Source organism: Treponema putidum, assembly GCF_000755145.1.
Taxonomy (GTDB): domain Bacteria; phylum Spirochaetota; class Spirochaetia; order Treponematales; family Treponemataceae; genus Treponema_B; species Treponema_B putidum.
In genome coordinates, this window is sequence record NZ_CP009228.1 from 346,028 (window position 1) to 461,370 (window position 115,343).

At 39.1% G+C, this 115,343-nt stretch carries 99 protein-coding genes, 2 tRNA genes, 4 pseudogenes and 1 riboswitch (2 of these 106 running past the window's edge); of the genes and pseudogenes, 61 read left to right on the forward strand and 44 right to left on the reverse strand.

The window, feature by feature from the left end:
- The 7 genes from priA to JO40_RS01525 form a co-directional block, all read left to right on the forward strand.
- Window positions 1-829, forward strand: the 3' portion of a protein-coding gene (priA, locus tag JO40_RS01495; protein ID WP_044977574.1) for a replication restart helicase PriA. 1,172 nt of this gene lie to the left of the window's left edge; 829 of the gene's 2,001 nt are visible here — the last part of the coding sequence; its start codon lies off the left edge, out of view; the stop codon is at window positions 827-829.
- An 88-nt stretch (window positions 830-917) separates the two neighbouring features.
- Window positions 918-1,784 (forward strand): FAD synthetase family protein, encoded by an 867-nt coding sequence (locus tag JO40_RS01500; RefSeq protein WP_044979663.1) that lies wholly within the window; start codon window positions 918-920, stop codon window positions 1,782-1,784.
- Window positions 1,785-1,787: 3 nt separating this feature from the next.
- The gene (rpsO, locus tag JO40_RS01505; RefSeq protein WP_002671840.1) at window positions 1,788-2,057 is read left to right on the forward strand and encodes a 30S ribosomal protein S15; all 270 of its coding nucleotides are present in this window, start codon (window positions 1,788-1,790) and stop codon (window positions 2,055-2,057) included.
- A gap of 111 nt (window positions 2,058-2,168) precedes the next feature.
- Entirely contained in the window at window positions 2,169-4,265 is a 2,097-nt protein-coding gene (gene pnp / locus JO40_RS01510; protein WP_044977575.1) for a polyribonucleotide nucleotidyltransferase, read from the forward strand.
- 70 nt (window positions 4,266-4,335) lie between these two features.
- A complete protein-coding gene (gene dut / locus JO40_RS01515; RefSeq protein ID WP_044977576.1) occupies window positions 4,336-4,770 on the forward strand; it encodes a dUTP diphosphatase in 435 nt (144 codons plus the stop codon).
- An 18-nt stretch (window positions 4,771-4,788) separates the two neighbouring features.
- The gene (locus JO40_RS01520; RefSeq protein ID WP_044977577.1) at window positions 4,789-5,922 is read left to right on the forward strand and encodes an LptF/LptG family permease; all 1,134 of its coding nucleotides are present in this window, start codon (window positions 4,789-4,791) and stop codon (window positions 5,920-5,922) included.
- Window positions 5,919-6,992 (forward strand): LptF/LptG family permease, encoded by a 1,074-nt coding sequence (locus JO40_RS01525; protein WP_044977578.1) that lies wholly within the window; start codon window positions 5,919-5,921, stop codon window positions 6,990-6,992. The genes JO40_RS01520 and JO40_RS01525 overlap by 4 nt, the downstream gene beginning before the upstream one ends.
- On the opposite strand, the gene JO40_RS01530 is transcribed toward JO40_RS01525, so the two are convergent.
- Entirely contained in the window at window positions 6,982-7,689 is a 708-nt protein-coding gene (locus tag JO40_RS01530; protein ID WP_044977579.1) for an RluA family pseudouridine synthase, read from the reverse strand. The genes JO40_RS01525 and JO40_RS01530 overlap by 11 nt on opposite strands.
- Window positions 7,690-7,824: 135 nt before the next feature.
- Between JO40_RS01530 and JO40_RS01535 the strand changes: the two genes are divergently transcribed.
- From JO40_RS01535 to JO40_RS01565, 7 genes are all read left to right on the forward strand, one after another.
- Window positions 7,825-9,012 (forward strand): glycine C-acetyltransferase, encoded by a 1,188-nt coding sequence (locus tag JO40_RS01535; protein ID WP_044977580.1) that lies wholly within the window; start codon window positions 7,825-7,827, stop codon window positions 9,010-9,012.
- 86 nt (window positions 9,013-9,098) lie between these two features.
- Window positions 9,099-9,605, forward strand: a complete 507-nt coding sequence (locus tag JO40_RS01540; RefSeq protein ID WP_044977581.1) for a deoxycytidylate deaminase — start codon at window positions 9,099-9,101, stop codon at window positions 9,603-9,605.
- 220 nt (window positions 9,606-9,825) lie between these two features.
- Window positions 9,826-10,503, forward strand: a complete 678-nt coding sequence (locus JO40_RS01545; RefSeq protein WP_044977582.1) for a hypothetical protein — start codon at window positions 9,826-9,828, stop codon at window positions 10,501-10,503.
- 29 nt (window positions 10,504-10,532) lie between these two features.
- Window positions 10,533-10,865 (forward strand): hypothetical protein, encoded by a 333-nt coding sequence (locus JO40_RS01550; RefSeq protein WP_144242219.1) that lies wholly within the window; start codon window positions 10,533-10,535, stop codon window positions 10,863-10,865.
- A gap of 41 nt (window positions 10,866-10,906) precedes the next feature.
- Window positions 10,907-11,566, forward strand: coding sequence for an ATP-binding cassette domain-containing protein (locus JO40_RS12985; protein ID WP_276324857.1), 660 nt, complete (start codon window positions 10,907-10,909; stop codon window positions 11,564-11,566).
- A complete protein-coding gene (locus JO40_RS01560) occupies window positions 11,563-11,808 on the forward strand; it encodes a hypothetical protein (RefSeq protein WP_044977584.1) in 246 nt (81 codons plus the stop codon). The genes JO40_RS12985 and JO40_RS01560 overlap by 4 nt, the downstream gene beginning before the upstream one ends.
- A gap of 161 nt (window positions 11,809-11,969) precedes the next feature.
- Window positions 11,970-12,719: an ABC transporter ATP-binding protein gene (locus JO40_RS01565; protein ID WP_144242220.1), complete on the forward strand. Its 750-nt coding sequence runs from the start codon at window positions 11,970-11,972 to the stop codon at window positions 12,717-12,719.
- Here JO40_RS01565 and JO40_RS12990 read toward each other — a convergent pair.
- Window positions 12,708-13,832 (reverse strand): ISAs1 family transposase, encoded by a 1,125-nt coding sequence (locus tag JO40_RS12990; RefSeq protein WP_044979641.1) that lies wholly within the window; start codon window positions 13,830-13,832, stop codon window positions 12,708-12,710. The two genes, JO40_RS01565 and JO40_RS12990, sit on opposite strands and share 12 nt — an antisense overlap.
- 28 nt (window positions 13,833-13,860) lie before the next feature.
- Here JO40_RS12990 and JO40_RS01575 point away from each other — a divergent pair, with 28 nt between their 5' ends.
- Window positions 13,861-14,484: an ATP-binding cassette domain-containing protein gene (locus JO40_RS01575; RefSeq protein WP_276324858.1), complete on the forward strand. Its 624-nt coding sequence runs from the start codon at window positions 13,861-13,863 to the stop codon at window positions 14,482-14,484.
- A 68-nt stretch (window positions 14,485-14,552) separates the two neighbouring features.
- On the opposite strand, the gene JO40_RS01580 is transcribed toward JO40_RS01575, so the two are convergent.
- Window positions 14,553-15,971 (reverse strand): pyridoxal-phosphate dependent enzyme, encoded by a 1,419-nt coding sequence (locus tag JO40_RS01580; protein WP_044977586.1) that lies wholly within the window; start codon window positions 15,969-15,971, stop codon window positions 14,553-14,555.
- 164 nt (window positions 15,972-16,135) lie between these two features.
- Between JO40_RS01580 and JO40_RS01585 the strand changes: the two genes are divergently transcribed.
- Genes JO40_RS01585 through ispF form a run of 3 tightly spaced genes read left to right on the forward strand, consistent with a single transcriptional unit; the run spans window position 16,136 to window position 17,959 of the window.
- Window positions 16,136-16,765, forward strand: coding sequence for a CarD family transcriptional regulator (locus tag JO40_RS01585; RefSeq protein ID WP_044977587.1), 630 nt, complete (start codon window positions 16,136-16,138; stop codon window positions 16,763-16,765).
- Complete coding sequence (locus tag JO40_RS01590; RefSeq protein WP_044977588.1) at window positions 16,752-17,495, forward strand: IspD/TarI family cytidylyltransferase; 744 nt, start codon at window positions 16,752-16,754, stop codon at window positions 17,493-17,495. The genes JO40_RS01585 and JO40_RS01590 overlap by 14 nt, the downstream gene beginning before the upstream one ends.
- The gene (gene ispF / locus JO40_RS01595) at window positions 17,480-17,959 is read left to right on the forward strand and encodes a 2-C-methyl-D-erythritol 2,4-cyclodiphosphate synthase (RefSeq protein WP_044977589.1); all 480 of its coding nucleotides are present in this window, start codon (window positions 17,480-17,482) and stop codon (window positions 17,957-17,959) included. Before JO40_RS01590 ends, ispF begins: the two co-directional genes overlap by 16 nt.
- Here the strand turns inward: ispF and JO40_RS01600 are convergent.
- The 5 genes from JO40_RS01600 to JO40_RS01620 all read right to left on the reverse strand — a co-directional run bounded on the left by JO40_RS01600 (window position 17,937) and on the right by JO40_RS01620 (window position 25,941).
- Window positions 17,937-21,176, reverse strand: coding sequence for a SpiroCoCo family coiled-coil protein (locus JO40_RS01600; RefSeq protein ID WP_044977590.1), 3,240 nt, complete (start codon window positions 21,174-21,176; stop codon window positions 17,937-17,939). The genes ispF and JO40_RS01600 overlap by 23 nt on opposite strands.
- Before the next feature lie 72 nt (window positions 21,177-21,248).
- Window positions 21,249-21,950, reverse strand: a complete 702-nt coding sequence (locus tag JO40_RS01605; protein ID WP_044977592.1) for an HAD family hydrolase — start codon at window positions 21,948-21,950, stop codon at window positions 21,249-21,251.
- A gap of 12 nt (window positions 21,951-21,962) precedes the next feature.
- The gene (locus JO40_RS01610) at window positions 21,963-24,017 is read right to left on the reverse strand and encodes an NHL repeat-containing protein (protein ID WP_044977593.1); all 2,055 of its coding nucleotides are present in this window, start codon (window positions 24,015-24,017) and stop codon (window positions 21,963-21,965) included.
- A 2-nt stretch (window positions 24,018-24,019) separates the two neighbouring features.
- The gene (locus tag JO40_RS01615; RefSeq protein ID WP_044977594.1) at window positions 24,020-24,700 is read right to left on the reverse strand and encodes a tetratricopeptide repeat protein; all 681 of its coding nucleotides are present in this window, start codon (window positions 24,698-24,700) and stop codon (window positions 24,020-24,022) included.
- An 86-nt stretch (window positions 24,701-24,786) separates the two neighbouring features.
- Window positions 24,787-25,941, reverse strand: coding sequence for a galactokinase (locus JO40_RS01620; protein ID WP_044977595.1), 1,155 nt, complete (start codon window positions 25,939-25,941; stop codon window positions 24,787-24,789).
- 62 nt (window positions 25,942-26,003) lie between these two features.
- On the opposite strand from JO40_RS01620, the gene lnt reads away from it, so the two are divergent.
- Entirely contained in the window at window positions 26,004-27,587 is a 1,584-nt protein-coding gene (gene lnt / locus JO40_RS01625) for an apolipoprotein N-acyltransferase (protein WP_044977596.1), read from the forward strand.
- Window positions 27,588-27,637: 50 nt separating this feature from the next.
- Here lnt and JO40_RS01630 read toward each other — a convergent pair whose 3' ends face one another.
- Window positions 27,638-29,119 carry a Do family serine endopeptidase gene (locus JO40_RS01630; protein WP_044977597.1) on the reverse strand — a complete coding sequence of 494 codons (1,482 nt, stop codon included), beginning with the start codon at window positions 29,117-29,119 and terminating at the stop codon, window positions 27,638-27,640.
- Between the two features lie 124 nt (window positions 29,120-29,243).
- Between JO40_RS01630 and JO40_RS01635 the strand changes: the two genes are divergently transcribed.
- The 5 genes and pseudogenes from JO40_RS01635 (at window position 29,244) to JO40_RS01655 (ending at window position 31,860) form a co-directional block, all read left to right on the forward strand.
- A complete protein-coding gene (locus JO40_RS01635; RefSeq protein WP_044977598.1) occupies window positions 29,244-29,495 on the forward strand; it encodes an EscU/YscU/HrcU family type III secretion system export apparatus switch protein in 252 nt (83 codons plus the stop codon).
- Between the two features lie 30 nt (window positions 29,496-29,525).
- Entirely contained in the window at window positions 29,526-30,791 is a 1,266-nt protein-coding gene (locus JO40_RS01640) for a cyclic di-GMP phosphodiesterase (RefSeq protein WP_044977599.1), read from the forward strand.
- Window positions 30,791-31,182 (forward strand): annotated as a pseudogene (locus tag JO40_RS01645) (YraN family protein). Before JO40_RS01640 ends, JO40_RS01645 begins: the two are co-directional and overlap by 1 nt.
- Complete coding sequence (locus tag JO40_RS01650; protein ID WP_044977600.1) at window positions 31,175-31,390, forward strand: hypothetical protein; 216 nt, start codon at window positions 31,175-31,177, stop codon at window positions 31,388-31,390. The pseudogene JO40_RS01645 and the gene JO40_RS01650 overlap by 8 nt, the downstream one beginning before the upstream one ends.
- Window positions 31,387-31,860 carry a hypothetical protein gene (locus JO40_RS01655; protein WP_049992328.1) on the forward strand — a complete coding sequence of 158 codons (474 nt, stop codon included), beginning with the start codon at window positions 31,387-31,389 and terminating at the stop codon, window positions 31,858-31,860. Before JO40_RS01650 ends, JO40_RS01655 begins: the two co-directional genes overlap by 4 nt.
- 97 nt (window positions 31,861-31,957) lie before the next feature.
- Here JO40_RS01655 and serS read toward each other — a convergent pair whose 3' ends face one another.
- Window positions 31,958-33,226: a serine--tRNA ligase gene (gene serS, locus JO40_RS01660; RefSeq protein ID WP_044977601.1), complete on the reverse strand. Its 1,269-nt coding sequence runs from the start codon at window positions 33,224-33,226 to the stop codon at window positions 31,958-31,960.
- Window positions 33,227-33,332: 106 nt separating this feature from the next.
- Here serS and JO40_RS01665 point away from each other — a divergent pair, with 106 nt between their 5' ends.
- The 3 genes from JO40_RS01665 to JO40_RS01675 are packed head-to-tail and all read left to right on the forward strand — an operon-like array spanning window position 33,333 to window position 38,573.
- On the forward strand, window positions 33,333-34,988 hold the full coding sequence (locus tag JO40_RS01665; protein WP_049992329.1) for a TerB N-terminal domain-containing protein: 1,656 nt from the start codon (window positions 33,333-33,335) through the stop codon (window positions 34,986-34,988).
- Window positions 34,985-36,316 carry an ATP-binding protein gene (locus JO40_RS01670; protein ID WP_044977602.1) on the forward strand — a complete coding sequence of 444 codons (1,332 nt, stop codon included), beginning with the start codon at window positions 34,985-34,987 and terminating at the stop codon, window positions 36,314-36,316. The genes JO40_RS01665 and JO40_RS01670 overlap by 4 nt, the downstream gene beginning before the upstream one ends.
- A gap of 13 nt (window positions 36,317-36,329) precedes the next feature.
- Entirely contained in the window at window positions 36,330-38,573 is a 2,244-nt protein-coding gene (locus JO40_RS01675) for a DEAD/DEAH box helicase (protein ID WP_044977603.1), read from the forward strand.
- Here JO40_RS01675 and JO40_RS12995 read toward each other — a convergent pair.
- Both JO40_RS12995 and JO40_RS01685 read right to left on the reverse strand, forming a co-directional pair.
- On the reverse strand, window positions 38,560-38,778 hold the full coding sequence (locus JO40_RS12995; protein ID WP_044977604.1) for a helix-turn-helix domain-containing protein: 219 nt from the start codon (window positions 38,776-38,778) through the stop codon (window positions 38,560-38,562). The genes JO40_RS01675 and JO40_RS12995 overlap by 14 nt on opposite strands.
- Window positions 38,779-39,271: 493 nt before the next feature.
- A complete protein-coding gene (locus tag JO40_RS01685) occupies window positions 39,272-39,466 on the reverse strand; it encodes a hypothetical protein (RefSeq protein WP_044977605.1) in 195 nt (64 codons plus the stop codon).
- Between the two features lie 268 nt (window positions 39,467-39,734).
- On the opposite strand from JO40_RS01685, the gene JO40_RS01690 reads away from it, so the two are divergent.
- Together JO40_RS01690 and JO40_RS01695 are read left to right on the forward strand one after the other, a co-directional pair.
- On the forward strand, window positions 39,735-41,336 hold the full coding sequence (locus tag JO40_RS01690; RefSeq protein ID WP_044977606.1) for a CTP synthase: 1,602 nt from the start codon (window positions 39,735-39,737) through the stop codon (window positions 41,334-41,336).
- 77 nt (window positions 41,337-41,413) lie between these two features.
- Window positions 41,414-44,218 carry an ankyrin repeat domain-containing protein gene (locus JO40_RS01695; RefSeq protein ID WP_044977607.1) on the forward strand — a complete coding sequence of 935 codons (2,805 nt, stop codon included), beginning with the start codon at window positions 41,414-41,416 and terminating at the stop codon, window positions 44,216-44,218.
- Window positions 44,219-44,275: 57 nt separating this feature from the next.
- On the opposite strand, the gene JO40_RS01700 is transcribed toward JO40_RS01695, so the two are convergent.
- The 3 genes from JO40_RS01700 to JO40_RS01710 all read right to left on the reverse strand — a co-directional run bounded on the left by JO40_RS01700 (window position 44,276) and on the right by JO40_RS01710 (window position 50,132).
- Complete coding sequence (locus JO40_RS01700) at window positions 44,276-46,399, reverse strand: vWA domain-containing protein (protein WP_044977608.1); 2,124 nt, start codon at window positions 46,397-46,399, stop codon at window positions 44,276-44,278.
- 70 nt (window positions 46,400-46,469) lie between these two features.
- The gene (gene greA / locus JO40_RS01705) at window positions 46,470-49,175 is read right to left on the reverse strand and encodes a transcription elongation factor GreA (protein WP_044977609.1); all 2,706 of its coding nucleotides are present in this window, start codon (window positions 49,173-49,175) and stop codon (window positions 46,470-46,472) included.
- An 18-nt stretch (window positions 49,176-49,193) separates the two neighbouring features.
- Window positions 49,194-50,132 carry a tetratricopeptide repeat protein gene (locus JO40_RS01710; RefSeq protein ID WP_044977610.1) on the reverse strand — a complete coding sequence of 313 codons (939 nt, stop codon included), beginning with the start codon at window positions 50,130-50,132 and terminating at the stop codon, window positions 49,194-49,196.
- Between the two features lie 169 nt (window positions 50,133-50,301).
- Here JO40_RS01710 and JO40_RS01715 point away from each other — a divergent pair, with 169 nt between their 5' ends.
- The 4 genes from JO40_RS01715 (at window position 50,302) to JO40_RS01730 (ending at window position 53,054) form a co-directional block, all read left to right on the forward strand.
- The gene (locus tag JO40_RS01715; protein WP_044977611.1) at window positions 50,302-51,228 is read left to right on the forward strand and encodes a hypothetical protein; all 927 of its coding nucleotides are present in this window, start codon (window positions 50,302-50,304) and stop codon (window positions 51,226-51,228) included.
- Between the two features lie 45 nt (window positions 51,229-51,273).
- On the forward strand, window positions 51,274-52,014 hold the full coding sequence (locus JO40_RS01720; RefSeq protein WP_044977612.1) for a YggS family pyridoxal phosphate-dependent enzyme: 741 nt from the start codon (window positions 51,274-51,276) through the stop codon (window positions 52,012-52,014).
- Window positions 51,995-52,813, forward strand: coding sequence for a DUF4097 family beta strand repeat-containing protein (locus tag JO40_RS01725; RefSeq protein WP_044977613.1), 819 nt, complete (start codon window positions 51,995-51,997; stop codon window positions 52,811-52,813). Before JO40_RS01720 ends, JO40_RS01725 begins: the two co-directional genes overlap by 20 nt.
- Before the next feature lie 167 nt (window positions 52,814-52,980).
- Window positions 52,981-53,054: transfer RNA gene (locus JO40_RS01730), tRNA-Ile, on the forward strand.
- A 121-nt stretch (window positions 53,055-53,175) separates the two neighbouring features.
- Here the strand turns inward: JO40_RS01730 and JO40_RS01735 are convergent.
- The 4 genes from JO40_RS01735 to JO40_RS01750 form a co-directional block, all read right to left on the reverse strand.
- Window positions 53,176-53,889, reverse strand: coding sequence for a DUF5714 domain-containing protein (locus tag JO40_RS01735; RefSeq protein ID WP_044977614.1), 714 nt, complete (start codon window positions 53,887-53,889; stop codon window positions 53,176-53,178).
- A 72-nt stretch (window positions 53,890-53,961) separates the two neighbouring features.
- Complete coding sequence (locus JO40_RS01740) at window positions 53,962-54,711, reverse strand: ABC transporter permease (protein ID WP_044977615.1); 750 nt, start codon at window positions 54,709-54,711, stop codon at window positions 53,962-53,964.
- The gene (locus JO40_RS01745) at window positions 54,708-55,433 is read right to left on the reverse strand and encodes an ABC transporter ATP-binding protein (protein ID WP_044977616.1); all 726 of its coding nucleotides are present in this window, start codon (window positions 55,431-55,433) and stop codon (window positions 54,708-54,710) included. The genes JO40_RS01740 and JO40_RS01745 overlap by 4 nt, the downstream gene beginning before the upstream one ends.
- The gene (locus JO40_RS01750; RefSeq protein ID WP_044979668.1) at window positions 55,430-55,654 is read right to left on the reverse strand and encodes an AbrB/MazE/SpoVT family DNA-binding domain-containing protein; all 225 of its coding nucleotides are present in this window, start codon (window positions 55,652-55,654) and stop codon (window positions 55,430-55,432) included. The genes JO40_RS01745 and JO40_RS01750 overlap by 4 nt, the downstream gene beginning before the upstream one ends.
- 171 nt (window positions 55,655-55,825) lie before the next feature.
- On the opposite strand from JO40_RS01750, the gene JO40_RS01755 reads away from it, so the two are divergent.
- Window positions 55,826-56,191: a TIGR02328 family protein gene (locus JO40_RS01755; RefSeq protein ID WP_044977617.1), complete on the forward strand. Its 366-nt coding sequence runs from the start codon at window positions 55,826-55,828 to the stop codon at window positions 56,189-56,191.
- A 34-nt stretch (window positions 56,192-56,225) separates the two neighbouring features.
- On the opposite strand, the gene JO40_RS01760 is transcribed toward JO40_RS01755, so the two are convergent.
- The 6 genes from JO40_RS01760 to JO40_RS01785 all read right to left on the reverse strand — a co-directional run bounded on the left by JO40_RS01760 (window position 56,226) and on the right by JO40_RS01785 (window position 64,458).
- Complete coding sequence (locus JO40_RS01760) at window positions 56,226-57,143, reverse strand: SPFH domain-containing protein (RefSeq protein WP_044977618.1); 918 nt, start codon at window positions 57,141-57,143, stop codon at window positions 56,226-56,228.
- A complete protein-coding gene (locus tag JO40_RS01765) occupies window positions 57,136-58,065 on the reverse strand; it encodes an SPFH domain-containing protein (RefSeq protein ID WP_044977619.1) in 930 nt (309 codons plus the stop codon). The genes JO40_RS01760 and JO40_RS01765 overlap by 8 nt, the downstream gene beginning before the upstream one ends.
- A 173-nt stretch (window positions 58,066-58,238) precedes the next feature.
- On the reverse strand, window positions 58,239-59,078 hold the full coding sequence (locus JO40_RS01770; RefSeq protein WP_044977620.1) for an SH3 domain-containing protein: 840 nt from the start codon (window positions 59,076-59,078) through the stop codon (window positions 58,239-58,241).
- Between the two features lie 141 nt (window positions 59,079-59,219).
- A complete protein-coding gene (locus JO40_RS01775) occupies window positions 59,220-59,402 on the reverse strand; it encodes a hypothetical protein (protein ID WP_044977621.1) in 183 nt (60 codons plus the stop codon).
- The gene (locus JO40_RS01780) at window positions 59,399-61,150 is read right to left on the reverse strand and encodes an ABC transporter ATP-binding protein (RefSeq protein ID WP_044977622.1); all 1,752 of its coding nucleotides are present in this window, start codon (window positions 61,148-61,150) and stop codon (window positions 59,399-59,401) included. Before JO40_RS01780 ends, JO40_RS01775 begins: the two co-directional genes overlap by 4 nt.
- The gene (locus JO40_RS01785) at window positions 61,147-64,458 is read right to left on the reverse strand and encodes an energy-coupling factor transporter ATPase (RefSeq protein WP_044977623.1); all 3,312 of its coding nucleotides are present in this window, start codon (window positions 64,456-64,458) and stop codon (window positions 61,147-61,149) included. Before JO40_RS01785 ends, JO40_RS01780 begins: the two co-directional genes overlap by 4 nt.
- 245 nt (window positions 64,459-64,703) lie before the next feature.
- Window positions 64,704-64,897: riboswitch (cobalamin riboswitch) on the forward strand.
- Window positions 64,898-65,207: 310 nt separating this feature from the next.
- Between JO40_RS01785 and JO40_RS01790 the strand changes: the two genes are divergently transcribed.
- Window positions 65,208-66,449 (forward strand): Glu/Leu/Phe/Val family dehydrogenase, encoded by a 1,242-nt coding sequence (locus JO40_RS01790; RefSeq protein WP_044977624.1) that lies wholly within the window; start codon window positions 65,208-65,210, stop codon window positions 66,447-66,449.
- 13 nt (window positions 66,450-66,462) lie between these two features.
- Here the strand turns inward: JO40_RS01790 and JO40_RS01795 are convergent.
- Together JO40_RS01795 and JO40_RS01800 are read right to left on the reverse strand one after the other, a co-directional pair.
- Window positions 66,463-67,895: pseudogene (locus JO40_RS01795) on the reverse strand (MGH1-like glycoside hydrolase domain-containing protein).
- Window positions 67,896-68,005: 110 nt separating this feature from the next.
- Window positions 68,006-69,952 carry a hypothetical protein gene (locus JO40_RS01800; protein WP_044977625.1) on the reverse strand — a complete coding sequence of 649 codons (1,947 nt, stop codon included), beginning with the start codon at window positions 69,950-69,952 and terminating at the stop codon, window positions 68,006-68,008.
- Window positions 69,953-70,007: 55 nt separating this feature from the next.
- Here JO40_RS01800 and JO40_RS01805 point away from each other — a divergent pair, with 55 nt between their 5' ends.
- From JO40_RS01805 to rpmB, 4 genes are all read left to right on the forward strand, one after another.
- Window positions 70,008-71,441, forward strand: a complete 1,434-nt coding sequence (locus JO40_RS01805; RefSeq protein WP_044977626.1) for a tetratricopeptide repeat protein — start codon at window positions 70,008-70,010, stop codon at window positions 71,439-71,441.
- A gap of 7 nt (window positions 71,442-71,448) precedes the next feature.
- The gene (locus tag JO40_RS01810; RefSeq protein WP_044979669.1) at window positions 71,449-72,105 is read left to right on the forward strand and encodes a 5-formyltetrahydrofolate cyclo-ligase; all 657 of its coding nucleotides are present in this window, start codon (window positions 71,449-71,451) and stop codon (window positions 72,103-72,105) included.
- Between the two features lie 103 nt (window positions 72,106-72,208).
- Window positions 72,209-72,281, forward strand: a tRNA-Asn gene (locus JO40_RS01815).
- Between the two features lie 58 nt (window positions 72,282-72,339).
- Window positions 72,340-72,531, forward strand: a complete 192-nt coding sequence (gene rpmB / locus JO40_RS01820; RefSeq protein WP_002670427.1) for a 50S ribosomal protein L28 — start codon at window positions 72,340-72,342, stop codon at window positions 72,529-72,531.
- Window positions 72,532-72,646: 115 nt separating this feature from the next.
- Here the strand turns inward: rpmB and JO40_RS01825 are convergent, their stop codons facing one another.
- From JO40_RS01825 to JO40_RS01855, 6 genes are all read right to left on the reverse strand, one after another.
- Window positions 72,647-73,111 (reverse strand): DUF3899 domain-containing protein, encoded by a 465-nt coding sequence (locus JO40_RS01825; RefSeq protein WP_044977627.1) that lies wholly within the window; start codon window positions 73,109-73,111, stop codon window positions 72,647-72,649.
- Between the two features lie 66 nt (window positions 73,112-73,177).
- Window positions 73,178-74,200: an ABC transporter ATP-binding protein gene (locus tag JO40_RS01830; RefSeq protein ID WP_044977628.1), complete on the reverse strand. Its 1,023-nt coding sequence runs from the start codon at window positions 74,198-74,200 to the stop codon at window positions 73,178-73,180.
- A complete protein-coding gene (locus tag JO40_RS14980) occupies window positions 74,193-76,319 on the reverse strand; it encodes an oligopeptide/dipeptide ABC transporter ATP-binding protein (protein WP_084224505.1) in 2,127 nt (708 codons plus the stop codon). The genes JO40_RS01830 and JO40_RS14980 overlap by 8 nt, the downstream gene beginning before the upstream one ends.
- Before the next feature lies 1 nt (window position 76,320).
- Window positions 76,321-77,859, reverse strand: a complete 1,539-nt coding sequence (locus tag JO40_RS12820) for an ABC transporter permease (protein WP_049992330.1) — start codon at window positions 77,857-77,859, stop codon at window positions 76,321-76,323.
- A 3-nt stretch (window positions 77,860-77,862) separates the two neighbouring features.
- Window positions 77,863-78,828, reverse strand: coding sequence for an ABC transporter permease (locus JO40_RS01850; protein WP_044977629.1), 966 nt, complete (start codon window positions 78,826-78,828; stop codon window positions 77,863-77,865).
- A 147-nt stretch (window positions 78,829-78,975) separates the two neighbouring features.
- Complete coding sequence (locus tag JO40_RS01855) at window positions 78,976-81,360, reverse strand: ABC transporter substrate-binding protein (RefSeq protein WP_044977630.1); 2,385 nt, start codon at window positions 81,358-81,360, stop codon at window positions 78,976-78,978.
- Window positions 81,361-81,571: 211 nt separating this feature from the next.
- Between JO40_RS01855 and JO40_RS01860 the strand changes: the two genes are divergently transcribed.
- Complete coding sequence (locus JO40_RS01860; RefSeq protein ID WP_044977631.1) at window positions 81,572-82,381, forward strand: class I SAM-dependent methyltransferase; 810 nt, start codon at window positions 81,572-81,574, stop codon at window positions 82,379-82,381.
- 83 nt (window positions 82,382-82,464) lie between these two features.
- Here JO40_RS01860 and JO40_RS01865 read toward each other — a convergent pair whose 3' ends face one another.
- From JO40_RS01865 to JO40_RS01895, 7 genes are read right to left on the reverse strand one after another with little or no spacing between them, the layout of a single operon-like run.
- A complete protein-coding gene (locus tag JO40_RS01865; RefSeq protein WP_044977632.1) occupies window positions 82,465-83,037 on the reverse strand; it encodes an electron transport complex protein RnfA in 573 nt (190 codons plus the stop codon).
- 3 nt (window positions 83,038-83,040) lie between these two features.
- Window positions 83,041-83,700 (reverse strand): electron transport complex subunit RsxE, encoded by a 660-nt coding sequence (gene rsxE, locus JO40_RS01870; RefSeq protein WP_044977633.1) that lies wholly within the window; start codon window positions 83,698-83,700, stop codon window positions 83,041-83,043.
- Entirely contained in the window at window positions 83,701-84,270 is a 570-nt protein-coding gene (locus JO40_RS01875; RefSeq protein ID WP_044977634.1) for an RnfABCDGE type electron transport complex subunit G, read from the reverse strand.
- Entirely contained in the window at window positions 84,267-85,283 is a 1,017-nt protein-coding gene (locus JO40_RS01880) for an RnfABCDGE type electron transport complex subunit D (protein ID WP_044977635.1), read from the reverse strand. Before JO40_RS01880 ends, JO40_RS01875 begins: the two co-directional genes overlap by 4 nt.
- Complete coding sequence (rsxC, locus tag JO40_RS01885) at window positions 85,283-86,725, reverse strand: electron transport complex subunit RsxC (RefSeq protein ID WP_044977636.1); 1,443 nt, start codon at window positions 86,723-86,725, stop codon at window positions 85,283-85,285. The genes JO40_RS01880 and rsxC overlap by 1 nt, the downstream gene beginning before the upstream one ends.
- A 46-nt stretch (window positions 86,726-86,771) precedes the next feature.
- Window positions 86,772-88,250 (reverse strand): pallilysin-related adhesin, encoded by a 1,479-nt coding sequence (locus JO40_RS01890; RefSeq protein ID WP_044977637.1) that lies wholly within the window; start codon window positions 88,248-88,250, stop codon window positions 86,772-86,774.
- Between the two features lie 34 nt (window positions 88,251-88,284).
- On the reverse strand, window positions 88,285-88,947 hold the full coding sequence (locus JO40_RS01895) for a vWA domain-containing protein (RefSeq protein ID WP_044977638.1): 663 nt from the start codon (window positions 88,945-88,947) through the stop codon (window positions 88,285-88,287).
- 167 nt (window positions 88,948-89,114) lie between these two features.
- Between JO40_RS01895 and cfpA the strand changes: the two genes are divergently transcribed.
- From cfpA to JO40_RS01930, 7 genes are all read left to right on the forward strand, one after another.
- Entirely contained in the window at window positions 89,115-91,160 is a 2,046-nt protein-coding gene (gene cfpA / locus JO40_RS01900) for a cytoplasmic filament protein CfpA (RefSeq protein WP_044977640.1), read from the forward strand.
- Between the two features lie 87 nt (window positions 91,161-91,247).
- Window positions 91,248-92,276 carry a hypothetical protein gene (locus JO40_RS01905; protein ID WP_044977641.1) on the forward strand — a complete coding sequence of 343 codons (1,029 nt, stop codon included), beginning with the start codon at window positions 91,248-91,250 and terminating at the stop codon, window positions 92,274-92,276.
- A 10-nt stretch (window positions 92,277-92,286) separates the two neighbouring features.
- Window positions 92,287-95,085, forward strand: coding sequence for a putative PEP-binding protein (locus JO40_RS01910; protein ID WP_044977642.1), 2,799 nt, complete (start codon window positions 92,287-92,289; stop codon window positions 95,083-95,085).
- A 110-nt stretch (window positions 95,086-95,195) separates the two neighbouring features.
- Window positions 95,196-95,870, forward strand: coding sequence for a TIGR00266 family protein (locus JO40_RS01915; protein WP_044977643.1), 675 nt, complete (start codon window positions 95,196-95,198; stop codon window positions 95,868-95,870).
- A gap of 131 nt (window positions 95,871-96,001) precedes the next feature.
- Complete coding sequence (locus JO40_RS01920; RefSeq protein ID WP_044977645.1) at window positions 96,002-98,179, forward strand: DUF4954 family protein; 2,178 nt, start codon at window positions 96,002-96,004, stop codon at window positions 98,177-98,179.
- Window positions 98,180-98,185: 6 nt separating this feature from the next.
- Complete coding sequence (locus tag JO40_RS01925; protein ID WP_044977646.1) at window positions 98,186-98,872, forward strand: YkgJ family cysteine cluster protein; 687 nt, start codon at window positions 98,186-98,188, stop codon at window positions 98,870-98,872.
- A gap of 60 nt (window positions 98,873-98,932) precedes the next feature.
- The gene (locus JO40_RS01930) at window positions 98,933-99,646 is read left to right on the forward strand and encodes a queuosine precursor transporter (RefSeq protein ID WP_044977648.1); all 714 of its coding nucleotides are present in this window, start codon (window positions 98,933-98,935) and stop codon (window positions 99,644-99,646) included.
- A gap of 79 nt (window positions 99,647-99,725) precedes the next feature.
- Here JO40_RS01930 and JO40_RS13345 read toward each other — a convergent pair whose 3' ends face one another.
- Together JO40_RS13345 and JO40_RS15285 are read right to left on the reverse strand one after the other, a co-directional pair.
- Window positions 99,726-101,807: a methyl-accepting chemotaxis protein gene (locus JO40_RS13345; RefSeq protein WP_044979671.1), complete on the reverse strand. Its 2,082-nt coding sequence runs from the start codon at window positions 101,805-101,807 to the stop codon at window positions 99,726-99,728.
- A 291-nt stretch (window positions 101,808-102,098) separates the two neighbouring features.
- Window positions 102,099-102,908, reverse strand: a pseudogene (locus JO40_RS15285) (methyl-accepting chemotaxis protein); the annotation flags it as partial.
- A 253-nt stretch (window positions 102,909-103,161) separates the two neighbouring features.
- Here JO40_RS15285 and JO40_RS13930 point away from each other — a divergent pair.
- The 10 genes and pseudogenes from JO40_RS13930 to JO40_RS01985 all read left to right on the forward strand — a co-directional run bounded on the left by JO40_RS13930 (window position 103,162) and on the right by JO40_RS01985 (window position 110,191).
- Window positions 103,162-103,395, forward strand: a complete 234-nt coding sequence (locus JO40_RS13930) for a hypothetical protein (RefSeq protein WP_044977650.1) — start codon at window positions 103,162-103,164, stop codon at window positions 103,393-103,395.
- An 83-nt stretch (window positions 103,396-103,478) separates the two neighbouring features.
- The gene (gene rplM, locus JO40_RS01945; RefSeq protein ID WP_044977652.1) at window positions 103,479-103,907 is read left to right on the forward strand and encodes a 50S ribosomal protein L13; all 429 of its coding nucleotides are present in this window, start codon (window positions 103,479-103,481) and stop codon (window positions 103,905-103,907) included.
- Between the two features lie 10 nt (window positions 103,908-103,917).
- The gene (rpsI, locus tag JO40_RS01950; RefSeq protein WP_084224507.1) at window positions 103,918-104,307 is read left to right on the forward strand and encodes a 30S ribosomal protein S9; all 390 of its coding nucleotides are present in this window, start codon (window positions 103,918-103,920) and stop codon (window positions 104,305-104,307) included.
- Window positions 104,246-104,941: a regulatory protein RecX gene (locus JO40_RS01955; protein WP_245608955.1), complete on the forward strand. Its 696-nt coding sequence runs from the start codon at window positions 104,246-104,248 to the stop codon at window positions 104,939-104,941. Before rpsI ends, JO40_RS01955 begins: the two co-directional genes overlap by 62 nt.
- A 54-nt stretch (window positions 104,942-104,995) precedes the next feature.
- The gene (locus tag JO40_RS01960; protein ID WP_044979673.1) at window positions 104,996-105,565 is read left to right on the forward strand and encodes a response regulator; all 570 of its coding nucleotides are present in this window, start codon (window positions 104,996-104,998) and stop codon (window positions 105,563-105,565) included.
- A gap of 5 nt (window positions 105,566-105,570) precedes the next feature.
- Window positions 105,571-106,758 carry a class II aldolase/adducin family protein gene (locus tag JO40_RS01965; RefSeq protein WP_044977655.1) on the forward strand — a complete coding sequence of 396 codons (1,188 nt, stop codon included), beginning with the start codon at window positions 105,571-105,573 and terminating at the stop codon, window positions 106,756-106,758.
- A gap of 11 nt (window positions 106,759-106,769) precedes the next feature.
- Window positions 106,770-107,969, forward strand: coding sequence for an LIC_12708 family protein (locus tag JO40_RS01970; protein WP_044977657.1), 1,200 nt, complete (start codon window positions 106,770-106,772; stop codon window positions 107,967-107,969).
- A complete protein-coding gene (locus JO40_RS01975; RefSeq protein WP_044977659.1) occupies window positions 107,966-108,538 on the forward strand; it encodes a hypothetical protein in 573 nt (190 codons plus the stop codon). Before JO40_RS01970 ends, JO40_RS01975 begins: the two co-directional genes overlap by 4 nt.
- 7 nt (window positions 108,539-108,545) lie before the next feature.
- Window positions 108,546-109,447 (forward strand): annotated as a pseudogene (locus JO40_RS01980) (alpha-hydroxy-acid oxidizing protein).
- Window positions 109,448-109,453: 6 nt separating this feature from the next.
- Window positions 109,454-110,191: a 16S rRNA pseudouridine(516) synthase gene (locus JO40_RS01985; RefSeq protein WP_049992331.1), complete on the forward strand. Its 738-nt coding sequence runs from the start codon at window positions 109,454-109,456 to the stop codon at window positions 110,189-110,191.
- Between the two features lie 50 nt (window positions 110,192-110,241).
- Here JO40_RS01985 and tyrS read toward each other — a convergent pair whose 3' ends face one another.
- Window positions 110,242-111,462, reverse strand: coding sequence for a tyrosine--tRNA ligase (gene tyrS, locus JO40_RS01990; protein ID WP_044977662.1), 1,221 nt, complete (start codon window positions 111,460-111,462; stop codon window positions 110,242-110,244).
- Window positions 111,463-111,594: 132 nt separating this feature from the next.
- Between tyrS and pyk the strand changes: the two genes are divergently transcribed.
- From pyk to JO40_RS02010, 4 genes are read left to right on the forward strand one after another with little or no spacing between them, the layout of a single operon-like run.
- Window positions 111,595-113,010: a pyruvate kinase gene (pyk, locus tag JO40_RS01995; RefSeq protein ID WP_044977664.1), complete on the forward strand. Its 1,416-nt coding sequence runs from the start codon at window positions 111,595-111,597 to the stop codon at window positions 113,008-113,010.
- Between the two features lie 12 nt (window positions 113,011-113,022).
- A complete protein-coding gene (locus JO40_RS02000; protein WP_044977665.1) occupies window positions 113,023-113,961 on the forward strand; it encodes an NYN domain-containing protein in 939 nt (312 codons plus the stop codon).
- Window positions 113,962-113,976: 15 nt separating this feature from the next.
- Window positions 113,977-114,495, forward strand: coding sequence for a YdbT family protein (locus tag JO40_RS02005; protein ID WP_044977667.1), 519 nt, complete (start codon window positions 113,977-113,979; stop codon window positions 114,493-114,495).
- Between the two features lie 5 nt (window positions 114,496-114,500).
- Window positions 114,501-114,908 carry a DUF3887 domain-containing protein gene (locus tag JO40_RS02010; RefSeq protein WP_044977669.1) on the forward strand — a complete coding sequence of 136 codons (408 nt, stop codon included), beginning with the start codon at window positions 114,501-114,503 and terminating at the stop codon, window positions 114,906-114,908.
- A 35-nt stretch (window positions 114,909-114,943) separates the two neighbouring features.
- On the opposite strand, the gene amrB is transcribed toward JO40_RS02010, so the two are convergent.
- Window positions 114,944-115,343, reverse strand: the final stretch of a protein-coding gene (amrB, locus tag JO40_RS02015) for an AmmeMemoRadiSam system protein B (RefSeq protein WP_044977671.1). The gene runs 473 nt beyond the window's last position; the window shows 400 of its 873 coding nt (coding positions 474-873); its start codon lies beyond the right edge, outside the window; its stop codon occupies window positions 114,944-114,946.

A 115,343-nucleotide genomic window follows, 5' to 3' on the forward strand; every position in this document is an offset into this window, starting at 1 on the left:
CCACTATTGCGGAATGCAGGCAAGGCCGCCTTCTCTTTGCCCCGAATGTAATTCCCTCGATATAGGCTATGCCGGTGTAGGTACGGAATTTATAGAAGAAGAAGTTTCCCGCTCCTTCCCCGACTGTACCGTTGCGAGGGTGGACACCGACACCGTTTCCAAAAAGAATAGTCTTGAAAACCGCTTAAAAGATTTTAAGGAGGGGAAAATAGATATCCTACTCGGAACGCAGATGATAGCAAAGGGCTTGAATTTTCCTAAAGTAAGGCTGGTCGGAATTATCCTTGCAGACACGGGGCTTCAAATGCCCGACTTTAGAGCTGCCGAAAGGAGTTTTGCTCTTATTACTCAGGCAGCCGGAAGGGCGGGACGGTTCAGCGAGGACGGGCTTGTAATTATTCAAACCCTAAAGCCTAACCATCCTTCGATTGTTTGTGCAAAAAATCACGAGTACGAAAAGTTTTATGAGTATGAACTCGGGCAAAGAAAGCTCTTGGATTTTCCGCCCTTTAAGCGTCTGATTCGTTTGGTCTTTAGAAGCAAGGACTTAAAAAAAGCCGAGCTTGCTGCGGAAGGTGCAGTAAACATTCTAAAATATATTCTGTCTTCCCAAAAAAATTCCGATATTTCTCCTCAAGACGAAACCGAAATAATGGGACCTTCGGAATGTGTTCTATCGATGATAGCCGGAAATCACCGCCAACAGATTTTGCTCCGCTCTTCAAATTTCCCTCTAATCCAAAATGCCGCCTCCCGTTTTGTAAAAGAATATAAACCGATGACAGGCATCTACATTGAAGTCGATACCGATCCGGTCAATCTTATGTAAGATGTTTTATAATCAATGCATCCTCTGTTACCCCTCCTCCCTCCGCTTGAAACAAAATAGAAAAAAAGATATAATCGGTTCTGTAATAATGGATGATTTTAAGATAATTTCGTGGGATGCTCTTGTTGAAACTGCTCAACCTGTTGCAGCAGGTTCATATTTTTTCCCCGATGGAAAAGAAACAGCAATTAGTGTGGGAGGCTTTGACGGCCCCCATAAAGGCCATGATAAGCTTTTAAGACAGGTTTTAAACTATGCAGCCGAAAATGCCCTTGTTCCGGGGCTTGTAACTTTTTTCCGCTCTCCGGCAGCAGTAAAAAATAAGGCTTATTCGGGAGATGTTTCATCTCTCAGGCTAAGATTAAAAAAGTTTCAGGAATTAGGTTTTCATTTCATTGTACTTATTGACTTTTCCGCAAGTTTTGCTAAAATAGAGGGAACTGCGTTCTTTGATATTCTTATAAAGACTATCCGTATGAAGTATTTGGCTGTAGGCAGCGATTTTTTCTGCGGATATCGCCGAGGATTGGGGGCGGCTGATTTAAAAAAAATAGCCCCTCAGAAAGGCTTTTGCTTTGATTCCATTGATCCCGTAAACATAAGCGGCTCCCTTAAGGTAAGCTCAAGTGCTATAAGAGAAGCTGTAAGTTTAGGGGATTTTTCCCTTGCAAAAGAGCTTTTGGGTTATCCTTTTTTATTTGATTTCGTAAGTTTGCCGTGGGAGGTAAAGGACAAAAACAGTATTTTTGCTCCTAGGGCATATATAACGCAGATTCTTCCGCAAAGCGGAAAATATAGGGTCTTGGTTCAAAAAACAAACAGACAAGAACAAGAAGCTCATTGCCTTATAAATGATGACGGGCTGCTCTTGTGTTTTCCTGAAAAGGATTTAAAAGGTTTTGACCTAAAAGACCTTAATAACTTTGACACTATAGAATTTATTTGTAAGGAGTAAGTAATGGCAGTTACTAAAGAACAAAAAGCATCGATTGTAAAGAAATTCGGTGCAAGCGAAAAGGACACAGGCGATGTAAAGGTGCAAATTGCCTTATTGACCGAAAAAATTAACCAGTTGACAAATCACTGCAAAGATCATCCTAAAGATGCAGGCAGCCGAAGAGGTTTAATCAGCATGGTAGGTCATAGGCGCAGTTTGCTTAAATATTACCGCCGAACGGACATTGAAGGTTATAGAACTATTCTTAAAGAACTTAACCTTAGAAAGTAGTTTGATAAGGTGCAAGGACGGAAGACTTGAATTCTTGTCTTTGTACCTTTATCTTTATTTATTGAATTTTAAAATTGGTGTAATTTTAAAGAAATTTTCAAAGAGAAGAAGATGAGAAAAAGAGTAACTTATAAAATCGGCGAACATGATTTAATTTTAGAAACCGGTCATTTGGCAAAACAGGCCAACGGTTCTATTTATGCGGAATATGCCGGTTCCGCAATTTTAGCTACAATCTGTGCCTCGGGACAGGCTCAGGAAGGTTTAGACTATGTCCCCCTAACGGTTGATTATAACGAAAAATATTATGCAGCCGGAAAAATTCCCGGAGGCTTTATAAAAAGGGAGGGAAGACCCAAGGATAAGGAAATCCTTGTTTCCCGCCTTATAGACAGGCCTATGCGCCCCTTGTTTAACAAAGAATTCGGACGTGAAATTCAGCTTGTTCCTACCTGCATTTCAACGGATATGATAAATCCGCCCGACATCCTTGCAGTTATCGCAAGCTCTGCAGCCGTTCATATTTCGGATATTCCCTTTGATGGCCCCGTTGCAGCTGCCCGTGTTGCCTATAAAAACGGCGAATACATTATAAACCCGACATTTGACCAAATCGAAACGGCCGATATGGAAATTGTAGTTGCCGGAACAAAAGAGGGCATTACGATGGTCGAGGGCGGCGCTAACGAAGTTTCCGAAGAGGTCATGCTTACGGCCTTGGAAAAAGCTCATGAAATGATCAAGGCTCTTTGCAAGATACAGGAAGACTTGCGCGAACTTGCCGGAAAAGAAAAACTTCCCCTCGTTCCCCTTGAAGCCGAGCTTGAAAATAAACAGGCAATTTATGATGAAGCCTTCCCCCGTTTAAGCAAAACCCTCTATCTTTCAACAAAGATGGAAAGGCGCGACGAATCCGATAAGGTAAAAAAAGAATTGGCCGAAAAATATACCGAACAGCTTGAAGATGAAATTCAGCTTAAACTTTTTAATGCCCTCTTTGAAGAGATGGAGTATAATATTTTAAGGACCAATATCTTGGACAAGGGCCTACGTGTTGACGGAAGAGGCACTAAGGACATTCGTCCCATAACCTGCGAAATCGGAGTCCTTCCCCGTCCCCACGGTTCGGCTGTCTTTACACGGGGCGAAACTCAGTCCTTGGGTGTCGTAACGATAGGAACAGTCTTTGACGAACAAATATATGATGACATCGAGGGCGACAGAAGAGAAAACTTTATCCTTCACTATAACTTTCCGCCATTCTCGGTAGGAGAGGTCGGAAGGCTCGGAACCGGTCGAAGGGAAATCGGGCACGGAAACCTTGCTCACCGCTCCCTTTATCCGATGGTTCCTAAGAGGGAAAAATTCCCCTATACGGTCCGTGTCGTTTCAGAGGTCTTGGAATCAAACGGTTCTTCTTCGATGGCTACAGTATGTTCCGGAACCCTTTCCATGCTTCATGCAGGCGTTCCTATGAAAAAGCCGGTTGCCGGTATTGCCATGGGACTTATCACCGAAGGAAATGACCGTTATGCTATTCTTTCAGATATTCTGGGAGAAGAAGATCACTTAGGCGATATGGACTTTAAGGTTGCAGGAACTGCCGACGGTATTACCGGTTTTCAGATGGACATAAAGATTGCAGGCGTTTCTCCTGAAATTATGAAAAATGCTCTTGCACAGGCTAAAGAAGGAAGAATGCACATCCTAGGCATAATGAATCAGTGTATTTCTTCTCCCAATGCAGAACTTTCCAAATATGCGCCAAGGGTTGAGATGATGAGTATACCCGAAGACAAGATAGGCGCCCTAATCGGCCCCGGCGGAAAGAATGTAAAAGCTATTTCCGACAAATATAATGTAACAATCAATACCGAAAATGACGGTACCGTAACCATTTACGGCAAGGACGGAACTTCGGATATTAAAGGTGCAAAACTCATCGTTAAAGGAATTACAAGTGATCCCGAAGTAGGAATGATTTATGACGGAACGGTAAAAAAGATTATGGACTTCGGTGCCTTCGTCGAAATCCTTCCCGGAAAAGAAGGCCTTTGTCATATCTCAAAACTTTCACGCTCCAGAGTCGAAAAGGTTTCGGATGTGCTTAAAGAAGGACAGGAAATACCTGTAAAGCTTTTAGAAATTGATAAACTCGGAAGGCTAAACCTTTCTTATATAGATGCTCTTGAAGAGCGTTCCAAATAAAAAAAGCATTGAGCCGATTGCTCGGCCCATGCTTTTAAATTTTGCGCATGGTGATTTTAGGAGATTGTAAATGGAAGTTTTTACAAAGTTAAAAGAAGGTGCCGTTTTACCGGAATACAAAACAAGCGGTTCGGCCGGAGCCGATTTGCGGGCACTTATCGAAAAACCCATTATCTTAAAACCCATGCAAAGATGTTTAATTCCTACGGGACTCTCGGCTGAGCTGCCTAAAGGAATTGAGCTTCAAGTGCGCCCCCGTTCGGGACTTGCCCTAAAACACGGTATTACCGTCTTAAACACTCCCGGCACCGTAGATTCGGACTATCGCGGAGAGCTCGCAGTTCTTTTAATAAATCTCGGAAATGAAGATTTTAAAATCGAAAACGGAGACCGCATTGCCCAAGCCGTTATTGCCCAAGCTATTCAGGCTGATTTTGTTCAAAAAGATGAATTATCCAATACCGAACGCGGAGCAGGGGGCTACGGTTCTACTGGAATAGAATGATTAAAAAGAGTATAACTTATGAGGTGCCCATCATTTAATCATAAGACAATATTTGTATATGTTTTTAGAGAGCTTCTTTTATATTTCATCGTAGCTTTTTTATTTTTATTTTTTATCTTTTTTGTAAATCAAATCCTTTTGATGGCTGAGGAGATTCTATCAAAAAAAGCCCCCATTAAAGATGTCCTAATGCTTTTATTCTATTCCCTGCCCTTTGTTATTGCAACAACAGCACCTTATTCGGCTTTAATAGGAACATTGATGTGCTTAGGCCGCTTTTCGGCAGACTATGAATTTATTTCGATTAATGCGCTAGGCATTTCTACTTCTTTTATTTTGATTCCTGTTTTTTCTCTCGGAGTTTTAGTTTCGGTAGGTTCGTTTATAACAAACGATATTTTGATTCCTCAAGGTACTATAAAATTTAACGAAGTGCTTTACAATATTGCATCTTCAACTCCTGCTCTTGAACTTGAATCTTATTCTGTAAAACGTAATGAAAATTCAATAGTTATTTCCGGCCTGATAAAAGATAATTCCATACATGATCTTTTAATAATCGATTCAAGCCAAAGAGGAACAAAGAGATTCCTGTCCTCATCTCAAACCGATGTAAAAAAATCCAATGATAGGTCGATTATTATGCAGCTTCAAATGCTTAACCCGCGCCTTATCAATTTAGACCTAAACAATAAGTCACAATTTGATGTTGTTTATGGAGAAAGTATAACCTATAATGTGCTTGCAAAAGATGTCGCCCCTAAATTTATTTCAAGCTCAGGCCCCGATAAAATGACTTCATATGACCTAATAAAAGATATAAGGCAAAAAAAAGAAGCAGGGGATACCAGCCCCCGCCTTTTAAATATTTATGTTATGGAACTGCACCGTAAATTTTCCGTTCCATTTGGAGCCTTCTTTTTTGTCTTGCTGGCTTTTGCAATAAGCCGCTCCGGAAAAACCTATGATCAAAGTACAGGCTTAATAGTAGGCCTTTTAATTTCAGTTGCTTATTGGGCATTTTTGATAGGCGGTCAAATGCTCTGCCTTGAATCAGGTCTAAGTATAAACGGTGCCCTTGTAATGTGGCTTCCGAATGTTTTGTTGGTTATTTGTACTGCGTTTTTGACAATAAAGAGGACTTTCAAGTGAAATTAATTCAAAGATACTTGCTTAAACTTTTTCTGCCTACATTTATTGTTGCAATGCTTTTTTTTATTCTTCTTTTAGAGTTGGGAGATTTATTTGCCAACATAGTTGCCTATCTTCAAAACGGAGCCGGATTTAAGGATATTATAAAAGTTATGTGGCTATATATTCCAAAATGTATTTCATATTCACTGCCTCTTGCAATTCTTTTTGCAGGTTCTTACACTATGGGGAATTTATATGCCCGCAATGAACTTACATCAATATTTTCGGCCGGAATATCTTTAGGCCGTTTTACCCTGCCCCTTTTAGTTTTGGGCATTTTATTTTCGTTAGGAATGATTTTTTTTGAAGACAATGTTGTCATAAAATATTTTTATGAAAAAACAAAACTCTCAAAGGAGCTTTTAAAAAAAGAAGAAAGTTTAGATACGCAAGATTTGGTAATTTTATCTGAACTTGGAAAAATTGTTTACACGGCAGATTATTTTAACGCAGAAAATAAAACTCTTTCAAATGCATACATAATAGTCCGTGATGAGAATGGAAATTTATCACTGATTATTAAAAGCGTCTATATGGTTTGGGATAAAGACCGCTGGACAGCTGATGATGCTGAAGTTTACAAGTTTAATGAAAAAAATATTGTAAACTGTTCGAACCTTATTCCCGATGACCTCGTCCTTTCCGAATCGCCTTCTAATTTTCAAAAAAATTTAAGCTCGGTTGATGAGATGAGAATTTCGGATGCCAAAGAATTTATTATAAATCTTAAAAAAAACGGCCTTCCATATTATGAAGCGCTTTCAAAATATCACAGGCGCTTTTCATTTCCGTTTACTATTTTTATAGTTTTGTTTTTTTCTATTTCCTTAGGCGGTAAATTTAAAAAAAATATATTACTCATGAGTATCTTGGTCAGCGTAGGAATAGCATCTCTTTTTTATGTTACCGAAATGGTTACAATGTTGAGCGCCAAATGGGAATACATCTCGCCCCTTGCGGGAGCATGGACACCTATTTTTATCTTCTCAATTTTAAGTATTTATTTACTAAAAAAATCTAGGACTTAGAGCTTGCCTCCAAGCAGGCTTCGATGCAGGCTGACCATAGGGGATCGGGAGACGGAGGAAGGGCCGAAACTTCTATTTGCTTTTTTGTTTGAGGATGACAGAATTTTAGGGAGTAGGCGTGAAGCCTTATTCCGCCCGATTTTTCCGTGCGTTCAAAACCGTATTTTATGTCTCCCTTTATGGGAATCCCCAAATGGGCAAGCTGAATACGAATTTGATGGGTGCGGCCTGTTTCGGGAAAGATGCGTAAAAAATTATAGTTATCGCCAAGTCCTGCAAGTTCCCAATAAAGAGAGGCTTTTTTTCCTCTTTGCTTTGATTCCGTTACAAAGCCCTTTTGTATTTTTGTATTAAACTCAAGATAGTTTTCACAAAATTCTTTTTTATAAAGAACGGGAGCGGTACGGCTTATTCCTGAATCGGCTGCCGGCCTTAATTCTTCTTTTTTTTTACAGATTGCCCAATATTCTTTTTTTACCTTTTTTTCTTTAAAAAGATTATTTAGCTTTGTGTGCATTGAAGTAGAAAAAGCTATAAGAACTAAGCCGCTGACAGGTCTATCCAATCGGTTTACTGCCTCGGCATATTTTTTTTCGCTAAAGGTCTTTTTAAAGAAGACTTGAGAATTGTCCCCGCAGTTTTTTAAAACCACCGCAAAAAAATTGTCCTCAAATAAAATTCTCACTTCATTATGCACTTTAAAACCTCAAACTTTGCGGGCGATTATACAATAATTCACAGCTCTTGACAATATCGTTAAAAAAATAAATAATATCTTCATCTTAAAGTCCGTTTATCTTTAAGAATTTTAAATATTTTTTAGGGGGAACCTATGTCGAATATCCATGATATGGAATTTTTGCAAAAAAAAGTTCAAGAATTAAAAGAACAGGGCTTGTATAAAGAACTTGTTACTCTTGAAGGGCCTAGCGATGCGGAATGTGTTATTAACGGGAAAAAAGTTATTAACCTGTCATCCAACAACTATTTAGGATTTGCAAATCATCCGAGGCTAAAAAAAGCCGCTATTGAGGCTATCGAAAAATACGGAGCCGGTGCCGGTGCCGTACGCCCCATCATCGGCAATATGAAAATACATGATGACTTGGAAAAACTTTTAGCCGAATTTAAAAGAGAAGAAGCCGTTTTAGCTTTCCAATCGGGTTTTAATTGTAATGCAGGTGTTATTCAGGCCATTACAGATAAGGGTGACCTAATAATTTCGGATCAGCTGAACCACGCTTCAATCATCGACGGTACCCGCCTTTCAAAAGCCGATAAGGCCGTTTTTCAGCACTCAGATATGGCCGACCTTGAAAGAGTTTTAAAAGAAAAAAGAAATAACTACAACAATGTTTTAATTATAACCGACGGCGTTTTTTCAATGGACGGAGATATAGCAAAACTTCCTGAAATCGTTGCTCTTGCAGAAAAATACAATTGTCTTACTTATGTCGACGATGCTCACTCAAGCGGTGTTTTGGGAGAAAGCGGACGCGGAACCGTAGACCACTTTAAACTTCACGGAAGAGTTGACGTTGCAATGGGAACCCTTTCAAAAGCTATCGGTGTTGTAGGCGGTTATGTTGCAGGAAAAAAGGTAACTATCGACTGGCTTAAAAACAGGGGACGGCCTTTCTTATTCTCAACAGGCTTACCTCCTGCAGCCGTAGGAGCCGCTATTGAAGCCGTTAAGATGCTCATGGAATCAACAGAATATACGGATAAACTTTGGGCAAACGCCAAGCACTTTAAAGAAGGCTTAGGAAAACTCGGCTACAATATCGGTCACAGCGAAACACCGATTACCCCGATTATTATCGGTGATGAAGCCAAGACCATAGAATTCTCGAAAAAACTCTTTGAAAACGGTATGTTCTCAGGCCCCATCGTATTCCCCACAGTTCCTAAGGGAACAGGAAGAGTCCGATGTATGGTTACGGCAGGCCACACCACCGAACAGCTTGATAGAGCCGTAAAAATCTGTGAAAAAGTCGGCAAAGAAATGGGAATTCTTTAATTCGATTGTTTAAGATAAAAAGCACCGATTTGAAAATATCAAACCGGTGCTTTATTTGAATTTTGTAGATAAGGAAGGTGCTTTTTATGATAGAAGCGAATAGTAACGAAGAAAAATATAGACGGCCGTCATGGGATGAATACTTTATGGATGTCTGCCGGGCTATTGCAAAGCGGGCAACCTGTGACCGGGGAAGGTCGGGCTGTGTTATTGCACGCGATCATCAAATTCTTGTTACCGGCTATGTAGGAGCTCCTACAGGCCTTCCTCACTGCGACGATGTAGGCCACCAATTTAAAAAAGTCCAGCACGAAGACGGTTCAATTACCCAGCACTGCGTGAGAACAGTCCATGCGGAACAAAACGCCATCTGTCAGGCAGCAAAGCGGGGCATCAGCATAGACGGAGCGACCCTTTACTGCAAAATGACGCCTTGCCGCACATGCGCTATGCTCATAATAAACTGCGGGATTGTACGTGTCGTAGCCGAAAAACGCTACCATGACTCAGCCGACACAATCGAAATGTTTAAAAAAGCCGGTATAATCCTAGAACATATTTCCGACTCCCTAGAAGAATACAAGGGGCAATAGAGAAAACTCTACAGAAATATAATTTTTCGGCAATAAGATTCTTCTTATTGTGTTATACTGCTTTCATTATGAGCAATATTACCCGATAGGGCATTTAAGCTGCCCTGATGATATTAAACAGATATCATAAACTGCAAAAAAACACATTCTCTTTCTTAGATAAAGAATTAATTTGACTGTGTGTTGTTTGACAGTTTTTATTAATGGAGGGTAATATTGTATGCAAAAAAATAAAATCATAACATTTTTAACAATTCCTTTTAAAATAAGTCAGTCTTATTTTTTTATTAAGCTGTTTCAGTTGGCTTTTAACGGTTTTTATCCGCTTTTAGAAGTACTAACTTTTACTTTTTTGACGGATAGTGTGATAGAACTAAAAAAAGTAGGAGAAATAAAAGAGCAAATAGGTTTAGCAGTTATATTATTTTTCTCGCTTATCTTTTTAAATTATTTTTTTGATATTTTTATAAGACGGATTAGCTATAAACAGGTAAAAAAGATAAACCTAGCTTTAGAAACTAAGTTTATAAGTAAAATGAGCAGGTTGGAATATTATTATATTGAGAATGCAGAGCTTTATGATAAAATCAATTTAATAAAAAAAGAAATATTAAAAGACTTTATTCAAAAACATAATAAGCTGCTTTCAATATTTAGAATTTTATTTCAATTAATGTCAATTATAATAATTGTGTTTTCAGTTATGGGAATAAAGGGACTTATTATTTTAGCGGGCATTACTGCCGTTATTTTAATTTCAGATTATAACGGAAAAAGAAATTACACCCAAAAAAAAGAAGATACCTTTTTGGACCGAATGTGCGACTATTATTCCGATATTCTTTGTCAAGGAGAATTCGGACAAGAAAAATTAATTTATAATTATGCGATGCTATAAATTGTAAATACCGTAAATTGAACAAAACTTTGATTCAACATGAAAAAAAGACAAAATTAAAAAATATTTTACGTTTGGAGTCATCAAGTTTTTTAACCTTGCTTATTTTTGTTTATTTTATAATTGAGCTTTCATTAAAGGTAAAATCAAATCTTATCTCTATCGGTTTTTTAATTGCAAGTATAAAACAGCTATCATCTTTTTTAAATATAATCCGCTGGGATTTATATTCTGTTCTTGAAATAAAATCGGAATTATCGAATTACTTAAAAGACTTTAATGAATTTGAATCATTTAATGAAATAGATAATAATGAATCTATTTTTATTGATAAGATTAAAAGTTTAAATATAAAAATTTAAACTTTATTTATCCTTTTTCAAAAAAAGTAATTCTACATGATATTAACTATGATTTTAAATTAAATAAGTCTTATGCAATTGTAGGAGAAAATGGGTGCGGTAAAACAACATTTATAAAACTTCTTTTAGGTCTTTATAAAAATTATTCAGGTGAGATTTTATTAAATGATAAAGAATTAAAAACATTAACTCCTAAATCCATATCCGAAAACTTTGCTGTTGTATTTCAGGATTACGGCAGATACTATTTAAACTTAATTGAAAATATACAAATAGGTAATCCAAAAGCTTCGATATCTGAAATTCAAAATGCTATCAGCTTATTTTCATTAAACGGAATTGATAAGGAATCTGTTTTGAGAAAAGGAGATGATAAATCGGTAAATCTTTCGGGAGGGCAATGGCAAAATATTGCGATGGCTAGAAATTTTATAAGCAATGCAAAGATTGTTATCTTTGATGAACCGACTGCAGCTTTAAGTCCATCACAAGAATCAAAAATTTATACTTTTTTAAAAGACATAATAAAAAATAAAACAGCTGTTTTTATAAGCCATAGACTGGGCATTACTCCGCTTGTAGATAAAATAATAGTTTTAAAAGATGGAGTTATTGCCGAAACAGGCTCACATAATGATTTAATTCAAAAAAAAGGGATTTATGCTCAAATGTATAATACACAAAAGGAGTTATATTCATGAAGTTGAGTTTAATAAAAATGTCTATTTTAAATTCTTTGCGTGCAGGAAAAACATATTTTATTTTTATCATATTTATATCAATCATTGACGGATTGAGTTTTGGTTTTGTAACAAAGGCAACATTCAACCTTTTTTCATACCTTGAAAGTTCAAATTCTCAAATATTTGATAAAATTTTTATTTTAAATTTAAGTATTTTTGTTTTTTCAATTGCTTTTAATTTTTTATTAACGGATTTATAAATTACCTTATTGAAATAAATGCAAAAAAAGTTTCAGGCTATGTTAATTTTTTACTCCATAAAAAATTAATCAGTAAACCTCTTATTTTTTTTGATTCGGCTCATAATATTGAAAGGTTGAATTTAGCCAGAGAAGGAGCTTTTGTATCGGGATATGTTGCAATGATAATTATTATGACCTTTACCTCAACAATACCTGCAATAATATCAATGTCATATTATTTATTTACATTTGATATTATATTAGGCTTTAGTTTTCTTGCAATAATTATTCCCAACTTTATTATATTTAAATATCAGCTTTTAAATTATGAAAATGAAACCGACGCTTTGGCTCAAGTCCGTCATAGAAAATCATATACTGAAAAAATGATTACTTCAAAAGAATTTTTTAAAGAAACCAGAACCTTGGATATAGTTTCATTCTTATTAAAAAAATATAAAAAAATTTCTGAAGATGTAGAAGATTTGAACATTAATATTAAAAAACAAAACTTAAAAATAGATTTAAAGGTAAAAGCTTTGAATTTTATATTTTATTTTTTACTTTTTGGATATTCAATATATTTGCTTCTTAACCAAAAAATTTCAATAGCAAGTTTTGGAACTGTTTTTGCAACATCAGGAACGCTTATTTTTATTATAGAAAATATATTTGATAATGATTTTTCGGTAATACGAGCTGCCGGAGCGGAACTTAACGCTCTTGAAGTACTGATGAATGAAACGAAAAAACAAAAATATGAAATTAAAATTACGGAACCGCCTGAAATTGAAGTAAAAAATCTTTGTTTTTCTTATCCTGATTCCGAAATGGAGGTTTTACATAATTTAAATTTTGTAATTCCTAAAGGAAAAACTCTTGCAATTGTAGGAGAAAACGGCTCAGGCACATGGAAATCAATTTTGTAATATTTTTTTGATAAAAGATATATCCATGAGAGCTTTAAACATAATGTGTGACAAAGAAGATTTAGGTGCATTTTTTTGTTTGTATCGCGAGACCAAATTTAACGCCACTTTCCGTCCTATGTTCAAGGCTTGTTGTAGATTTTTATCTAAAAGCCGACAAAAGTCTTCTCTAAAATGAACATCTAATAACCAATGCATGGTTTCTACAACCCATTCTTTTCTTGCTATATCCAATAGCTGTTGAGCTGTAAGTTTTCTGCTCGAAATATAATAATGCCATTCATCACTCTTTCCTTTCTTACTCTTAAACTCTGAATGAATAGCTCCAATACAGCTTAACCCCTCCCATTCATCTGTATTATCCATCCAACCTAAATTAGTTGTGCAGAAGGCTGTTCGCTTTTCAACTCTTTCACGATTTTTTTCACTTTTACAAGCTGTTTCCATTTGTTTTCTTAAAATTTCATCTTGAACATATTCTTCAATATCCGTTTTTAGTAAAGGCTGGTTCCTTTTTACCGACAGTAAATAGTCCCCTTTTCCCTCTTTTATGATTTTTGCCGTTTCTTTTTGACAATTTAAGGCATCTGCAACGATTATATGCCCTTTTATATTAAGAGTTTTTATAAGAGCTTGAACCGTAGGTATCTCGTTTGTCTTTCCTTTAACACATTTTTGTGCCAATGTTATACCAAATTCTGCAACTTGTGCAGAGACTATGTGCAGCGGACTTTCATAGCTGCTCATTTTATCTGTTGAACGGATAGTTTTTCCGTCTATCGCTATTGTAAGAGGCTTTTCTGTACCGTATTCTTTGATAAGAGCTTCAGCCATATTCATAAAACATTCGTTTAATGAGTCTATGTTTATCAATTTAAGTAGACAGGTTAGCCAATAATAGCAAGGTATTTTCTCTATTCCGAATTCTTTACGAAGTTTTTCTTTTATAATATCTTCAGTTGCCCACTCGTGTATCTCTCTAATATTTTTACGTCCACAAAGAAGTCCAAGTAGTAATATTTTTAAAGCTTCCTTTACGCTGTAAAAATATCCGTCGTGATTGCTAATTATTTTGATGTCGTTAAAGTAATCAAATATATTTTCTATTTCCATACCTTCATTATCGGCAGTTTTTAGCAAAATTGATTTCCGTGGCTCAGGCAAAACAACCCTTTCAAAATTGCTCTTAGGTTTGTATGAACCTTCAAAGGGTCATATTATGATTGATGGTAAAAATACCTTCGATAATTGTTTTTTACAAGGTGTTTCTTCATTAAGTCAAAATTTTATTACGTATAACGCAAGTTTAAAAGAAAATATTGAAATATCGGATACCCAAAAAAAAGATGATAAAAAAATAGATAATCTTTTAGACTATATTACAATGAACGAAAAAAAGAAAGCTATAAATAAAAATACAATGCTTGGGCCTGAGTTTAACAGGATAGCTCTCTCGAAAGGACAGGAACAATCCTTGGCTCTTGCCCGTTCCTTATATCCTGATTCCTATTTTATTTGTCTTGATGAACCTACTTCGGCCTTGGATCCCGAGGCTGAAGCTTTTATAATTTCGGCTATGAAAAAAATAGTAGAAAATAAAACGGCTGTTGTAATTACACATAGGTTAGCTATGGCAAAAAAAGCAGACCTTATTCTATTTTTAAAAAACGGCAAAATGGCCGAATTCGGTGATTTTGAAACTCTTATGGAAAATAGAGGCGGGTTTTATAATCTTTTTCAAAGTCAGTCAAAATGGTATGTGTAATTTGAATAATCAGAGAATAATCACCAATAATGGAAAGTAAAATATTCATTCGTCTAAGCTCTCGGCCATCAATTCGATAGAGCCCATTCTTTAAAGGCTGAATAGTCAGGCGGAAGATTAACCGCTTTTAAAGGTTTATATTGTAAACTTTCAAGCTTATCAGGCAAAGACGGCGGCCTTCCGATAGCCGGTTTCATAATTTCCGGGAATTTTGCAGGATGAGAGGTTTGTAAAACTATTCCTACCATACTGTTACGGTTAATTGATGATGCCCATGTTTCAACTTCTGCATATTTTAAAGGTATGCCCGGCTCTTCATCATATTCCGATGCTTTTCTCTTTAATGAATTCAGCGCTCCATTATGGACGTCCTGCCATGCCGTCCAAGCCATAGCACCGTAAGGATCTATTATATAGCCTGTTCTTTCATTACACGACCTAACTGCCGATACGGTTCCCATACCGTCAAGCCAATAAGGAATTATCTGTTTTTTTAGCTCTTCAAAATCATAAATTTGAAGCATTCTCTTAAAGTTTATTATGTTAGGAATATCCAGAGCCGGAGTGTTGGTTTTTACAGCCGGTCTTTTTTCATAATCACCAAGGGTGAGCCAATCTGAAAGAGCATGGTTTTCGTTTTCGGCTGAGATAAGCCCTTTAATCGGTGTTCCCATTTTTTTTGCAATCAGAGCTGCCGTAAGGGCTGAAAAACTTCCTGATGGTATTGAAGCTATGATTGAAGGATTTTCAATTTTGTTATCATAATCGCTGCGGTATAAGACGGTTAAGGCTGCATAGACAAAAAAAGCAACTTGAGGTAAAAGAGGAGCTATGTTTAAGGCGCCCCCTGAGACCAATTTTAATTTTTTAAGTAGATATTCATCTTTTATTGCTTTATCCACAATATTTTCACAATCTTTAAAGGAGCCATCCACACAAATGGCATGAACATTTTTTTGTATTGAAGAAAGGATGTTCTCCTGTATCTCCGTTAAGGAGTCCTTGGGGCATAAAAGAATGGCCTTGACTCCCTTAACTTGCGAAACGGCGGCTGCAATTGCACAAGCCCTTTCTCCCGAGGCAGGTACAATGAGGTTAATCTCTCGGTCTTCATCCTTGTTAAAATATTCTAAAAGATAGGCTAAAAAGCCGGCTCCTATGTCCTTATAGTTACAAGTAGGCCCATGAAAAAGCTCCAAAATATAGGTTGTTGGTGCTATAGGGTTTATCGGGAGCCTGTGAGGATAAAATTGAGCTATTATCGACATTAGATCGCCATCAGGAATTTCATCCCCGCAAAAGTTTTTTATAATTTCAAAGCCTATATCCCGAAAAGAAGAAGGAGGATTTTTATAAATCATAGCCGGACTTATTTTTCCGAATTCCGCCGGCATAAAAAAACCACCCGTTTCTATATTAAATCCTCTTAAAACGGCTTCTTTAAAAGAGACCTGAATGTTTTTATTGGTTATATCGTAAAATTTCATCCCTACTTATCCACAAGTTTTACATATATTTTGCACACTCGAGTTATTCTACAATAAAAATCATTCAGTGTCAATTATCCGTATTATCCTTGTATTATACTGCATTATCCGTCCTGTTCGCCTCGTAGACTAAAAAACATATTTATGCTATAATTGCCTCACTTATGAGTAAGAAATTTGTTTTTTCCGCAAAAGAAGTTGTTGTTTACCCGGGTCAGGGCGTTGGCACCATAACCGATATCACAAAAAAAGAGATAGACGGCGAAGTTATAGACTATTATGTTATTTATCTATCCGATTCCGATATGACGGTTTTAGTTCCCATAACAGGAATTGATAACCTCGGAATAAGGCGTATAGTAACAAAGGCCGAAGCTGAAACCGCTCTTAAATTTCTATCTGAAGATTTTGAGCCGATTCCAATCGATTGGAAGGCTCGCTACCAAATGAATATGGACCTATTTAAAAGCGGAGAAATTTTAAACACGGCTTCTGTTGTACGCTCCCTTTACCAGCGAAGTAAAACAAAGGAGCTGCCGATTCAAGAAAGAAAACTTTATGACTCAGCTTATAGAATTTTTCAAGATGAAATAGCAGCCGCTATGAAGATGACAAAGACAGAGGTAGAAGCATCAATCCATTTACACCTTGAACCTCTTGGAGGAACTATAGAAAAATTTAAAGAGGAATATAATGACGATGATGATTTAATCATAAATGATGATAATAGATTTGAAGATGACGATATGGATGAAGACGACGACATAGAAGACTCGGACTATGAGGACGATTAAAAGTTTAGGCTTTGCGGCTGTAGTAACTGCAGCAGGCAAATCCAAACGAATGAAGTTAGATACCAAAAAAGAATATTTAAGATTACCTGAATATGGAGAGGGCGTTACGGTTCTCTCCGAATGTATTTTAAAATTTTTACAAACAAATCTATTTGAAGTCATGATTGTTACTGTGCCGTCCTCGGATATTTCGGATGCACATAATCTAATCTTCAAAGATAAAAGAATTGAAAAAGCCCTGATTGAAAAAAATACAAAAATAATCTTTACGGCAGGAGCCGATACAAGACAGGCTTCCGTCTTTAAGGCCTTAATCAAACTTGAAGAACTTAAAGAAAAAAATGAAACCGATTTTAACTTTGTGTTAATTCATGACGGAGCCCGTCCGTGGGTCAGCCCAGAGCTTATAAAAACAGTCTGCACTGAATTAGGCAATCACGGTGCTGTAATTCCCGGCTATCAAGCCGTTGATACGCAAAAAATCATAGACAAATCCGGCAAAATAACCCAACACCTCAAAAGGAGTTCCGTATATTCGGTTCAGACTCCTCAAGGATTTAACTTTGACAAAATATTACGGGCTCACAAACAAGCTGTAGGAAACGGAAAAGAATATACCGATGACAGTGAAATTTATGGGGAATTTTCCGGAGATGTTTTTATTTGTGCCGGAGAAATATCCAACAAAAAAATAACTTTTAAGGAAGACATAAAATGCGTACAGGCTTAGGCTACGACTTACACCGCCTTGTAAGGGGAAAAAAACTTATTATAGGAGGCATTCATATTCCTTTTAAAAAAGGAGAAAAAGCCCATTCGGATGGAGATGTCCTCCTTCATGCTATAACCGATGCTCTCCTTGGAGCCTGCGGAATGGGAGACATAGGAGAATTTTTTCCGCCGGATGATAAAAAATGGAAAGGCGCAAATTCGGCAGACCTCTTATCTGAAGTATGGGCAAAAATAAGTGCAAAGGGCTGGCAAATTCAAAACATCGACTGCGTAATAATAATCGAAGAACCTAAAATTCTCCCTTTTAGGGAAGAAATAAGAAAGTCAATAGCCGACATCTTAAAAATAGAAAAAGAGCAAATTTTTCTAAAAGCAAAAACCGGCGAGGGTATAGGAATAATAGGAAAAGGCAAGGCCGTTGCCGCCCTTGCCTCATGTCTTATCTTTTATACTCAAGGATAAGATCTACTTCCCCTAACGATAGATTTAAAGCCTTTGCAATTTCACTGTTTTTCCATCCTTGCCGGGAAAGTTTTAAGACATTTTCTTTAACACTTATTGACGGACTTCCGCTTTCATTCCGTTCAGGTTTTTCGCCTTTAAAGAGGTCTGCCATCAGTTTTAGCTGAGATTCGGACTCGCTTGAGATTTCTTTTAGTCTGGTTTCAGTGGCGGCAAGCCAGCTTCTGGCCTGTTTTAAGTTATCCATTTTCGAGTTTAAATCTTCCAATGTAGAATCTACGTTTTCAATTTGCTCACAAACGGCTTCTGCTCTACCCTGATTTGATAAAAGAGTTTCAAGCGTTACCTTTATCTTTTCCATCTCAGGTGGAATCACACTTACCTCTTCTTTAAATTTTTTAATATCCGATTCAAGCTCTTTTAAATTTTCAAAAGCTGAATCAATGCTTTCAAGAGTTTGGTTTAATACGGCTTCTTTTTTCTCCAGTCTTTCATAGCGGGTATTTACATCACCGATACCTTCTTCAAGTTTTCGAATTTGTACTTGATATTGCTGCAAGTCATCATTTACAGCCGTAAGCTCGATAATCTTTTTGTCCATAGAATCGGAAAGATTATTGAGTTTTACAAATTCACCTTCCAACAGCTCAATATTTTTGCGTTCATTCATAAAGCGATTAACTTTCTGCTTTGCCTCTTCTTCCAAATGAGTAACTTTCTCATATTGAAGGGCCAAATCGTCCATTGCAGTCCTGTATACTTCAAATTTGGTAACCTCACTTTTAAGAGAAGCAATATCTTTTTCCAAGCCCTCTTTTAGTTCATCAGCCCTATCAAAGACTTTAGTTTGAGTAATAAAGGCATTTTGTTTTTTATCAATTTCTTCTATGATTGAATTTAAGCGGTCTGAATCGGCTTGTATTTTTTCACGTACCTTTTCTTGGGTTTCATCAAGCCGGTTTCTTACTTCGAGAATCATGTCATTTATATTCTGAACCGAAATTTCTGCCTCAGAAGCCGCATCCTTAATTTTTTTATTGATTGCCTCATTGAGTTTTTCTGCCTCAGCATTAAAGCGGTTTGTAACTTCGGAAGCATGTTCTTCGATAGCCTTATTTGCAGATGCAATCTTATCATCAACGGAATTTAACTTTGCCTGAATGCCATTAAAGGTTTCGCCGTTCTTTGCAACAAAATCCTTGTATTGCGCATTGTACTTAGCATCAAGATTTTTAATTGCATTTTCAGTCAAACCGGCAAAGTTTGTAATCTTTTCGTCAAAAAAGGAGCGGGCATCGGTAAACTGTTGATCCGTACGGGACTTCCATGTCTCAAAGTCTTTTTTAATTGTCTCAAACTGCTCCTCCGATTCTCCCTTTATTGAAATAAGTTTTTCTTGCAAAGTCTTTGAAGTGTTTTCAAGCTCTGCATTTTGATTTGATATAGCCTCTTGAACCTGCCCCTTATAAGAAGCAAGCTCACCTTCAAGCTGTTGCGAAGCCTTTGTTTTTATCTGATTTACATCTGCACGGAAAGATTCTATATATTTCTCTACGGTACCGTCTACGGCAGAAACTCTTGCATTTAGACCGGATTCAGCATTTTTAACCTTTTCATCCAGTTTTGCAAAAAGAGCCTTATATTCTTCGGCTGCCTGACCAAGTCTTGCACGCAGGTCAGCCTTATATTTTTCTTCCAAGTCCTTCCTTGCCGATTCATTCTCTGAGGCAAGAAGAGCCATGTTTGCAGACACATCTTCCTTCCACTGATCAAAACTGAGGTTAATAGCTTCGCTTCGCTTTGCAAGGTCTGCAAAAAAATCGTCTTCAAACATTTTCAGTTTTTCGGAAACATTTGTATAAGCTTTTGCTTTTAAATCATCAATACCGGCATCTATAGCCTTCATCCTCTCTCGTATTTTTTCGGAATTAGCGGTAAACTCGTTAAAAAAGTTTTGCTGACTTTGCTTTGCGGCGTTTACATAAGAAGAGAATTCGGTCATCATTTCGTTTTTAATAAGGCCTTGAGATTTTTCGATTTCCTCTTTTAAGCTGTCGACGTTTTCAATGGCCTTTTCAAATTTTTTAAACCTTTCTTCGGTTTGAATTTTAAACTCATTTAATTTTTTGTCTGAAAATTTAGAAAGAGAATTTATATTTTCCTGAAAATTGGCTGCAAGAGAATTAAATTGAGAACGCATTGTAGCTTCGGTCTGATTTAAATCGGCAGAAATCGCATCCGATCTTACCGAAACGGCATCTTCCGCTTCCTTTAGCCTTTCCGAAATGGAATCTATACGGGAAGAAATATTTTCTTCTTTTTCGGAAAAATCCGAATTCATTTGAGCAAGGTAGTCTTTAGCCTGAGTTTCCCATTCCGTTTTAAATTCGGCAGCCATCTGCCTTGTCCGATTTAAATTATCGTCCATCTGAGCTTCAATCTCTGCAGCGGTTTCTTCAAATTCCTTACGGTAGTTTTGAACCCTTTCTGCCGTTTCTTCCTTCAATTTAGCAAAAGCAGCTTCTTGAAGAGCACCGGCCTTATCTGCAGCGGAATTATATGCTTCCTTGTAAATATCTTGAAGTTTAATGGAAGTAACTTCCAATAATTCTCCCGTATCCCTTTGGGCAGAAGCAAGACGGTTTTCAACGTCGTTTATTACAAGCCTCATTTCATCTAATATTTTGCTTTTATATTCGCTTAATTTTGCATCTGCTTCGGCTGCAAAGTTTTGTTTTAATTCAGGGATGCTTTCGGTAAGATTATTAAGCTGAACCCTTGCATTATTGATAGCTTTTGCAAGCGAATCGACAAAATCGGCTTCTCTTGTAATTTCCGTTAAATTTTTTTCTGCCAGGGAGGTCATGTCCATAAGTTTTTGAATAGTTTGTCCGGATTCTGAAATATATTCGTCTATTTTTTTGATGGTCTCTGCACGAGCTTCCACAGTTTCCGTTTGTTTTAAAAACATCTTACTTAGGTCATCGAGCTTTTTTACGGTTGCAATAGCCGTACTTTGCTGAACCGCAAGTTCGGTGGAAAGATCGCTCAAAGAAGAGTTTTTTTCGTTTATAAAGACTTCAAGGTCTTCTTTTATTTTATCTCCATACCGTTTTGCTTTTTCGATGGATCGGTTATTTTTATCGCTTTGCCTAAAAGCAACAATAATACCCACACAAATTGCCAAGGTTACAATATTGAATAGAATATAATTCATTAAAAAGTCCCACCTTTTTTTACACTAGGCCTCATCTTAAATCAGAAAAAACCTGTCTTACATCATATCAGATTATATCATAAATTTCAATAATTGGCGATAGTTTGAAAAATAAATATCGGGTTTTTCGGCATCTTTTTGAGCAAAAATCTTTTTAAATAAAATAAATAATCGGCTCTTTATGCAGGCTGTATACATTCCCGCAGCCTTTGCCCCTGCAACATCATACTTGAGATTGTTTCCTACATAAAGAATCTTATTGCAAGGCAGCTCAAGGGTTTCTGCCAATTTTTTAAAAGATAAGGGAGAAGGCTTTAGAGCTCCTATCACCTCTGTTCCTAAGACTACATCGCATAGGGGTAAAATGCCCCATACATCATTTTTTTGTTCAGGTAAAAAATCTGAAAGAAGAGCAATTTTAAGGCCTTGACTTTTAAATTCTTCTATGGCTTCTTTTACAAAGAAAAAAGGTTTTATTTTTGCAAAACGTTTTTTCCAACCTATATAAATTTCTTGATCTAAAAATGTTTTTACCTCAGCTTGGGGCTTCCCGCTATGCCTGCTCAATATTTCGGCTTGAAAATCAAAAAAATCGTTTAAAAGTTTATTAGGATTTTTTTTCTGCCATAATCGAATATCCTTGCGGGTCTTATTAAATGCTGACATAAGATTAAAATTTTTTAAAAGAAAGGGAATTATATGCAAATTAAAATGCCACGAAGGATAAAGTGTACCGTCAATATCAAAAGCTATAGCAGAAATACCGTACTTCATAGTCTTTTATTTCTACTCCAGCGGAGCAAAGTATCCTATTTCATCACGGCCCGATCTTTTTAAAAGCTGAACTTCAACTTCGACGGGTAAGAAGGCTCTGCCGAAGTCGGTAGGCATCGTAGAAGTATATTTCAGCTGATACATTCCTAAAGGCTTTTCGATAATATCATCGATAATAGGTTTCAATCCTTTTTCGGCATATATGTATGAGGTCTTACCGCCTGTCTTTTTTGCAAGATAGCTCATTTCAGAAGCCGGAGCTCCCTTTTTTAAACTAATGGGGTAAAAACTTATATTGTTATTCTTCATATATGCGGCAAGATCATTTAAATTATATTGCTTAAAATTATCAGAATTAGGATCGCTGAAATTCAAAAAAAGGACGGCTCTTTTTTGTTCCGCATTTATCAGCTCCCCTGCGGCAAGACGTAGAGCAAGATCGAATTTCCAGTCGGCTGAAGCCGGAGCTTTTATACGGTTAGGCATGGTTATCAAATCGGCAGGCGAAAATTTCCCTTCCAATACCGGAACCGATGAAGCGGAAATAAGATTTATTTTTCCTTTACCCTGCATTGCTTCTGCAATTTCTTTTAAGGCAGCCTCTATTAAGGCCTTTTCTTTTATAGAATCGGGAGACCTTTCAACAATGACGGCTATGTCGCAAGTTTTGTTAAGGTAGGAAGAACCGGTAAGGGCATAATCAACAACAGGCCTGTTTTCTTCCGTGATTATAAAGTTATCCTGTGTCAAACCTACAATCTGTTTTCCGTCCCGGTTTTGAACGCTTACTTCAACTAAAACTTCAGGAAATTTATCGGAATAAACTTTTTTTATCAATACAAAAAGCCCGCCTGCAAGTTCATTTATTCTTGAAGTTATTTCTACCGTTTGATTTTTATGATCTATCAAAAGAAGGCTCCCGTTTACATCAGGAACGGCTGCCGTAATTTTAGCCGGTGCATTTCCTAAGCTGGTCAACTCGGTTACGGTCGAAAAAGCAATATCGATGAGGTAAGCCTTGTTACCGGCAGAGGCAACCAGATTGCCGTTCCACTCCCTAAGGGACTCTATTTGTTTTAAAGTGCCTTCAGGCAGAAGGGCTTGAATAAAGTTGCCCGCCGTATCAAAGGTATAAACCGCACCCTTTACCGCATCGGCTGCATAAACAATCCCGTCAACAACCGCTATGCCTGAAGGAGCCGTAAAACCTCCAAAGAGGCCGCTTTTGTTTCCAAAGGTAAAAAGAGGCTCTCCGGCAGAAGAAAAAACTACAATTCTTGCATTTCCAAAATCACAAACATAGATATTACCGTATCCGTCTTCAGCTAAAAATTGCGGGCCTATGAGCTCTCCGTTTCCGCGGCCTCTTTTTCCGAAAGATTTTATAAAAGAGCCGTTTTTATCTAAAAGAGAAAGCCTATCCGAAGCAAATTCCGAGACCAAGAGGTTCCCGTCCGATAAGGCTATAACATCAAACGGCCTATCAAAGCCTTGAATAGGACCTCTCGTTCTATCCAGAATGATACCGTTTACATTAAAGTGCAAAAGCTCGTTTGAGCCGTAAGCCGTCATCCAAAAAGATCCGTCCGAAATAGCTGCTATTGAAAGCGGCTGGCGGAAAAGCTCTACTTTGCCGTTATGAGAGGTAAAGGAAGAGTTTTCCACATATGTTATGTTATCTGAAGAATAAGGAGTCAGGCTCCTCGATTCTTTTAAAATTTCCATTTTATTTTTTAAAAGCATTCCGCCGTAACCTGCCGCTTCTGCAAATTCCCATTGGCTTAGGGCTGCACCTTCAATACCCGAACTATAATAGGCCTTTCCAAGCCAATCTAAAATTAAAGATTCTCCGGGCAAATAAGAAAGGGCTTTTTCAAATAAAAGGACGGCCTCATTAAAGGTTCCCCGATAATAAGCTTGGACGCCTCGTCTAAATTCTTCAGCTGCGACCCTCTTATCTGAAGATGACGGATTATCGGTAAAATTTTTATCCTGTGAAAAAAGAGGTACAGAAAATAAAATTAAAATTATAAATGCAATTTTATAAAACTTTATACCTAACCTCATGTTTAGGCCTCCCGTGCATCAGAAGTTATCATTTCAAAGTGATGGAGTATAATTTTATTATCGGGTAATTTTTCTTTTGCTCTAATAATATAGGATTTAGCTTCCGAAGACAGATTCATCTTGTGATAAATCAAAGCCATCGAATCCAAATAGGCCGGATTTTCGGGCTGTTTTTCTACAGCTTTTTTGCAGAGGAGCAAGGAGCGTGTCAGGTCTCTATCCGTTTCGGCTAAGATATAGGCCAACCCGTTTAGGGCGGTGCTGTTTTCGGGAGCGGTCTTTAAGGCTTTTTCATAGTAGTCTATAGCTTTTTCGGTTTCCTGATGCTCATAATAAACATAGGCTAAAGAAGAAAAAACTTGTACGGATTCATAACCTGCTTCAATAAGTTTTGAAAGTTCAAATTCTGCAAGTCTTGTTCTGCCTGTATTTGCATAAATAAAAGCTAAAATCAATCTGCATTGATAGACCTTTGCAATATCCTTACTTGCAGTTACTACCTGCTCAAGGTATTCGAGAGCTTGCTCATATTCCGCCAAGCGGGAATATATCAAACCTATATAGTAGTTTATTTCGATTTTTATAAGATCATTTTCCGTACTTACACTTAAAAAGAAAACCAAGGCTTCCTGATAGTCTTTTCTATTATATAGGTTTACACCTTCTTTTAACTCGGAATACATAGCCCCTCCCCTTTTAAAGATTATACAGAAAAAAAACTTTTTACACAATAGCAAAAAAAGCTCACTTCATCAATCTTAAAGCCCTATCAAAAAATTCTTGCACAGCCTGCCGGTTTTGCCCTGTATATCAAAGGCTTAAACCCAAAAATTCTTTCGTAGTCTCCGATTTTTTCTACATAGGCTTTTGCATCTTGATCTCTAAGAATTGTATAAGTACATCCCCCGAAACCTTTTCCGGTCATTCTGGCACAAACCAAATTAGATGCTGAAGGTTCCGTAAATTCCAAAGAACGCTTAACCAGCCAATCCAACTCAGGACAAGAAATTTCAAAACGGTCCCTAAGGCCGTCATGGGAGCGGTTTAATATACGTGAAAGCATTGTGTTGTCTCTACGTTTTAAGGCATCCACAGCTTCATCAACACTTAAAGATTCTCTGATAATATAGGTAACTCTTCTGCGGACAGATTCGGGTATTTCTATCTCTTCAAGCATCTTTTCGGTCAAATACATCATATTTTTAGGCATATCCGGCTGCTTTTTTACCAGCTCGTAGGCTTCCACACATTCGTCCAAACGCGCCGCCAACTCTTCACGGGCAATTATGCGGGGTACTCGGGAATCGGTCAAGATAATGGAATGGTCTTCTATTGGGAACGGATAAATATCGGCTGTTCTTTTTCGATGGTCGGTACGCACACAATGATTTGATTTTGCAAAAAGGGCGCACAAAATATCGGCTCTGTGGGCATAGGTGTTTAAATGCTGGACATTCGCATATTCAAGAATATCTACCAGATCGCCTTTTGTGAGCTTTGGAGCAAATAATTTGCGTAATATAAGAGCCGTCGCAGTTTTAAGAGCATTAGGAGTTCCCAGCCCTGCATCGGCGGGTATTTCAGATAGAATGGTAAAATTTAAGCCGGAAACATGATATCCTAAGTCATTAAAGGCAGAAATAACGGCCTTAACCGAATTAGCCCATCGATCTTCCTTTTTATACCTGAGACCGGAATAGGATATTTTTTTCCTCTCATTAAGCGAAATTGAAAATAGCCTAAAGTTATTATCGCTGCGCCTTGATGCACAAACATACAAATAATGGTTAATGCTCATAGAAAGAGTATTCCCTTGAGCAAACCATGTATGCTCTCCGAGAAGATGAAATCGGCCCGGGGCGGCAGCACATACTTCAGGTTCATCGCCATATTCATCAATATGAAATGTAACTATTTTTTGCATAATTATATAATACTCGTTATATTGAAATTTTTCAATAAAAATGGTTAAATAGATATATAAATATGCATTTTTTTTTATGTTTTTTGAGTATTTTTATATCCTCAGTCTTATTTTCTTTCGGAATTCCTAACGAATTTCTAAATTTAGTGTCATCTCTTGCAGGTTTCTTAAGTTTAGCCTTATTGTACTGTACATTTATCAACTGCGGTTCACATAAAAGAGCAGCTTTGCTGTATGGTTTTTTTGTTTCTTCAGTACATTTAATTTCCAGCTTTTGGCTGGCTTTTTTTGAAGATTTTGCAATATTTACGCTTGGAGCCAGCACTCTTGCATACTTTTTTATAGCGATGCCCTTCGGCTTTTTGCTTTATCATAGTCTTCAAAAAGACAAAAATTTAAGACCCTTTTATTTTGCTTCTATTTGGATGCTTTGGGAATTCGCTAAATCAACAGGATTTCTTGCCTATCCTTGGGGTACGGCCCCGATGATATGCTTTAATTTAAAGACCTTTATTCAATTCGTAGATATAACAGGTGTTTGGGGGCTTTCCTTTGTTGTGCCCCTAGTTGCAGCCTGCTTAGGAGAAATTTTACAAGTCTATACGGTTTCAATAAACTCAAAAGTTTTTTTTAAAAATTTAAGCTCAATTAAAAAGCCGGTTATTTTTACAAGTTTTTTGGTTTTACTTATAAATATTTACGGAATAAAAATGCTGTCGGTTGAAATGCAGCCTGCAACTTTTTTAAACACTGTAATAGTCCAGCAAAATGCCGACCCATGGGATAATTCTCAATTTGAAGAAAACATAAAACTCTCTCAAGCTTTAAGCCGAAAGGCAATACTTTCTTCAAACAAAAAACCGGATATCATAGTATGGAGCGAATCTTCAATGCCTGTCCCTTATAAGGATAATGAGGATTTTTACGGATTTATTCCTTATAATGACCCATTTACCCGTTTTTTAGCCGATACGGATACCCCAATCATAATAGGCTCTCCATATATAAATGCGAACAAGCAATATAACTCAGCCTATCTTTTATCCCCTGAAGGAAAAATTTTAGATGTTTATTCAAAAATGCAGCTGGTTCCTTTTGCCGAATACATGCCCTTTAAAGATAATCCGATTGTTGCCCGTTTTTTTGATAAACTTGTAGGGTTTTCATCAGGATGGGATCCGGGGACAGAATGTAAAGTATTTAGCATTAAAAATTCGGAAGGTAAAACGGTAAGATTTGCTGCACCTATATGTTTTGAAGATGCTTTTCCTAAAGTATGCCGCAATTTACACAATGCAGGAAGCGATTTGCTTATAAACATAACAAACGACTCTTGGTCTAAAACAAAAAGTGCCGAATATCAGCACTTTGTAGTAGCCCATTTTAGAGCCATAGAGCTTAGAACAACATTGGTGCGTTCGACAAACTCAGGCTATTCTGCCGTTGTAGATCCCAAAGGAAAAATTATTGCGGATATTCCTCTTTTTGAAGCCGAATCTCTTTATGCGGAAGTTCCTATTTATAAACACACAAAAACATTTTATGCGGCTTATAAAGATTGGCTTCCCATTATGATATTTTTAATATTGATTTACGATATCTCATCGGAATATTTAAAAAGGAGGGCTAAAACAGCACAGTTTTAAGTATGCCGCCTTAGCCCAAAAGAAGGAGGTAAAATTATTTAAAGATCTGTTTATCTTTTAATCTTAGGGCTAACCAAGTTATGACCCTCTCTTATAAAGTCAAACCAGACCTCATTGCCTGATTGTGAAAGTTCGTCATAAAAGCTTAAGACATCTTTTACATCTTTTCCGTTTACTTTTACTATAATATCGCCGGGCTGCAAACTTATAACTGCTGCAGGGCTCTTAGACTGCATATTGGTCACAACAACACCGTTTTGACCTTTTTTTAACTCAAGCTGTTTTATAATTTCTTCAGTTAAAGGAGACGGAACAAAGCCGGGCCATAGTTTAGATGAATCTGCTACATTTTTTTCATCTCTTTCTTCAATTTTTACCGTAACGGAAATATTTTTTCCTTTTCGTAAAATCTTAAATGAAGCAGTCTCACCGGGTTTTAAATCGGCTACAACACGCAGTATATCGTCGACACTCTTAACCTTTGTCGAATTTACCTCGGTAATATAATCGCCGGGTTTTATGCCGCCCTTATCGGCAGGAGAACCTAAAAATACCTGTCCTGCAAAGGCACCTTCAATATCCTTTAAGTTTAAATTTTCTCTAAATTTATCGTTTATTTCAAGTAACTGAACACCCAGCCAGCCATATTTAACTTCTCCCGAAGTAATAAAATCATCGATAGCTTTTTTAAGGTTGTTTATCGGAATCGAAAAGGCAAGACCTTGAGATCCGCCGCTTGATGAAACAATCCAGTTGTTTATGCCTATAACCTCGCCATAGATATTTACTAAGGGACCGCCCGAATTACCTTGATTTATAGCTGCATCCGTTTGAATAAAATCATTTATATTATTCCTATTTGGTCCGCCCGAACGGCCTACCGCACTTACAATACCGCTTGTAACCGTAGATACATAGCCCATAGGAGCTCCGATTGCGTATGTAAGATCTCCTACCTGTACGGTGTTTGAGTCTCCTAAAACGGCAACCCTCAAATCCTTGTCATAATCAAAAGAAACAAGGGCAACATCCTTTCTCTGATCAGAGCCGACCAATTTACCTTGAACTTTATCACCGTTATAAAGTATGACGGAAATTGTCTTTGCATTGCCTGTAACATGCTGATTTGTTAAAGCATAATAGGTTTTTCCCGTCTTTCTTACAATAACGCCTGAGCCCATTCCTTCCGCTTCATATTCTCTTTCTCCCTGCCCGTCTTTTTGATCCTGAGGGCGGTTAAAGAAAAACCAAGGGAAACCGTCTATATTGTTCTGAACCTTTCTTGTTTCTACAACATCAAGGGTAACTACCGAGGGTAAAATCATTGAAGTAAGTTCTCGATTTGCCTTTTGTAAAGATTCAAGAGCTGAAATAGACTCCTTACTTAGCTCCGTTTTTAACCCCTGATCGGCATACACCGTTGCTGCATTTTCAGGATTACTTGAACAACGGGCTGAAAGAAGAACAACCGAAACAAGCATAATCGATAAAATTCCGGCCATTGTTGAAATCGGATTTTTTAATTTACGCATATATCTAACCTCACTACATAATTATAATACTAAAACAAGAGCTTTTAAGTCAAGTTACATAAAAAAAGGGGGAAAAATTTGTTTTATTACCTTGTTTTTTTTATATTTGTGATAAAATGGAGACATGCATAAAGGAAAACTTGATTGTGCTGTAGCTCTTTCCTATGTTTTAGAATCAAAAGCACCTATAATTACGGCAGCAGGAAGGGGACTTACAGCAAAAAAAATAAAAGAAGCGGCAGAACGTAATGGAATAAAAATAGTGGAAAATGAAAACTTGGCAAATATTCTTGTCCATCAAGAAATAGGAGCCTGTATACCCGAATACACTTATAAAGCTGTAGCCGCTATTTTTGCCTTTTTGCTAAAAAAATAATTGTATTGATGTTAAACAAGGAGTTTTAAAATGTTAAAAAAAATTAAAACGGCTGACCTTAAGATCGGGGAACGTTTTTCGGCTCCCGTATTCTTTGACGACGGACGCAACATGCTTCTTCTTAGAGGTACACCTTTAAGCGACGATGAGTTAAACACCTTAAAAAGATGGAAAATTCAGTATGTCGTTACAGCCGGAGATCCCGTACCCGAGGGCGAGACCTTAGATGATGAAATAGCGGAACTTGATGAAATAGAAGAGGTTGAAGCTGTTGAAGATGCTGAGGAAATAGAAGAAGATAAGGAAGAATATCCCATCAACGGTACTAAAATTAAAAGATCCGAAATTGAAGAAATTTCTGCCGACTGTATTTTAAAACTTACAAAAGATTCCCGATCCATGCAACTCTATACGGAATATTTGGAAATTATAAAAAAAATTGAAAAAATATTTGAAAATTTTAAAGCACGGCAACCCGTAGATAATATGCCTGTAAGCTATCATGCAAAAGAGTTGATAGAATTAGTAAGAAAAAATCCGCCTCTTTGTGTAGGCTTTATATTGGGAACGGAACTTGAAGAAGACAGCCTTGCCCGATCTTCCGTAAATACGGCCATCTTGACCATCATTTTAAGTGAGGCCCTGGATCTCCCAAAAAACAGAATAAACGAAATCACTATAGCCGCTTTGCTGCACGATATAGGAATGATGAAAATACCGCAAAAGATATTAAACAAAACCGATACCTTAACTGATGTTGAAAAACAAGCAGTTGCTGCTCATACGGCCTATGGATACAGAACAGCTATGAGCGAGCTTATGTACACACGAGAAATTGCTTTGAGCATTATGCAGCATCATGAAAGATGGGACGGCAAGGGGTATCCTAACGGCCTTTCAGGAAAGGAAATAGATATAGGTGCAAGAATCATAACAGTTGCAGACGCTTTTGTTGCGATGATAACACCTAAACCATACAGAGATTTAATGCTGGGTTATCAAGCCATGAAAAATCTTCTGGCCGATAATGCCCGAATTTTTGATCCCGAAATAATAAAAGTTATGATAAGAAGCATAGGCATATACCCCATAGGCTCCATCGTTTTAATGAATGATGCCTCACTTGCCCGAGTAGTAAAAAGCTCGCCTGAAGCACCCATACGTCCCTTTGTTAGGGTCTTAATCGATGCAACAGGAGAAGTTTTAAATGAAGATTCCGAGCCGCTCGATCTAAAGAAAAATAAAAACCTTTTTATAGTTCGGGCGATTGATCCGAGGGCTTACAGAAATAAATAATGGATTCTCTCGGCATAAAAGGAGAAAACCGCATATCCGAATGGCTTACAAGTAAAGGCTACCTCATTTTAGAACGCAACTGGCGAACCCGCACGGGAGAAATAGATATAATTGCTTTGGATAAAAACAGTTCACCTTTTTCCGAAGAAATATTGGTTTTTATAGAAGTAAAAACCTTATTAAAAACGGAATTATCCGATCTGGATCTTATTATCAATAAAAAAAACAAGAACGTATTATAAAAACAGCTAAACATTTTCTTGCAAACAATCGAAAATATAATAAGATGTATATAAGATTTGATGTGGTCGTATTAAGATCAAACCCTTTTTTGGAACAACCGCTTGAGATACTGCATTTAAAAGATGCCTTTGGAGATTGCTATGACTAGTGTGAATTTATTCCCACATAAAAAAAATACCTCTACCCATAATGCCGCATTAACGGATGAGGAAATTCATGCAATGGAATTAAAACTTGAAGACCCCGAGTACATAAATGCCGCTATTTATAGACTGGCTTCAATTATAACGGAAAGAATTTTGAACGGCGGACTCGATTACGAAAGTATGGATTGCAAAAAGAGGATAAGAGTATGAGTAAAAGAAGGTTTAAACCTATGAAAAGTCAAAGGACGGAAAAACAGGGCGATGACGCCCCTCAAAAAAGCCCTATTGACGGACAAATAAAAAAAACCAAGATTTTTCACAATCAAAACAGAGAGTCGGCTTTTAAAAATAGAGAGCCGGCTTTAAAAAAGATAGAATATCCCGAATACAAATGCTCAAAATGCGGGGAAATTATACAGGATTTAAGTTCGGCAATTGCCGATAAAGAAAGCGGCCTGCCTGCACACTTTGACTGTGTTATAGAATTTTTAAAAAAAGCGGAAGAAATAAAAGAAGGGGAAGAAATTATATACATAGGAAACGGAAACTTTGCCGTGGTCTATTTTGAAAATCCTAAAATTCGTAAAAACTTTAAAATCATAAAACTAATTGAATGGGAAGATAAAAATAGGCTCTACCAATGGAAAAAAGATATTTCGGAGCTTACATCAAAAACATAAAAAAAGCCGGACTATGTTCCGGCTTTTTTATATACCAAGGATAATTATTTAAAAAAATTATCGGCCCTTTATTTTAAGCGGCGGTACTTGCATCGTTTTAGCCGATTCTATCAAAACCGCAATAGGGAACAAGTACTTCAGGTATCTTAATGGAACCGTCAGCTTGCTGATAGTTTTCCAAAACGGCTATCATAGCCCTGGACATAGCAAGAGCTGTTCCGTTTAGGGTATGAAGGAATTTATTTTTACCGTCATCATCCTTGTAGCGTATATTTAAACGGCGGGATTGATAATCGGTACAGTTTGAAGTAGAGGTAACCTCGCCCCATTCTCCTCCGTTTCTTCCGGGCATCCATGCTTCCAAATCCCACTTTCGATAGGCAGGGGCACCCAGATCTCCGGTACAAGTATCAACGACCCTAAAGGGAATTCCCAAGCCGTTAAATATTTCTTCTTCAATTAAGCGGAGCTCTTCATGGATAGCATCCGATTCTTCCGGCGTACAATACACAAACATTTCAAGTTTTGAAAACTGATGTACGCGGTAAAGCCCCTTTGAAAACTGTCCGGCGGCTCCCGCTTCACGCCTAAAGCAATGGGAAAGGCCGCAGTATTTTAAGGGCAAGCTCTCTTTTTTGATAATCTCATCCGAGTGATAGCCGCCCAGAGTAATCTCGGCAGTTGCAACCAAACAAGATCCCTCGCCTTCAAGAGAATATACGTTAGATTCTTCTCCTCGCGGATTAAAGCCGATACCGTATAAAATTTCTTCTTTTGCAACATCCGGCGTGATAAAGGGTTTAAACCCGTGTTTCCGCAATATGTTAAGACCGTACATCGTCAGAGCCTGCTCTAAAAATACGGCTTCGTTTTTTAAAAAATAGAATTTAACGCCTGAAACTTTCGTACCCGCTTCAAAGTCGATTATATCCAAATCTTGGCCTAACTGAACATGATCTTTAGGTTCAAAGTCAAACTTAGGAATGCTGCCTGACCGCTTAACTTCCAAATTGTCGGAATCTTCCTTGCCGACGGGGGCTTCGGGATGAGCCATATTCGGAATTTTACTTACAGCCTCATGCAGAGCTTTTTCGGCTTCAGCAAGATCGGCTTCTACTTGAGCAATTTTTTCTTTTATAGCTTTTCCTTGATCGACCAGTTTTTGTCTTTCTTCGGAACTTAATTTTTGCTTCATTGACTGAGAATTATCGTTTCGTTCTTTTTGCAGATTTTGTAAAGACGTAACAAGAGCAGTACGCTTATCATATAGTTCCACTGCCTTATCGGCATCCGCATTCATATGCCGGTTTTTAATATTTTGTTTTACGGCTTCAAGATTTTCTTTAATAAATTTATAGTCCAACATAATAAAATTGTACTTGTTATTTCGATTTCTGTCAAGGTACCGCATTTTATGTCGATTTTAATACCTTGACACATTTTTATATACCGGTATAATTTTAAGACCATCATTGAAAAAGAAAGACCGAAAAATGCGATTACGGGATCTGACGATATACGCAAAAGAAAAACATCACATTGCCGAGCAAAGCGGATTTACGATTGTGCTCGCAAGCGATTTGCCGGCGGCACAGGCGGAATATCACGCATCGGCGATTCCGTTTTCAAAGCCGGCGTCTTCTTTGCAGCCCGCTCAAATCCCTGAAAAAATTCGCAAAATGATAAAGCTCTACCGGTACGGAGACGGTTCGTTCCGCCAAAAATGCCGGAATTTCTACGTGCAGGCAAAATTCATGGAGGATTACGAAGACGATGCTCCGTGGAACGGCGAATTTCATCGATATTTTACCGTCTATCACGATTTGAGCGTAAAGCAGCTCCGCGGCTATTTTACGTGGAGGACGAAGGTTCGAAAAGGCGTCTATGAACCGATCGCCGCATCGCTTGCGTACCTGTATCTTTACGAACTTTTAAACGGCATCGGCACATCTTCGCTTGAAGACGCTCTTTGCAAAATGGAAGCGTTTGAAAACGGCTTTATCGATTCCGGCATCGGAGACGGCGGCATGCGCAAAAATCTGCGCCGCTGGATGCACGAACTTGCCGTTACCGGAGGCGCCGCTCCCGAAACGGCCGTCCGATATGCGAATGCGGAAACATTAAAACGGGATGTCGCACTTTTGGTTCTCCGCAAGCCGGCACAGTATAGCGATGACGGACTGTTCGGCGCGCTATGCGTATTCGGCGGGGCGAAGATACAAAACGGAGCGGTTTTTAAAAAGTCCGAAGCCGGCGCAAAACGCTTATTCGCCGCGGTATGGCGTTATGCCGCATCACAGTATAAAAAAGACGGAAAAGATTTTTTTACCGCGTGCTTCGGCAGGCAAAGAGAATTCAGCTGGCATCCGCTCGAAAACGCAGTCTATTGGAATCCTAAGCCGGTGATAAACGCCGATTATGTGCTTAACGAATGTCATCGGTATATCTGCCGCGGCGGAAAGTGGAAAGAGCGCTGTTATCACAGCCTTTACTATGACAAGGCGCTTTTCGAAGGCTTACTGCGCGAAGCCGAGCGAAGGCTCCGTATCTATTTGAATGCGGGCCGCCCCTTAAAAGAAAGACCGGAAGACGCGTGGGCCGCCGCTCTCATCGAAGACGTGATTGCTGCCGAAAAGCGATTGCAAGCGGAAGCCTTGAAGCCTAAGGTTACAATCCGCTTCGGCGACCTTGACAGGATCCGAAAAGATGCGCTCCAAACCCGTGAAAGCCTTTTAACCGAAGAAGAAAAAGCGGACGAAAAAACGGATAAAAACAATCGGGAAAATCAAGCGCACGCAGAAAAAGCGGCGCGTGAAAACAGCGCATGCAAAAATCGCACGTCCGACGAACCGGCATTCCGAGACGAAGCCGCTTCCGGCGGCGAAATTCCCGCCATGCCGATCACTGCGGAACAGGCGGACATCCTGATGCTGCTTTTGCGCGGAGAATCCGTAAAGAGCGTTTTAAAAGCTCGGAACGAAATGGCTGAAATTTTTGCCGATTCTTTAAACGAAACCCTGTTCGATACAATCGGCGACATCGCCGTGGAATGCGACAACGGCGACCTTACGCTTGTGGAAGACTACCGCGAAGACATAGGCCGCATACTCGGAGGAAACATACAATGAACGAAGAAAACAGAAAAGTGCCGAAGAGAATCGCTCAAGCCGTGCTGAATTCTCTGAAAGGCGGCGTCGTTCCCCGCATCGGTCTTCCGTACATCACCGTCGGGCGGAAAAACGAAATTGAAGCGCTCCTTCACGACGTGGATATTATTTCGGAAGGAGGCGCGTCCTTCCGCTTTATCGTGGGACGATACGGTTCGGGCAAAAGCTTTCTTTTGCAGACAATCCGCAACCACATCATGGAGCGGGGCTTTGTCGTCGCCGACGCCGATCTTTCGCCCGAACGGAGGCTGCAGGGAACGCAGGGGCAAGGACTTGCCACCTACCGCGAACTCATCGGCAACCTGTCCACAAAGACAAAGCCCGAAGGCGGCGCGCTCACTTTAGTGCTCGACCGCTGGATAAGCAGCGTGCAGAGTGAAGCCGTAAACGAAAGCGGCGCCGTACCGGGCGATCCCGCGCTCACGGCGTCGGTGGACAAAAAAATCTACGCGGTTACTTCCTCCGTCAGCGAACTGGTGCACGGCTTCGAGTTCGCAAAGCTCCTTTCGGCGTACTATCATGCCTACGTGAACGGAGACGATGCGCTGAAGGCGAAGGTTGTGCGCTGGTTCCGCGGCGAATACAATTTGAAGCGCGAAGCAAAAGAAGAGCTGGGCGTCAACATTATCATCTCCGATGATGATTGGTACGATTATCTCAAACTCTTCGCAGCCTTTTTCCGTTTGGCCGGTTACACCGGCATGATGATCATCATCGACGAACTCGTAAACATATACAAAATTCCCAATTCAATCACAAGGCAGTACAATTATGAAAAGCTGCTGACCATGTATAACGATACCCTGCAGGGTAAGGCGAAATATGTGGGCATCCTCATGGGCGCCACACCGCAGGCAGTCGAGGATAAGCGGCGCGGTGTATACAGCTATGAAGCGCTGCGCTCGCGCCTTGCGGAAGGAAAATTTTCAAAACCCGGAGCGCGTGATTTATTGGCGCCGGTCATCCGCTTGGAGCCGCTTACCGCCGAAGAAATGCTCATCCTGTGCGAAAAGCTCGCCGCCATGCATGCCGATCTGTACGGATACGAAAGGAATGTTACGACGGACGATCTGGCCGTTTTTATCCGCATCGAATACGAGCGCATCGGTGCGGATTTGAATATAACTCCGCGCGAAGTGATTCGGGATTTTATCGAACTGTTGAATCTTTTGTATCAAAATCCGTCCATGACCATAGAACAATTGCTGAATTCCGATGAATTTTCCTACGCCAAAACCGAAGCGGTATCGGACAAAGCGGACGGCACTTTTGTAGAATTCAGCGTGTAAGGAAAAGACCGCTATGGATGTTTTCAGCCGATACGCACCGTTTATACAGGACTATATCTACCGTTCGGGATGGCAAATGCTGCGCGCCGTGCAAAATGCCGCAGGGGACGCTCTTTTTAATATGGATGACAACGTTCTTTTGACCGCGTCAACCGCATCGGGAAAAACGGAAGCGGCATTTTTTCCGATTTTGAGCCTGCTTGCAGAAAATCCGTCTTCGTCCGTCGGCGTCTTGTATATCGCTCCGCTCAAAGCGCTCATCAACGACCAGTTCGGACGATTGGGCGAATTGTGCGAAGAAGCCGGAATACCCGTTACGCGCTGGCACGGAGATGTGCCGCAGTCTCAAAAGCGGAAACTCCTGCGAAAACCGGCGGGCATATTGCAGATAACGCCGGAATCTTTGGAATCCTTGATGATCAACAAGCACATGGAAATCCCTTCGCTTTTCGGCGATCTGCGCTTTATCGTCATCGACGAAATACACTCGCTTCTCCGCTCCGATCGCGGCTTGCAGACTTTTTGCCTTATCGAGCGGCTGTGCAAAACCGCATCGTGTAACCCCAGACGCATCGGGCTTTCCGCGACCATCGGAAATCCCGAACAAGCCGGAAAATTTCTTTCGGCGGGCAGCAGCAAAAAGACGGTCATTCCCCGTTTTGACGGCGGAAAGGAAGTGTGGCGACTTTCTATGGAGCATTTTTTCAATACCGCTCCGCAAGCCGACGAGGGCAGAGAGGCCTTTTCGGAAGCGCCGATTATAGAGCCCGCAACCGACACGGCACCGAAGGCCGCCGACCCCGGCATCGGATACATATTCGAACACACGCGCGGAAAAAAATGCCTCGTGTTTACCAATTCCCGCGAAGAATGCGAGTCCGTGTGCCAATACCTGCGCCAATACTGCGAAGCGAATCACGAAGCCGACCGCTTTCTTATCCACCACGGAAACCTTTCCGCTTCTTATCGCGAAAGCGCCGAAGAAGAAATGAAGGACGACGATTCGCTTATGAGCGTTTGCGCTACGGCAACGCTAGAGCTTGGCATCGACATCGGCAAACTTGAGCGCGCTTTTCAGATAGATGCGCCGTTTACCATTTCGGGCTTTTTGCAGCGCATGGGCCGCACCGGCCGCCGCGGCAATCCTTCCGAAATGTGGTTCGTCATGCGCGAAGATCACCCCGAAGCGAGAGCCATGCTGCCTGATATGATTCCGTGGTATCTCATTCAGGGCGTCGCACTCGTACAGCTGTATGTCGAAGAGCGCTTTGTTGAACCGCCGAGGACACAACGGCTGCCTTTCAGTCTGCTCTATCATCAAACGATGAGTACGCTCGCTTCCCGCGGAGAAATGACGCCCGCCGAACTTGCGTCCAGAGTTTTGCCGTTGTCGGCTTTTCATCGAATCACTCAAGACGATTACCGCGTGCTGCTTCGGCACTTGCTCGAAATCGATCACATAAACCGTACGGAAAACGGAGGGCTCATTGTCGGACTTGCAGGCGAGCGAATCGTCAACGATTACAAATTCTACGCGGTGTTTCAGGAAAACATCGAATACACCGTGCGCTCAGGCTCGGAGCAGCTCGGCACCATTGTAAAGCCGCCGCCTGCGGGAGACAAAATCGCCATTGCGGGCCGCGTATGGGCGGTCGACGAAGTGGACCATAAAAAACGTGAAGTATATTGCACGTTGGTTAAAGGCAATATCCCCGCGTATTTCGGCGATGTTGCCGGCGACATACACACGCACATTTTGGAGCGGATGTACGGCGTTCTTTCGGAAGACAAAGCCTATCCGTATTTGATGCGGCACGCCGTCTGCCGCCTTGCCGATGCACGGGAAACCTTTGCAAAGGCGCTCATGCAAAATCGGCCGCTTATCAATCTCGGAGGCAAAATGTGGGCACTGTTCCCGTGGCTGGGAACCTACGCCTTTCTTGCGCTCGAACGCTTTTTAAAACTGCGCTGCACAAAGCGGCTGGGATTAAAAGGCTTAAATCCGTCCCGCCCATATTATATGCAGTTTACGATGCAGGCGAGCGAAGAAGAATTTTTCAAAATTGTTGCAGAAGAAGCCGAAACGGAATTCAATCCGATAGAGCTTGTCTATCCGAAAGAAGTTCCCGTTTTTGAAAAATACGATGAATACGTTCCGGAAGAATTGGTGCGCAAGGGCTTTGCCGAAGGAGTCCTCGACATTGCGGGAATGAAAAAGCGCATACTCGGGTGGCACCTTAAAGTCATACAAAAGTAATCGGCTGCTTTTCAGCTTCGATTGGAGGATGAGTACGGTACTCCGACGGCAGTACACCGGTATAGTTTTTGAATTGAACGGAAAAACTTCCCGCATTTTTATAACCGAGCCGGTAGGCAATTTCCGCAACATAGAGATTGCTTTGCTTCAACAGCTCGCACGCACACTCCATCTTTTTTTGCGTTATGTAGCCGTGTAACGGCATCCACTACGGGTAAAAAATAGATATTAGACCTATATTAGCATCAAGTATAATCCTTTTACCGGTAAGCATATTTATAATAAATAAAGCAATCTATACTTTTAAATATACATTCTTTAGCATAGTAATTTCGTCTGTATTATGTATTATTACAATGTCATTTAATTTGATTTTTGTGCATAAAATAATGAAAAAAGTAACTGAAAAAATTAAAAAAACAGATTAGCAGTTAGTTATTCATACTTCCGTACTATCTTATTGTTATCAGATAGACTTTCAAGAATTTTCCAAATAGCCTCTTAAAAAACGCCATTCTCCCGCTTTCCCTCCCAGCCAAAATATATTGCTAACAGACAAACTTTTACCGGTTTTGCGGACAACTCATTCAAAAAGAGAAGGCTTATTTTAAGCGGCACAATTCGACAGCCTCGAAATCTGAAGATTTCTACGGTTGTCGAATTTTATTGAAAGTATAACTTTAGGTTTTAAAGATTCCCTATATCTTTTTAGAATCATTTAGATACTTTATTAACAAGTTCGGCCTGCAATTAAAAGGCTTTATCCCGTATCGGAATCTTTCGGGATGCTCTTTTGCTGCTTTTAAAAAAAGTTTTATTCTTTTTTCTATAAAAACTTTTTCAGCTATTTTGCTGTTTTTCTCCATATCCGGTTTGTCTTTACTTTTACACATACATTTACCCCACAAGTTTTTGTTTTTATACATAATTTAATATTTACGGTACTATTTAGGCAGGATATTTGTTTGTATAAATTTAAATGCACCACTTTTAATATCTTTAAGCATCGGCAAATTTAATTTTTATTTTAGGGCATCGTGTAAAAACCTTGTTAAATAGTTGTATCGGTACCCTTGCGAATAAATGAAAAATAGGTTATACTAAAGCACGGTTGGAAGCCGACAAGAGGCTCAGCCGTTTTTTTTTGGTCGGGAGAAAATTATGAAATCTAAATTTATTTTTATAACAGGCGGAGTTGTTTCATCTTTAGGGAAAGGCTTAACGGCTGCTTCAATAGGAATGCTTTTAAAAAGCCGGGGCTATTCCGTAGTCAATCAAAAATTCGATCCTTACTTAAACGTGGATCCGGGCACTATGAACCCCTACCAACACGGTGAAGTCTTTGTTACGGAAGACGGGGGCGAAACGGATCTAGATCTAGGACATTATGAAAGATTTACCGATGTTCCCTTGCATAAATTCAACAGTACCTCAGCCGGAAAAGTTTATCTTGCCATCTTGGACAGGGAAAGAGCCGGAGGCTATAACGGCGGAACCGTCCAAGTTGTTCCCCATGTTACCGACGAAATCCAATCCCGAATCATAGGAACAGCCGAACAAACGGAAGCCGACTTTGTTATTTCCGAAATAGGCGGTACTGTGGGAGATATAGAAGCCCTCCCCTTTATCGAAGCTATCCGCCAAATCAGGTACACCGTCGGAAAAGAAAACTGCATGTTCGTTCACTTAGGTCTTTTACCCTATCTAAAAGAATGCGGCGAAATCAAAACAAAGCCGATGCAGCACAGCGTAAAAGAGCTTTTGAGTTTCGGTATCCAGCCGGACATTCTAATTTGCCGAAGCGAAAAACGCCTTTCAAAACCGGTAAGAGAAAAATTAAGCCTTTTTTCCAACATCCCGCAGGATGCAATAATCGAAAATTTGACGGCAAGGTCTATCTACGAGGTTCCTTTAATGCTGGAAGAAGCGGGCCTTGGGAAGGTTTTGTGCAAACTATTCAATATCGAAAACAAAAAACCTAATCTTGAAGAATGGAAAAAAATGGTGCAAACCTACTACAAGCCCGAAAAAGAAATAACCATAGCCCTCGTCGGAAAATATGTAGAGCTCCCCGATGCCTATCTAAGCGTTGTAGAGGCCTTAACTGCGGCAGGTATTTACCATAAGACTTCAATCAAACTTATTTGGATCGATTCAAAAAAAATAGAAACCAAAGATGACGCAGCAGCCTTTTTAAAGGATGCAGACGGTATTATAGTGCCGGGAGGTTTCGGTGACCGAGGTATCAACGGAATGCTTTTAACGGCTCAATTCGCCCGCGAAAATAAAATTCCATATTTCGGAATTTGCTTAGGTATGCAGATTGCGGCTATCGAATACGCCCTAAACGCCCTGCATATTGAAGAAGCAAATTCTTCCGAATTCGATAAAAATGCAAAAAATCCGGTTATCGACCTGATGCCCGATCAAAAAGATGTAAAAATCGGCGGAACCCTCCGGCTAGGCCTTTACAGATGTATGATAACGGAAGGAACTCTTGCAGAAAAAGCCTATAAATCCCACGAAATTAAGGAAAGACACCGCCACAGATATGAGTTTAACAATATTTATAGAGAAAAATTTAATAATTCGGATATGGTCTTTTCCGGCTTTAATCCTGAACGTAACTTGGTAGAAATTGTTGAGCTAAAAAGCCATCCTTGGTTTGTGGCCGTTCAATTCCATCCGGAATTTGCTTCAAGGCCTAATAAGCCTCATCCCTTGTTTAGGGATTTTATTGAAGCTGCAGTTCAAAATAAGTAAAACATTCCTCTCTTTTAATCACCATTCTAAAGAGAATTTGATTAAAGCCGATATTAAAGCGGGGAGACTATACGCTTATGCAAAATATTATTCTTAAAACCAAAAAATTATTTAAACTCGCATTTATTTTAGTTTTAATTGCGGTAAATCTTATGTCATGTAAAACAACGCCTGCACCAAAAGAAGAAACTTTAATTGATCTTATAAAAGCAGGAAAATCGGAAGAATTACAGGAAAGACTTAACGGTTCTGCCGTAAATATGAGGGATGAGGATGGGAATACCCTTTTACATATCGCAGCTATTAAAAACGATACTGTAATTGTGCGCCTTTTAATAAATATGGACGCTGATCTGGAAGCACAAAATAACACGGGAGCAACACCTCTTCAAGCAGCTCTAAACAATTCGGCCTATGATGCCGTTAAGGTTCTAGTTGAATACAACGCAAATATATTTGCTAAAGATAATGAGGGCGAAAAGCCTTTCGATACAGCCTGTAAAAAAAATGTTTCCAATTTAATTTTGACGGCTCAAACCGTAAAGCAAAAAGATGAAAATCAAAACACAGCCCTGCATCTTGCAGTAGAAGCATTGGATAAACAACTTACGGAACAAATTTTAGCTATAGTCTCCCCCGGAACAGAATATAATGAAGAGGATTTAAGCCCCCTCGGCATAGCCTACAAATACACTGATTCCGAAACAGCCGCCGAAATCGCTTCTATGCTTTTACTTGCCGGCATACACCCGATGGGAAAAGACTTTGCCGAATTCGAAACAGCCTCCCTTGCCCGAAATTATTCAATGCGTTTCGGAGACGGTGAAACCCTGCTTCATATTTTTGCAAGAAAAGGTTATACGGGATTTTTAAACTTTTTAATTAAAAATAAAGTTCCAATCGATGTAAAAGATATTTCAAGCTCAACGGCAATGCAGGAAGCCGTTTATAGCGGAAAAGTAGAAGCTGCTATATTGCTTTTACAAGCCGGAGCCGATCCCAATAGCCGTAACTCCTCAGGAAACACAGCCCTCCATTTGGTTATGCCGGAGGCCTCACGCTCAAAACTATTTAATGAGCTTATTACTGCGGGAGCCAATCCTAATCTAAAAGATAACTATGGTGAAACACCTCTCCACATTGCAGCCCGAATCGGTATGGATGATGATATTCTCGACCAGCTCCTAAAATCCGGTGCCGACATAAATGAGAGAAATAAAAAGGGACAAACACCTCTTATTTTAGCCATAGAACGGAACCAAACACAGCAAGTAGATTTTTTAATAAATCATGGCGCCGATATTCATGCAGAGGATAAGTCAGGAGAATCAGCCTTTATCCATTCATTAAGTATGGGACTGCCGATGGTCGAACATGTTGTTACCGAAAAAAACAGTGCCGACAGAGATTCCGAAGGGTCAACCCCTCTTCATTTAGCTGTAAGTCATAGGGCAAGTTCCGATATTATTTATTATTTGGTAGAAAAAAACAGCTTGATAAATACACGTGATAAGCTGGGGAACACGCCCCTTCATATCGCAGTCGAAAAAAACTACCGTGAAGCAGGCGAAATATTGATAGCAAATAATGCCGATATATTTTATGCAAACTTAAGCGGTGAAAGTCCCTTAAAATTTGCTATGACCTTAGGGGACGGCAGAGAAGATTGGATGATAAATTCGCATACAATAGGCGCTAAGGATGGAGCAGGAAATACCCCCCTTCACCTTGCAGCCGAATGGCAGATTGTTCCAATGATGATCTATCTGCTCGATAAAGGAGCCGATATAAATTCACGGAATGCAAATAACGAAACACCTCTTTTTAGTGCAGTAAAGTCGGACAATCCATCGGTTTTAAAAACATTACTTAAAAACGGAACGAACAAAAAAGCCGACATAGATGCCAGAGATTTTATGGGGAATACGATTTTGCATGCCGCAGTAAGATGGTCAGCATATAAATCCGCAGATTTTATTTTAAGCAATGACGCTGATGAATATGCAAAACTTTTAAATGCAAAAAACTTTGCAGGAAAAACGGTTTTACATGAAGCCGCAAAACAGGGAGAAATAAGGTTTATAAATATATTTTTAAAGGCTAAGGTAGACGTAAATTCAGCGGACGAAACAGGAAAGTCTCCTTTATCTGAAGCTGTCCTTGCAAATCAAACCGAAGCTATAGAATTATTATTAAAAAACGGCGCCTCCCCCGTTCAACAGGATATGTACGGCAGGACGCCCCTTCATGAAGCTGTAGAAATTTCTGAAAAAAGCCTTATTCTTGTACGTGCCGCAGGAGGCAACCCTTTAGCCCGTGATGCCTATGGAAAAACACCCTTTATACTTGCTCTGAATAAAAATATAAAAACCGTAGATATTGTGTTGGGCAATGACAGTCTTTTAACTGACACTGACGGAGATACGCCATTACACATAGCCGTAAAAGAAAAAGTAAGACCGGACTACTTCCAAATAATTATAAAAAAAGGCTATCCTATAAATAAAAGAAACAAAAACGGAGAAACGGCTGTTTTACTTGCAGTCCAAAACAACCAAAAAGAAAGCACAAGGACTCTTTTAGCCGAAGGGGCAAATCCTTTTATCGTAAACAATAAAGGTATATCGGCAATAACGGAAATCTTTACAAATCATACCGATTTTGTTCCGATTGCGGCAGAATTCTCTTTAAAACAGACCGATACGCTTGGTGACGGTATAGTCCATTATGCAGCTAAATTTGCAGATATGCAAACGGTCAAAGATTTAATAAGCATTACCGGAATAGACATTTATGCAAAAAACACCGCAGGTGAAACGCCTTATCAGGTTGCCCTCAGATGGAATAGGCCCGAGATAGCCGAATTGCTAAAAACCGAATAAAAAAAAGCCTGCAAGCCTAAAGACTTGCGGGCTTTTTTTATAATTATAAAACAGCAGCTAATCGTACTTAATCGATGTTAAAATACTATTTAACTTTTCAGTCGGATTCTCATATTCCCTAAAGGTAAAGTATACATGATATCCTTTATCCGATACAATGGTAACTGTTTTACCGATACAGTTATTTATAACATTCGACTTTTCATATGGAAAATATTTAGGCTTAAGAATAGCCAGATGATAATCTTGACCGTCATACCTAACTTGGGCCAAATGAGAAGGGAACGGGACCAAGAAGATTAAGAAGTTATCCGTCTTACCTCCCCCTATTGTCAAACTGGTTCCGGGTTTCATTATGTGGATATTCCGTCTTCCTATATTTCTATTTTGATTTAAAACATAAATTTCAGTCATACCTGACTGATTACGCTTTATTTCGACTGTCTCAAAAAAGTTAGCCGGAGACATATATGTGCCTCTCGGTTCCTTTACTGCAAAAGAAGCCGCCAGAACACGCCTTCGCAATATCTCATCATCTTGTTTTTGGGCTGCAACACGATCCAAGTTATCCGCAGAATACATGGAACTTCCGTCCCCTGCAAAGTTTTTGGTTTCAGAATATATAGAAGTATTCGATGAAGAGCTAAAAGCATTTAAGCGGTTTGCATGGTCATCTTCTTCAGAAAGCTGATGAGGATAGCGTTTATCTTCTTCTTGGTAATTAAGCTGATTATTTGCAGAGGCATAACGGACATTATTACCTGTAGAGCTTGAGCCTCGTCTTCGCACAAAGAATATAATCAAAAATATCACAAGAAGCAATAAAAGAATTCCAAGGAGAATTAACCAAATACCGTTAGATTCTTTTAGTTTTTGGAAGGTTGTCGGGAATACGGACAAGGATGTTTCAAGAACTTGAGGTAAAACTCTCTTTCCTTCCTCAAATTCTAAACGCATAATTATATTGTAATTACCGTCTTTGTATTCGGGCGGAAGCACGGCCGACACTCTTATCGGAACATTTTTTTCACCCGATTTTATCTTTGTATTCTGTGAATCGACAGGTATGGTATTTATATTTACCCCATTATCAATTACAATGTGTGTTAAATGGAGTTCTATATCTTCCTCGGAGTTATTTGTGACGTCAAAAGAAAAGTCAAGCTTATTCCCGTGAGCTTCAAGCCCCCCTTCGGGGAATCTTACCAACGGTAGGTTTTCGGCATTGTCCGTAATTGTAAACTTGTCATTTTTATCCTTAGAAAGCTCGCTGCTTGAAGCCCCGGATGCATCCTTAAAAGCTTTTGAAACATCTGTAAGACTTTCTCCGCTTGAGCTGCCTTGACCCGAACCCGAATCTGAAGAACTGCCGCCTGCTCCTCCCGTACTGCCGGAAGAGCCGCCGCCTGATGCGCCGCTGCTTGTTCCGCCATTATTTACTGAAGAGCCGCCCGTTCCTCCCGTACTGCCGGAAGAGCTGCCGCCTGATGTGCCGCTGCTTGTTCCGCCATTATTTGCTGAAGAGCCGCCGGCACTATTGGAATTCTCGGAACCGGCCATACCCGCTGCGCCGCCAGAAACACCTGAATCACCCGGATTATAAAATTCTTCGCCATCCAATCCTCGTATTACGGCATCGGCAGGATAAGGAAGTTTAACATAATAAACTTTCCAGCCTCTTTTTCTAATACTTCCTGCGAGGAGCCCTATTTCATTTTTTATCTGATCATCGGTATAATTTTTATACGGGCTTGAAGCAGGAGGATTAAAAATTCCATCCGAGATTATAATTAATATTTTCTCTTTTGTTTCAGGCAAATTTGAACCGTATTGTCGGGCATATTGAAGCCCCGTTAAAAAATCGGAACTCTTACCTAAGTGGTATAAAAGTAAAAACCTTGAAACAACACGGGAAATATCCTTTTCGCTATTAATTTTTTGAGACATTTCATAACGGGCATCCGCATTAAAGGACAAAACATGAACGGTATCACCCCTTCTTACAAATTTATCGTTAATTTCCGTCAAAACACGATTGTTAATATCCTCGTAATATGGAAGAATCGTACCGGATGTGTCCATTAAGATTACAATTTCTGCATTTGTTTTAGGCGGGGTCTGTGCAAGAATAGGTACAAAAAGAACGAATAAAAACAAACACAGCAAAACTCGTTTAAACATTTTTTCCTCCTTCGGAATACAGCTATGGGGACTGAGCTCCTAAACTAAAGACCTCAATGCCCCAACTGAATTATTTTAAATTCGCAATAGCAATATCTATAATCTTATAGCTCCTTTTTTCATCATTTACTTCAAATTCAACCTCTTCTCCTTTTTTGCGGTTAAACAAACCGTTTCCCAAGGGAGACATATAAGAAATTATACCGTTTGCAGGATCCGATTCCCATGGGCCTAAAATTGTATACTCTTCTTCTTCATTTGTCAAATTGTTTAGAATTTTTACCTTACTGCCGAAGTAGACCTTCTTTGCAGTAGCAGTCGTAGGATCGAAAATTTGAGCTCTATCAAGTTCATCCTGCAATCTGGTAAGAGCATTGCTCAAGCGGGACTGCTCTTCTTTTGCAGCCTTGTACTCTGCATTTTCACGCAAGTCTCCGAGAGAAAGAGCAAAGCCGATATCTTTTGCATTTTGCGGAATTTTAACATCTCTGATTTCAATAAGCTCTTTATTTTTAAGATCAAGCATCTTGGCAGTAACAATCAAGCCGTGAGCGGTAACGCTCTTTTCTTCAATATCAAAGAATTTAAAGTCCTTATGTTTTTCAACAATTTTAGCCCTAATATTCATTTTAACCATTGGGTCAAGGTCTTTAATATCCCCTATGAGAGTATAAAGTCTCGTTATTGTATCTACATCGCTTTCAATTATAAAGTTTTGCAAGAGTTCATCCTTGCCGAACAGAATTGTGTGAACCTGATGGTTGATTTTTCGGTTTTCGGTTGTATTTCTTCTTGAAGCAATTTCTCTGTATGTAATATCAAGAATGTGTATGAGCACTATAAGCTGCTGCTCTAAACTGATATCAAGTTCTTTAAACCATTCTTCTTCTTGAATATTTTTAAAGAACCAAATAACCGCACTTCGATAAATTCGGTAGTTTTCAAAACAGTCCTTGACCAAATTCTTTACATCATCGGTAGATCCGGCTTCTATTAACGCATCCAACATTTCTGAAGATAATACGGTAGGAAACAGTTTGATATATTCTTTTTCCCAATTCGGAATAAGATTTTTTATGTATCTTAAGAATTTTTGACGAAGAGTTTGTCCTTTTATTGAAACCTTATCCTTTATTTGAGAATAAACTTCCATAGGATCTTCAATGCGGCTGTAAAGCTCTGCAAAGTTATATTGTTTTACGGCAGATATAAGCTGCTTGTCGGCAATAAATTCTTTAACAAGAATATAGGCGCAAACAACCTGCTCATTTACCTGACTAAAGGCCTTTAAGAAGCCCTCAAAATAGTCAAGCATTTCCCGGAAAGTATCGGATTCGTCATCACAATTTTCGGAGGTATCATAGGCATTAAGAAGCTCAATTCTGGCAAAAAAGCTCTTTTGAGCCTTAAATTCGTTTGAAAGTTTTTCTTCTGCGGCAATTGGGCGCTCACGCACAGTGTAAAAATCAATATTATCGGGATTTATACCGAACATAGGATTTTCTTTTAGGACTTTTCTAGCTTTTGTATTCCAGCTTGTCCATTCGCCTGTAGTTAAAAGCGAGGGAACAATTTCCTGTTTAATCCTTTTCATATCGCAGTTATTATCAAAGCTCTTTATGATAGTCTTCAACGTCCACTCGGGGTCTCCCTTGATTTTTTTTGCAAGAACTTCTTTGCTTATTGTAGATTTTAATACCCAGATATGTTCCTTATCTAAAATTTGGAGGGCGGTAATTCCCATTTTAAGGCTCATACTGTGCCCTCGTTTTTTTGCAAAATCTATCACTAAGCCGTCATCTTTGATTGAAGCAATGCGTCCTACACCCCAAGTACGATGGAATACAAAGGAGCCCGTATCAAAAGAAATATGCTTTTCAAAGTCTGCAATAGCATCAAATACGGGACGCCAAGGCTGGCTTAAATCCGAAACCTTAATACATTCCGCAAGCTGGCTGTGATCTTTATACTTATTTTTAAAGCATTCAATAATTTCTTCACGCGCCCAGCTGTCTTTTTCATCATAGGAAAGAATTAGTTTTAAAATATCTATACAAATATCCCAGTTTTCATTATCCCTGTAATATTGATAAACATCCTGCATCAATATGAAATTTCGACCGCTGTCCATAATGGCGGTAATTTTAGCTTGTATTCGGAAGAAAAAATCTATTTCATCGGGGATTAGGGTTACCAGTTTTGACCAGATTTCTTTTATACCGTTTATTTGTTTACGGTTGATAAAACGATAAAGGGCTTTTTTATAATATTCAATTGATTTTTCAGTATTTCCGTCTTTTTCGTATTTTTCGGCCAAAAGTTTTGCAATTTCGGCTTCATCATAATCTATCTTGACCAAGCGTTCCCAAATATCATAAAGGTCTTCGCTTCCGGCAGCCTTATAGCAGTCGGCTAGAGTACGGAGGGCAAATTTAGACTCTCCATACTCAAGTACCTTTTTACAAAGATATTCGACTATTTGTGTTCGATGGTTGTCGGTAAATATTCCTATTAAGTTTACAACATTTGAATCGTCCAAGAGCTGACTTGAAAGGGATATTATACTTGAAATATAAAGAGCTATTATACTGTTTTTTGTGTGTGTTAAATGTTCATCACATATTTCCTTGATTTCGTCCACAACATTTTCTTTTTTTGCTGTAGATACTAATTTATATAGATCTTCAAAATTCTTTGTTGTGTAGTTACCTATAGCTGCTCTAGTCCATTTTTCTTCATTGAGCATCTCTATCAATTGTTTTTGTATATCAGACATAAATCCTCCGAAAATATGCTATCTCATATAGCAATTATATATATTTTGATCCAATATCTTTATTCTTAAAAGCAAGTCATCTATTTTTGACTTGTTTTCATTTACACTTACATAATGGTCAATCAGCCAAAAGTAATGGTTTATTAACCGCGGTACAAGTTTGTTTTTTTGCTCTTGAGAGGCATTTTGAACCTCACCTTCCATCAAAAAGATGTTTTGCTTCAACTGTCCTACTTCAAAAGCTCTAAGTTCCCGTTTTACATTAAAAATTCCGTCAAGAACACCGTAAACGGGAACCCAATCGGCAATTTCTTCAGCCTTATAACCAAGACTATTGACTTTATGGATGAGCCTATTAATAATTTCCGATTCGAGAAATTGCATCTCAATCCCGTCAGGATCGATAAAAAAGGCCTCTCTAAAAAAAGCCTTTGCAAATTTTATTTCTCCATAAAGGGCATAACAATCGGCTAAGTCGGCTAAAACGGCACCCGAATTCTTGTCGATCTCGGCGGCATACTTCAAAAACTCAAGTGCCTTTTCATAATTTCCGAGAACCTTATAGCAAAGCCCGATTTTACGATACGGTTCAGAATCAGGCAGCTCCGAATCTTCATTAAAAAGATCGGCGTAAAACTCCAATGCAATCGTAAAAACGGCACATTTCAAAGAATATATGATTGATTCTTTTTCTTCGCCTTGGCGGCGGATGTAGGACAAAAAAGGTTTCCACTGCGAAATCATCATCTCAGCCCTTTCTAAGGGTGTTGAAGCTTTTTTTGCTCTTTCTAACTTATCATCCCAAAAGCGAACACCCTTTAGAGTATAGACAATTTCTGCATTTTCCAAGTCATCCTTCAACAGCCTTTCAAGTTCGGCATAGGTTCCCTTAAGGTCTCCTTGCTTGAGGATGCTTAATGCCTTGTTCAATTTACTCTGTACAGGTCTTTCAGTCATAATATTCTCAAGTTGTTATTGTACATCAAAAAACGATTTTAGTCAATTGAGCGAGATGGCTGTAGATATTCAATCTAATTTTAATATAATTTTACTTGGAAAATGATGCAAAGTGTGTTATAATTAACCGTAACTTAATTTTAATCAACAGCTAGGGGGAAATTTTTATATGAAAAAGGCCGTCACATTGGTTATGATAAGCCTTGTGCTTTTTGCGGGTTTTAATTCTCTGCTTTTTGCAGAGGACACTGTAACAATCAAAACGCTCTTTAAGCTCTTACCTGAAAAGGTATTAAAGCCTGTTTTTGACAATTTTAACTTGGATACGGCACGCAGGGATTCGTACATTGAGGTCTGCGATGATGAAAACCGGTATTTGAGCCTTAAAAGCGAGTACGGTTTTGAAATGTGCTATTGGGATGTAAAAGGCGGTAAAAAGCTTATTTTGGTAAGCTACGGCGGTGCCGGGCCTGAGGTCTTTTACCTTTACAATAAAGGCAAATTTTCCGAGACAAATGATTTCGGCATAAAAGCAATAAAAGAACAGGTAAAAAAAAGCCCTGCACTTGAAGGTATGAATGATTTGATACGTTTTTATCCGCTGCGGGACAATACTTCGCTTGCGGTAATGATAAACCAGCTTGATTGTATGATTTTTAAGTGGAAAAATGAAAAATTTGTCCGCATTAATGATTATGTGCTAAAAGAAACCGATGATGAGTCAGATATTTACAATATATTATTGAGCGGTTTTGTAAAAGCTCTTAATGCCCATGATGCGGCTTTTTGTTTGCAGTATATTAAACCTGACTATATCGCATTCCAATGTATGGATATGCTCCAAGGACGGACGGAACAATTTATTTGTGAGCTTATTGCAGGTCAAAACGAAGATTCCGAATATATTGAACCGCATAGCCTAAAAGATATAAAAAAAGCAAGCTACAGCTTAAATGATGAGTTCGGCTTTATTATTACCATCGAACTTATCGACGGACGTACCTATACCTATTTTCCTATGATTGAAGGGTTTGAAGAGGCTGAAATATATGGGCTTCCAATTCAGTATCTTTATCTTGTAGGAGCTAGGGGATAAGCCTAAAGGAATTGATATTTACTGTAAAAAGTTTATGGAGGAAAAATGAAAGACGATATTAAAATAAATTTGGAAGAAGTGCACAGACGGATGGAAGAGGCTTGTAAGGCCTGCGGAAGAAATATAAAAGAGGTAAGACTTCTTATGGCAACAAAGACCGTTACACCGGAAAGAATCTTAAAGGCCTTTGAATACGGTGAACTTTTAATAGGCGAAAACAAGGTTCAAGAGCTATGCGAAAAGTATGAGCCTCTTTCATCGGTAAAACATGAAACCCATTTTATAGGGCATTTGCAAACCAATAAGATTAAGGACGTAATAAAATATGCCGACTGCATTGAGTCTGTTGACAGGCTGGACCTAGCCGAAAAGCTTAGCAAAAGACTTGAATCCGAAGGGAAGTCCATGGATATTTTAATTCAGGTAAATACCTCCCAAGAAGAAAGCAAATTCGGATGTAAGCCTGAAGAAGCTCTAGCTCTAACCGAAAAAATTGCAAAACTTCCCTGCTTAAAAATAAAAGGCCTTATGACAATAGGACTTTTTTCCGATGATATGGATAAGGTGAGACTTTGTTTTAAGCTCCTGCAAAAAATTCGAAAAGAAATAACCGAAAAAAACATTCCCAATGTTTCGATGGAGGTTGTTTCTATGGGAATGACGGGAGATCTTGAAGTTGCTATCGAAGAAGGCTCAACCCTAATAAGAGTAGGTACGGCAATTTTCGGCAAAAGAAATTATCCCGATTCCTATTATTGGAACGAAAATGCAAAAATTGAAGGTTAGAATTTTTGGTTTATGTCTTTTTTCTCTTTTTCTATTTTACAGCCCTACCCTTTTTGCTCAAGATGTTGAGTTGACGAGGGTTCAAAAAAGGGTTGTAAACATAGAAGCGGCCGTATCTGAAGTCGATATTTTTATAAGTCCATATGAAGGGGATACAATAGCCTATAAACCCGAGCTCAACGCAGGCACAAAACTTTCGATAGTTGAACATAAAAAGAAGTTAAGGTTTACCGAGATAAAACCGGCAAGCGGAAAACTTTTTATCTATGTTCCGAAAGATTTTTTACTTGAATCATGCAGAATTCTTGCAACTCATTCTTCCATAAAAATTGAAGGCATAAAAGCCGTCCATTTTTCGGTTTCGGGGAATTTTAATACTGTAGAAGTAATAAACTCAAGACTAAAAAACAGTCTGGTTTCTCTTTCAAACGGCAGCCTTACCTTTAATAACGGGATTGTAACTGCGGCAGACTTTTGCTTAAACACCTCAAAGGCAAAAATCGAAATAGCCGAACAAAAGGCGGATTGCAACCTTTTTGTAACAAAACAAAAATGTGAAAAGTTCTTATATGAGGGGGAAGCATATACCGATAGAATCTTAGCCCTTTCGCCGTCCAAGCCTAAAAAATTTATCTCGATGAGTACCTCTTTTTCGGACATTGACCTAGCCTTTTCGGCACCTTTAAAAGAACCGGCAGAAAAATTCGATAAATACGGAGTCAGCGAATTCGGCCCCGCCCCCTCCCCCAATTTGGTAAATAACGAAGCAAATATACTCGAATCCGGAAATAGACGATAAAAAAGGACTAAGGATGTATATTCATTAACCGCCATGGACGGCGGTGGTTCCAACTTCGAGAGTTTTGCTTATGCAAAACTCTAAGATGAAAAAGGACTAAGGATGTACATTTTTCATCAACCGATTGACAAATTTTTAAGTTTTTGATATACTCAAAACTCTTTTAAGGGCCCATAGCTCAGTTGGTTAGAGCAGCGGACTCATAATCCGCGGGTCGCCGGTTCAAGTCCAGCTGGGCCCACTTTTCCTATCATTTAAAATTGAACAGCTGAATAAAATATCAATTTTGGAAGCTGTTCAATTCCGGCGTTTTAATGGAAGGACTTTCAATAATCCTAACAACGTGGAGATGAATTAATAATTTATACAAAAAAAGCCTCTTGAAAAGCAATTTTTCTTCTAAACGGACATCTATCACCTATACATTGGTTGTTCTGTTCGTAGTGTGTACAGTGTATTTCTGACTTCTCCATATTTATATTAAAAGCTTCTTTAACAAAATCTATAGCCTTAAGCAAAGATATGTAAGAGTCTCTTTTGCAGCATCTTGGTCCGCCGATATTTCCTATTGCTTCAAGTGATTTAGAAGTCATTCTATTTGAAAGTCCCCATGGTTCATTCTCAAGCGGTGTAGATTTTGAAATAATGGAAACAAACATGCCTGTACTTATTCCTGCGCCGCAGGCTCCCCAAAATCCGCAAACTCCGCCCGGAACACTTTTCCCCCGCTTTTGCATTTCAATGAGATCTTGTTCTAAATCAATATCTCCTCCTGCATTTTTATATGCTGTCAGCAATGCAGACCCGACCATTACATGATGTTCGGGTCCATGCATATGACAAAATGGGGCAGCCATCAGCTTTTCAATAATTTCAATAGGATTCTTACTTTTTTCGTTTAAACAGATGCCTATAATTGAATCCATACCTTTTGTATGGCATTCATTACATACATAATGGCCTTTTTTACATTTGGTTTTACTTAATTCTTTTTTTCGGCAGAGCGAACACTCCATCATTTCATCGTATTCGAGATACTGTAGTGCAGCCTTACATACTATGCATTCGTCTTTCATATTGTTCAACTCCTTTTTTTCTGTTGTAACATTTTTTAAATAAAGCCTATGCCTTAGATATTCCGATTTGATTTATACTTTCTCACCGTTTATCCTGCGTTGAAAGACAATGATAGCAAGAACGAAGATAACTACCGTATAAATCATTACAACAGTCAAATGAAAAAGAACATCACCTAAATTACCGCTTAAGGTTGACCTTATCGCTTCCGCACTATGATAAAAGGGCAGAATATTTGTTATTGCTTTAAAGGCTCCGCCTATTAGATCAATCGGAATAAATACTCCTGATAACCATCCGGCAACATTTGTTAACAAAGCTCCGCAAACGCCCCCGACAGCCTTATCACTCATAAGACTGCCGAAAAGCAGTCCTGTTCCCACGAACAATAGAGATGTCAAAGCTGTTACAATAATCGCAAACAAAAAGTGAATAGTTATTTCAAGACCGAAAGCTCCCGCAGCGAATAAGGTTATCGCTGCCTGCGCTATCGTCATAGCGAGCATGGGCAAAGTGTAGCCCAAAATAAAATCTCCGGAAGTCATAGGAGAAGTAAACAAACGCATTAAGAAAGATGAGGTACGGTCTTTTGATAGCAGCATACCGGCAAATAATGCCATAAATACGCTCCCAAACATTGCCAGGCCGGGCGCAAGATTTTTTATTTCAAACATAGGATTTCCGGCTTCAGGGGGAATAGCATTATTGATAATGGATAGTAGTACCAACAGTATGAGAGGAAATCCCAGACCGAAAAAGAAATTGATGGGATCCCGCAAAACTTCTTTTGTATTTCTTTTTGCAAATAAAAGTATTCTCATAGCACACCTCCTGAAAGCGCAACAAAGGCATCCTCCAGCTTGGCCGTATCGGTTTGCATAGTTAATTCCGCTACCGTGCCCATTGCCGTTAACTTGCCTTTTGACATTATTCCGACACGGTCAGACAGTGTTTCAACTTCATCCATATAATGTGTTGTCAGAATGATCGTCACTTTTCCTTTTAATGCTTTAATGGATGCCCATAGCTCACGGCGAGCCAGCACATCAAGCCCTAGGGTCGGTTCATCAAGAAATAAAATCTGCGGATCTGAAATCAGAGCCATTGCAATAGAAAGGCGTCTCTGCATACCTCCCGATAAGAGTTTTGCTTTTTTGTTCAATTCATTTTCCAATTTGAATTTTTGAGCTATCTCGTAAGCGTTTTTCTTTGCTGTTTTACTGTCTTGCCCGTAGATTCCCGCAATAAGTTCCAAGTTTTCTAAAACCGATAAATTAGCGGCTACCGCTGTTTCCTGAGGCGAGATATTGATTTTTTTCTTTATTGCACGGGGGTCAGAAATAATACTGTTACCAAGCAATAAGGCATCGCCGCTCGTGGGCTTTATTAGGCAAGAAAGCATTTTAATCGTTGTGGTTTTCCCGGCTCCGTTTACACCAAGTAAGGCAAACAATTCGCCATGCTCAACAGTTAAATTAAGATTATCTACAGCAACTATATTGCCGTATTTTTTTGTAAGCTGTGAGGTTGCAATGGCTCTCATTTTTCGTCCTCCTTTGGTACATTGCCTCCAAAAATATTTTCGATAATACTTGCGAACATATTTTTAGGCGGAATGGCGATTCCTTGATTTATATCTCCCAACACAATCAAGGTATCCCCTGGATTAATGTTGAAAACATCACGGGCTTCTTTCGGTATAACAAATAGCCCTTTCTCTCCAACTTTAACCGTCCAAGCATATTTTCCTTTTGGATAATCCATATTTAAAGTACAATTTGTATGATTTATAATATAAATATAAGATAATTTACTTTTCATGTCAATAAACTATCGGCATAAATTTAATAAAGAACTTGACTATGAACTCCTAATGATATATTCTTTTTTGATGATTAATATCAAACTTGATATTACTTCTAAGGATGGGGAAAGATGAGACTATGGCATGAAGACATGATCGGCAAACTGCCGCGGCAACAGCTCTTGGGGCAGCATAGGGAATGCTGCGCCTTGCGTGGAAACGGCTGGGGCAGACCACATGCGACCGTCAACTATGTGTTTAATTATTCTCCCTATCTTCTCTATCGCTACCACCGGCTCATTATGGAGGAGATGCAGCAGCGAGGATATAAGGTAAGCCCTGAATGGCTGGACAAGAACTACCGAGGCAAGACCTGCCCTGCCTATGATAATTTGAAAGCTGTTAAAGTACGGAAGCCCATCTATGCCGAACATAACGGCAGCTATTATCTTGAGTGTATAGATAATTTGCAGGGCAAGGGAATTAAACTGGAATAAAAAATGCACTGCAAAAATTGCAGTGCATAAAAAATTATCGGATTATTTCTTCGGCCATGTCGATGGTCATTTTCTTTATGTCTGTAAAATCTGCGGACATAATTATCTTTGTTTTTTCATCGATAGAACTTAAAGCGTTTATCCATTCTTGCGAAACGGTGAGTTTTGCAGCTTCCATACCGCCTTGAATTTGGGTAGAAGCGGCAATTTTTTTAATACCGTCGGCAGTGGCTTCGGCAACGGCAACAATTTCCCGAGCCTGGCCTTCCGCCTCGTTTATCATTTTTTCTTTTTCACCTTCGCTTATGTTTACGGCTTCTTCATAAGCCGCCCTTGAAAGATTGATAACGGTTTCCATCTCTCCGACCGAGTGGGCTATTTCTGCCCGCTTTTCTCTTTCGGCCTTCATCTGGTTTTCCATGGCATCCATAATAGAATCGGAAACTCTTATGTTTTGAATCTCGTAACGGGTAACCTTTACGCCCCAAGGATCCGAAGCTTCATCTACGGCCTTTACAACCTGAGCGTTTATCTGTTCCCGTGCTTCAAAGGTGTCATCCAAATCCAGCTGTCCTACTACAGAACGCATGGTCGTCTGTGCAAGCAAGATAGTTGCATAGCGGTAATCTCGTATACCGTAGCTTGCCTTAATCGGATCAAAGACTTGAAGATAGAGGATTCCGTCAATACGTACCTGAACGTTGTCCTTGGTAAAACAGTCTTGGGCGGGAACATCTATAGCCTGTTCCTTTAGATTCTGCTTGTATTTTACCCTATCCAAAAACGGAAATAGAATATGAAAACCGGCATCCAATGTTGCGTGATACTTGCCTAAGCGTTCTACAATTAGGGCAACCTTATGCGGAACGATGCGGATGCTTCTAAAAAGAGCAACAATAAAAACTATTGCAATAACTGCTGCAATAATAATCGGGATTATAAAATTAAGCATTTTGACCTCCCTCTATGACCTTCACTCCCTTCCCTGCATTTTTAATAATGTCGGTAAAGGCTGCAAGGCCTGCAATGTTTTCGGGGTAAACCGAAACATTGGATTTTTTAATAATGTGCTCGAACCTTTGGATATAGTTTTCGGCAAGACGGATACCCATAGCCGTTCTTCCTCCCGGCTGAGAAAGGGCATCTGCAATCAAACGCAAACCTTCGGCTGTCGCATTACTCGTTATTTCGATAGCCTTTGAGCGGCCTTCGGCAAGATTTATCCTTCGCTGTTTTTCGCCCATAGCCTTGTTTATGGCTTCTTTCTTTTTACCCAAAGAAATATTTATTCGGGATTGCTGTTTTCCTTCACTGGAAAGAATGTTAGCCCTCTTTTCACGTTCAGCTCTCATCTGTCTTTCCATAGCTTCAAGGATTGTGCGGGTAGGCGTAATATCCCGTATTTCGTAGCGGGTAACCTTTATACCCCAGTTGTCTGAAGCCTCGTCTAAGGCCTTTACTATACTGTCATTTAAGCCTTCTCTTCCGCAAAAGGTTTTGTCAAGTTCCAGCTTTCCAATTTCGCTTCTCATAGTTGTCTTTGCAAGCTGGGTAACGGCATAGCGGTAATTATCTATTCCGTAGCTGGCTTTAACCGGATCGAATATTTTTAAATAAAGAATCCCGTCAACCTGCACCTGAACGTTATCGGCTGTGATACAAACTTGAGGGTCTACATCCAAGGCTTCTTCCTTTAGGTTTTGCTTATAAGCAATTCTGTCTATAAACGGGGTTAAGATATGGAAACCCGCAGTAAGAGTCCGCGAATATTTTCCAAGTCTTTCAATAACATAACTTTCTTGTTCAGGCACTACAACGGCTATCGAAAATAAAATAATAACCGCTACGGCCAGAGCAACATATAAAGCTATCATCAGCATTACCTCCTAGTCTGATTTTTAGGCTATTTATATTTTAATACCCAATGAATGATTTTAACTTGTTTTGTAAGATTTGTCTATAGTCGTTAAGCGGCTTGTCGTTAAGCGGCTATTGAATAGCCCGCATTTCGGTCATAGAGGGTTCGTGTATTTAATAGATGCCCCTTCTATTTATCGGTTTTAATAAAATCTTCTCCGTCCCATAAATATTGTGTAACGGTAATTTCCGGTTCTAAAGGTTTTTCATTTTCCCATTTTGTAACAGTTCTGATGAGCTTTACCCTATCTCCGTTAAATTCAAATTCTTCTTCAGTTTCGGACTCCATATAAAAAAACTCGTTGTGAAGTCCGTCAAAATACCTTAATGAGCCATTCAAAAAATAATAATAACTTTCGCTGCTCCAGCCGATACCGCCGTCGCTGAAACCGCATCTCATAATAAGAAAGCTTACTTTCGGTATCAAATTTTCGCATACTTTTATCGAATAAGAAGCATCTTCTGATACTTCATATTTAGAAAAATTCTCCAGAGGAATAGGTTTAGTACTCGATTTTTTTATAAGTATATGATTTTTATCTACATTATAAAAACTCTCCTTATACTCGGAAACTCCTACACCCTCTTGTTCAGTAATACACAGACATGCAAAAATCTCATCTTCTCCGTCATTATCGATATCTCCCACGGCCTCTTTGCAGGAAATATATCTTCCGCACATATAACCTTCCCCTTTTTCACAAACGATTCTGTACCATGGTGAATAATACCCTTCCTCTAAAATCCAGTCCCAGTCCTTATTACTTCTAAGAATCCTGACCGCATCACCCAAATTCAGTTGAAAAAGTTTTTCTCCGGAAAGGCTCGGTTCGGCTCGAACATTCACTTTGTTATCAATAACATAATGAATAGAATTTATATCATCATCTGTGATTATGGCAATGTATTTTTGTGCACATAAACCTATCGTGCTCGCGATGAATAGAAAATAAAAGATTAAGTTTTTCATTTTATATTACCTCCAACATATTTATATTAGCATATTTCTATAAATATAGGAAAGTCCCTAAAACTTAAATCTTTTTAGGGTGAGGTGCACATATGATGAGCTTTGTCCATCGGTTTACATTCAGCTTGCTAGCGTTTCCCCTCACCCATTGAGTACCTTATACATAACTATGCCGGCGGCAAGCAAGATCAAACCTGCGATATCTAAGCCCCATAACAGCCAAACGGAAAACATGGCTGAAGGAAGATACAGTCCGCCAAGCAGTAAAAAAATGCTGATGATAATAAGGATAAGGCCGCCTATTTTGTATCCGGTTTTTCTCATATTCTTACCTCTCCTTTTTGCCATGATGCGGAGGCATTATGGGCATCTGTCATGCGGTAATACAGCCCGTGCGCTTTGATAAGTTCTGCATGGGTGCCCTGCTCTTTAAGCTCTCCGTTGTCGATGACAAAAATACGGTCTGCTTCGCGGACGGTTTCCAGCCGGTGAGCAATAACCAGCGTGGTCTTTCCGCGGCATAATTCACTCAAGGCTTTCTGTATTGCCTGCTCGTTATCGGCATCGATACTTGCGGTTGCTTCATCTAAGATGATAAGCGGCGCGTCTTTGAGGATGCTGCGGGCAATGGAGATACGCTGCGCCTCACCGCCTGAAAGAGACGCCCCGCCTTCGCCGATAACGGTGTCGAAGCCGTACGGAAGGCGCATGATAAAGTCATAACACTGCGCTTTTTTTGCCGCTTCGATAATAGCGTCCCTGTCCGCATGGGGCATGCCCATCGCGATGTTGTTTGCAATAGTGTCCTCAAACAGATAGACCCGCTGGAACACCATGCTGATGTGATCCATCAACACCGTCAGCGGAAGCGTTTTGATGTTTTTTCCCCGCAAAAGGATTTCGCCCTTGGACACATCCCAAAAGCGGGCAAGTATATTCATAATCGTGCTTTTTCCGCCGCCGGACTGCCCGACAAAGGCTGCCATCTGCCCTTGTTTGATGCTGAATGACAGGTTGTGCAGCACTTCCTTATCCGCGTAGTCAAAGGACACGTTTTTGAACGTTATTTCCGCATCGGCTGCCGGCGGCAAAGTCTCGGTTCCCGTATCCTCAAGTTCTTTTTCTTTAAAGACTTCGTTCACACGCTCCAGCGCAGCCTTCATGATTGCGAGAATTCCGGTCTTTTGATAAAGCTGTCTAAGAGGCGCAAAAAGGCTGAAAGCAAAAAGCATTCCGCCGATAAATACGGTGCTTGATACGGCGCCCTGCTGAAACAGCCAAATATTTAAGGCAAGCATTGCGGTCATGCCGATGCTGTAAATGATCAGCATCGTCCGCTCCTTGGGGGAATATTCTTCTTCAAAAGAGAGGCTCGCTTCTTTCATACGTGCAAAACTGCCCCTGATATCTTCCGCACCTTCTCCGGTGAGGTTATAGCTTTTAATAACGCCGAGCCCTTCCGTGTATTCCAAAACGGAACCCGTCAATGCTTCTATGCTTTTTTGACGCAACTGGGAGTTACGGACGGAAAGCTTAATCATCGGCTGAGCGAACAGGATTGCCGTAAGCTCCGTTACAAGAGCGACGGCTCCGAACAGCGGATGCAGCGCAAAGAGAAATCCCGTCAAAATGATCTGCGCCGCGATACTGCCGGTAACCTCCGAAACAGCCGACATTGCCTGTTCTTCGATAAAGACCATATCCGCCGACAGCACGGAACTTATTTTTCCGATATTCCCCGCAGTAAAGTACCCCATCGGTAACCGGCGCAGGTGCCGCCCAAGCTCAAGCCGCTTTTCCGCAAAGACCTTATATCCCGCTCCCGCTTGCAAACGGTCTGCGATGTTTTGGCAGACTGCCTGAACTGCGAGCAAAAGCAGCATAACCGCTGCAGCGTAGATTACCGTTTTAATTTCGGCGTATCCCTTGATGAGCATGTCGATAAGTTTTACGGCGACCATCAGCGGGGCATTCGCCGCAACCGCTTTTAGAAAAGTAAACAAATATGCCAAACGGATTTTCCGGGCGTACTTTCCGGTAAATAAAAGTAACTGATGAACCATTGCAATCATAGAGAGTTTCCTTCCTTTGTCCGTACCGTCCAGTCTGCGGTTTCTTCCGAGATGCGCCAGAGGTTTTGGTATTCAGGGCAGGTTTCAATAAGCTCCTCATGGCGGCCGGAAGCGGCAATGCGTCCGTCGTTAAGCACGATAATGTTATCAGCATTCATAATGGACTGCATTTTATGAGCGATAACGATAAGGGTTTTATCCCGCACGATTTCGCGTATAGCCTGATTCATCTTTTGTTCGTTTTCTGGATCGATAAAGGCGGTCGCCTCATCTAAAATGACAACCGGTGCATCTTTGAGTATTGCCCGTGCAAAGGAAATCCGCTGCCGCTGTCCGCCTGAAAGCTTACCGCCCGCTTCACCCGCGAGCGTTGCGTAGCCGTCCGGCAGTTCACGGATAAAGTCATCCGCTTGGGCTTTTTTTGCGGCGGCAATAACCTCCTCATCGGTGGCATCCTTTTTCCCGATGCGGATATTGTCGGCAATGCTCTTGTTAAAAAGGAACACGTCTTGAGAAACGTAGGCAATCTGTTCGTTGAGCGCTTCCAAACTCATCTCCCTGATATTCTGCCCGCCGATGAGCACCTCGCCGCCCGAAACATCGTAATAATGCACCAAGAGCTTTGCCGCCGTGCTTTTCCCACTGCCGCTCGCTCCGACTAAGGCAGTCATCTTCCGCTCTTGCGCCGTAAAGGAAACATCTTTCAGCACTTCCAAATCCTTGTATGCAAACCGGACATTGCGGAATTCGATACCGTGTCCCGTGCCGGAAAACGGCGCAGTTCCCGTTTTCAGTTCGGGGTAGTCAAAGGTTTTTTCCAAAGCCTGAATTTTATAACTTGCTTGCGGTATGGCGCCGATAAAACTCATACAGCGGAGGAGGAGCGGTGCAATCCCGAAAGAAAGGCAGATTGCCAGAATGTAGCGGGCAAGGCTCAACTGACCGAGTAAGATAAGCAGAGTGCCGAAGGGCAAACTGTATAATAAGATATTTGAAAACAAGCTGCCGTATAATGCCATCCACGGAAATGACACCTTGTACCACGACAGTGCAAAATCGCGGTACGAAGTAACGGAAGAAGCGAACCGCTCGCCGAATTCATCCTGCCGGTTAAACACACGAACAACTTCCATACCGTTTACATATTCGATAATGGTATTGTTCAGCCGTTTTGCAGCGGCAAAGTAACTGCCCATCTGCTCAATCCCGACCCGGTACATCTGCCCCGAAACGCTGATGCCCAGCGCAATGACAACACAGGTCAGCAGAGCAAGCTGCCAGTCGATGACAAGGAGAACCGCAAGTGCAAACATGGCAATGATTAGGTTTGCAATCCCTTCGGGGATCATATGCGCCAAAAGAAGTTCTATCGATTCAATATCATCGGTGAACAGCTTTTTGATTGCCCCGCTGCCCATCTCCCTAACTTTGCCGAGCGGCTTGCGCTCCAAGTTCTCCTGCAAAAAGCGGCGTATGTTTTCCAGCGTGTTGTATGCTGCGCGGTGTGAAAGCTGAAAGCCGTACATGTAAAAAACCGCATACACAATTTGCGCAAGCAAAATACTTGCAAGCATTTTTCCGCTTCCGGCTAACGTCGGAACCGAACCGTTTAAGACCTGCTCAAGGATGTTATATACTAAAAGATACGGAACAATGCTCGCCGCTGCTCCGATTGTCATGCAGAGCGCCGCCTTGTATATTGTGCGGCGATGTGCTCCGGCGTAATGTAAAATCTTAGAAATAGAACTTTGCTTGTCCCGCTTTCGGCTCGTATTTTCATCGCTTGCCTGCAAGAAATATACCGAAACACGCTCAATGCCTGCCTTATTCAAAGGGTAGAAGGCCAAGACCCTGCCGTTTTCGATATGGAGGATGTGCGTGCAGCAGCTCATAATCAATTCGGGATCGTGTGTAATAACGAGCGAAAGGGCGGCGCTTGTCTGCAGCTCGCGTAACAGAAAGCCGAAGCGTTCCATGCCGCGGCGGTCGAGTCCGCTGGTAGGTTCATCAAAGATAAGCACGTCTTTTTTTGCGCAGAGAGCGGAAGCGATCGCCGTCCGCTGTTTTTGCCCGCCCGACAAGGAGGCAGGATGCCTGTCTTTCAGTTCGAGGATGCCGAGCCGCTCCAATACCGATTCGGCATCCGCTGCGGAAGCGCCGGTGTTCATCATCACTTCTTCCAGCACGCTGTCGGCAAAAAGCTGGCGGTTGACATCCTGCATCACCATAAAACTGCGCGTGCTGCGCTCCTCTGCCGTCATATATGCGCCGCCGACTGCAATGCTTCCGTTTGAAGGAATCAGTCCTGCGAGCGCCTGCGCGAAGGTACTTTTGCCCGAACCGTTGTCTCCGATAAGAGCCACAATCGAATGTTCGGGGAGGGCGAGCCTCTCTATGTCGAGCACTCGGGTAGAGCCGTAGCCGCAGGTTAAATCGAGAGCTTCAAGAGCGGGCTTTGAGCCGGGCTGTGATACGGACGGGTTACTGTTTTTTGCAAGTCCTTCTTCCGCTGCGTCCTCACCCTGCGGCGTATTGTTTTTTTGTACAAGCGAAGAGAGGGTCTTCATATCGGTGAGCCGCAAGCCGAGTGCGGTTAAATCGGATTCGCTGAGGGCTTTCATTTCATCCCGTGAAAAAATACGCTCAATCTTTCCGCCTCGCATATAGATAAAGCGGTCAGCCAGATCCATCAGGTAATAGAGCCGGTGCTCCGCAATCACAACGGTCTTTCCCTCCGCTTTTATTTTTATCAACATCCGGTGCAGCCGCTGAATTGCCCTCTTATCCAAATTGGAGGACGGCTCATCCAGCACGAACACTCCGGGATCGGCGGTGTAGCAGGAGGCGCATGCAATTTGCTGCTTTTCTCCTCCGGACAGCTCAAAAATATCCCGATCCATCAAATTGTCAAGCTGCAAATCGCTCTTTGTTTTTTCGAGGCGTTGTTTAATCTGCTCCCGCGGGAGCCCGAGATTTTCGCAGCCGAACACGAGTTCGCCGGTGGTGTCGAGGTTGAAGAATTGACTTTTGGGATTTTGAAAGACGCTTCCGACTAAAGCGGCGGTGTCGGATAATCCTTCCGTATTGATGCATCTGTCACCTATCATCACGGAACCGCTCATATCGCCTTCATAAAAATGAGGGGCAAGCCCGTTTATCAGCCGTGTAAGGGTGGTTTTGCCGCAGCCCGATTCTCCGCATAATACGATGAATTCGCCGTCCTTTATGGTAAGGTCTATTCCGTATACGCCGTCTCCGGTACCGTGTTCTCCGCTGTAGGAAAAAGAAACGTTTTGTAATGTAATCATTATTATTCCTCTATCTTGAGAATTGATATGAGTCAAAACACTCATTAGGCAGCGCGATTCTTTTTGTTAGCATACTGCCGGCATGATCTATAAAATTTTGATAGCTATCGGTCACAAAAAATATCCTCAGGCTAACATTATTGCAAAAATACAGTCGAAAGTCAAGTAAGGGGAAACCATCTTGAAAAAAATAGAAAAAAATAATACCTTGACACATTTTTAATAAAAGTATAAACTCTCATCTAAATAGCGATTTCGGTCTTGGTGCTGCTTTTAATCAAGCAGTGAAAAGGGAATCAGGTGAAAATCCTGAGCAGTCCGGCTGACGTAAGTGAGAGAGTTGTTTTTCAAAATACCACTGGGATTTTTTAATTTCCGGGAAGGCGAAAATCAATGATGACCTCCGAGCCGTAAGACCTGCCAATGACTATGAGGGAAAAATGCAAATTTTGCCCGTACCGCACTCTGCTTGGACTCATGAGCTGCAGCAAAATTTATCGTGTTAGATTGCTATACCTCAAACTTGCTCCTAGGCTGTTATGAAATTTTGTCAAGTTTTTTTATCATAGCCTAATTACATGTAACGATACCTTAATGATGTTTATTTTGAGGTAAGCTGAATCGGGTTCTCTTTTCATACCGGCCGAAGTCGTTTTTTGTTTAATCTTCCGATTTTTTTCCTAAATAACTTTAAATACCGTGTATTTTAGTGTATAATTCCTTTAAACTATTTTATAAAAGGAAAAATTATGGAAGGCACCTATGTAAAGCTTTTAAAAACAATAACGGAGGCAGCAAAAGCAGCCAATCTCAACGAAGATGATTATATCACCTTACTAAGTCCCGAAAGAGAAATGCATGTTTCTATTCCGGTAAAAATGGATAATGGGAATGTCAAAGTGTTCCAAGGTTTTAGAGTTCAACACTCTACACTCAGAGGTCCTGCAAAAGGAGGCATAAGATTCCATCAAGATGTCAATATCGATGAAGTCCGCTCCCTTGCAGCATGGATGACCTTTAAGTGTGCAGTTGCCGACATTCCATACGGGGGCGGAAAAGGAGGCATCTGTGTAGACCCTTCAAAACTTTCAGAATCAGAGCTTGAAAAACTTACACGAACTTATACAAAACGTATTTCGTCCTTTATTGGGCCCCGAATTGATATCCCTGCCCCGGATGTAGGAACTAACGCAAAAGTCATGTCTTGGATAGCTGACACCTACAGCACCTATGCAGGCGAATATTGCCCTGCCGTAGTTACGGGTAAGCCGATTTCAATCGGCGGGTCTTTAGGACGTGTTGAAGCCACAGGCCGAGGGGTTCTTTTTACGTGCAAAGAGCTTTTAAAAAAACTTAACAAAAATCTTAAAGGGCAAAGCACAGTTATTCAAGGTTTGGGAAATGTCGGAAGTGTTGCGGCAGATCTTTTTTCAAAGGAAGGAGCCAAGGTTATCGCTGTAAGCAGTTCAAGCGGAGCTATATATAACGAAAAAGGCTTAAACATTCAACTTGTAATGGAACATATTAAGAAAGGTCAAAAACTTAATTCTTTTGAAGGCGACTTTAAAAGAATATCCAATGAAGAGCTTTTAGAGCTTAAAACAGATATTTTAATACCGGCAGCCCTCGAAAATCAAATTACCGAAAAAAACGCCCGCAATATTAAGGCTTCCATAATAATTGAAGCAGCAAACGGCCCCGTAACTCCCGAAGCTGATGAAATTCTCAAAAAAAAGAATATAATCTGTGTGCCGGATATCCTCGCCAACTCAGGAGGAGTCATTGTTTCTTATTTTGAATGGGTACAAAATCTACAAGGATTTTACTGGAATGAAGAAGAAGTAAACGGCAGGCTGCATACAAAAACGGTTGAAGCTTTTAAACGGGTATGGGATGAAAAAGAAAATTATAACGTTACCATGAGAAAGGCAGCCTACATAAAGGCCCTAAAGCAGCTTGTGGAAGCACAAAAAGCAAAAGGCATAAGCTAAAAAATTCCGTCTATTAAAGTTTATCTATCAACATTGAACACTTACCCGAAGGAATAGGCAGGGTCTTCTTTTTTCGTTTAAGATATTTATGGTAAAATAATAAAGTTTTTCACTTTCCATATGTATCTCCCACCCTCTCTGACTCTTTGATGAAAGAATCGTTATAAGGTTTCTTTTAAGGCTCAAATTTTCGATGCCCATTACTTCAAGATTAGGCACCGTCCAATTTACCGTTTTACGCGGAAGACTTATCGAAAGACCGATAACGTTTTCTATCATTAAACTGATTGTAGAAAGCCCCACACTCAAAAGATATTGTTTACGGGGAAAGGCAGGTTTTCCTTTCCATTGAGCAGGGCCTTCTTTAACGGGTGAATAGGCCTCCCACAAAAAACCTTGTTTTTTTGAATTTCCTGCAGGAGAAAGAGTTTCAAGAACATAGTAAAGATGCCTTATAACACACTCTCTTGCTATCTCCCAGCGGTTATATTTTTCCAAACCCTTTACAACAACAAAGTTTAAAATAGGGAAGACACTGCCGCAGGCACCGCTTCCGTTTTCGTCATATTCAGGCTCATCGGCTGCAAGGCTGGGAAAGGGATGATCCCCGCCGAAAGTTTTTGGGTTGGATAGGTGCTCTACCAAAAGAGCGGCCTTATCCTCATTGGGAATTTCGGCAAGCATCGGCCAGAACCCGGCAAGGGTCTTTTTCTTTATCTGATTGCCGTCGGCATCAAGATCATAGTAAAAACCGTCCTCTTCATTCCACATCATCGAATTGATTCTGGTTTTTATTGTAAAATACATTCTTTTGTATTGGAAGTCTATGTCTTTATCATTCAGTATATCGCCTAAGGCCGACATATAAAGGGCATTTATTGCAAGGGCCGAATTAAAATCAGTCAAAAAAACGGATTCTTTTCGAGGGGCATTGGGCATATTGACTGTTTCAAGAGGGCTTTTATATAAGCCGTTATAGGCCTTAAACATTTTGTCGATCCAGTCCATATATTTAATCAAGACGGGCATAATATCTTTTACACGCTTTTTGTTTCCGGTCTTGTGATAAATATTGTACTCTGCCCATGCAAATAGGGGCATACCTAAACCTTCGGGATTATCCCGTTTTAAAACAGGCTCTTTTGTGTCAAAATTATATCTATTGCGTATAGCACCGTTTTCTTCCTGCCTCTCATAAAAAAAGTCAAGGGCGGAATTAGGTGTATAATTTTTATTGGAATAAACAAAGAAAAAAGATGAAAATATAGTTTCATATTGGTTTAAAAAATTACCGTCCGTTTCGGGATAAATAAAAAAGCCCTCGGTACCCTGTTTGCCGTCACCAGTTGAATGCCAAAAATCATGAACCAAAGCCCATGTTCTATCGTAAATGTCCACAAAGTCTTGATCGTAAAAATGAACACGCGGAAAATCTCTTTTATTCACCATAACTCCTTAATTTTTCTAAAACACGTCTTATATTATACCATATTTTTCTAAAAAATGGTAGTTTTTTAACAATATTTATAAAAAAGTTTTAATTTAGTTTCAAGGTCTTATTGGTTATCGGATTCGGAAGAGTCTTCACTACCCTCAGTAGAATCCGAATTCTCAGCTGAACTGCCGCCTTCAGTGTTTTCCTGAACAGGTTGACCGGAAGGAACAACGGGAGCAGGAGTAGGGGCAGGCGGGCGGCCTAAAAATAAAACTATATCCTCATCATCTTTTTTGTGTTTCATTTTTAGAAAAAGAGTACGGGTTCTTTCATCATAAACGTAGCCTGACGAATTATAAATCTCAAATCTGGAGTCCGTTCTAAAGTCTATTCCATGGATTTGTATTCTATAAAAAGGGCGAATGCCTCTTATAATTAGGTAATGAGTATTATCAGCTTTAGACGAAATCCTAAAACTCAATATTTTTGTGTCATTTTTAAGTACATTTATTTCTCCGGCAGATGTCCAAGCCCAAATACCGGGTTCGGCTTTTAAAGCCAAAGATTCTTCATGAGGATAGCTTGGATTATCACGAATAGCAACCGGATATAGTTTTTCTGCATGGAGAATGACGGCATCATTAGCCATAAGTCCTAACTTCTTTGCCTTATCTCCCTGAATATCAAAAGATGCCGGCAAACTTGGAGAGCCTCCTCCAAGTGAAAAGATAGAAGAATACAGAGCCTGCCCTACAGCCTTCCATGTTGTTTTTTCGGGATATGAATTTCCATAACGGATTAAAATTGATGCAGCATTCAAGGTATTTTCCGTGTCAATGGTTTTCTTATCGGAAGAAATATACACCCCCTCATCAATCAAAAGCAAAGAATCTTTTAAAACAGTCTCATATTTTTCGGAATTTTCCATAAACAAATTTTGTCTATTAGGAAAATAAAGACTATAATCCATTGCTGCTTCCAACAAGCCTATAGCAACCCAAGAGCTTAATTCTTCTTCATTCATATTGGAAGCTATTTTTTCCAAAGCAGGAATTAAATTTGCCCGAGAATTATTTATTAAAAACGGAATAACAGAGCCGCTGTAAAATACGGACGGATCAGAGTTTGCTATATCGGATTCAATACCTGATAATCTCCTTCTATGGTATGCTGTAAGGCTTTTTTCGTTTTCTACAAGATTGCCATAAAATGCGGCCGATATATAGCTTCTTTTCTCTTTGGGTAAAAGAGATGCAGGAGCCGATAAAAGAGCTCTTGAATATTCGCCTTTAAAGGCTCTTTCGGCTATATATGCCGTCAAAAGTTCTTCATTATAATTTCTTGACAAAATCACATTAGAAAAATACTCCAAGGCCTTTTCCCGAAATAATTGCTTTGTTTTCCCGTATTCTTCATCACTTGCGATGGGAATGCGGGGAATTGATTCAAATTCCAAACTTTGTGATTGAACATAGGTTTCATAAAAAGCGGTACGCTTTGAACCGGAAAGAATTAGATGGGGCAATTCCGAAGAATCATCGGTATTACCGAACCCGTATCCTCCTCTAAAAACAAAGCGGTCCTTTCCATACCTTAAAAATATCTGCTCATCCTGCCGCTCAAGCCGGGCTGATTGGGTCAATTTCCAAGGGAAATAAACGGTTTCAACCTCGGACGGCATCGAAACGGAAATTTTTACCGTATTAATTGTTTCCGAAATATATGAGGTAAAATCTATCGAAACATCGTTAGAACAAACAACGCTAAAAGAATCTTCGTTTTTTTTATACTCTAAAACCTTTAAGCTAATATTTTTATTATTGCTTGTTTTTGCAATAACAGGGCTCTGATCTGTAATATAAAAATCCAAGCCGTTCGATACTATGTGGAGGGGTAAAAGAGGAGTTCTGTTTCCGGTTTCATCAACTTCATCCCTGCCCGAAACCGTCATAGAGCCTATTGTATAATAAAAGGTCTTTCCGATAGTAAATTGAATAATAAAAATGCCGAAAATTATTAGTATATACAATATAGTTAACGCAATTATCCTACTTGATTTGTGCTTCATAATGTTATAGTGTATATAAACTAAGGAATAATTGCAATACTTTTAAGGAGCTATTATGAAAATAACCAAGCAAATTTGTGTTTATTTTAGTTTTTTGATAGCGGTTTCTATCATTTTTTCTTGTAAAACAACTGAAAAAGCCGTTACCCCCGCTGTAATTGAAGAGCCAAAAAAAACCGAAAAAACGGTAAACAAAAATCCGAGAGAAGAGTTTACTGATAAACTTACTCAACTTTCTCAAAAAGGAGATTTAGACGGAATTTTAAAATTGATAGACACATCGGATTCTGAAGTAACTAATAATTTTAATATACAATATCTAAAATTGTCCATTCTCATCTCGATGAGAAAAACAAAGGAAGCGGAAACCTTAGCTGAAGAACTCTCCAAGTCTTACCCCAATAATACCGATATTCTATATTCTCAAGTTATGATGGCCCAAGCTGAAAACAACCAACAAAAAAAAGATCAATATTTAAAAAAAATACTGGCTATAAATCCAAAAGATTCAAGAGCATTAACAGAGCAGGGCTTGGACTTTTACTCGGCCAAAAGATACAATGATGCAAGAAGAAAATTTATAGAAGCTTATAAGGTTGACCCTAAATGCACGGAAGCCCTTATAGGTCTGGGACGCATAAACTATCTTGAAGGAAAACTTGACCAATCTGAGGCAAATTTAACGGCAGTCTTGGAGCAAGAACCCAATAACAGCACAGCCCTTGCAGAACTTGCCCGCATAAAATCCGAAACAAATAGAATGTATCAAGCTCTTCAGGATATAAATAAGGCAGCAGAGCTTGAACCTAATAATCCCAGCCATTGGATTGATATAGGCTCTTACAATCTTACAATCGGCCGAAAAGAGGAAGCAAAAAAAGCTTACAGTAGGGTTATAGAGCTGACTCCCGATTCCTACATAGCCTATATCTACCGTGCAGGCATAAACGATGAACTTGGGTATAAGGAAGAGGCTCTTGATGATTACATAAAGGTATGCAATCTTTATCCGCCGTATTATTTTGCACTGGAAGGAGCCGGAATTTTGTTTTGGGAAAAAGGAGACTGGGTAAATGCAGGCACGGCATTTTTAAAAGCCTTGAGCAAGGCACCCGCTTCTTATCAATATGCTCTTTTATATGCGGTAAGTCTATATAAACAAAACAAAAAACTTGATGCAAAAAAATTTATGCAAAACTATCTAAAAAACATAAACAGGACTGAAAAAGAGAACGAGTACTTTTTATGCCGCCTTTTTGTAGATTTTGCAGGAGACACTGAATTAATAAACAGGGCAACGGCAGAAACCGACATGGTAAAAAAGGGCAGACTGTTCTTTTATCTCGGGGAGTTTTACAATTTGACAAAAAAATATGCTCTTGCTGAAAAATGCTATGTTCAAGTGCTTTCAATAGAAAATCCGGCCTTTTTTGAATATCGTTTTGCTAAAAAAGCTATGGATGAATTTAATTCAAACTCAGGAAAATAAGGTAAAAATGCTTAAAGAAGAAAAAACCAAGGTACGAAACCTAATAAAAGAATATTTTAAAAGCCCCGATGGAAAAAAACTTATACAAAAAACAGAAGAACTCCAAACTTCTCAAAACTATTGCAAGGATTTTTTAAATAAAATACCTAAATACAGTGAAGCTAAAACGGTTTTTGCCTATCATCCCATAAAAGAAGAATTTCCTACCTTAGGACTTTTAAAACAAGCATATTCAGATAAAAAGACTGTAGCCCTCCCCCTTGTCTCGGATAATGACCTTATATTCAAAAAAATGCAATTTAAAGACGGAAAAATAGAACCTGTTCAAGCCGGAATTTTCGGTATCATGGAGCCGCCCGAAAAAGCCTTTAACCTTTTTCCTCAAACAGAAGAAGAAAAAGCTCTGCATCCTTTGGAGCTGCCCCTTTTGATTTTAGTACCGGGAAGGGCATTTTCAAAAAAGGGGGAAAGAATGGGAAGGGGCGGCGGTTTTTACGATAGATTTTTTGAAAAACTCTTTAAAAGCATAAAAAAAGAAGAAGTTTGTCTTGCAGGGCTTTGTTTTTCGGGGCAAATTTTAGATAAGATTCCAATAGGAGATTTTGACTATCCCGTAGACCTTGTCATAACCGAATCTGATGTTTATTTTAAGCCGTCCAAATAACAATGCTTAAAATAAAATTTGATAAAATAATAAAAAACACGAATTTTCTATTGACATTTTATAAGAAATAGTGTAATATCCTAAAACTTCCGATTGGAAGCATTCCCCTGTAGCTCAGTAGGCAGAGCAAGTGGCTGTTAACCACTGGGTCCGTGGTTCGAACCCGCGCGGGGGAGCTATTCAAAAGAAAGCTGATCTTTAAAGGTCAGCTGATTTTTTAAAGGCAGGTGAGATATGTCAAGAGTATGTGAAATTTGCGGAAAAGGCTCGTTATCCGGAAACTCAGTAAGTAAATCCAAAATTCACACAAAAAGAGTTTGGAAGCCCAATTTAGTAAATGTAAAGACAGAAATCGGCGGCAGAACTCTAACCATTAAAATGTGTTCGCGATGCTTAAAAAGCGACTACGTTACAAAAAAAGTTTAGTTTTCTTAATTTACTCCTTTTTATTTACATTTCGAGCCTGCATAAAAGCGGGCTCGATTTTTTTTATTAAAACCCTTCGCGCGACAAGAATAAGGTTACTATAAAAATATCGGTTTTAGATGCCCATATAAATTAAAACTATAAATGCAAGGACAAAATATATAAGACCTGCTGCTACCCAGCCCCATCTGTTTTTACGCTTTAAGTTCTTTTTATTTTTAAACTTTCCAAAATCGGTAGTTACATGAGCATCTTTTTTCATAGTAACTCCATATTTAATAGTTTCTCCTAATTGTAAAAAGCCGAATAAAATTACATCAAAAAGACCCGACTTATTTATTACAGACAAACCGCCTATTCCGGCTAAAAAAACGGAAGCAATAAAAAGGCCGTCACATAGGTGATGCAAAAAGGAGTGAGAGCTTCCTCGCGAAAAAAAGATAACAACAGCCGCAGTAATCACTGCCCCAACACCAAATGGAGCAAAAAAACTGAATAGTAATCCGGTTTTTTTTTGAGGTACAATCTCCTCAACTTCATTATCGAAAAAATTATTGCCAGTGTCGGATTTATTTTCCATAAATACTACCTTTAAAAAAAGTACGGCAGATTTTAGATCTGCCGTACTAAGGATTAGATTATTTTATCATTTGGGTAATTTTTCATATTCGGCATCATTGCATAAAACCCAATGCTTTTCACGAACTTCTCTAAACTTCGGCTTATCTACGGAATAGTCGTGTGCCAAAGCCGGTACATACACTTCTCTTTTTCTATTCCGTTCGGTATTGGGATCCGGTACGGGAATAGCAGAAAGCAAAGCACGAGTATAAGGGTGAAAAGGATGAGCAAAAAGCTCATCTGAATCTGCGAGCTCAACCATTCTTCCGTAATACATAACTGCAATTCGGTTTGAAAAATATTTTACAACAGCTAGGTCGTGAGCTATAAACAAAATAGTAAGATTCATTTCACGGCGTAAATCATTCATTAGGTTTATAACCTGAGCCTGTACCGAAACGTCCAATGCGCTTATAGGTTCATCGGCAATGATAATTTCGGGATTCATAACAATAGCTCGTGCTATACCGATACGCTGTCTTTGGCCGCCTGAAAATTCGTGAGGATATCTTTCGGCATGCTCTGCAACAAGGCCTACGAGGTTTAAAGTTTCTTTGACTTTTGCATCAATTTTTTTCATGTCCCTCTCGCCGCGAATAATCATTCCTTCACCTATTATTTCCCGAACCGTCATACGCGGATCCAATGAAGAAATAGGATCTTGAAATATCATTTGAATATCGGACAAAGCCTCATTGTAACGCATTTTTTTCATCATCTTTTTATCGACACGAAATTTAGCCTCTAACTCTTCAGCTAATTGCTTGTTGCCTGATGCCCTTGCCTCTTTAATTCTTTCTTTCAAAAAAGGAAGGCCTGAATTAATATGATGGTCCTTATAGTAAATATCTCCGCCGGTAATTTCGTAAAGGCCTATAATCGAACGGCCTATTGTAGTTTTACCGCATCCGGATTCTCCTACAATCCCGAAAACTTCACCCTTATGGACATCAAAGCTCACGTCATCGACAGCTTTAAGGTACTTACCCTCAAGTTTAAAGTATTGCTTTAAATTATTTACTCTCAAAATCAAATCATTATTATTCATTTTGTCCTCCTATTTTCTCTCTCATTCGGCGAATTCGGTCGGTAACAATAAGCGGAGGCTTAATGTCTTTAGGTGCATCAGGATGCAATAACCATGTTGCAGCTTTGTGAGTAGGAGTTATTTCAAACATCGGCGGTTCCTCTTCAAAGTCAATTTCCATTGCATATTTATTGCGTTGAGCAAAAGCATCGCCCTTAGGCGGGAAAATCATATTAGGAGGTACACCCGGAATCGATTCAAGTTTTTCCTTGGTATCCAAATCAGGCATAGAAGACAAAAGAGCCCACGTATAAGGATGAGCGGGTTCATAGAATACTTCATCAACCGAACCGTATTCGACGATTTTACCTGCATACATAACTGCAATTTCATCTGCCATATTTGCAACAACGCCGAGGTCATGAGTAATAAAGATAATTGAAAGGTTTCTTTCCCGCTTTAACTCGTTTATCAATTCAAGAATCTGAGCTTGAATGGTAACATCCAATGCCGTCGTAGGTTCGTCGCAAATCAAAATATCCGGGTTTGAAGCAAGCGCTATTGCTATAACAACTCGCTGCCTCATACCGCCCGAAAATTGGAACGGATATTGCATAAACCTTTGGCGGGCTTGCGGAATACCTACTTCATTCATTAAATCGATAGACCTTGTTTTAGCCAAACTATATTTCATCTTATAGTTCATTTTGGAAGATTCGACAATCATCGCTTCCAATACTTTCTCGGCACGGTCCTTTACATCAAGGTGGGCATTTTTTTCAAGCTTATCTTCAAATGAAGCTTTAAGTTTGATTAAAATATCCCGTATTTTGTCTTCAAGACGGTCAAGGGTTACCCCGGTGGGCAGCCTAAACTTTTTAATTAGATTAGCTTTAGACTTACCCGTCATATTCTCAGCCTTTAAAGACATTTTGTATATAAAGATAGCATTATCAATTGAACCTTCAAATGTATAGGCAAAACCGTTTTTGTGTAAGTCCAATTTATCTATAGCTTCTTTAACAATAGGCTTTAATTTATTGCATGTATCCGAAACGGAATTTACATCAATTTTGCCTTGCAGAATATTCAAAGTTTCCTGTATTTTTGAAATTGCCGTTTTTTTATCATCGGCAGATTTATTATTAGAATATTCTACAGCCTTGCATACCATAAGTAAAAAATTATCGAGGAATTCTTCTTCAAATAATTTTTTTGCCGTATCATTGAGCAGCTTGATATCTTTACTAGCAAATTCCTCTTTACCTTTCTGGAGTGAATAATACCCCAAAGCAACAAAGTCAGGCTTATGTCTTTCAAGACCGTTTTGTAAAATGACTTTTAAAGCACCTAAAGCGGCTTCCACTTCAGCCTTATCCGTTTCAGAGCCTTTACTCATCTTGTATTTGCCTGCGACAACTGAAAGGTCTTCAACGGCAGAAACAAAAGCAGGATTATCTGATGGAATCAAAAAAACATTTCCGCAGTTTTTTGAATATTGTACAATCCTTTTTATTTCTTGTGCAACTTCAGCAACCGGCTTGTCAATTAATTGAATCTTAGCACCGTCAATGTATGAAATTGTAGTTTCAGCCGTATCATGGGCAATATTATATGCCCGTTCAAGTCTACATCCTTCAGAAATATAGCCGGTAAACTTACTCATCGATTCTTTGACCTTAGCACTATCTTCACCTGCCAGAATCATATTATCTTGCAAAACCTTTGCAAGTTCTTTATAATTCTTTTTAGATTGCTTCCTTTGAGTAACATTGTTTGCAAGTATTGCCTCTGTAAGTTGTTTTCCGACACGGACAATGGGGTTTAAACTTGACAGAGGATCCTGAAATATCATAGCTATATTGTTTCCGCGGATATCATGGAAAACTTCTTCGGGTATCTGCAGCAAATCCTTTCCGTCATAGTAAATTTCTCCGTCTTCAACAGTTGCATTTCCTGCTAGAATACCCAGAATAGCTCTTGCAGTTACGGATTTTCCGGAACCGGATTCTCCTACTATAGCTAATGTTTTGCCTTCTTCAAGATTGAATGAAACGTCCCTGACAGCACGAACATAGCCGTTATTTGTCCAAAACGATATTTTTGCATTTCGTACTTCTAATTTTGTTTTATTTGCCATATTAATCTTCTACTCCTCTCAACGACGGATTAAATGCATCCCGCAGACCGTTTCCAAATAAGTTAAAAGAAATCATCATTAACGATATGATACCTGCGGGGAAGAACAAGATATGAGGATCAGTAGACAAATATTGCTGTCCTGAACCGAGCATTGTTCCTAACGAAGCCATTGTTTTTCCGTGAAAACTGACTATTCCCAAAAACGAAAGTGTCGATTCGGATAAAATAACATAAGGAATAATTAAAGCGGCACTTGTAATAATCGTTCCTATTGCGTTTGGATAAATATGCTTAAACATAAGCCTCTTATCATTAGCACCTAATGTCCTTGCAGCTAAAACATACTCCTGATTCTTAAAACGATAAAACTGTGTTCTAACCCGAACGCCTATGCCTATCCAGCCGGTTAGAATAAAGGCAAATAGAACACCTGTAAAGACTGAAACTTTTCCCGTTTGAACAAGGTGAAGCTGAAACAGAGTTGCAACGATAAGGAAAGGCATACCTGCCAAAATATCCGTGAGGCGCTCCAAGATAAGATCAACCCAGCCTCCGTAAAAGCCTGTAATTGAGCCGTAAATTGAACCCAGAATAAAGTTAATTATCGAAACAAGAACAGACAACATTAATGACAATCTTACACCATGAGCCAATCTGACCATAATATCAAAACCTTGGCCGTCAGTACCGAAAGCATTTGCCGGCTCATGACCGTTCAAATACTGATAGTAATTATAATACAAAACCCTGATCCCGATCATAGTTTTATCCCTAGGTACGGAGTAAAGCACATTACCGCTTTCGTCCCTAAGGTAATTATCGGTCAAGCCTTGTTTCTGAACCTGTTCCAGTGACAACCTCTTGCCGGTTGAGTCCACAGGATACTCACGTCCATCCACTTTATACCAAATATTTGCATCAGATTGATCACGTGCAGCAAATTCATCGGCATAATCAATCATTGGGAATAGTATCTGTTTTCCCGTTTTTTCCTGCCAACTTACAATGTTATCATAAGTTTCTTTTGTTACATTCAAAAAAATAAAACCTATACCTCGGTATGAATCCACTCTTACATATCTATATCTGTTTTTACCGTCCGCAAATTCTTCCCCAATTGAAACGATAGGAGAAGTAGATAAAGCTTCATCCCAGCTTATTTTTTTTGTTCCGTCTCCATTTACTGTTCCATACCCGATACCGAGAGTATAAAACAGATATTTATCGTTATACTTCATCGGTTTTGAACCGTCCCAAAAACCTGTTTTATCAAAAATTTGCAGCTTAGGCCGAACTTTTGCATAAACGGCATCGGAATAAGCCAAATCATACTTCGAGAAGAATGGAACTACTATTGCGAATATAATAATTGCACCAATAATATATGCAGCGGCTACGGAAGCACTATTTCTTTTAAAACGCAGCCATGCATCCTTAAAATAACCTATCGGCTTTGTTTCAAATTTTGCATCAAAAATTTGTTCATCCCTCTGTACCAATCTAAATTTTTCTTTAGGGATATGTTTCATATTTTCCATAATTTATCTCTCCCCTATCCTGATTCTAGGATCCAATAAACCGTAGCTAAGATCCGTAACTATACTTACTACCAATCCTATGGCCGTATAAAACATACCCGTCGCAACAAAAAGGTCATAATCCAATAAATTAATCGACGTAATATATAATTTACCGATACCGTTAATAGCAAAAATCTTTTCCGTAATTATCGCTCCGCTCATTATACTGAGAACAAAAGCAATAATACCGGGAAGAACCGGAACCATAGCATTTTTTAGAGCATGGCGTCTGATAGCCTGTCCCCGTGTAAGTCCCTTTGTTCTTGCCAAAAGCATATATTCACTGGTAAGAGCTTCTGTAAGTTCCGCACGAACCGAACGGGTAAAACCTGCAATAGCTCCGAATGAAAGGGAAAGAATCGGTAAAACCATCGAGTGGAACATCTTAAATGTCCACCATGAACCTCCTGCATCGTATAACGATGAAACAATTACGGGAAAAAGACCTAGCTTATATCCTAAACCGTATTGCAAAAGAAATGCGTAAACAAAGGACGGAACGGATATAAATAACATTACAATTATAGATATAAAATGGTCAATCCACTTATTTTTATAAATAGCGGCAATAATACCGAATAATATTCCAAGCGGAATTGAAAGAATTGTCGAATATAAGTTTAATATGATGGTAGGGGGCAATTTACTTACAATAACTTCTTGTGCAGCTTTAAGATAATCCACCTTCCAAGAAGTTCCCCAATCTCCTGTTGTTACAATATTTTTTAAAAAAATCCCATACTGCTGCATTATCGGTTTATCATAGCCTAATGCACTTCTTCTGGCTTTTTCCAGCTCAGCTTCAGCTCCCATCATAGGTAATTCAGGCTGCAGCAATTTTATAAGCACAAAATCTATGGTCATAATGATAAAAAAGGTTATGAGACCTAACCATAACCTTTTTAGCACATACCTAAATGTTTTCATAAATAATCTCCTCTAGTCGAAAACTAATACACTGCAAAATCTACACCGTTTTAAAATCCAAGAAATACACCGCAATAGGTTTTACAAACCCAGCTTGCGGTGTATTTGATGTAAATTAAAGCTAAATAAATTTAGCTATTAACCGGTTTACTCGTAATTGAGCTGTCCTTGGTTCTTTTTAACATACTCGTCCCATTCAGTATCAGTATAGTTAAACTTCAATAATTTCATACCGCCATAACCATACATGATATTGTAGACGTCTGTGTAATAATCTATTTTATGTGAAAGCAAGATTGCAGCAGTATATGTTCCTAAAGGAATACACTGATATGCACTGAGAATACCGTTTTCCAGGGCTGCAAGTATTTGCAATTTTTCGGTTGCATCAGCGTCTGCATAATCGCCGTTTCCGTTCATAGAGGCCGACCATTGTTCAAATGTTCTTTCTTCTTCTACGGTAGTACCATCTACCTTGTCAATCTTAATCTTAAGTTTTTCAACAGAGGGGTTCCAACCGTTTGATTCATGAATCTTAGCCAAACCGCCCATGTAGGTAGGATTAGCATAAACTTGAATGCTCTTAAATGGGTAGAAGGCTGCACCTCCCCATGCTCCGCGGATAGCCATATTTTTTCCTGCAGCAACATTGTCGTAGCGTTTAGGATCGCCGGATTCATACTTAATTTGAACTTTTCCCTCAAAAGGAGTTCCCTTTGTTCCTTCATTAATGAATTCCTGCATTAAATCCTGCTGTTTGATATGCTGGGGGGTAAGATCGCTGGGACTTGCCATTACTTCGATAGGCACAATTTCACCGGGTTTGTAAACCTTATCTGCAACAGCCTGTTCATAGGCAGCCGTAAACAGTTTGCGGGCGGTTTCAACATCGCGTCCTGTAATTTTTGCATACTGAGCATCCGCAGTTTCCTTAGTAACTTCAATGTCATATAAGTTACATATTGCTCTTTTTGCATAGAAGGTATCACGATAAATTGAATTGGGATCATTTGCCATATCGTAATAGTACAATCTATTTAACAAGAAGCAGGCAGGCTTAAATCCTGAAGTAGCTTCTCTACAATATTTTTCTCTGTCAATACATAGAGAAAGAGCTTTTCTAAAGTCTTTATAGCGCATAACAATTCGTTTTCCGCTGCCCTTTTCTTTATCCCTTGCATTTAAAGCTTCATCACTTGTAGCAAAAATATAGCGGTCGGTATAGGTTTCATCCGTATAATACAGCCTGTCGCTTTTCTTGTATTTTTCAAGATCATCAGAGTTCAAGGAGAACGCATCAAGTAATCCCTGACCGAAACGCTGAAGCTGTGTAGCATGGTCTTCGATAATATCAATTATTACGGCATCTGCCTGATATTGACCTTCATGTCTGCCGTCATGATAACCGCCCCAATAGGGGTTTCTTACCAATCGAATCTGCTTGTCTTTTTCATAGCTTTCAATCTTATAGGGACCGTATGAAACGGTATTGCTCATATCGGTTCCGTAAGAGGTTGCCTTAAGTTTTTCGACCGTTTTAAAGTTCTTTTCGTAAGTTTCTTTATGAACAAGCCATGTACTTCCAAAGGCATTCAACATATAAAACATTTGAATAGGATCAGCTGTAATGAAAAGGAACTGATATTCGCCTGTTTTTACAAGACCGACATCCTCCCAAGGAGTTTCGGGATACAGCTCGCCGGTATCATAAACACAAAATTCTTTCCAAGCATTGGGATTATCATCTCCAAAAGCTTTTGCAATAGCAAGCATTTCAGCTTTAGATTTATCGTTTACTTCAAAATATTGGGTATCCTTATATTTTTCAAAAATATCGATGCCGCCTAACATGAACTTATCTTTGTACTTGGCATTTTTATAGTAAGATTCTGCAGCACCTCCAAAAAACATAATCGAATCGGTAAGGGTAAACACAAGTTTTGCATCTGCCGGAGCATCATCACCCCAAGCCTTATAGATGGGCTTACCTGCCAAATCGTTTGCCTGATACTCTTTAGCTTTGTAAAGAGCAGCAGTTCCCGTACAATAATCGTTAGATCGGTAGTTTTTCATTTCGGGGCTTAAGCACATCTGCATTGAATAAACGTAGTCGTCAGCTTTGATAGGCTCTCCGGTTTCCCACTTCATTGCGGGGTTCAAATCGACCTGAAATACGCGGCCGCTTGTAGCATCGGCAGGGATATTGTATTTTTCTTTGTTTGCAAAGGAAGCCGTGATGTCTTTTACATCATTAGCGGCATCAAATTCCCACTTCCATTCTCCGGGCTTATCTCCTACAGTTGAATCGGCAATAGGCGTTGTGATAAATTCCATAAAAGACCTGTCACTGGAAACTTCCCAAGCATGGGGGTTCCAGTTAAGGGGGCCCGTACTCCATACATCTCGATAAGTATACTCAACTTTCTCAAGATCCTTTTTTGACTTCTTAGTACCGCCGCATCCGGTCAAAATACCAAGAACCATTGCTGCAGTCAGCAATACAGCAAAAAGTTTAAAAAAATTTCGCTTCATCTCTTTCCTCCATATTTTTTTTACTGAGTTTATTAAAGTACCAACTCAATCATTTGACTGCAATAGTAACATACTACTACTTAATAAGTCAATAGCCCGCATTGCTGATTTGATTTTATTTATAATAAAACCATAAAAACACTTAAGTTTTCACCTATTGACTTAAACCCCGATTTAACCTGTATATTTATTATATCAGGAGGAAGTACCTATGAATGAATTTAACGGCGTCACCGATACCATGCTCATACCTATGGCAGCGAGGATTTATGTTTCCAAGCGCTTTCCCGAATATTTTTATGATGAAACGGCTTTATCGCTGGAAGACAAAATTCCGGAGGATGCGCTTGAAAGGATTTGGAAATCATCTTCCGAATATACGATGCTGGCTTCTGTCGCCCGCTATTACAATTTTGACGGGATGATCAAAGATTTCCTTGCAAAATATAAAAGATGCAATATCATCAATCTGGGAGCGGGACTGGAAACAGCTATCTTTCGGCTTCAAACGGACAACGCAATCTTTTACGAAATTGATTTACCCGAAGTAATCGAGCAGCGCAAAAATATTTTAAGCGCAAAAGAAAACGAAAGGCTTATCGGTGCCGATCTTTTTACTTTAGAATGGGCGGAGCACATTGATACCTCCATTCCGTCTTTACTGATTGTTTCCGGAGTTTTTCAATATTTCCGTGAAGAAAAAATTGTACGGTTCTTGTCGGATGTAAAAAAGCGTTTTTCTAAAGGAGAACTTATTTTTGATGCAACAAATGAAATAGGTATAAAATATGCGAATAAGTATGTGCAAAAAACAGGCAATACTTCGGCACAGATGTACTTTTACGTAAACGACGGTTTAGCCTTTGCAAAAAACATAGGTATGGAGCTCGTAGAACAGCGCACCTTTTATACCGCTGCACGGAAAATGCTGAAGCGTAAACTTAAGCTGTATACACGAATTGCAATGAAAGTATGCGATGACGGAGGAAGAACGATTATCTTGCACTTAAAACTAAATTAAACCGGCAAGGATCTAATTCTAAAACATAAACCCCGAAAAGCTGTAAGCCTATCAGCTTGCAGATTTTCGAGGTTCTTTTGATTTTAAATCAGTCCTGCAAAGCCTCCGAAGGCCATGGAAAGAAGGGCTGCCGCTATAAAAAGAATGGGCGTTCCTTTTAAGAATTTCGGAACGGGGGCGTTATCTATTCTTTGCCTTAAACCTGCTAAGAGCAAAAGCGAAATCATAAAGCCGAAAGCGGAACCTGCCGCATGAACAAGGGCTTGTAAGAATGTATAACCTTCATCTATGACATCGATTGTAACGGCAAGTATTGCACAGTTTGTTGTAATCAAAGCTAAATAAACACCCATCGAGCTGTAAAGAGCCGGAGCCGCTTTTTTTAGATAAAATTCTACCAGCTGAACTAAACTTGCAATTACTAAAATAAAGATAAGGGTCTGAAGGAATTCAAGTTTTCCTATCAATATGTAATTGTATATAGGATAGGTGACGGCGGTGGCCAAAAGAGTAACAAAGAGTACAGCCCAACCCATACCTACCGATTTTTTTACATCGGAGGACATTCCTATAAAGGGACAAAGGGCTAAAAACCTCATTAAAATTACATTTTTTACAAGGATTGCAGAAAGAAAAATACTAAGCGTTTCGGGCATTTTTTACTCCTCCTCTTTTTTAGTTTCAGGCTCGGCTTGCGGAGCAGACGGGCTTTGAATCTTTTTCTTAGGCCTTTCTAAAAGTCTTTTTGCAACGAGGTTTATCGAAATCATAATACCGAATACAAAAAAACCTCCGGGGGCATTTGCAAAAAAGCGTATGTGATAGGCTTCGGGTATAAATACGTTTCCTGCCAATGATCCCGAGCCTAAGATTTCTCTTATGGCCGAAATAAGTACAAGAACTATCGTATAACCGACTCCCATTCCAAGAGCGTCCAAAACGGATTTTCCGGGACTTTCCTTTGAAGCAAAGGACTCAACTCTTCCCATAATAATACAGTTTACAACGATCAGCTTAATAAAAAGCCCCATTGCTTCCGATAGGGCAGGAGTATAAGCCTGCATCAAAAGGTCTACAATGGTTGTAAAAGAAGCTATTACTATGATAAAAACCGGAATCCTTATATCCTGAGGAATCAATTTTCTGAACATACTTATAATTAACTCGCTCATGACTATTACGAAGGTCATAGCAAGTCCCATACCGAGACCGTTTAATATGTTTGTTGTAACGGCAAGGGACGAACAGAGCCCTATCATCAATACTAAAAGAGGGTTACTTTTTATAATCCCGTTTGTGAAAATATCTAAGTTTTTCATTTATTTTCCCTCCTCCAAGTTGTTTTTTGCCATGTATTCTATTGCCGTAAAGGAGGCATCTTTTAAAATGGCGGCAACACCCTTCGATGTTATCGTAGCCCCTCCTATTACATTTATATCGGCTCCTACTTCAAAGGCTGACTCAAGAGGCTTTCCGTTAAACTGTCCGATAAAGGGTTCTTCCGCAGCCTTGCTTCCTAAGCTGGGCGTATCGGTAAGCTCTAAGAATTCTATTTTGCGTATTTTTTTGTTTAGGTCTACAGCTATCAATATGGTTGCACTTGCATAGGTAGGTCCCTTAGCTGTTATAGTAAGCCCTACTGTTTTTCCGTTTTTTACAGCCGTATAAGCATTTAAAAACTTGGTTTTATTTAAGCCTTCAGGGATTTCCTCACTTATTTCTTTAAAGTCTTCAGCTTCAGGGAAGACCGCATTTAAGGCTCTTCTTGTTTTCTCTACCTTTACTTCAGTAATTCTCGGGGCCGTAAAGCTGTAAACTGCCGCAAGAGCCAAACATGCTATGACCGCATAAGCTGAAAGGGTAAGGGCTAACTTTATCATCTGTTTCATTTTGCTGCCTCCTTGTTCTTTTTGGGCGGTTTTACATAGCCGTATTTTACGGGTATAATTTTATTTAAAAACGGAACTGCGGCATTCATTATAAGAATACTGTACATAACACCTTCAGGCATACCTGAAAATAAGCGGATAAGACCGGTTATAAGTCCGCAGCCTGCACCGAAAATGAGTTTTCCCTTGGGCGTTACGGGGCTTGTTACATAATCGGTTGCCATAAAGACGGCTCCGAAGGCTAAACCTCCCGAAGTCAGGGTTAAAATAGGATTTATACCTCCGATTGCGGTAATTATAACGGCTGTTGCCATCATAGTAACGGGCGTTCTCCAATCGATAACCTTTTTAAAGAGTAGATATGCAAAACCTAAAAGAATCAGGAGTATGCTTGTTTCGCCTATACATCCTGCATGGTTTCCCAAAATAAGTTGGGTATAAAGGTCGGTAGTTGAGCCTAAATTTAAAGTTTTTGCTATTTCGGCAGCGCTCATGGCAATACCTTCTTTTGCATTGATAAGTTTTAGAGGTGTTGCAGTACTCATTGCATCAAAGAAAGAGTTTCCCGGCTGAACCCAGCTGGTCATTGCTCCCGAAAAGCTTACAAACATAAATGCTCTTCCTACCAAGGCGGGGTTAAATACGTTTGAACCTAAGCCTCCGAAAGATTCCTTTGCCACAACTATTGCAAAAAAACAGCCTAAAATTAGCATCCATATCGGAAGATTCGGCGGACTTACAAGAGCAAGCAAAAGGCCTGTTATTACGGCTGAAAGGTCTTTTACTCTTATATCCAGATTACATATTTTTCTAAATAAGCTTTCAAAACCTACACAGCAAAGAACCGAAACTATGATTCGAATCAAAGCAGATATCGAAAAAAGATAGATACCATAGACCGTTAAAGGCAACAGGGCTATAATAACATCCAACATTAGAGTTTGAGTTTTAACCGGTGTTACAACATGGGGTGCCGGAGACATGAAAATTTCGTTTTTATCGGATTCTGCCATTATTTGACTCCTTCTTCGCTCTTTTTAGCCTCAGGCTCTTGTTTTTTAGCTTCAGCTGCTTGTTTTTCTGCTGCTGCGGCCTTTGCGGCAGCCTTGGCTTCTCTTTTTTGTTTTTCTTCTCTTGCTATCTGCTTGCCTACTTTAAACCGTTGAACAAGTTTGATACGGGCAGGGCAGGTATAAGCACAGGTTCCGCATTCTACGCAGTCCAAAAGGCCGCATCTTATAGCTTCTTCGGTATTTCCTGCGTTTAAGGCTCTAACGATTAGAACGGGAGAAAGGCGGCAGCTGCATACGTCAATACACTTACCGCAGCCTATACAGGGGCTTTCTTCTTCCAAAGAAACTTCTTCCCTTGTTAAAAAAAGCACGCCTGATGTGTTTTTTTGAATGGGAAAGTCGGCGTTTTTCATTGCAAAGCCCATCATCGGACCGCCTGAGATTATTTTTACAACTCCGGGTTTAAGGGAAACTACACTTGGAATAAGGTCGCCGACGCAGGTTCCTATAGGGGCTATTATGTTTAAGGGCTTTTCGCAGGCTCCGCCGCTTATGGTCAGCGCTCTGTCGATAAGGGGCTTACCTAAACGGAAGGCTTCTGAAATAGCTTTTAAGGTTCCTACGTTTTGAATAACGCAGCCTATTTGGAAAGGAAGGCCTCCTGAAGGAATTTCCCTATTTACGACTGCATCCGTAAGAGTTTTTTCTCCGCCCTGCGGGTATTTTGTTTTACAAAGCTGAACTTCTATATCGTAGGCACCTGCAGCAATCGGATTTGCTTTGATTTTTGAAATAGCCTTTTCCAAAACGGGAACTAAATCTTTTTTATTGTCTTCAAGGGCTATAATGCCTTGTTTTGCGCCTACAATACGCATAGTGATGGCAAGGCCGTCAACAATAGCATCCGAATCGCCGAATATGGTTGCAGCATCCGTGCAAAGATAAGGCTCGCATTCCGCTCCGTTTGCAATTACATACTCGATTTTTGCATTGGGGGGAGGGCTTAATTTTACATGAGTCGGAAAAGAGGCTCCTCCCATACCTGTGATACCCGCATCTTTGACTCTTTTAAGAGCTTCTTCCTTTGTGCATGTAAAAGGATCAAGGGGAGGCATAAAGTCTTCTCTGTTTTCTTCATCGATTTCGATTAAAAAACAAAGATTTTCCGTATTTCCGGTTACAAGATGAGGTTCTATTTTTTTTACCTTTCCTGAAACGGATGAATGGACGGGGGCCGACATAAATTTATCGGTTTCGGCTATCTTTTGACCTCTGGCAACCAAATCCCCTACGCTTACAAGAGGTGTATTAGGCATTCCTCCCTGCGTAACGGGAATCCAAACTGATTTATTTGACGGCAATACCCTAACGACATTATCGCTTGATAATACCGCCTTTCGCTCAGGCGGATGTACTCCGCCTTTAAATGATTTTATACCCATACAAGTATTTTATACATAAGTAGTGAAACTTTCAAGAGGATAATAATTAAATTTGTCTTTCAAATACGATCGGCTCATCTCCGGTAGGGATTGCATCGGTTATACTTAATTTAACTTTTGTCAACATAATTCTTTGTATATTGTTTTTTTCGTTAAATTCAAGCATATAGAATTTAGTTATGCCCTCGGTTGATTTCATTTGCAGTATTATTTTTTCGTTTATTTCCAATATGTTAAAATACCCTGTTTCAATATCATCGGACTTTTGAATAGTATAGGAATTACTTAAAAGGTCTAAAAGTGTTCCATTGGCCGATTTCCATTGATTTGAAGACTTTGATACAAATTCTTTTACTTTTTGAGTATTATTTTCTTTTTGATTTACATTACTTAAAAGTAAATTAGTATTTTTTTTATAATTTCCGTTCCAAAGAGAGGCCGTGCCGAATTTAATTCTCAAAACATCTTCTATTACTCGAACTTGTATTTCATCGACGCCCTTAATTTCTACTTCTACCCGTCTTACAATATTTGGAATTGACTTATTGCTTGTTGTAAAAAATAAACCGTATCTTCTAGGCAGCGTTGTTTTTATTTCGTATATTTCTTCAACATTGTCTAAATTAAAAATAATATGGTCGTCATTTTTGTCAAAATAAACACTCCTGCCGGTTTCTTTATTTTCTTCTTGTTGAAACCATAATCCTGATAAAAAATCTCTAAAAGATTCCATATTTCCGCTTTGAAGCTTTTTCAAAAGCTGAACTTCGATTTTTTCACCGGGGATTACTTTTTGCAAGCCTTCTTCATATTTTTGAGTTTTTGAATTCCATGTGTATTCCGTTTCAATTTGATTTAAAGTGTTGGGAGCCGAAGGATCGGAGTTATAAGTGTATACACGATATGAAGATAGACTTGACGGATCTTCTTCTCGAGTTTCAATTTCTTTAATCTGAATTTGTATATCCGCATGCAAGTCGGCAATTTGAGAAAAATGAATATTACCATCACTTTCTCTTTTGATTGTTTGTATGGATAATGCCTGTCTATTATCCGATGTCATCCCCGAATAAATAAGAGATTTAGGATCCTGCGTCAAATTCATAATATAAAATGTAAGAGATTTAGGTTGTGTGATTGTCGTTCTTATCTCTTCAACCCTATCCCATCTTTGAGTTATAGGGTTTTGAATCGAAATAATCAGATACAAAAAAGGATCTAATAGTTTTTTTACGGCAACAACTTGGTCTTCAACACCGTCTTCGTTTAAATCATCCGAAATTGCATCAACAAAGGTTTCATCATTGAATAATTCCAGAAATATCTTTGCATCTGTGTTAGGAGTATAATTTTCCGTTTTTTCTCCGTTATTTTCTATTTGCGAAGAAACTACAGGAATTATTGTTTGTGTAATAATTTTGTCTTCGGTTTTTATATTTGACCGCATAAATTTAAAGTATATTAACAAACTTAATACGACCAAAACCGCAAGACCCGAAATAATATACATTATCTTTTGGAACATATTTTAATTACATCCTCGATTACTTGATTGTCAATTAGGGCTGATTTTTTTTGATTAATGCTTTAGTTTCATCGGAATGCAGTCTTTCTTTATCATCATTCTTTATTATATCGGAAAAAAGAGCCTTACTTGTTTTTACCACTCTATCTTGAAGTCCCATATCTACGGTAATTTCATACCAATTATCGTGTTTAATAATTCTTGACTCAATTAAATAAGGACTTGAGAATTTTTTTTGTTTACCGCCGTATTTTGAGGTTATCGGAGCATCTTGTTCAAGATCCGTAAGCATTAAAAGCACTTTGTATCTGCCATTTTCAGTTCTTTCATTGATTGCTTCTTGTATTTTATCAAGAGCTTTTCCTACATCTGTAAATCTTCCATTCGGTAAAATTGAATTTATTGTGTTTATTATTTTATCGGTATCATTGCGGTCTTTTACTTCGATTGAGAGCAAATGTTCGGGATTTTCATAAAATTGGTAAATGCTTATCCAATCCCCATACGTGATAATTTGATCTACCAATTCATCAAGAACCCATTGTTTTAGGCTGTCGAATTTACCCGCTTCCTGCATTGATAATGATTTATCTATCATGATAATCATATCAACGGGCACTGTTCTTTCACCTGCATTTAAATTAAATAAAATTCCTGATAAAAGCAAAAATATAAAAATAAGCTTTTTAATTTTCATAAACACTCCTTTTTTTACGCTTTATACCCATATTATACAACATATTTGAAAAAAAATCATCAAGTTTAAATAAAAACTCTTTACATTATGCAAAATATGTTTATAATTATATAATAGTGATGTATATTGTAATATAACAAAATTGCTAAAAGTAAGGAGAGATAAGAATGGCAAATTTAGATCTACCACAGAGCCCGAATGTTTTCCATCCCGAGAAGCCCAGTGCTGTCGGTTCAAGAAACTCTTTGGCTCAAGACTATCGTGATCAGCAGAAAGAAGTAAATCAGCTGATTGAAGAAGAAACAAATAAAGTGTTGCACCACTTGACTACAAAACTTCCCAAAGAAGTCCTTGAGAGATTGGACGTAATGGGCGGTGTTAAAGAAAAGCTGTACAACTACTTTAACCAGAACTACCAGAACATGTTCAACCGATACATGGTAACGGCTGAAGATGAAATGCTGAAAAAGGTTCGCGGATTTATCGATCGGGAGGAAATGAAGGTTTTAGACCGCTATACTCCGAAAGAAATCGCAAATCTTCTTGATGCAGTCGGCGGTGCCGACAAGTTTAACACAGGCGAAATCGAAAAATCGATTGTCAACATGTATGGACACTTACAGGGCCATGTACAGCGCGGTGTTAACGATTTAGAAACTTTAACAAACTCATTGTTAAGACAGAAGACGGACGTAGGAGCCTTTGTTAGAGGTGAAAACGCATACTCAATCGTAAAGTGTGCATTTAAAGACAACCTCTACAAACCGAAGACCGTAACCGATGTTAAGCTTTCCGTAAATATTCTTGATACGGAACTTATCAGCCCTATCTTCCAATATCAATCAACAGTCGAATATCTTATCAAGGATCTCTTGTCAAATCACTATATGGATGTAATTGACAAGGAAATTGAAAAGATAAAAGACCGACGAATCGATCAGGGATTGGATGAATTATCTGACGGCGAAATCGTTTTTGCAAAAATCGATAAAGTAAAAGATATCACTGATGACGATGTTGAAAACCCCAAGAGCAAGAGATACGATGTAGTATCCAAGCAGCTCATGGAAAGAATCAACAACTTGAGAGCTGAAATCGATCCTGAGACCTTTGATCAGCTCAATGTCAGAGAAAACATCAAAAAGATTATCGACCTTGAGAATATCAGAAACCGCGGATTTAACACGGCCATCAACTCGATTACTTCAATCCTTGATACGTCAAAGATGGGATACCAGTATATCGAAAACTTAAAAAATGCCCGTGAATTAATCTTACGCGAATATGATGATACGGATATCGCTAACCTTCCTGATGAAAGATATCAGATCAGACTCAAGTATTATGACAATGCTCAGTTAATTTCAGAAAGACAGGCTTATGAAGTAATGATGAGTTCTTTTGAAACTGAAATTCAGCATTTGTGGGATGTAGTAAGGGCTACTTACGACAAATCAAAGTTTATGACCAAAATCACAGACTTTAACGATTTGGCCGACAACTACAAGAAATTCATCAAGCGAAAGTACAAGGATCAGTCCGGTGAACCCGTATACGAAGATACAGCGAAGGTTTGGGATGAGATATCTTTTGTTAAAGCTCCCGAAACTGAAGTTGAAAAGATGAACAGAACCTATGTCTACGAAAAAGATAAGCTCCGCAAGAAGCTCATTATCATGCGTCGAAGAATGAAGGATTTGTATGATTATCAATATCCTATCGAAAGACGCGTTATCGAAGACAGACTTTCATTCTTAGAAGCCGAATTCAACAAATTCGATTATTTAATCAACCCCTTCCACATTCAGCCCGGTCTCTTGCTCGATATAGATATTACATCTATCAAGAGAAAGAAGGCTACATTGGACGGAATGGCCAACGTGCTCAACGAATTCTTGCATGGTGTATCAAAAGGCTTTGCTGATGCTGCATTTGCTTCATTCAGCCGCCGACGATCTACAGTACGTGCCGATATCGCACAGAGCTTCGCCAGTGCTGATGACGATCCCAAAGCCAGCGGAGCTGCAGGACGCTCTCAGTTCATTGATATGCTGAACAGCACGCCTGCTATTGAAGCTCCCGCAGCTGAAGCTGTGAGCGCTCCGGCTAAACGACGAGGACCCAAGAGAGGCGCAGTCAAAGCGAAAAAAGCAGGCTCTGTTGATTCAGGACGAGGACGACGAAAAGCTAAGTCAGGAATTAAAGAAATTTAATTTAGGATTTTAGAGCTTAACTGATTAAAAATTTAAGCCCCTGGAACAGCCCCGTTTCGGGGGCTTTTGCTTAAAAAAGGAGTACTTATGGTTAATATGACTAATTTTTTTGTTCCTCTTGCTAACAAGACTGATTTTAATGCTTCAGTTAAACATATCCAGTCTGTTATTGAAATTTTAGATGATTGTGATCCTAAAGAGAATATTGCCGATAAGATAAATCTTATGATAAGAGAACAAAAGATAAAACCTGAACAAGTTAGATCAATTCTTTCGGTTTCTCTACTTGATAAATGGAATTATAAAGTTGTATCTGAAAATTTGAAATTTATTTTGGAAGATGCTTCATCATTTGTTGCCGAGCTTGCCAAATGGACAGGTGTTGATTTGATTTTCGGCTATGATCACCCTGATTTGGGTTTTATTGTTATAAATCCGAAAAATCCTGCTGCCGCTCCTGTCATTCAGGGTTTTAGAAAAAATGAGCTGCTTTTGATATATGTCGGTAAGCAAGACAGGGGGGCTGTAGATGCCGGTATCGCCGATTCCGTTATTTCAGCTATTCTAAAATTATTTGAAAAAAAAGCTTGTTCCGTACCTGCATCGGTAAAAACAGGACCCTTTGTATATGTTGAACCTAAACAAACTGCCCCCGCAAAGACAAAAAGGCAGGTTGTTAAACGGGCGGGCAAAAAAGCTGCTGCTCCTGTTGCTGTTGCAGCTAAAGTTCAGGCAAGTTCGGTACCCTCACATCTGGAAAGACCCTCCGCCGTTTCTACAGGACCTAAAAAAATGTCGCAGCTTGTTTCCGTACCTGTTTCAAACGAACTTTTCCATAACGGAAATGTTGAAGCATGGAAGAGGATTATCCGAAGTTATACAGCTAAATATCAAGACGCCGAAGTTATGGTTTACTATGACGGAGAGCGTATTGTAGATATAAATACATTATTTAAGTGGGGAAAGGTCAAACACGGAAGCACAATACAATTTGCCGTTTCTGCAGAAGAAATCAACGACCTTTCAAAGTTATCAAAATATTTTAGACAAGGTGCCAGTCCCATGTTTGAAGCTTTTTTACGAGGCTCGCCTGATACCGTTTTAAATTTATTTTAAGGAGTAAAAAGTGAAAATATCAAACAATATCCATTTTTTTAACAGTAAAGAAACAGTCGGAAAAAAAGTTGATAAGAACTTATTAGGCATTCGAGGAAGGCAGGCAAACGAATTTGCAGAACTTAAACTTCCCATCTTGCCGGGAATCATCATTGATGCTTCAGTAATGCAGGATATAGGGGATGCTAACATCTATTCGGAAATATCTCCTTACTTAGCTAAATTCGGAGCAGAAGTTAAAAAAGAATACGGCGATGATGAGTCTCCATTACTTTTGAAGCTGGTTATTTCACCAAATATGCTTATCACCAGCTACCCTACTCTTCACAACTTCGGTCTTACCAAGAATACGGTAATCGGCTTTCAAGAAAATGTAGGCGAGAATTTTGCTGCAAATGAAGTTCTGTTTTTGCTTAATGGAATTTTAACCGTTATTCAAAAAATTGAAGAATTAGAGAAAAATGAACAGAAAGTTAAGGATTTGGAAAAGGCCTTACAAGACGTAAAAGAATCAATGAAGATGGGTAAAATCGGTTTAAAACCGGGAGCCATTATGGACAAGTATGCCAAATTTTTACCTGCTCATTTTTTTGATGATTGCAAAGTTCAGCTTGAAGAGTCAATCCGCCTCATAGGACGGCTTTTAACCCTTGAAGAGGACACGGATCATGACGTTGCCCTTTTGATTCAGCCCATGGTTTACGGAAACTACAGTAAAGACTCATATTCCGGCTCATTCTTTAGCCGAAATATCGTAAACGGCGAGAAAAAATTACAAGGTCAGTTCTTTGCCGAAAAATTCAATGAAGTAAATGCCGAAGGTAAAGATATTAACTTAATAAAGCCTGAATATTTAAAACAATTCCAGCAGATTGCATGGCAGCTTGAAGACTATACAAAGGATATACGCAATATCCGATTTACTATTGAAGCCGGAAGGCTTTGGCTTATTGAACAAAAATCGGTTGAAGCTAAGAGCACCATCTCAATGGTTCAGATTTTGCTTGATTTGTACAATAGAAAGATAGTAGATGCCGAGTATGTTGTGCGTTCCGTTAAACCCGGCCAGTTAAATGAAATCCTACACCCCGTTATAGACATAATGAGTACAAAGGGTATGAAATCATCAAAGGGCGGTATAGCAGGAGCTCCGGGAGCTGCAGTGGGCAGGGTCTATTTTACGGCCGACTCCCTTATTGAAGCTCAAAGGGCAGCAAAACTTCAAGGAATGGACACAAGATGTATCCTATGTATGCCTGCAACCTATGCAGGAGACGTAAAGGGTATAGAGGTTTCTACAGGTGTTATATCGAATGAAGGCGGTTATTCAGCTCATGCTTCCGTTGTTGCCCGTCAGTACGGTAAAATATCTCTTGTACGCCCCGATATGAAGATAAGCGGAAAGAAGGCCGTTATTGAAGGCGTTACTATAAATGAAGGCGACTATATTACGCTCAATGTTCCTTATTATGGGGATTCTACCGTTTATTTCGGTGAAGCAAAGTTGATTGAACCCGATCCTAAAACTTCAGGTCTTTTGGACTTTATAAGTCTTGCAAAAGGATTTTTATCCAATTTCCATGTAAGAGCAAATGCCGATAGTCCCCGTGATGCTCAGCTTGCTTTAGATTTCGGTGCAGAAGGTATAGGTCTTTGCCGAACCGAGCACATGTTCTTTAACGAAAAAAGAATAAATACCTTCCGTGAGATGATTTTAGCTGCAAATGAGACTGAAAGGAAAAAGGTTCTTGAAAAACTTCAAAAATTGCAAACCGAAGACTTCTACGGCATCTTTAAGGCTATGAACGGCAAGGAGGTTACCATAAGATTATTGGATGCGCCTCTCCACGAATTCCTGCCCCATAATGATGTTGAGCTTGACGGTTTTGTAAAATATTTGACGGCTCAAAAAAAGAAAGTTAATAAAAAAGACTTGCTTACCGACATTGAAAAACTTTCCGAAATCAATCCTATGTTGGGTCACCGAGGCTGCCGAATTGCTATAAGCTATCCTGAAATTTATGCAATGCAGATAAGGGCTATTTTTGAAGCAGCTTATAAACTTAAAAAAGAAAAAGTGGATGTAAAGCCTGAAATTATGATTCCTCTTATAATGAACTTTAGAGAATTAAAGCAAATTATTTACGGAAAGAAAATTGAGGGCCATACTTATTTAGGTATTGATGCTATTGCCGAAGAAGTTAAGGCAGCCGTAAAAGGCGGAGACCTTGATTACAAGGTTGGAACTATGATCGAGCTTCCGGCTTCAGCCCTAAGTTCCGATGAAATTGCAAAATATGCACAGTTCTTCTCTTTCGGTACAAATGACTTAACGCAGACTACCTTAGGTCTTTCACGCGATGACTTTAACAGCTTTATGCCGGACTATACCATGTACGACCTTATCGACGGAAACCCCTTTGCCGTGCTTGACAGCAGGGTAAGGGACTTAATCGAAATTGCAATTCAGCGCGGTAAACTTACCCGCCCCGATTTGCACTTAGGTCTTTGCGGTGAGCACGGTGCCCGTCCCGAAAATGTACGCTTCTGTATGGATGCCGGACTAAACTATGTTTCATGTTCGTCATATTCCGTACCTATTGCCCTCCTTTCGATTGCGCAGGCTGAACTTGAGAATGCGGAAAAAGCCGGGATAAAGCTTGAGCCTAAAATTCAAGCTCCTCGTAAAGCGGGTTCTGCATCGGCTAAATCGGCCGAAAAAAATGAATCGGTAAAAGCTGTAAAAGAAAAGCCTGAATCAGCTAAAAAGGCTTCTGCCAAGAAGATGACTGCAAAAAAATCTAAGTAATTTTATGCGGCTCCGTTTGGAGCCGCTTTAGGTTTATGAAAGCCTGCAAAAACTGTGACTTTTTTGCAGGTATTTTTTCTTATTTTAATCTTAATTTTTAGGAGTTTTTTATGGAATACAAAATTATTGGAGATGCTTTTCCTGCTGTTGTTTGTAAACTTAGAGCCGGTGAAAAGATGATAACTCAGTCAGGCGGAATGGCATGGATGAGTTCCGGAATTTCTATGGAGACCTCTGCCGGCGGAGTCGGTAAGGCCATAGGCAGGATGTTTTCGGGAGAAAGTTTATTTTTAAACAAATATACTGCAACTACCGACGGAGAAATCTCTTTTGCCTCAAGGTTCCCCGGTGCTATAAAGGCATTTGAAATTACTTCGGGTTCTTCCCTGATTGCACAAAAAACCGCTTTTTTAGCTTCAACTGAAGGCGTTGACCTTTCGATTTTCTTTCAAAAAAGGCTGGGAGCAGGGTTTTTCGGAGGAGAAGGTTTTATAATGCAAAAACTTTCGGGCAACGGAACGGCCTTTCTTGAGATTGACGGTTCCGCAGTAGAATATACTTTAGGTGCCGGTGAAACAATGATTTTGGATACGGGATACCTTGCAGCAATGGAAGAAACATGTAAGATGGAAGTAGAGATGATAAAGGGTATAAAAAATATGATTTTTGGAGGAGAAGGCTTATTTAATACAAAAATAACCGGCCCCGGAAAAATTATTATTCAAACAATGCCTATCAATGCGGTTGCGCAATCTTTAATTCCGTTTTTATCGGCTTCAAAATAACCGTCTTAAAACTTATTTTTATTAGCCGGTAAGAAAAGTTTACCGGCTTTACCTATAGATATCCTTATAGTTATTTTGTAACGATTGATCCGTCCTTTATGTTTTTATAAGTGCTTAATTTGGAGAACCTTATGGCTAAAATGCAGATAGTAAAATCCGAAGATTTCGGGTATGATTTTATTGAAGGCAAATACTTACCGGATGGTAAGGATGAGTATTATATAAGATTTAATCAAACCAATCACAAAAATACTAAGTACCGTCAATTAAATTCGGAAGAAATTGAGCGTCTGATAAAAAACGGGAATTCCAGTACGGATTGGTCGATGGTCTTGGTTGAAGACCCTTTTGATACGGATTTGATAACAAACAGCATGTTTGCCGGATTGGTACGAATTTCTTCAACTCAAAATTTTTACTTAAAATATCATGACTTTACGGTACCCGTAGGCATTACAAACAGCAAGGTCATTTCTTGCGATATAGGAAAAAACTGTGCGATTCATTATTGTGCCTATCTTTCGCATTATATAATAGGCGACAGAGTTATTTTGAGCCGTATTGATGAGATGTGCACGACAGACCATTCCAAATTCGGCGAAGGCTTAGTAAAAGACGGAGAAGATGAAAAGATCAGGGTAACAATAGACACTATCAATGAAGCCGGAGGAAGAGAAGTATTTCCTTTTTACGATATGATTACAGCCGACGCTTTCTTGTGGGCAAGGTACAGGGATGAAACAGAACTTATACAAAAATTTGAAGAAATAACCCAAAATTCTAAAGACTCAAAAAGAGGTTATTACGGTGAGGTTGGTTCCGATTCTGCGATAAAGAGCTGCCGTATTATAAAAGACGTTAATTTCGGTTCATCCGTTTATGTAAAGGGAGCCAATAAACTTAAAAACTTAACCATAAAATCAACTGCCGAGGAACCTTCCCAGATAGGAGAAGGGGTAGAACTTGTAAACGGTATAATAGGTTTAGGTTCCAGAGTTTTTTATGGTGTTAAAGCTGTCCGCTTTGTCATAGGAAATAACTGTGAGCTCAAATACGGTACAAGGTTGATACATTCCATAGTTGGAGATAACTCGACTATTTCCTGCTGCGAGGTCTTAAATGCACTTATATTCCCTTATCATGAACAGCATCACAATAATTCCTTTTTGGTTGCTGCTATGATTCAGGGACAATCCAATATGGCCGCAGGGGCTACTGTAGGTTCCAATCACAACACAAGAGGCAATGACGGCGAGATTGTTGCAGGCCGCGGGTTTTGGCCGGGGCTTTCTTCAACCTTAAAACATAATTGCCGATTTGCTTCCTTCGTTATTTTGGCAAAAGCAAATTATCCTGCAGAGCTCGATATTCCTTTTCCTTTTAGTTTGGTTTTAAATAATGCCCATGAAGATAGACTTGAAATTATGCCGGCCTATTATTGGCTGTACAATATGTACGCTCTTGAACGCAATAATAAAAAATTTTTAAAACGGGATAGAAGGGTAACAAAGACCCAGCACATTGAAACCGCCTATCTTGCTCCCGATACCGCTGCCGAAATTTTAAATGCCCGTGCTCTTCTTGAAAAATGGATATGCAAGGCTTGGACCGATAGCGGAAAATCACCTTTAAGCATAGATGAAATTCTAAGAGATAAAAAAGATGAGGCAAAGAATCTTTTTGTAAAGGGTGAAAATATTGAAAGGTCTAAACGTACCGTAAAAATAATCAAGGCTGTAGAATCATATGAGGCCTATCAGGATATGCTGATATGGTATGTGGTTACAACCTTGGCTGAATATTTTAATAAAAAAGATTTTATCGATAAAATCGGATGTTCGATTGAAGACTTTAAAATTTCCAAAAATCATAACTTTGATTGGGTAAATATGGGCGGCCAGCTAATACCTGAAAAACAACTCAATTCAATTAAAGAAGGCATAAAGTCAGGAAAACTTAACACATGGAAAAAAATTCATGCTGCCTATGACAAAGCTCATAGTTCTTATGTTGTCGATAAGGCTGACAATGCTTATGCTGTTCTTTGTGCTCTTATGAAGGTTAAAACGATAGATAAGACCCTTTGGAATAGGCTCTTGGAAAAAGCAGCAACAATAAGAAAATATATTGAAGAACAAATATTCTACACAAAAAATAAGGATTATAATAATAATTTTAGGGATATTACTTACCTAAATCCTAAAGAAAGGACTGCCGTTTTAGGAAGTGTCGAAGATAATGCATTAATTATTGAATCAAAAAAGGACACGGAATATTATCTTACCCTTTTTGAAAAGTGCAGGGCTTAAATAAAAATGAAACAAGAAACTGAAAGTTTTAAGGGCACAAAAACGGCCGAAATGATTTTGCTTTTGGACAAGGTCTATAAGGAAATTGAAGAAGCCGAAGCGGAATGGATGTCAAAGTGTCCTATTAAGTGTATAGACGGATGCGGTGCATGCTGCGTTCATTTTGAACCGGATGTTTATGAAGTTGAAGCTCTTTATCTTGCATCATGGCTTCTTTTTCATCAAAGAGAGAGGGCTTTTCAAATATTAAAGGGCTGTTTTAATGAGAATGTTTTAGATAAAGAAAACGGCTGCCTTCTATTTGACATAGATAATCCTTATCATTGTACCGTATATGGAGGCCGCTGTCTGATATGCCGTCTTTTCGGTTATGCAGGAGACAGAGGTAAAGACTTTTCCGTACGCTGGCGGCCATGTAAATATCTTGTTTCTATGGATAAAAATCTTTCCGCTTCAAAAATTAAACAGTACTCACAAGAAGATTTGCTTAATAATTTCGGTACACTGCCTCCGGTTATGAGCGATTTTTCTTCACGTATATTGTGTTTTATGACTGAAGGGTCATCTCATACCCTTCCGCTCAGGGAGGCTTTACCTGCTGCAATTTCTAAAATTCTAATGCTTGAAAGGTATTCCAACAATCCGGAATTTGAACCTGATACGGATCCTGAAATGCCGCCCCTTGCTTCATAAAGTGTTTATAGTTTTTAAGGCTTATTCACTTTTATTTTTCTTTATGCTAATATCCTGCACATGGAAAATTCACAGTTAAATCAAGGAGCCCTTGAAACGGACTCCATTAAGAAAACGAATTTCTTGCCGGTAATTTCCGGACTCTTTGTAGGCATTTTGGTTTTGTCGAATATTCTTGCGGCAAAGATGGTACAGCTTGGCCCCTTCGTTTTTGACGGAGGCACTCTTCTTTTTCCTTTTTCATATATTTTTGGAGATGTTTTAGCTGAAGTCTACGGTTATAAGGCTTCAAGAAAGGTTATTTGGACCGGCTTTTTTATGCTTCTTATTATGAGCCTGAATATCTGGCTTATAAGTGTTCTTCCTGCTGAAGCTGAGTGGGTATTTCAAAAAGACTTTGATAACATTCTTTTACAGATGCCCCGCATTTGCGCCGGCAGCCTTTTCGGTTATTTTATTGGAGAGTATTCCAACTCGGTTGTTTTGTCTAAGTTAAAAGTAATAACAAAGGGCAAGTACTTATGGCTTAGAACTATAGGCTCTACATTGGTTGGAGAATTTTTGGACAGTGCCGTTTTTGTTGCTATTTCTTTTTTAGGCCTTTACAGCATAGATATTCTTATTATAATGGCTTTTTCAAACTATCTTTTTAAAACTTTTATTGAAGTTATATTTACGCCTTTCACTTACAAGATAGTTGCCTTTGTAAAAAAACATGAACAGATAGATGTTTATGACTACAATGTAAGTTATAATCCCCTTCCGGGAAAATAAGTTAAAAAAATACCCATCCTTAAAAATTAAGGATGGGTCAAACTCATAACTTTATTACTTGATGATTTTTACTTTTATGTTAAACCTTAAATTTCATTACCTCATCAGCCAAGCCTTCTATGCTTTCTTTATTCTTTTGGGTTATACCTTGAACTTCTTGAACCGCATTATTTATTTGCAAGGCTCCTGAGGCCATTTCATTCATACGATCTGTAATTGTACGGGTAAGTTCATCAAGTTTATTCATTTCTTGAGCTATACCTTCTCCTCCTTTTAGCATCTCTGATGAACCTTGTTTGACCTCCTGCGTTACAGTGTTGATGTTTCGGATTGCAATTAAGACTTCTTTACTGCCGTTTTCCTGTTCAGTCATTGCTTCCATGACGGTGTTGCTCATCTCTTTTACGTTTTCTGCAAGGTTGAAAATTGAGTTAAATTTTCCTTCAACTGTTCTAGCCGATTCAGCCAAGAGTTCTATCTCTCCCGAAAGATTTTTAAGTGTAGAGGTAATGGTTTTTCCTTGGGCGCTTGATTCTTCTGCAAGCTTCCTTATTTCGTCAGCTACTACAGCAAAGCCTTTTCCGGCTTCCCCTGCATGGGCTGCCTCAATTGCCGCATTCATCGCCAAGAGGTTTGTTTGGCTTGCAATATGCTGTATAACATTGGAAGCTTCCATCAAACTTCCCGATTCTTCGGCTATTTTTTGGGTTACTTCATTTGCCGTAGAAACCTTGCCTTTTCCCTCTGCTGTAGCATCGGCCAGCTCTCTTATAATATTATCGCTCTTACCCAATGTTTGTGTAATCGATTCAATATTTGCAACCATTTGTTCTATAGATGAAGATGATTCGGCAACGCTTGCTGCCTGTGTTTCTATGCTGTTGTTAAGCTGTTTTATTGTGCGTATGATTTGCTCAACTGTTGCTGCAGTTTCGGTTACACTTGCTGCCTGAGTTAGGGCCTGATCTTTGATGTTGTCGATATTTGAGTTGATCTCTTCTACGGCACTTGCCGTTTCAGTCATATTACTTGCAAGTTCATCTCCTATAAACTGCATGGTGTTTGTATTTGTTCCTACGGATTTAATGGAATTACCTATCTTTTCAATAGTTTGGTTAAAGTATTTTGACAAGAGGGTAACTTCATCATTGCTTGTTACAGGCAGCCTTACCGTTAAATCGCCTTCGCCTTGAGAAATATCTTTTAAAGCTAGAACAACTTTTTGCAGAGGTAAGATCATTTTACGTGTTACAACAAATGTCGATACTAAGGCGACACCCAAAAGAGTAAATCCTGTTATAACCATCATATATTGCAAACTTGCCACAGTATCCAAAAAATCGTTTACAGGAGCTCTTACTATTACCATCCAGCCCGTTGACTGCATAATAGCATATGAACCGATATTTTTTTCTCCGTTAAATGTATAATATCCTATGGAAGGTTTGTTTGACTGCATGGCTTGTTTTGCAAAATTTGCAATTGATACCAATGCAGGGTTTGTTTTGGCATTTTCTTGAAAATTGTCTTGATTTAGAACCAGCTCCCTGTTGCGGTGGGCTATGGCATTTCCTGTTTTGCCTAAGATAAAACAGTAGCCGCTTCTTCCTACTGTGATATGATCTATGTCTTCTGAAAGCTTTGTTCCTGAGGTATCCGCTGCGAGTACACCGATGATTCTATTTTCATAGTCGTATACGGGAACTGAGATGGTATTCACCAGTGTTCCGTCGGTCTTTGAACCGTAGGGCTCGCTTACAAATTGTTCTCCTGCTAAAGCCCTTTTAAACCATTCTCTATCATTTACATCAAATATCCGTCCGTCAAGGGTGTGACAATTTCCGTTTATATCCGTTATTGAAAACTCCGATATTCTGGGATTAAAAGCCGCTTCTTTTTTTAAATATGCTATCTTGTCTGAGTAGGACGCATCTATATCTCTTAACTCGGATGCTCTTGAAGCACTCGAAACAAAATTCAAAAAAGAGTTGACCATCGAATCGACCAGATCGGCAGTGTCTGTGGCCTTATCTTTCAAATGTGTCTCTACCTTTTCAAGGATAGCCCTTTTTGACATAACTGCACCTATTATTCCCTGTGTCGATACGGAAATAACAACTTTAGCCAAAGTTTTAGTTATGGAAGAAATATTTGCAGCCATTTCTTCTATTGAAGCAGAGGATTCACTGACACTCGCCGCTTGACTTTCAATACTTTCGTTTAGTTGTTTGATTGTATGAATTATTTGCTCTACTGTTGAAACACTTTCCGTGACGCTTGCAGATTGACTTATTGTTTGATTTTTTACTCCATCGATGTTTGCGCTTATCTGATGTATTGCACTTGCCGTTTCGGTCATATTCCCTGCAAGCTCGCTGCCTGTTTGTACCATTGTTTCGGCACTATTATGAACGGAACGAAGTGCAGAACTCATTTTTCCTATTGTCCGGTTAAAATGAGCAGACATAGCGGTTATTTCATCGTTTCCTATCAGAGGAAGAGACACGGTCAAGTCTCCTTCTCCTACCTGTTTAAAGACTGAGACTACTTTTAAAATAGGCTTTACTATTAAGCCTTGTAGTAGGCTTATGGTTATAAATATCACCATCACTAAAATAGCGCCTGAGCCCACAAGAGTATAGATAACTGCATACTGAAGTTTTGAACTTATTTCATTATTTACTTCGGTAATTTCGGCCCCGCAAAAAACGACTAGTTGGATCTTACCTTCCCTAACTATGGGTTTGTATTTTGTAATAAAGGCTTTATTTAAGATTAGAGCATTTCCACTGTAATCTTTGTTTTGAGATATTGCATCATATGCTTCCGAGTGGTCAAGTTTTGTACCCAATGCCCTTTTCCCGTTTTCATCAAGAATTGTTGTAAGTATGCGTTTAAATTCCTTATTTTCATGAACAAAAATTGTAATTTCTACACCTAACTGTTTTGAAAGCATATCTATCACTTTAGGGTCTACAGCTTCTTTTGTTCCTTTTAAAGTGGAGTCCTTAATGCTTAAATTACCGTAAACCGCTTCAAGGTAGGTTTCTATTATTGCCAAGTCTCCATCAAGCTGATTTATTACACTGCTGTAAACTGCACTTTGAGATGTTGATTTTACCGCATAAACGCTTATTCCGGTTAAAATTCCTATAGCAAAAAGCAGAGATATAAAAAAAATACCTCCTATTTTAAGAATAAGGCTTTTTTTCTTTACATTTTCTTTTGCTGTTATGAATTTTGTTTCTTCCATGTCTTTCATTCTTATGCTCCTTTTTTAAATACTATGTATTTTAAATTTGCCGTATCCCATCTCGAAAAACTTCAGTTTTTCAGGATGCCTTATCTTATATTCTATACCCGTATTATTCATATGTCAAGTTTTTTTTGTCTTTTGTCTTTTGTCAAAATTTTATGTTTTTTTTGTCTTTTGTCTTTATGTATTCAGCTTTTTAGACTCCGGTTGACGAAAATGCTTAAATATGTAATAATAAATCGAGATTAGGAGGCTTTAAATGCTAGCACTTATTATTGGTATTGTTTTAATCGCTTTTACGGTTATTGCAGCCCTTCCTATGGGATTGGCATGGGGACAGGATATTTTATTATTTTTAAGAGGCGGTTTACCGATTTTTGCAGCTTTTGTCGGCCTTGTTTCCGTGTTTATAGGAATTGCCGACATTAAAGACAAGCAGGATGCAAGAAAAGAAGAAGCGGCTATGAAGGCTGCCGAAAATAAAACTGAGTAAGTTATTGACATATATTCTTTATTTAGTTATAATATTCTAACCCACATTATCTGCATATATTGTTTGTAGAAGGTATACATTAAATGAAAACTATTTTTTTAAAAGAACATGAAGCGCAGCGCTCTTGGTACGTAATTGATGCCGCAGGGAAACCTCTTGGGCGCGTTGCAGCTAAGACTGCAGCTATGCTTAGAGGAAAACACAAGGTAGGTTTTGCTCCTCATCAGGAAATCGGTGATTATGTAGTTATTATTAATGCCGAAAAAATAGCCGTAACAGGAAATAAGGCTAAGGATAAAATGTACTATACTCACTCCGGTTATGTAGGCGGTTTAAAGTCCATTAACTTTAACGGATTAATCGCTAAAAAGCCGGCTGAACCCTTGATGATTGCAATTAAAGGTATGCTTCCTAAGGGACATCTTGGAAGAAAACTTTTAACAAATGTTAAGGTCTATGCAGGCCCTGAACATCCTCACCAAGCACAGAACCCGATAGCGGTTGAAGTATAAGGAGAGTAAAGTGAAGAATATTGGAATGGGAACAGGCCGACGAAAAACTTCGGTGGCGCGAGTATACATTCGGGATGGAAAAGGTCAGTTAATGATCAATGATAAAGACATTAACGAATATTTTGCCACTCCGGAACAAATCCAAAAAGCAAAAGAGCCTTTAATGGTTACTGCAGGCGAATCTAAGTATGATATTATAATCACAGTCCGAGGGGGAGGCCTTACCGGTCAAGCAGGTGCATGCTCTCACGGAATTGCAAGGGCATTGGCTCAAGTGGATGCTTCAAATCATGCATCTTTAAAGGCTAACGGATTGCTTACACGTGATTCGCGAATGGTTGAACGAAAAAAATTCGGTCAGCGCGGTGCAAGACGAAGATTCCAGTTCAGCAAGCGTTAATTCTTTTTCTATTGCGGATATATGCAGCACTTCTTCAGATTTGTTAAAGATAACCAATTCTGAAGGAGTGTCTTTTGTAACAAGACCGGTTTATTTTTTGGATGATGAGTTTGCAGGTCTTGTTGCCGAGTCAGGCAGCCCTATAAGTGAAAAATCGCTTGAGGCTTTGTTGAACGCTGTAAGAATGTATGCAGCTGAGTGTGCTGCTATGGCCTATTTAAATAGGGCTGAACATTCCCGCTTTCAGCTGACCTTAAAGCTCAAAAAGAAGGGCTTTTTAGTTTCCGAGATTGATCCGGCTCTGGATTATTTAGCGGAAAAAGGGTTTCTTGATGACGGGCGTTTTGCCAGAGCTTGGCTTAACACTAGAGTTGTAAGTAAAAAAGAAGGCCGCAATAGATTGGCCTCCGAGCTTGCTCTAAGAGGTGTCGATTTTAAAATTGCGGAAGATGTGCTTGATGAGTTTTTTTTAGAGCATTCGGAAAAAGATATTTGCCGAGAAGCTTTGGAAAAACAACTGATAAATGGGGTGGATAAACCTCGGTTGATGCATAAAATGTATAGACTGGGTTTTTCCGTTAACACTGTGAATATATGTTTGGAGGGAATCGAAAACATTACCGACTCTGTTTAAGGTTTGTTTGATTTTTATACTATGGGTAAGAGTGAAAATAGAAGACGCGTTAAAATGTACTCCGCTCTTGAAGTTGCAAATATTTGCGGAGTTGTAAATCAAACTGCAATTAACTGGATTAGAAACGGTTATTTAAAAGCATTTAATACACCGGGAGGCCAGTATAGGGTATATTATGAAGATTTGCTCTCTTTTATAAAAGAGAGAGGAATGAAGATTCCTCCTGAGCTTCAGGATTCTTCAAATGATGCCCACTGGAATTCCATAATAGTTATAGATGATGATGCGGTTTTAAATGAGGCTATCTCTTCATTTTTAAACAAAAATCTTCCTAACTTGACTGTTTACAAATCCCTTGACGGCTTTGATGCGGGGACTCAACTTGTAAAACATAAACCCGGATTTGTTATTTTGGATATAGACCTTCCCGGTGTCAACGGTAAAGAAATATGCAAAAAAATAAAAACCGACCCTTTTTTTGGACAACCCTATATAATTGTGATTACAGGATTGGATGACGAAACCTTAGAAAAACAAATGAAAGATTTGGGAGCTGACTCCTTCTTTAGAAAACCTGTAGACTTCAGTGCTATATTAAGGGAAATCAATGAGGTTGTAAACTAGAGCGGATGACCCTTGATGAAGCAAAAAGTATTATAATAGAAACGGGAAAAAGACTTTTAAAGTCTGGCTTGACTGTACGGACATGGGGAAATGTCAGTATGCGTTTAGATGATAGTACTTTTGCTATTACACCTTCCGGATATAGTTATGAGAATTTAAAACCTGAACACATAGTAGTTCTTAACATAAATAAGCCAGAGAGTTCAGGGCCTATCAAACCTTCTTCAGAACGTTTTGTTCATGCAAGCCTTTATAAGGCTGACAAAAGTATAAAGTTTATAATTCATACACATCAAAAATTTGCCTCTGCTATTTCGGGATGCTATTCTTCTATTCCTGTTGAAAATGAAGCACTTCGTTCATTATTGGGTCCATCCGTTCCTGTGGCACGGTATGCTCCTGCCGGAACAAAAAGAATAGCACGGCATATTGTAAAGTGTTTAACAAAACCTGCCGGAGCGGTAATTATGGCTCAGCATGGGGCAGTTTGTTTCGGAGCGAATGCAGATGAGGCCTTTGCTCAAGCTGATGCATTGGAAGAGCTTTGCCGTAATTTAATTTTTTCGGAAGCACCTGCCCTGTCCCTTGCTTATCGGCGGCACGAAAGAAAGGCTATGCAGCCGCTGATTAATTTTTATTCAAGCTGCCGCGAAGGGGATTACTGTACCGTTTACGATAAAAATACAAATATTACCGTTTGCAAGCTGGATATAAAATCAGGAAACATAATTGAAGGCCTTTTTGATTTTCAAGCCGATTTACATAGACGTATATATGATGAGTACCCTGATATTAATTTTATAGAGCAAAGCTCTCAAGCCGCAGCTCTTTTTGTTTCAAAAAAAATGAACAAGGATAACCGTATACCCGCTTTTTTGGATGATTTTGCCCAGATTGCCGGCGAAAATATTTTTTTAGTTCCATTTTTTGAAAACAGAGCTGAAGAAATGAGCAGCGGAATAGTAGATGCTTTAAAAAATAGGTCTTGCGTGTTGGTATACGAAAGCGGAGCCCTTTGTTGTGTTTCGGATAAGGATGATATTAAGGCCTTAAAAGAAATATTGGAAAAGAACCTTTTGGCACTTGTTCTTTCATGGAAATTTAAAAATTATTTTCCTATCAGCCGTAGAAGTGCAAAAAAAATGCGGAAGGGTTATATCGGCGGCTACTCTAAAATGGGGCTAAAGATTTAGGAGATTATGTTATGGTAAAAAAACTTTTAATTATAATTTTTATTCTTCTTTTATTCGGTTGTAGCAGAGAAACGCTTGCAGAACTTGAGAGGGAAGAAAAGTTTAGCCTTAATTACGGTTTGTTTGAAAATGAACTTAATCTTTTTAATTTGACCAGTACCTATCCCCGCCCTGACACTCAGATATTAATGAAAGACGGTATATTTTATATAGTCAATTCCGGAGGGCAAAAAATTTTAAGGCTTTCTTCATTCGGGGATTTGCTTACATTTTTTTATAATCCCGAAACAAATATGGAGCCCTCTCTTATGCAGAATAATCCTCAGGATGTTAAGGCTTCTACAAGGGGATCCGTTAAATATCCTTTTAATCATCCTGCTCTTTTAACCGTTACGGCTTCCAAGCACCTTTTTGTTGTAGATTCCGTTTTGGATGACAGGATTGAATATGACCATGAAGAAAATTTGGCTTTAAGGGATGTAATTTTGCATTTCGATGAAAACGGCAATTTTATCGATTATTTGGGTCAAGAAGGTTTTGGCGGAACTCCTTTTCCGTCCATTGAAGGGATTCATACGAATTCTTCTAACGATATAATCGTAGTGTGCCGAACACAGACAAGTTTAAAAATTTATTGGTATAATAACAAGGGCGACTTGCTATATAAGATACCTATCTTTTTTAATGCAGTACCTAATCCATACGAAGGTTCCGATAAAGTATTTTCTTCGATAGATAAAATAATCCCCGATTTTAATGAGCTTTATTTATATATTAAAATTGACTACTACATTGAAGAAAAGGATGCTGCAACTAAGGCTAACCTCGGGGTAAGTTACGATAAAAGCTGTCTTTATTTTTTAAATATTAAAACCGGTAAGTATGACAAAAAAATGGATATAGATGCCTATGAGGAAATCGAAACATCAGGAACTGAAACTTTTACTTTTAAAAAAGTTTATGAAATGGCGGGCATTACAGAAAGTAATTGGTGCTGCTTATTGACACCTACCAATAAAGGTTATGCCCTTCAGATGATGAATTTAAAATCTCAAAAAAAATATAAAAAAGATTTGATTGTTTCAAGTGATGAAACGGTTTATAATACCTTTCATGTTTCTTCTAAGGGAATTATTTCGGCTCTTCTTGCCAGAGACGATAAGGCCTTAATTGTATGGTGGCGGGCAGATAAAATTATCGGAGATAAATAATGAATGATGATCTATTCGAAAAAAGAGATTCTTCTTCGCGTGAAGTTTTTACCCGCTATAATAGAGAAGATAGAATTAAAAAGGCCTCAGAAAAGGTCAGACAATTACATGATCCGGATTTTATAAGAAAAAGAAGTTTTATAAAAAGCGTAACCGAAAATCGGGGCTTAAGGTCAGTATTTTTTGTTATAGTTGTTCTTGTAAGTATAAACATTGCTTTTTTTGTTACCCGTTCCGACAAAAATAACGGCCGAATTTATGGAATAAAAACTGAGCTAAAGTCCTTTATTTACCAAGATAGGGCCTTGGCAAATTTGCTTTTGAATGAAAATACTAAATTTTTAGAAAGTTTAAAAGAAGGTGAAGAAAAAGACGGAGCCTTGGTAAGAGTAAACTTTATTTTTTTGGATGATAAAGGAACCAAATTATCGTCTTCGCTCCAGACAGGTATTTACATGGGTACCGAGCTTAGGTTTTCTTCTCAAGATGAATCCGGAAACGCAAAAAAGGTTCAGGCCGAAATTTATATTAAAGAAAAACTTTTGGTTTTATCGTCAAAAATAAAATGAGAAAAAAATGAGTGTGAATAAAAAATATAAGTGCCGATTATGCAAGGAATGTAACGGAAAGGCCTGCATAGGAGAACTCCCCGGAATGGGCGGTGTCTTTGAAAACTCTAATTTTATTTTAAACTGTGCAGAATGGAAAAATTACTATACCTCTGATTCCTATCCTATACCTAGGCTCCGCCTTGCTCCTATTACAGGAGCTGTAGAAAACATCGGCTATGAGGACGAAAGACTGTTTTATTTTGACCTTATAAGGTCTTCGGTTAGGGCAGGCTTAGCTCTAAGTATCGGCGACGGCTATCCCGACTTAAAACTTTTTTCAGGAATTGAAGCCTTAAAGGATGTTAAAAAAAAGGGGCTGTTTTTTTAAAGCCCTATCCTCAAATGAAACTCTTTGAAAGAATTGAGGGCTCAATGGAGGTCTCAGAAATTATCGGAGTAGACACGGATGCTTATAATATAGTAACTATGCGGAATCTTGTTCACCTTGAAAAAAAGAGCGCAAAAGATTTGGCTGCTTTAAAAAAATATGCCAAGCTCCCCTTTGCCGTTAAGGGAGTATTTACTTTACATGATATCGAAGTTATAAAAGAACTCAAACCCGACATTGCCGTAATTTCAAATCATGGAGGCCGTATTGAAACCGATAGGGGAAGCGTTGCCTCATTTGTTCATGCCCATTTAAAAGAGATAAAAAAATATGCAGGCGAGGTTTGGGCTGACGGCGGCTTACGAAAAAGAGAAGATTTTATAGCTGCTTCTTCTTTAGGTGTTGAAGAAGTTTTAATAGGCCGCCCCTGTATTACAGCCCTTTTAAGGGATAGAGAGAACGGCATAAAAAATTTTATCGATTCTATTTTAAGTAAAAATTTAAATCAAGAACTTCCGCTGCCGTTTAAGGAGTTTTGAAAAATTGTGAAGACCCGTTTAGATAGAATATTGGCCCTCAGTGGTTTAGGCTCCAGAAATGATGTAAAAAAAATGATACGTAAAAAAAACTGCTGCGTGGACGGGGAGCGTATTGTTTCCCCTTCTTTTATTTTGGATACTGACCTAAATAAAATAACTATAGACGGACAGCCTCTTATGTTGAGGACAAATGTCTATCTTATGTTTAATAAGCCCCAAGGCTGTGTAACTTCGACAAGCGATCCCGTACATAAAACCGTAATGGATTATATAAAGGCTCCCTTTGACGGGATGAAGTTATTTCCCATGGGGCGGCTGGATATAGACACAGAAGGCCTTTTGATTATTACCGATGACGGAGAGATTACCCACAAGATTACCTCGCCTAAGTCGGGAACTGTAAAGACTTATTATCTGGAGTTAAGCCGGGAGCCTTCCGATGAAGAATTTAAAAATTATTGTGAAGAGTTTAAAAAAGGAATTGAGCTAAAAAACGGTTATAAGTGTCTCCCTGCAAAATTCGAAAAATGTGAAAACAAAACAGGTTCTTTTAAAAGCGGATTTTTAATGCACATAACCGAAGGAAAATTCCATCAGGTAAAAAAAATGTGCCTAAGCATAGGGAATGAGCTTTGTTACCTGCGCCGAATTGCAGTCGGTTCAATAGTTTTAGATGAAACTTTAAAGACCGGAGAATACCGAGAACTTTCTACCGAAGAAATTGATTCCCTCAGAGAATATTGAGCACTCTAAAAACTGATGTTTTTAGAGTGCTCCTTAAATTTTAAACTTTGCTAGCTGAAAATTATCCTCATAAAGCGTTTTTTACCGGCACGCAAAATCATCTCATTGTCCTTGTCAAGTTTTTCTTTCCCGATTATAGCTTTGGTGTCCGAAATTTTTTCTTCGTTTATAAAGGCTCCCCCCTGCTCGACAAGGCGGCGGGCATCGCTTTTGGTGGAGGCAAGTCCGGCTTCGGCAAAGAGGTCAATAACACCGATACCCTCATTTAATTTTAAAAGACTTAAATTTACCGTAGGCATGGCTTCTTTATTTCCGCCGCCCGAAAAAGCCGCCCTTGCGCCTTCCAAGGCTTTTTCCGCTTCTTCTTTTCCGTGAATAAGGGCTGTAACTTCAAAGGCTAATCTTTCCTTAGCCTTGTTTATGTCTCCTGCGCAAACAGTTTTTATTTCTTCTATAGGAATGAATGTAAAAAGAAGCATAAACTTTTCGACATCGGCGTCGGCTGTGTTTCTCCAATATTGGAAAAAATCGTAGGGAGAAACAAGGGCAGGATCCAAGAAGAGCGCACCCTTTTCGCTCTTCCCCATTTTTTGGCCGTCGGCTCTTGTAACCAGAGAGAAGGTGAGGGCAAAAACTTCGCCGCCTCCCTTTCTGCGGATAAGGTCGCTTCCTGCAACCATGTTTCCCCACTGGTCATCACCGCCTATCTGGAGTTCAATATTGTAGTTTTGATTGAGCATTAAAAAGTCATAGCTTTGCAAAAGCTGATAATTAAATTCCAAAAAGGATAGCCCCGTTTCCATTCTTTTTTTGTAGGCTTCAAAGCTGAGCATTTTATTGACCGAAAAGTGAGAACCTATATCGCGTAAAAAATCGATGTAGTTTAAATCGGCAAGCCAATCCTTGTTATTGGCAAAACGTACATTTTCAATATCTTCCGCTAAAAATTTTTCAATCTGTTTTTGAATTGAAGCTGCATTTTTATCGAGTTCATCATAAGAAAGCATCTTACGCATTTCGGTTTTTCCCGACGGGTCGCCTATTCGGGATGTACCTCCGCCGACTAAAACAATACCCCTATGCCCTTCACGGCATAAATGCTTTAAGGCAAAAATCGGAACCATGTGTCCTATGTGTAAGCTGGGGCCTGTCGGATCGCTGCCCGTGTAAAAGGCTATTTGCCCCTTGTCCATTCTATCGGAAAGGGCTTCCAAATCGGTACATTGCTGAATAAATCCCCTCTCCTGTAATATTTTTAATGCTTTGTTCATATTTCGACTATACAATAATTTTTAGCTTAGGTCAACAGAGTAAGATTATCGCTATATTTTGTTTTAGTCTTAGGTATTTGAATTTTTTTGCGATTTATAGTATCATATTTAAATAAGTTTTGGAGGAATCTTATGAAAAAAACAAAAATCGTATGTACAATAGGTCCTGCATCCGAATCAGAAAGAGTATTAACCGAAATGTTCAAGGCAGGTCTAAATGTCTGCCGCCTTAATTTTTCACATGGGAGCCATGAAGAACATCAGGTTAAAATAGATCGAATAAAAAAAATCAGAGAAGAACTCAAAATGCCTGTGGCTATCTTACTCGATACAAAGGGGCCTGAAATCAGATTGGGAATTTTTGAAAAACCCGTAGAGATTGTCCAAGGACAGGAATTTATCATTACAACCCGTGACCTAGTAGGCACAAATCAAATATGCAGCATCTCATATAAAAATATCGCTGCCGAAATTAAACCTAAAAACCGCATCCTCATAAATGACGGAATGCTGGAATTACAGGTCATTGATGTTTTGAACGATACGGACATAGAATGCGTAGCCATAAACTCAGGCACTTTAACCAGCCGAAAGGGGGTCAATATTCCTGGCCTTAGAGTAAACCTTCCGTACATGAGTGAAAAAGATATTGCCGACATCGAATTCGGAATTGAAAATGATGTCGATTTTATCGCTGCATCCTTTACTCAAAGAGCTGACGATATTATTCAAATAAGAAAACTTTTAGAAAAACATAAAAGCAAGATCGGCATTATCGCAAAAATAGAAAATCAAGAAGGTTTGGACAACATAGATGAGATTTTAGCGGAAGCCGACGGAATAATGGTAGCCCGCGGAGATATGGGTGTAGAAATAGAACCCGAAAAAATTCCTCATCTTCAAAAACAGCTGATAAAAAAGGCAAATATCGCAGGAAAGCCGGTTATAACCGCAACACAGATGCTGGAATCTATGACACATAATTTAAGGCCGACCCGGGCCGAAGTTACGGATGTTGCAAACGCCATCCTTGACGGCACCTCGGCCGTTATGCTTTCAGGAGAAACGGCAGCAGGAGAATACCCCGTCGAAACGGTTGCTATGATGAATTCCATAGCCCTCTCTATTGAAGAGACTATGGATTATGAAAAACTTTTTCTTGAAAATGCTTCCTTGCATGAGATCTCAATAACAAATGCCATTGCAAGAGCTACTTGCTCCACTGCCCTAGCCCTTGATGCAAATGCAATTATAACCGCATCAGCTTCAGGAATAACGCCGAGAGCTATTTCAAAGTTTAAACCAAAGGTACCGATTATCGCCGTAACGGAATCCCCTAATGTTATGAGGAAACTAGCCCTCGACTGGGATGTATACCCCGTCTTAGCCGATCCTATAAAATCAACCGATAATATGTTCGATGTTTGTTCGCAAATTGCAAAAAACACAGGCCATGTAAAAAAAGGCGATATAGCAATCCTTACGGCAGGTATTCCTATAGGTAAGGCAGGTTCTACAAACCTGTTAAAAGTAGAAATAATAGAATAAGGTAGTTAAACTATGGAAAAAAAATATGCTCTTTTAATTGACGGAGACAACATTGCCCCTTCTTATCTTGACTCGATAATTTCAGAAGTTTCAAAAGAGGGCGATGTTTTAATAAAAAGACTTTACGGAGACTGGACAACACCCAATATGAACGGTTGGAAAAATTCGCTTGAAAAAGTACCTATCCGGCCTGTACAGCAATTTAGAAACGGCCCCAACGCCACAGACAACACAATCATAATGGATGCGGTAGAACTTGCAAACACAAATCAGGGAATAAATGCAGTCTGCATAGTTTCTACAGATTCCGACTACTACAGCCTTGCCCTCAAATTGAGAGAATACGGACTATATGTTCTAGGAATAGGAAGATCAAATGCAAAACCGCTTTGGGTAAATGCCTGTAACGAATTTAAGTATCTTGAAAACTTTGATGAAGCGGAAGAATATGAAGAAGATTCCAAAACGGGTAAAAAATTTAAATCCCTTGACGACCTTATCTGCCATGCTTACAGAAATTCCCGCATGACCGAAGAAGGATGGGTAAGTCTTTCCGACCTAGGAAATTCTATAAGAAACTTTATGCCTGAATTCGATCCCCGCTCCTATAGCCACAACACCTTACGCGAAATAATCGATGCCTTGTCCGATGACTTTGAATTAAGATCGGATGACAGGGTTCCTCCCAATTATTGGATAAAGGCTATAGACCGCAAAAATGAAACCCCCAAGGTAAAAGGAAAAATAAAACGGCTTATGAACCGCTACGGCATTATCGAAAACGAAAACGGAGACTTTTTCTTTTCGTTTACAAACATCGATAAAAAATGCCGAGATAAGTTGATAAAAGAAGGAACAGCCGTAAAGTTCAGAGTGTTTAAAATGCCTAATCCTAAGGGCGGAGATTCAGCCGACAGAAACGGCAAGGCTGCCGAAATCGAAATAATATAAGACGGAGCAACTTTTATGGAAAACAACCGGCAAAAAGACAAAATCATAAAGTTCATTGCATTAAAAATATGGATGCGCATATCCGCCCTTTTTATCGGAGGTGCAATTTTTTATCTTAATTTATCGGCAATGAAGGACGGTCAATATTCTATAATTGCTCTTATCTTCGGAGCCCTATTTTTAGCGGCCGGCCTTTTTGAAAGTTCTTGGTACTTTAATATTACAAAATCACAAGCCGTTCAAAAGACGGGTTTGTTCTTTTTTCCAAAGACCAAAACTATAAACTTTTCGGCAATTCACAGCATTGAAGTTTATACCTTTAAAAGACCTATGCGTTTAGGTACATTTACCGAAGTCAAAATGATTTTACTTGACGGGAAAACAATAGTGATAGACAGCGATAAAACAAAGCTTCTTAAAAGGCAGCTTGAAGAAATCACAGAAGTTCAGGATGCAATAAGACTTCAAAATCATAAAAAGGCAGAAGACTTTTTTAATGCAGACGCAGCCGATATTCTAACCCCTAAGGAATAAATATTTTGAAAGCCTTAAAAATATTTTTTATTTTTGTTTTATTTCTTCTTTGCTGGAGCTGCAAACGTAAAGAGACTTCTGAAAATTTTCATATTCCTTTTTTAAAAGAGAAAGCGGAAGAAATTATTTTTATGATAAATGATAAGGACTGGGAAGGCATAAGAAACTTAAGCACCGATGAGTTTAAACAAAACTTTGATGAAGAATTTATAAATTTAAATACTAAAATATTTTTTGAACCTGCAGGAAAATACCTCTACACAAAAGAAGCCTATTTTTTGGAAACGAAGGATAAAAACTCAGGGGAGGTTATAGGAGTTATTATCGTTAAGGCAGGATACGAAAAAAAAACTTTATGCTATACTTTTAATTTTGCAAAGGACACGAAGCTGATAGGTTTCTTTTTAAAATAAACTTTAGATCATCTTAAAAATATTAAAAAGAAATTTTAATCTTTTTCCCAAAAGTATGTAAAAAAGTAGCTCGTAATATCCTCAGGATCAGTTTCATCGCTTAGCTTATAGGCATTAGTAGCCCTCTGAATTGTGCATTGAGTTTTTTCGGTAAATAACTTTGAAAGCACGTACATTGCAGGCCTGTTATCGCAGATACCGAGCGTCCATGCAGAAGGTTTTAAACTTGTTAAAAAATAGCGGGACTTTGCATCCTTTTTATCCGTTTTTTCTATATCGGATTTATGCGAAAAATCGGTAGAAACCAAAAGGAAGGAATCCTTATCTTTGACGGAAAAAACTTCTTTTACCGCTTCATAAAGTTTAACTGCAAGGTTCATATTTACGGGAGGTTCTCCAAAATAAGCGACGGCAACAACCTTTGCATCAGGAAAA

Coding starts and splice junctions, on each gene's coding strand:
- JO40_RS01695 (WP_044977607.1), top strand. CDS start 41,414: ATGCAAAATATTATTCTTAAAACCAAAAAATTATTTAAACTCGCATTT.
- JO40_RS01770 (WP_044977620.1), bottom strand. CDS start 59,078: ATGAAAAACTTAATCTTTTATTTTCTATTCATCGCGAGCACGATAGGT.
- JO40_RS01630 (WP_044977597.1), bottom strand. CDS start 29,119: ATGCGTAAATTAAAAAATCCGATTTCAACAATGGCCGGAATTTTATCG.
- JO40_RS01580 (WP_044977586.1), bottom strand. CDS start 15,971: ATGAAATTTTACGATATAACCAATAAAAACATTCAGGTCTCTTTTAAA.
- JO40_RS02005 (WP_044977667.1), top strand. CDS start 113,977: ATGGAAAACAACCGGCAAAAAGACAAAATCATAAAGTTCATTGCATTA.
- JO40_RS01745 (WP_044977616.1), bottom strand. CDS start 55,433: ATGAGAGCCATTGCAACCTCACAGCTTACAAAAAAATACGGCAATATA.
- JO40_RS01785 (WP_044977623.1), bottom strand. CDS start 64,458: ATGATTACATTACAAAACGTTTCTTTTTCCTACAGCGGAGAACACGGT.
- JO40_RS01790 (WP_044977624.1), top strand. CDS start 65,208: ATGGAAGGCACCTATGTAAAGCTTTTAAAAACAATAACGGAGGCAGCA.
- JO40_RS01710 (WP_044977610.1), bottom strand. CDS start 50,132: ATGACTGAAAGACCTGTACAGAGTAAATTGAACAAGGCATTAAGCATC.
- JO40_RS01620 (WP_044977595.1), bottom strand. CDS start 25,941: ATGCAAAAAATAGTTACATTTCATATTGATGAATATGGCGATGAACCT.
- JO40_RS01565 (WP_144242220.1), top strand. CDS start 11,970: ATGATAATTATTATGACCTTTACCTCAACAATACCTGCAATAATATCA.
- rplM (WP_044977652.1), top strand. CDS start 103,479: ATGAAAACTATTTTTTTAAAAGAACATGAAGCGCAGCGCTCTTGGTAC.
- JO40_RS01600 (WP_044977590.1), bottom strand. CDS start 21,176: ATGAATTATATTCTATTCAATATTGTAACCTTGGCAATTTGTGTGGGT.
- JO40_RS01780 (WP_044977622.1), bottom strand. CDS start 61,150: ATGATTGCAATGGTTCATCAGTTACTTTTATTTACCGGAAAGTACGCC.
- lnt (WP_044977596.1), top strand. CDS start 26,004: ATGCATTTTTTTTTATGTTTTTTGAGTATTTTTATATCCTCAGTCTTA.
- JO40_RS01875 (WP_044977634.1), bottom strand. CDS start 84,270: ATGAAACAGATGATAAAGTTAGCCCTTACCCTTTCAGCTTATGCGGTC.
- JO40_RS01675 (WP_044977603.1), top strand. CDS start 36,330: ATGGATGTTTTCAGCCGATACGCACCGTTTATACAGGACTATATCTAC.
- JO40_RS12990 (WP_044979641.1), bottom strand. CDS start 13,832: ATGGAAATAGAAAATATATTTGATTACTTTAACGACATCAAAATAATT.
- JO40_RS01760 (WP_044977618.1), bottom strand. CDS start 57,143: ATGCTTAATTTTATAATCCCGATTATTATTGCAGCAGTTATTGCAATA.
- JO40_RS01905 (WP_044977641.1), top strand. CDS start 91,248: ATGGTTAATATGACTAATTTTTTTGTTCCTCTTGCTAACAAGACTGAT.
- JO40_RS14980 (WP_084224505.1), bottom strand. CDS start 76,319: ATGGCAAATAAAACAAAATTAGAAGTACGAAATGCAAAAATATCGTTT.
- JO40_RS01755 (WP_044977617.1), top strand. CDS start 55,826: ATGAGACTATGGCATGAAGACATGATCGGCAAACTGCCGCGGCAACAG.
- JO40_RS01500 (WP_044979663.1), top strand. CDS start 918: ATGGATGATTTTAAGATAATTTCGTGGGATGCTCTTGTTGAAACTGCT.
- pyk (WP_044977664.1), top strand. CDS start 111,595: ATGAAAAAAACAAAAATCGTATGTACAATAGGTCCTGCATCCGAATCA.
- JO40_RS01775 (WP_044977621.1), bottom strand. CDS start 59,402: ATGAGAAAAACCGGATACAAAATAGGCGGCCTTATCCTTATTATCATC.
- dut (WP_044977576.1), top strand. CDS start 4,336: ATGGAAGTTTTTACAAAGTTAAAAGAAGGTGCCGTTTTACCGGAATAC.
- JO40_RS01700 (WP_044977608.1), bottom strand. CDS start 46,399: ATGTTTAAACGAGTTTTGCTGTGTTTGTTTTTATTCGTTCTTTTTGTA.
- JO40_RS01865 (WP_044977632.1), bottom strand. CDS start 83,037: ATGCCCGAAACGCTTAGTATTTTTCTTTCTGCAATCCTTGTAAAAAAT.
- JO40_RS01610 (WP_044977593.1), bottom strand. CDS start 24,017: ATGAGGTTAGGTATAAAGTTTTATAAAATTGCATTTATAATTTTAATT.
- ispF (WP_044977589.1), top strand. CDS start 17,480: ATGCGTACAGGCTTAGGCTACGACTTACACCGCCTTGTAAGGGGAAAA.
- JO40_RS01635 (WP_044977598.1), top strand. CDS start 29,244: ATGCATAAAGGAAAACTTGATTGTGCTGTAGCTCTTTCCTATGTTTTA.
- JO40_RS01740 (WP_044977615.1), bottom strand. CDS start 54,711: ATGAGAATACTTTTATTTGCAAAAAGAAATACAAAAGAAGTTTTGCGG.
- tyrS (WP_044977662.1), bottom strand. CDS start 111,462: ATGAACAAAGCATTAAAAATATTACAGGAGAGGGGATTTATTCAGCAA.
- JO40_RS01735 (WP_044977614.1), bottom strand. CDS start 53,889: ATGAAAGACGAATGCATAGTATGTAAGGCTGCACTACAGTATCTCGAA.
- JO40_RS01650 (WP_044977600.1), top strand. CDS start 31,175: ATGACTAGTGTGAATTTATTCCCACATAAAAAAAATACCTCTACCCAT.
- cfpA (WP_044977640.1), top strand. CDS start 89,115: ATGGCAAATTTAGATCTACCACAGAGCCCGAATGTTTTCCATCCCGAG.
- JO40_RS01860 (WP_044977631.1), top strand. CDS start 81,572: ATGAATGAATTTAACGGCGTCACCGATACCATGCTCATACCTATGGCA.
- rpsO (WP_002671840.1), top strand. CDS start 1,788: ATGGCAGTTACTAAAGAACAAAAAGCATCGATTGTAAAGAAATTCGGT.
- JO40_RS01640 (WP_044977599.1), top strand. CDS start 29,526: ATGTTAAAAAAAATTAAAACGGCTGACCTTAAGATCGGGGAACGTTTT.
- JO40_RS01535 (WP_044977580.1), top strand. CDS start 7,825: ATGTCGAATATCCATGATATGGAATTTTTGCAAAAAAAAGTTCAAGAA.
- JO40_RS01810 (WP_044979669.1), top strand. CDS start 71,449: ATGCTTAAAGAAGAAAAAACCAAGGTACGAAACCTAATAAAAGAATAT.
- JO40_RS01925 (WP_044977646.1), top strand. CDS start 98,186: ATGAAACAAGAAACTGAAAGTTTTAAGGGCACAAAAACGGCCGAAATG.
- rpmB (WP_002670427.1), top strand. CDS start 72,340: ATGTCAAGAGTATGTGAAATTTGCGGAAAAGGCTCGTTATCCGGAAAC.
- JO40_RS13345 (WP_044979671.1), bottom strand. CDS start 101,807: ATGGCTGCAAATATTTCTTCCATAACTAAAACTTTGGCTAAAGTTGTT.
- JO40_RS01720 (WP_044977612.1), top strand. CDS start 51,274: ATGAAAGACGATATTAAAATAAATTTGGAAGAAGTGCACAGACGGATG.
- JO40_RS01560 (WP_044977584.1), top strand. CDS start 11,563: ATGAAGTTGAGTTTAATAAAAATGTCTATTTTAAATTCTTTGCGTGCA.
- JO40_RS01655 (WP_049992328.1), top strand. CDS start 31,387: ATGAGTAAAAGAAGGTTTAAACCTATGAAAAGTCAAAGGACGGAAAAA.
- JO40_RS01715 (WP_044977611.1), top strand. CDS start 50,302: ATGAAAAAGGCCGTCACATTGGTTATGATAAGCCTTGTGCTTTTTGCG.
- JO40_RS12995 (WP_044977604.1), bottom strand. CDS start 38,778: ATGCCGTTACACGGCTACATAACGCAAAAAAAGATGGAGTGTGCGTGC.
- JO40_RS01805 (WP_044977626.1), top strand. CDS start 70,008: ATGAAAATAACCAAGCAAATTTGTGTTTATTTTAGTTTTTTGATAGCG.
- JO40_RS01605 (WP_044977592.1), bottom strand. CDS start 21,950: ATGAAGTACGGTATTTCTGCTATAGCTTTTGATATTGACGGTACACTT.
- JO40_RS01830 (WP_044977628.1), bottom strand. CDS start 74,200: ATGAATAATAATGATTTGATTTTGAGAGTAAATAATTTAAAGCAATAC.
- JO40_RS01920 (WP_044977645.1), top strand. CDS start 96,002: ATGGCTAAAATGCAGATAGTAAAATCCGAAGATTTCGGGTATGATTTT.
- JO40_RS13930 (WP_044977650.1), top strand. CDS start 103,162: ATGCTAGCACTTATTATTGGTATTGTTTTAATCGCTTTTACGGTTATT.
- JO40_RS01890 (WP_044977637.1), bottom strand. CDS start 88,250: ATGTTCCAAAAGATAATGTATATTATTTCGGGTCTTGCGGTTTTGGTC.
- JO40_RS01930 (WP_044977648.1), top strand. CDS start 98,933: ATGGAAAATTCACAGTTAAATCAAGGAGCCCTTGAAACGGACTCCATT.
- JO40_RS01520 (WP_044977577.1), top strand. CDS start 4,789: ATGAGGTGCCCATCATTTAATCATAAGACAATATTTGTATATGTTTTT.
- JO40_RS01545 (WP_044977582.1), top strand. CDS start 9,826: ATGCAAAAAAATAAAATCATAACATTTTTAACAATTCCTTTTAAAATA.
- JO40_RS01825 (WP_044977627.1), bottom strand. CDS start 73,111: ATGGAAAATAAATCCGACACTGGCAATAATTTTTTCGATAATGAAGTT.
- JO40_RS01850 (WP_044977629.1), bottom strand. CDS start 78,828: ATGAAAACATTTAGGTATGTGCTAAAAAGGTTATGGTTAGGTCTCATA.
- JO40_RS01800 (WP_044977625.1), bottom strand. CDS start 69,952: ATGAAGCACAAATCAAGTAGGATAATTGCGTTAACTATATTGTATATA.
- JO40_RS02000 (WP_044977665.1), top strand. CDS start 113,023: ATGGAAAAAAAATATGCTCTTTTAATTGACGGAGACAACATTGCCCCT.
- JO40_RS01855 (WP_044977630.1), bottom strand. CDS start 81,360: ATGAAGCGAAATTTTTTTAAACTTTTTGCTGTATTGCTGACTGCAGCA.
- JO40_RS01540 (WP_044977581.1), top strand. CDS start 9,099: ATGATAGAAGCGAATAGTAACGAAGAAAAATATAGACGGCCGTCATGG.
- JO40_RS01615 (WP_044977594.1), bottom strand. CDS start 24,700: ATGTATTCCGAGTTAAAAGAAGGTGTAAACCTATATAATAGAAAAGAC.
- greA (WP_044977609.1), bottom strand. CDS start 49,175: ATGTCTGATATACAAAAACAATTGATAGAGATGCTCAATGAAGAAAAA.
- JO40_RS01670 (WP_044977602.1), top strand. CDS start 34,985: ATGAACGAAGAAAACAGAAAAGTGCCGAAGAGAATCGCTCAAGCCGTG.
- serS (WP_044977601.1), bottom strand. CDS start 33,226: ATGTTGGACTATAAATTTATTAAAGAAAATCTTGAAGCCGTAAAACAA.
- JO40_RS01725 (WP_044977613.1), top strand. CDS start 51,995: ATGCAAAAATTGAAGGTTAGAATTTTTGGTTTATGTCTTTTTTCTCTT.
- JO40_RS01970 (WP_044977657.1), top strand. CDS start 106,770: ATGGTAAAAAAACTTTTAATTATAATTTTTATTCTTCTTTTATTCGGT.
- JO40_RS01915 (WP_044977643.1), top strand. CDS start 95,196: ATGGAATACAAAATTATTGGAGATGCTTTTCCTGCTGTTGTTTGTAAA.
- JO40_RS12820 (WP_049992330.1), bottom strand. CDS start 77,859: ATGGAAAATATGAAACATATCCCTAAAGAAAAATTTAGATTGGTACAG.
- JO40_RS01965 (WP_044977655.1), top strand. CDS start 105,571: ATGACCCTTGATGAAGCAAAAAGTATTATAATAGAAACGGGAAAAAGA.
- JO40_RS01895 (WP_044977638.1), bottom strand. CDS start 88,947: ATGAAAATTAAAAAGCTTATTTTTATATTTTTGCTTTTATCAGGAATT.
- JO40_RS01585 (WP_044977587.1), top strand. CDS start 16,136: ATGAGTAAGAAATTTGTTTTTTCCGCAAAAGAAGTTGTTGTTTACCCG.
- rsxC (WP_044977636.1), bottom strand. CDS start 86,725: ATGGGTATAAAATCATTTAAAGGCGGAGTACATCCGCCTGAGCGAAAG.
- JO40_RS01960 (WP_044979673.1), top strand. CDS start 104,996: ATGTACTCCGCTCTTGAAGTTGCAAATATTTGCGGAGTTGTAAATCAA.
- JO40_RS01765 (WP_044977619.1), bottom strand. CDS start 58,065: ATGATAGCTTTATATGTTGCTCTGGCCGTAGCGGTTATTATTTTATTT.
- JO40_RS01690 (WP_044977606.1), top strand. CDS start 39,735: ATGAAATCTAAATTTATTTTTATAACAGGCGGAGTTGTTTCATCTTTA.
- JO40_RS01750 (WP_044979668.1), bottom strand. CDS start 55,654: ATGGATTATCCAAAAGGAAAATATGCTTGGACGGTTAAAGTTGGAGAG.
- JO40_RS01590 (WP_044977588.1), top strand. CDS start 16,752: ATGAGGACGATTAAAAGTTTAGGCTTTGCGGCTGTAGTAACTGCAGCA.
- rsxE (WP_044977633.1), bottom strand. CDS start 83,700: ATGAAAAACTTAGATATTTTCACAAACGGGATTATAAAAAGTAACCCT.
- JO40_RS01685 (WP_044977605.1), bottom strand. CDS start 39,466: ATGTGTAAAAGTAAAGACAAACCGGATATGGAGAAAAACAGCAAAATA.
- pnp (WP_044977575.1), top strand. CDS start 2,169: ATGAGAAAAAGAGTAACTTATAAAATCGGCGAACATGATTTAATTTTA.
- JO40_RS01880 (WP_044977635.1), bottom strand. CDS start 85,283: ATGGCAGAATCCGATAAAAACGAAATTTTCATGTCTCCGGCACCCCAT.